Origin of the sequence: Salinicola corii (assembly GCF_008298015.1) — a bacterium.
Taxonomy (GTDB): domain Bacteria; phylum Pseudomonadota; class Gammaproteobacteria; order Pseudomonadales; family Halomonadaceae; genus Salinicola; species Salinicola corii.
The window spans coordinates 1-115,343 of sequence record NZ_VTPX01000004.1; the positions used below are offsets into that span (position 1 = coordinate 1).

At 62.4% G+C, this 115,343-nt stretch carries 99 protein-coding genes, 1 tRNA gene, 1 other RNA gene and 1 pseudogene (1 of these 102 running past the window's edge); 43 read left to right on the forward strand and 59 right to left on the reverse strand.

Translation table 11 applies throughout. The annotated features are described in order from the left end of the window. A partial coding sequence (locus F0A16_RS08490; RefSeq protein WP_149434973.1) for a hypothetical protein occupies positions 1-1,403 on the reverse strand: 1,403 nt, incomplete at its 3' end. A 480-nt stretch (positions 1,404-1,883) separates the two neighbouring features. On the opposite strand from F0A16_RS08490, the gene F0A16_RS08495 reads away from it, so the two are divergent. The 7 genes from F0A16_RS08495 (at position 1,884) to F0A16_RS08525 (ending at position 12,542) form a co-directional block, all read left to right on the forward strand. Continuing rightward, on the forward strand, positions 1,884-2,918 hold the full coding sequence (locus F0A16_RS08495) for a LacI family DNA-binding transcriptional regulator (protein WP_149434974.1): 1,035 nt from the start codon (positions 1,884-1,886) through the stop codon (positions 2,916-2,918). 13 nt (positions 2,919-2,931) lie between these two features. Beyond that, positions 2,932-3,951 carry an ABC transporter substrate-binding protein gene (locus F0A16_RS08500; protein ID WP_149434975.1) on the forward strand — a complete coding sequence of 340 codons (1,020 nt, stop codon included), beginning with the start codon at positions 2,932-2,934 and terminating at the stop codon, positions 3,949-3,951. A gap of 1 nt (position 3,952) precedes the next feature. After that, positions 3,953-4,771: an ABC transporter permease gene (locus tag F0A16_RS08505; protein ID WP_149434976.1), complete on the forward strand. Its 819-nt coding sequence runs from the start codon at positions 3,953-3,955 to the stop codon at positions 4,769-4,771. Between the two features lie 163 nt (positions 4,772-4,934). Next, positions 4,935-5,750 (forward strand): ABC transporter permease, encoded by an 816-nt coding sequence (locus F0A16_RS08510; protein WP_223119742.1) that lies wholly within the window; start codon positions 4,935-4,937, stop codon positions 5,748-5,750. After that, on the forward strand, positions 5,747-6,745 hold the full coding sequence (locus F0A16_RS08515; RefSeq protein ID WP_149434978.1) for an ABC transporter ATP-binding protein: 999 nt from the start codon (positions 5,747-5,749) through the stop codon (positions 6,743-6,745). Before F0A16_RS08510 ends, F0A16_RS08515 begins: the two co-directional genes overlap by 4 nt. 18 nt (positions 6,746-6,763) lie before the next feature. Continuing rightward, a complete protein-coding gene (locus F0A16_RS08520) occupies positions 6,764-7,579 on the forward strand; it encodes a phosphodiesterase (RefSeq protein WP_149434979.1) in 816 nt (271 codons plus the stop codon). 136 nt (positions 7,580-7,715) lie between these two features. Continuing rightward, the gene (locus F0A16_RS08525; RefSeq protein ID WP_187775951.1) at positions 7,716-12,542 is read left to right on the forward strand and encodes an ExeM/NucH family extracellular endonuclease; all 4,827 of its coding nucleotides are present in this window, start codon (positions 7,716-7,718) and stop codon (positions 12,540-12,542) included. Between the two features lie 302 nt (positions 12,543-12,844). Here the strand turns inward: F0A16_RS08525 and F0A16_RS08530 are convergent, their stop codons facing one another. From F0A16_RS08530 to F0A16_RS08575, 10 genes are all read right to left on the reverse strand, one after another. Continuing rightward, positions 12,845-14,581: a TolC family protein gene (locus F0A16_RS08530; RefSeq protein ID WP_239023764.1), complete on the reverse strand. Its 1,737-nt coding sequence runs from the start codon at positions 14,579-14,581 to the stop codon at positions 12,845-12,847. A 3-nt stretch (positions 14,582-14,584) separates the two neighbouring features. Next, a complete protein-coding gene (locus F0A16_RS08535; protein WP_149434981.1) occupies positions 14,585-15,934 on the reverse strand; it encodes an HlyD family type I secretion periplasmic adaptor subunit in 1,350 nt (449 codons plus the stop codon). A gap of 60 nt (positions 15,935-15,994) precedes the next feature. Continuing rightward, positions 15,995-17,764 carry a type I secretion system permease/ATPase gene (locus tag F0A16_RS08540; RefSeq protein ID WP_149434982.1) on the reverse strand — a complete coding sequence of 590 codons (1,770 nt, stop codon included), beginning with the start codon at positions 17,762-17,764 and terminating at the stop codon, positions 15,995-15,997. 220 nt (positions 17,765-17,984) lie between these two features. Continuing rightward, a complete protein-coding gene (locus F0A16_RS08545; RefSeq protein ID WP_149434983.1) occupies positions 17,985-18,992 on the reverse strand; it encodes an Ldh family oxidoreductase in 1,008 nt (335 codons plus the stop codon). Continuing rightward, a complete protein-coding gene (locus tag F0A16_RS08550; protein WP_149434984.1) occupies positions 18,989-19,924 on the reverse strand; it encodes a hydroxyacid dehydrogenase in 936 nt (311 codons plus the stop codon). Before F0A16_RS08550 ends, F0A16_RS08545 begins: the two co-directional genes overlap by 4 nt. Positions 19,925-19,970: 46 nt before the next feature. After that, positions 19,971-20,447 carry a tripartite tricarboxylate transporter TctB family protein gene (locus tag F0A16_RS08555; protein WP_187775952.1) on the reverse strand — a complete coding sequence of 159 codons (477 nt, stop codon included), beginning with the start codon at positions 20,445-20,447 and terminating at the stop codon, positions 19,971-19,973. Beyond that, positions 20,431-21,951 (reverse strand): tripartite tricarboxylate transporter permease, encoded by a 1,521-nt coding sequence (locus tag F0A16_RS08560; RefSeq protein WP_149434986.1) that lies wholly within the window; start codon positions 21,949-21,951, stop codon positions 20,431-20,433. The genes F0A16_RS08555 and F0A16_RS08560 overlap by 17 nt, the downstream gene beginning before the upstream one ends. 27 nt (positions 21,952-21,978) lie before the next feature. After that, complete coding sequence (locus F0A16_RS08565; protein WP_223119743.1) at positions 21,979-22,956, reverse strand: tripartite tricarboxylate transporter substrate binding protein; 978 nt, start codon at positions 22,954-22,956, stop codon at positions 21,979-21,981. Between the two features lie 110 nt (positions 22,957-23,066). After that, the gene (locus tag F0A16_RS08570; protein WP_149434987.1) at positions 23,067-24,236 is read right to left on the reverse strand and encodes a UxaA family hydrolase; all 1,170 of its coding nucleotides are present in this window, start codon (positions 24,234-24,236) and stop codon (positions 23,067-23,069) included. Between the two features lie 2 nt (positions 24,237-24,238). Further along, on the reverse strand, positions 24,239-24,523 hold the full coding sequence (locus F0A16_RS08575) for a UxaA family hydrolase (protein ID WP_149434988.1): 285 nt from the start codon (positions 24,521-24,523) through the stop codon (positions 24,239-24,241). 157 nt (positions 24,524-24,680) lie between these two features. Between F0A16_RS08575 and F0A16_RS08580 the strand changes: the two genes are divergently transcribed. Continuing rightward, entirely contained in the window at positions 24,681-25,415 is a 735-nt protein-coding gene (locus F0A16_RS08580) for a GntR family transcriptional regulator (protein ID WP_223119744.1), read from the forward strand. A gap of 152 nt (positions 25,416-25,567) precedes the next feature. Here the strand turns inward: F0A16_RS08580 and F0A16_RS08585 are convergent, their stop codons facing one another. From F0A16_RS08585 to F0A16_RS08590, 3 genes are read right to left on the reverse strand one after another with little or no spacing between them, the layout of a single operon-like run. Continuing rightward, the gene (locus F0A16_RS08585; RefSeq protein WP_149434990.1) at positions 25,568-25,954 is read right to left on the reverse strand and encodes an Ldh family oxidoreductase; all 387 of its coding nucleotides are present in this window, start codon (positions 25,952-25,954) and stop codon (positions 25,568-25,570) included. Then, a complete protein-coding gene (locus tag F0A16_RS22110) occupies positions 25,951-26,079 on the reverse strand; it encodes a hypothetical protein (RefSeq protein ID WP_275401754.1) in 129 nt (42 codons plus the stop codon). Before F0A16_RS22110 ends, F0A16_RS08585 begins: the two co-directional genes overlap by 4 nt. A 46-nt stretch (positions 26,080-26,125) precedes the next feature. Further along, positions 26,126-27,223, reverse strand: coding sequence for an aldo/keto reductase (locus F0A16_RS08590; RefSeq protein ID WP_149434991.1), 1,098 nt, complete (start codon positions 27,221-27,223; stop codon positions 26,126-26,128). 99 nt (positions 27,224-27,322) lie between these two features. Between F0A16_RS08590 and F0A16_RS08595 the strand changes: the two genes are divergently transcribed. Continuing rightward, positions 27,323-28,210, forward strand: coding sequence for a LysR family transcriptional regulator (locus F0A16_RS08595; protein ID WP_149434992.1), 888 nt, complete (start codon positions 27,323-27,325; stop codon positions 28,208-28,210). Positions 28,211-28,224: 14 nt separating this feature from the next. Here the strand turns inward: F0A16_RS08595 and F0A16_RS08600 are convergent, their stop codons facing one another. The 6 genes from F0A16_RS08600 to F0A16_RS08625 are packed head-to-tail and all read right to left on the reverse strand — an operon-like array spanning position 28,225 to position 35,985. Beyond that, positions 28,225-30,021 (reverse strand): alkaline phosphatase family protein, encoded by a 1,797-nt coding sequence (locus F0A16_RS08600; RefSeq protein WP_149434993.1) that lies wholly within the window; start codon positions 30,019-30,021, stop codon positions 28,225-28,227. A gap of 21 nt (positions 30,022-30,042) precedes the next feature. Beyond that, complete coding sequence (locus F0A16_RS08605) at positions 30,043-31,191, reverse strand: mandelate racemase/muconate lactonizing enzyme family protein (protein WP_149434994.1); 1,149 nt, start codon at positions 31,189-31,191, stop codon at positions 30,043-30,045. Positions 31,192-31,229: 38 nt separating this feature from the next. Next, positions 31,230-32,993: a solute:sodium symporter family transporter gene (locus F0A16_RS08610; RefSeq protein WP_149434995.1), complete on the reverse strand. Its 1,764-nt coding sequence runs from the start codon at positions 32,991-32,993 to the stop codon at positions 31,230-31,232. After that, positions 32,990-34,537, reverse strand: coding sequence for a tripartite tricarboxylate transporter permease (locus tag F0A16_RS08615; RefSeq protein ID WP_149434996.1), 1,548 nt, complete (start codon positions 34,535-34,537; stop codon positions 32,990-32,992). The genes F0A16_RS08610 and F0A16_RS08615 overlap by 4 nt, the downstream gene beginning before the upstream one ends. Before the next feature lie 16 nt (positions 34,538-34,553). Continuing rightward, a complete protein-coding gene (locus F0A16_RS08620; RefSeq protein ID WP_187775953.1) occupies positions 34,554-35,006 on the reverse strand; it encodes a tripartite tricarboxylate transporter TctB family protein in 453 nt (150 codons plus the stop codon). Between the two features lie 49 nt (positions 35,007-35,055). Further along, on the reverse strand, positions 35,056-35,985 hold the full coding sequence (locus tag F0A16_RS08625; protein ID WP_187775954.1) for a Bug family tripartite tricarboxylate transporter substrate binding protein: 930 nt from the start codon (positions 35,983-35,985) through the stop codon (positions 35,056-35,058). A gap of 323 nt (positions 35,986-36,308) precedes the next feature. On the opposite strand from F0A16_RS08625, the gene F0A16_RS08630 reads away from it, so the two are divergent. Further along, on the forward strand, positions 36,309-37,331 hold the full coding sequence (locus F0A16_RS08630; RefSeq protein ID WP_149434999.1) for a LacI family DNA-binding transcriptional regulator: 1,023 nt from the start codon (positions 36,309-36,311) through the stop codon (positions 37,329-37,331). A 318-nt stretch (positions 37,332-37,649) separates the two neighbouring features. Here F0A16_RS08630 and F0A16_RS08635 read toward each other — a convergent pair whose 3' ends face one another. The 5 genes from F0A16_RS08635 to F0A16_RS08655 all read right to left on the reverse strand — a co-directional run bounded on the left by F0A16_RS08635 (position 37,650) and on the right by F0A16_RS08655 (position 46,337). Beyond that, a complete protein-coding gene (locus F0A16_RS08635) occupies positions 37,650-38,705 on the reverse strand; it encodes a DUF6708 domain-containing protein (protein ID WP_187775955.1) in 1,056 nt (351 codons plus the stop codon). Between the two features lie 302 nt (positions 38,706-39,007). Then, a complete protein-coding gene (locus F0A16_RS08640; RefSeq protein ID WP_149435001.1) occupies positions 39,008-40,057 on the reverse strand; it encodes a DUF6708 domain-containing protein in 1,050 nt (349 codons plus the stop codon). A 3-nt stretch (positions 40,058-40,060) separates the two neighbouring features. Continuing rightward, the gene (locus F0A16_RS08645; RefSeq protein WP_149435002.1) at positions 40,061-42,781 is read right to left on the reverse strand and encodes a T6SS effector BTH_I2691 family protein; all 2,721 of its coding nucleotides are present in this window, start codon (positions 42,779-42,781) and stop codon (positions 40,061-40,063) included. Next, entirely contained in the window at positions 42,778-43,692 is a 915-nt protein-coding gene (locus F0A16_RS08650) for a DUF4123 domain-containing protein (RefSeq protein ID WP_149435003.1), read from the reverse strand. The genes F0A16_RS08645 and F0A16_RS08650 overlap by 4 nt, the downstream gene beginning before the upstream one ends. A 17-nt stretch (positions 43,693-43,709) precedes the next feature. Next, on the reverse strand, positions 43,710-46,337 hold the full coding sequence (locus tag F0A16_RS08655; RefSeq protein ID WP_149435004.1) for a type VI secretion system Vgr family protein: 2,628 nt from the start codon (positions 46,335-46,337) through the stop codon (positions 43,710-43,712). 305 nt (positions 46,338-46,642) lie between these two features. Between F0A16_RS08655 and F0A16_RS08660 the strand changes: the two genes are divergently transcribed. The 3 genes from F0A16_RS08660 (at position 46,643) to F0A16_RS08670 (ending at position 50,285) form a co-directional block, all read left to right on the forward strand. Beyond that, on the forward strand, positions 46,643-47,572 hold the full coding sequence (locus F0A16_RS08660) for an IS1 family transposase (protein WP_149435005.1): 930 nt from the start codon (positions 46,643-46,645) through the stop codon (positions 47,570-47,572). 112 nt (positions 47,573-47,684) lie between these two features. Beyond that, a complete protein-coding gene (locus tag F0A16_RS08665; protein ID WP_149435006.1) occupies positions 47,685-47,972 on the forward strand; it encodes a DUF4235 domain-containing protein in 288 nt (95 codons plus the stop codon). Positions 47,973-48,155: 183 nt separating this feature from the next. Next, complete coding sequence (locus F0A16_RS08670; RefSeq protein WP_149435007.1) at positions 48,156-50,285, forward strand: TonB-dependent siderophore receptor; 2,130 nt, start codon at positions 48,156-48,158, stop codon at positions 50,283-50,285. 125 nt (positions 50,286-50,410) lie between these two features. On the opposite strand, the gene F0A16_RS08675 is transcribed toward F0A16_RS08670, so the two are convergent. From F0A16_RS08675 to F0A16_RS08705, 7 genes are all read right to left on the reverse strand, one after another. Further along, positions 50,411-51,244, reverse strand: coding sequence for an ABC transporter substrate-binding protein (locus tag F0A16_RS08675; protein WP_187775956.1), 834 nt, complete (start codon positions 51,242-51,244; stop codon positions 50,411-50,413). 69 nt (positions 51,245-51,313) lie between these two features. Further along, on the reverse strand, positions 51,314-53,458 hold the full coding sequence (locus F0A16_RS08680) for a TonB-dependent siderophore receptor (protein ID WP_149435009.1): 2,145 nt from the start codon (positions 53,456-53,458) through the stop codon (positions 51,314-51,316). A 454-nt stretch (positions 53,459-53,912) separates the two neighbouring features. Further along, positions 53,913-54,989 carry an alpha/beta fold hydrolase gene (locus F0A16_RS08685; protein ID WP_239023766.1) on the reverse strand — a complete coding sequence of 359 codons (1,077 nt, stop codon included), beginning with the start codon at positions 54,987-54,989 and terminating at the stop codon, positions 53,913-53,915. A 275-nt stretch (positions 54,990-55,264) separates the two neighbouring features. Next, the gene (locus F0A16_RS08690) at positions 55,265-56,527 is read right to left on the reverse strand and encodes a D-mannose isomerase (RefSeq protein ID WP_149435010.1); all 1,263 of its coding nucleotides are present in this window, start codon (positions 56,525-56,527) and stop codon (positions 55,265-55,267) included. Between the two features lie 284 nt (positions 56,528-56,811). Then, positions 56,812-57,675, reverse strand: a complete 864-nt coding sequence (locus tag F0A16_RS08695) for an SDR family oxidoreductase (RefSeq protein ID WP_239023767.1) — start codon at positions 57,673-57,675, stop codon at positions 56,812-56,814. A gap of 590 nt (positions 57,676-58,265) precedes the next feature. Further along, positions 58,266-59,753, reverse strand: a complete 1,488-nt coding sequence (locus F0A16_RS08700) for a PAS domain-containing protein (protein ID WP_149435011.1) — start codon at positions 59,751-59,753, stop codon at positions 58,266-58,268. A gap of 107 nt (positions 59,754-59,860) precedes the next feature. Next, positions 59,861-60,559 (reverse strand): VIT1/CCC1 transporter family protein, encoded by a 699-nt coding sequence (locus F0A16_RS08705; protein ID WP_149435012.1) that lies wholly within the window; start codon positions 60,557-60,559, stop codon positions 59,861-59,863. Positions 60,560-61,589: 1,030 nt separating this feature from the next. On the opposite strand from F0A16_RS08705, the gene F0A16_RS08710 reads away from it, so the two are divergent. Together F0A16_RS08710 and F0A16_RS08715 are read left to right on the forward strand one after the other, a co-directional pair. Continuing rightward, positions 61,590-62,960 carry a maltoporin gene (locus F0A16_RS08710; RefSeq protein ID WP_149435013.1) on the forward strand — a complete coding sequence of 457 codons (1,371 nt, stop codon included), beginning with the start codon at positions 61,590-61,592 and terminating at the stop codon, positions 62,958-62,960. A 98-nt stretch (positions 62,961-63,058) separates the two neighbouring features. Continuing rightward, on the forward strand, positions 63,059-63,982 hold the full coding sequence (locus F0A16_RS08715) for a MalM family protein (protein WP_149435014.1): 924 nt from the start codon (positions 63,059-63,061) through the stop codon (positions 63,980-63,982). A gap of 93 nt (positions 63,983-64,075) precedes the next feature. On the opposite strand, the gene F0A16_RS08720 is transcribed toward F0A16_RS08715, so the two are convergent. The 3 genes from F0A16_RS08720 to denD all read right to left on the reverse strand — a co-directional run bounded on the left by F0A16_RS08720 (position 64,076) and on the right by denD (position 67,746). Further along, positions 64,076-65,248 (reverse strand): L-rhamnonate dehydratase, encoded by a 1,173-nt coding sequence (locus tag F0A16_RS08720; RefSeq protein WP_149435015.1) that lies wholly within the window; start codon positions 65,246-65,248, stop codon positions 64,076-64,078. A 44-nt stretch (positions 65,249-65,292) separates the two neighbouring features. Beyond that, positions 65,293-66,681, reverse strand: coding sequence for a GntP family permease (locus F0A16_RS08725; RefSeq protein WP_149435016.1), 1,389 nt, complete (start codon positions 66,679-66,681; stop codon positions 65,293-65,295). A 93-nt stretch (positions 66,682-66,774) separates the two neighbouring features. Next, complete coding sequence (gene denD, locus F0A16_RS08730; RefSeq protein WP_149435017.1) at positions 66,775-67,746, reverse strand: D-erythronate dehydrogenase; 972 nt, start codon at positions 67,744-67,746, stop codon at positions 66,775-66,777. A gap of 219 nt (positions 67,747-67,965) precedes the next feature. On the opposite strand from denD, the gene F0A16_RS08735 reads away from it, so the two are divergent. From F0A16_RS08735 to otnI, 5 genes are read left to right on the forward strand one after another with little or no spacing between them, the layout of a single operon-like run. Then, on the forward strand, positions 67,966-68,751 hold the full coding sequence (locus F0A16_RS08735; RefSeq protein WP_239023768.1) for a FadR/GntR family transcriptional regulator: 786 nt from the start codon (positions 67,966-67,968) through the stop codon (positions 68,749-68,751). After that, positions 68,748-69,686 (forward strand): L-threonate dehydrogenase, encoded by a 939-nt coding sequence (gene ltnD / locus F0A16_RS08740; RefSeq protein WP_149435018.1) that lies wholly within the window; start codon positions 68,748-68,750, stop codon positions 69,684-69,686. The genes F0A16_RS08735 and ltnD overlap by 4 nt, the downstream gene beginning before the upstream one ends. Before the next feature lie 3 nt (positions 69,687-69,689). Beyond that, positions 69,690-70,970, forward strand: a complete 1,281-nt coding sequence (gene otnK, locus F0A16_RS08745) for a 3-oxo-tetronate kinase (RefSeq protein ID WP_149435019.1) — start codon at positions 69,690-69,692, stop codon at positions 70,968-70,970. Continuing rightward, positions 70,967-71,632 carry a 3-oxo-tetronate 4-phosphate decarboxylase gene (otnC, locus tag F0A16_RS08750; protein ID WP_149435020.1) on the forward strand — a complete coding sequence of 222 codons (666 nt, stop codon included), beginning with the start codon at positions 70,967-70,969 and terminating at the stop codon, positions 71,630-71,632. Before otnK ends, otnC begins: the two co-directional genes overlap by 4 nt. Positions 71,633-71,688: 56 nt before the next feature. Further along, positions 71,689-72,495: a 2-oxo-tetronate isomerase gene (otnI, locus tag F0A16_RS08755; protein ID WP_149435021.1), complete on the forward strand. Its 807-nt coding sequence runs from the start codon at positions 71,689-71,691 to the stop codon at positions 72,493-72,495. A 10-nt stretch (positions 72,496-72,505) separates the two neighbouring features. On the opposite strand, the gene F0A16_RS08760 is transcribed toward otnI, so the two are convergent. After that, complete coding sequence (locus F0A16_RS08760) at positions 72,506-73,201, reverse strand: CvfB family protein (protein WP_149435022.1); 696 nt, start codon at positions 73,199-73,201, stop codon at positions 72,506-72,508. A gap of 306 nt (positions 73,202-73,507) precedes the next feature. Between F0A16_RS08760 and F0A16_RS08765 the strand changes: the two genes are divergently transcribed. From F0A16_RS08765 to F0A16_RS22250, 3 genes and pseudogenes are all read left to right on the forward strand, one after another. Continuing rightward, positions 73,508-73,879, forward strand: a complete 372-nt coding sequence (locus tag F0A16_RS08765) for a hypothetical protein (protein WP_149435023.1) — start codon at positions 73,508-73,510, stop codon at positions 73,877-73,879. Positions 73,880-74,116: 237 nt separating this feature from the next. Then, positions 74,117-74,485, forward strand: coding sequence for a hypothetical protein (locus F0A16_RS08770; protein ID WP_149435024.1), 369 nt, complete (start codon positions 74,117-74,119; stop codon positions 74,483-74,485). A gap of 370 nt (positions 74,486-74,855) precedes the next feature. Further along, positions 74,856-75,354, forward strand: a pseudogene (locus F0A16_RS22250) (GGDEF domain-containing protein); the annotation flags it as partial. A gap of 223 nt (positions 75,355-75,577) precedes the next feature. Here the strand turns inward: F0A16_RS22250 and F0A16_RS21685 are convergent. Beyond that, positions 75,578-75,910: a helix-turn-helix domain-containing protein gene (locus tag F0A16_RS21685; protein WP_187775957.1), complete on the reverse strand. Its 333-nt coding sequence runs from the start codon at positions 75,908-75,910 to the stop codon at positions 75,578-75,580. Positions 75,911-75,990: 80 nt separating this feature from the next. On the opposite strand from F0A16_RS21685, the gene F0A16_RS08790 reads away from it, so the two are divergent. Both F0A16_RS08790 and F0A16_RS08795 read left to right on the forward strand, forming a co-directional pair. After that, positions 75,991-76,515, forward strand: a complete 525-nt coding sequence (locus tag F0A16_RS08790) for a hypothetical protein (protein ID WP_149435026.1) — start codon at positions 75,991-75,993, stop codon at positions 76,513-76,515. 123 nt (positions 76,516-76,638) lie between these two features. Further along, the gene (locus tag F0A16_RS08795; RefSeq protein ID WP_149435027.1) at positions 76,639-77,016 is read left to right on the forward strand and encodes a hypothetical protein; all 378 of its coding nucleotides are present in this window, start codon (positions 76,639-76,641) and stop codon (positions 77,014-77,016) included. A gap of 290 nt (positions 77,017-77,306) precedes the next feature. Here F0A16_RS08795 and F0A16_RS08800 read toward each other — a convergent pair whose 3' ends face one another. Next, a complete protein-coding gene (locus F0A16_RS08800) occupies positions 77,307-77,930 on the reverse strand; it encodes a LysE family translocator (RefSeq protein ID WP_149435028.1) in 624 nt (207 codons plus the stop codon). 247 nt (positions 77,931-78,177) lie between these two features. Here F0A16_RS08800 and F0A16_RS08805 point away from each other — a divergent pair, with 247 nt between their 5' ends. The 4 genes from F0A16_RS08805 to F0A16_RS08820 all read left to right on the forward strand — a co-directional run bounded on the left by F0A16_RS08805 (position 78,178) and on the right by F0A16_RS08820 (position 81,821). Continuing rightward, positions 78,178-78,951 (forward strand): SDR family oxidoreductase, encoded by a 774-nt coding sequence (locus F0A16_RS08805; RefSeq protein ID WP_149435029.1) that lies wholly within the window; start codon positions 78,178-78,180, stop codon positions 78,949-78,951. Positions 78,952-79,006: 55 nt separating this feature from the next. Continuing rightward, on the forward strand, positions 79,007-80,179 hold the full coding sequence (locus tag F0A16_RS08810; protein WP_223119745.1) for a low temperature requirement protein A: 1,173 nt from the start codon (positions 79,007-79,009) through the stop codon (positions 80,177-80,179). After that, positions 80,173-81,177 carry a LysR family transcriptional regulator gene (locus F0A16_RS08815; RefSeq protein ID WP_149435030.1) on the forward strand — a complete coding sequence of 335 codons (1,005 nt, stop codon included), beginning with the start codon at positions 80,173-80,175 and terminating at the stop codon, positions 81,175-81,177. Before F0A16_RS08810 ends, F0A16_RS08815 begins: the two co-directional genes overlap by 7 nt. Positions 81,178-81,593: 416 nt before the next feature. After that, complete coding sequence (locus F0A16_RS08820) at positions 81,594-81,821, forward strand: GNAT family N-acetyltransferase (protein WP_149435031.1); 228 nt, start codon at positions 81,594-81,596, stop codon at positions 81,819-81,821. Between the two features lie 112 nt (positions 81,822-81,933). Here F0A16_RS08820 and F0A16_RS08825 read toward each other — a convergent pair whose 3' ends face one another. After that, a complete protein-coding gene (locus F0A16_RS08825) occupies positions 81,934-83,274 on the reverse strand; it encodes a hypothetical protein (protein WP_223119747.1) in 1,341 nt (446 codons plus the stop codon). Positions 83,275-83,794: 520 nt separating this feature from the next. Then, positions 83,795-84,229 carry a winged helix-turn-helix transcriptional regulator gene (locus F0A16_RS08830; protein WP_223119748.1) on the reverse strand — a complete coding sequence of 145 codons (435 nt, stop codon included), beginning with the start codon at positions 84,227-84,229 and terminating at the stop codon, positions 83,795-83,797. Between the two features lie 79 nt (positions 84,230-84,308). Between F0A16_RS08830 and F0A16_RS08835 the strand changes: the two genes are divergently transcribed. From F0A16_RS08835 to fos, 3 genes are all read left to right on the forward strand, one after another. Continuing rightward, positions 84,309-85,241 carry an aromatic alcohol reductase gene (locus tag F0A16_RS08835; RefSeq protein WP_149435032.1) on the forward strand — a complete coding sequence of 311 codons (933 nt, stop codon included), beginning with the start codon at positions 84,309-84,311 and terminating at the stop codon, positions 85,239-85,241. A gap of 609 nt (positions 85,242-85,850) precedes the next feature. Beyond that, entirely contained in the window at positions 85,851-86,651 is an 801-nt protein-coding gene (locus F0A16_RS08840; RefSeq protein WP_149435033.1) for a glutamate racemase, read from the forward strand. Positions 86,652-87,121: 470 nt separating this feature from the next. Beyond that, positions 87,122-87,532 (forward strand): fosfomycin resistance glutathione transferase, encoded by a 411-nt coding sequence (gene fos / locus F0A16_RS08845; protein ID WP_149435034.1) that lies wholly within the window; start codon positions 87,122-87,124, stop codon positions 87,530-87,532. Between the two features lie 209 nt (positions 87,533-87,741). Here fos and F0A16_RS08850 read toward each other — a convergent pair. Then, a tRNA-Arg gene (locus F0A16_RS08850) sits at positions 87,742-87,818 on the reverse strand. Positions 87,819-88,019: 201 nt separating this feature from the next. Here F0A16_RS08850 and F0A16_RS08855 point away from each other — a divergent pair. Next, positions 88,020-88,325, forward strand: coding sequence for a c-type cytochrome (locus F0A16_RS08855; protein WP_149435035.1), 306 nt, complete (start codon positions 88,020-88,022; stop codon positions 88,323-88,325). Next, positions 88,312-89,166 carry a hydroxyethylthiazole kinase gene (thiM, locus tag F0A16_RS08860; protein WP_239023769.1) on the forward strand — a complete coding sequence of 285 codons (855 nt, stop codon included), beginning with the start codon at positions 88,312-88,314 and terminating at the stop codon, positions 89,164-89,166. The genes F0A16_RS08855 and thiM overlap by 14 nt, the downstream gene beginning before the upstream one ends. A gap of 10 nt (positions 89,167-89,176) precedes the next feature. Here the strand turns inward: thiM and cysE are convergent, their stop codons facing one another. Beyond that, positions 89,177-90,019 carry a serine O-acetyltransferase gene (gene cysE / locus F0A16_RS08865; protein WP_223119749.1) on the reverse strand — a complete coding sequence of 281 codons (843 nt, stop codon included), beginning with the start codon at positions 90,017-90,019 and terminating at the stop codon, positions 89,177-89,179. Positions 90,020-90,058: 39 nt separating this feature from the next. Continuing rightward, positions 90,059-92,107: a DNA helicase Rep gene (gene rep / locus F0A16_RS08870; protein WP_149435038.1), complete on the reverse strand. Its 2,049-nt coding sequence runs from the start codon at positions 92,105-92,107 to the stop codon at positions 90,059-90,061. A gap of 96 nt (positions 92,108-92,203) precedes the next feature. On the opposite strand from rep, the gene F0A16_RS08875 reads away from it, so the two are divergent. Beyond that, positions 92,204-92,659, forward strand: a complete 456-nt coding sequence (locus F0A16_RS08875) for a GNAT family N-acetyltransferase (protein WP_149435039.1) — start codon at positions 92,204-92,206, stop codon at positions 92,657-92,659. A 140-nt stretch (positions 92,660-92,799) separates the two neighbouring features. On the opposite strand, the gene uxuA is transcribed toward F0A16_RS08875, so the two are convergent. The 4 genes from uxuA to F0A16_RS08895 form a co-directional block, all read right to left on the reverse strand. After that, positions 92,800-93,981, reverse strand: coding sequence for a mannonate dehydratase (uxuA, locus tag F0A16_RS08880; RefSeq protein ID WP_149435040.1), 1,182 nt, complete (start codon positions 93,979-93,981; stop codon positions 92,800-92,802). Between the two features lie 85 nt (positions 93,982-94,066). Further along, positions 94,067-95,347, reverse strand: coding sequence for a TRAP transporter large permease (locus F0A16_RS08885; RefSeq protein ID WP_149435041.1), 1,281 nt, complete (start codon positions 95,345-95,347; stop codon positions 94,067-94,069). Further along, complete coding sequence (locus tag F0A16_RS08890) at positions 95,347-95,865, reverse strand: TRAP transporter small permease (protein ID WP_187775958.1); 519 nt, start codon at positions 95,863-95,865, stop codon at positions 95,347-95,349. Before F0A16_RS08890 ends, F0A16_RS08885 begins: the two co-directional genes overlap by 1 nt. 38 nt (positions 95,866-95,903) lie before the next feature. Further along, positions 95,904-96,878: a TRAP transporter substrate-binding protein gene (locus tag F0A16_RS08895; protein WP_149435043.1), complete on the reverse strand. Its 975-nt coding sequence runs from the start codon at positions 96,876-96,878 to the stop codon at positions 95,904-95,906. A 253-nt stretch (positions 96,879-97,131) separates the two neighbouring features. Here F0A16_RS08895 and F0A16_RS08900 point away from each other — a divergent pair, with 253 nt between their 5' ends. Further along, on the forward strand, positions 97,132-97,956 hold the full coding sequence (locus F0A16_RS08900; RefSeq protein ID WP_149435044.1) for an IclR family transcriptional regulator: 825 nt from the start codon (positions 97,132-97,134) through the stop codon (positions 97,954-97,956). On the opposite strand, the gene trmL is transcribed toward F0A16_RS08900, so the two are convergent. The 3 genes from trmL to pyrE form a co-directional block, all read right to left on the reverse strand. Beyond that, entirely contained in the window at positions 97,957-98,427 is a 471-nt protein-coding gene (trmL, locus tag F0A16_RS08905) for a tRNA (uridine(34)/cytosine(34)/5-carboxymethylaminomethyluridine(34)-2'-O)-methyltransferase TrmL (protein WP_149435045.1), read from the reverse strand. Positions 98,428-98,618: 191 nt separating this feature from the next. Continuing rightward, positions 98,619-99,188, reverse strand: coding sequence for a YfaZ family outer membrane protein (locus F0A16_RS08910; protein WP_239023770.1), 570 nt, complete (start codon positions 99,186-99,188; stop codon positions 98,619-98,621). Between the two features lie 169 nt (positions 99,189-99,357). Next, on the reverse strand, positions 99,358-100,059 hold the full coding sequence (pyrE, locus tag F0A16_RS08915) for an orotate phosphoribosyltransferase (RefSeq protein ID WP_149435046.1): 702 nt from the start codon (positions 100,057-100,059) through the stop codon (positions 99,358-99,360). A 137-nt stretch (positions 100,060-100,196) separates the two neighbouring features. Between pyrE and F0A16_RS08920 the strand changes: the two genes are divergently transcribed. Continuing rightward, positions 100,197-100,967 carry an exodeoxyribonuclease III gene (locus F0A16_RS08920; RefSeq protein WP_149435047.1) on the forward strand — a complete coding sequence of 257 codons (771 nt, stop codon included), beginning with the start codon at positions 100,197-100,199 and terminating at the stop codon, positions 100,965-100,967. A gap of 125 nt (positions 100,968-101,092) precedes the next feature. Here F0A16_RS08920 and F0A16_RS08925 read toward each other — a convergent pair whose 3' ends face one another. The 3 genes from F0A16_RS08925 to F0A16_RS08935 all read right to left on the reverse strand — a co-directional run bounded on the left by F0A16_RS08925 (position 101,093) and on the right by F0A16_RS08935 (position 102,827). Next, complete coding sequence (locus F0A16_RS08925; protein WP_149435048.1) at positions 101,093-101,818, reverse strand: 16S rRNA (uracil(1498)-N(3))-methyltransferase; 726 nt, start codon at positions 101,816-101,818, stop codon at positions 101,093-101,095. A gap of 9 nt (positions 101,819-101,827) precedes the next feature. Then, on the reverse strand, positions 101,828-102,313 hold the full coding sequence (secB, locus tag F0A16_RS08930; protein WP_149435049.1) for a protein-export chaperone SecB: 486 nt from the start codon (positions 102,311-102,313) through the stop codon (positions 101,828-101,830). Between the two features lie 91 nt (positions 102,314-102,404). Continuing rightward, a complete protein-coding gene (locus tag F0A16_RS08935; RefSeq protein WP_149435050.1) occupies positions 102,405-102,827 on the reverse strand; it encodes a rhodanese-like domain-containing protein in 423 nt (140 codons plus the stop codon). Positions 102,828-103,357: 530 nt separating this feature from the next. Between F0A16_RS08935 and gpmI the strand changes: the two genes are divergently transcribed. From gpmI to F0A16_RS08950, 3 genes are all read left to right on the forward strand, one after another. Beyond that, positions 103,358-104,932: a 2,3-bisphosphoglycerate-independent phosphoglycerate mutase gene (gpmI, locus tag F0A16_RS08940; protein ID WP_149435051.1), complete on the forward strand. Its 1,575-nt coding sequence runs from the start codon at positions 103,358-103,360 to the stop codon at positions 104,930-104,932. 45 nt (positions 104,933-104,977) lie between these two features. Then, complete coding sequence (locus F0A16_RS08945; protein ID WP_239023771.1) at positions 104,978-106,156, forward strand: murein hydrolase activator EnvC family protein; 1,179 nt, start codon at positions 104,978-104,980, stop codon at positions 106,154-106,156. 223 nt (positions 106,157-106,379) lie between these two features. Continuing rightward, positions 106,380-107,795 (forward strand): S41 family peptidase, encoded by a 1,416-nt coding sequence (locus tag F0A16_RS08950; RefSeq protein ID WP_149435052.1) that lies wholly within the window; start codon positions 106,380-106,382, stop codon positions 107,793-107,795. 75 nt (positions 107,796-107,870) lie between these two features. On the opposite strand, the gene F0A16_RS22255 is transcribed toward F0A16_RS08950, so the two are convergent. The 5 genes from F0A16_RS22255 to F0A16_RS08975 all read right to left on the reverse strand — a co-directional run bounded on the left by F0A16_RS22255 (position 107,871) and on the right by F0A16_RS08975 (position 113,004). Beyond that, positions 107,871-108,257, reverse strand: a complete 387-nt coding sequence (locus tag F0A16_RS22255) for a nuclear transport factor 2 family protein (protein WP_149435053.1) — start codon at positions 108,255-108,257, stop codon at positions 107,871-107,873. Then, the gene (locus F0A16_RS08960; RefSeq protein WP_149435054.1) at positions 108,254-109,528 is read right to left on the reverse strand and encodes an FAD-dependent oxidoreductase; all 1,275 of its coding nucleotides are present in this window, start codon (positions 109,526-109,528) and stop codon (positions 108,254-108,256) included. Before F0A16_RS08960 ends, F0A16_RS22255 begins: the two co-directional genes overlap by 4 nt. Before the next feature lie 76 nt (positions 109,529-109,604). Next, positions 109,605-110,846, reverse strand: a complete 1,242-nt coding sequence (gene ubiH, locus F0A16_RS08965; RefSeq protein ID WP_149435055.1) for a 2-octaprenyl-6-methoxyphenyl hydroxylase — start codon at positions 110,844-110,846, stop codon at positions 109,605-109,607. 118 nt (positions 110,847-110,964) lie between these two features. Beyond that, positions 110,965-112,302, reverse strand: coding sequence for a Xaa-Pro aminopeptidase (gene pepP / locus F0A16_RS08970; RefSeq protein ID WP_149435056.1), 1,338 nt, complete (start codon positions 112,300-112,302; stop codon positions 110,965-110,967). An 84-nt stretch (positions 112,303-112,386) separates the two neighbouring features. After that, the gene (locus F0A16_RS08975; RefSeq protein WP_149435057.1) at positions 112,387-113,004 is read right to left on the reverse strand and encodes a UPF0149 family protein; all 618 of its coding nucleotides are present in this window, start codon (positions 113,002-113,004) and stop codon (positions 112,387-112,389) included. A gap of 248 nt (positions 113,005-113,252) precedes the next feature. Between F0A16_RS08975 and F0A16_RS08980 the strand changes: the two genes are divergently transcribed. From F0A16_RS08980 to F0A16_RS08990, 3 genes are all read left to right on the forward strand, one after another. Then, positions 113,253-113,567 (forward strand): cell division protein ZapA, encoded by a 315-nt coding sequence (locus tag F0A16_RS08980; RefSeq protein ID WP_149435058.1) that lies wholly within the window; start codon positions 113,253-113,255, stop codon positions 113,565-113,567. Positions 113,568-113,634: 67 nt separating this feature from the next. Further along, positions 113,635-113,819: non-coding RNA, 6S RNA (gene ssrS / locus F0A16_RS08985), on the forward strand. A 29-nt stretch (positions 113,820-113,848) separates the two neighbouring features. Then, positions 113,849-114,502 carry a 5-formyltetrahydrofolate cyclo-ligase gene (locus tag F0A16_RS08990; RefSeq protein WP_149435306.1) on the forward strand — a complete coding sequence of 218 codons (654 nt, stop codon included), beginning with the start codon at positions 113,849-113,851 and terminating at the stop codon, positions 114,500-114,502. Between the two features lie 480 nt (positions 114,503-114,982). Here F0A16_RS08990 and ilvA read toward each other — a convergent pair whose 3' ends face one another. Beyond that, on the reverse strand, positions 114,983-115,343 hold the 3' end of the coding sequence (ilvA, locus tag F0A16_RS08995; RefSeq protein ID WP_149435059.1) for a threonine ammonia-lyase, biosynthetic. The gene runs 1,157 nt beyond the window's last position; the window shows 361 of its 1,518 coding nt (coding positions 1,158-1,518); its start codon lies off the right edge, out of view — the gene reads right to left on this strand; its stop codon occupies positions 114,983-114,985.

The window sequence follows — 115,343 nt, forward strand, 5'->3', positions numbered from 1 at the left end:
ATGAACGCCCTCGTCAAACGCTGGGTTGGCGGCCACCCCTTGAGGTTTTTACGGAAGTCCTGCAGCGCTCTGTTGCTGGGCAGGGCAATCGTGTCCACTAGCGTTGCGCTTGGAACTTGAGACCGCCTATCCTCACCGGACATATCAACGACCTGATAAGGAAGAAACTCAATGCCATTCTTCAAATCCGACTTCAACTCCATGAGTCGAATGTACTTATCCAGTTTATCCTGGAGTTCTTTATCGTCGGTCTCGTCTCTTTTGTCTTTCAGGTTCTGCATGAAGAGATCACCTACGGCAAGAGACTCCCCATCTTTTTCAACCGTGGTTTCCGCTCCCATCAGGTCCGTTTCGCTCGCGAGTGGCAGATCCCGGTCCCGGAAGGGGTCATCGGCATCACCGCGATGCTTGTCTGCGGCATAGTCCGTAATAGTTTCATAGTGCTGTGGAGTTCCGGATTCAAGCACTACCCACGTTTCACCATCTTTATGGACGAGCTTGACGCCTTCGACGAGTCTGCCCTTCTCGTCGGTAACGTTCTCGACTTCATCGTCTCCACTCAACACGGGGATGTCATCGCTGCCATTGAGCAGTTTATAATCGCCGCTATCGATTTTTTCTTCGATTCCATCCCAAGTATCTTTGAGATTCTTGATTTTTTTATAGGCCTCGGGCGTATACTCCTCCGAAACAGCATAGCGTTTGCCATCACTACCCTTATAGATAATGGTCCCGCCCTCGGCACTAAACGAAGTAATATCATCGACAATCTGAACGCCGGAGGGGAGGTCATACTTAATATCCCAGCGTTTGGAATACTCGACATCACTCAGGCTGGTAGGAGTGGTAACTTTAGAATCGGGGGTAATGACCTCGAAGCCCTGATTCTTTTTCCGGTCGAGCCAGCTCTTGTCGCCCTTTGGGATGTCAGCGCTCGACCATGCATACTCGTCATCGAGACTCTCGACCGCACCGTCGTTCTTGAGTGCTTGCACTTTCTCGTAGAACTCGGGTGTGATGTCCTTGTGTACCAGGAACTTGTCGCCGCTCTTGGTTCTAACCTCGAGCATGTCAAACCTGTAGGACATGACGACACCGCCACCACCGACGTACTCGTCGCTGACGTATTCAATGTCGTCTTCCGAGACAGGCCCGTCTATGGTCGCGAGCGGTGGTTTTCCATCCATGTAAGAGGCATATTCATCACTCTCCAGCTTATAGAGCATCTCCAGGCCCTCGTCGCTTCGCTCGGGGGTTGGGAGAGTGAGGCCAATAGGCCCCTTGATGGGGGCAGGGTCTTTCACGTGCCGAGAACTTCCTATCAACAGTTGTTCGAACCCGCCAGAAGGAGTTTCGTTCCGGGGATCCGAGCGATGCTCGCTGTCTCTTGATTCGATAGGCATTTGATTCACTCCTGATAATCATTGTCTGAATCATAATCGCTGTAATCGGCACGGCTGCTTTAATAGCAATATTTCAAAACACCCCACGCACGAACAAGCATCTATTTTGAACCATTAAAAACAACTTGTGGATGGCATCTCATGTTATTGAGGGGTCCACCATGGAAGTCATCCCATATTACCTATCCACATCATTTTGCCAGACGATGCGTATTGTCTTTTGGTTGTCGTCATGTGTGATCGAGAAACAGGTGGTTTCTGATTGTTTTGGGATCACCCGAGCGCTCGAGCATGAAATCTCTCGAGCGGATCTGAAGCAGTTTGTAGTCCATCGTTAATTACTCTTCAAAAACAGAAGGTTGATATCGAAATTCGTCGAGCTTGTTCTATGTCATCCAATTGACATCCCGGCGTCACGGTAGCGTCACGCATCAGCGCCAGACTGCAAACGTTTTCATCGTTGCAGGCAAAGTCGCTGTCATGCCGCTATCACGTCCCTCATTGGTTCAGATCGCCGAGCAGGTCGGGGTTTCTCCGGCGACGGTGTCTCGTGCGTTCAATCGCCCGGAGCTCCTCAACGACGCGACGCGGGAGCGAATCCTGACGACGGCAAAACGCTTGGGATTCCGGCCAAACAGGGTCGGCAGCAGCCTGCGCTCGGGGAGCACGAAGACCTTGGGACTGTTGTTGCCGACTCTGGCCAATCCGGTCTTCGCGGCCTGTTTCGAGGGCGCCGAAGCGCGAGCCTTGGAGGCAGGCTACAGCGTGATGCTGGCGACTACGGGATATGACAGCCAGCGCGAGCGGACAGCGGCGCGAAGTCTGCTCGATCACCGTGTCGAGGGGTTGATCCTGACCGTCTCCGACCCGAGCGCCAGCGCCACTCTCGACGAGTTGACCGCCAATGACGTCCCGTTCGTGCTGGCCTACAACGAGAGCGATCGGCATCCGTTCGTCAGCGTCGACAATCGCGCCGCCGCCGGCGACATGGTCGAGCATCTGGCGGCATGTGGGCATCGCCAACTCGCCATGATCAGCGGCCCGCTCGACGCTTCCGACCGCGCCTCGAAGCGTCTTGATGGCGTGCTGGATCGTGCCGCCCGCCTGGGCCTGCCCGCGCCGACCCATGTCTCGATGCCCCGGCACACCGCGGCGGACCGAGCTCGTCTGAGGAGCCTGCTCTCCTCGCCCAGGCCGCCCACCGCGCTGTTCTGCTCCAACGATCTGCTCGCCACCGCCGTGATCTTTGAACTGGCGGCGCTCGGTTTTCGCGTGCCCCGGGATCTTTCGGTGTGCGGCTTCGACGCCATGGCCTTCGGCGCGCTGATGGTGCCGTCACTGGCCAGCGTCCACCAGCCCAGCACCGAGATCGGCAGCCAGGCCTGCCAAGAGTTGCTCAGCGCGCTCGGCGGCGAAGGCAGCCGCTCCCTGCGCCTACCCCATCGCTTGTTTGGCGGCGGTACCGTCGCCAGTTTGCCGCACCACGCCGTTCATCCATCGCATCGCTACCCTTGAGGATCGGTTCATCATGTTGAAACACACGCTACGCGCCGCCGCCATGGCGTTGGGAGTTACCGGCGCTGCCCTGGGCTCGCTGCCGGCTCAGGCCGCCGACAACGCCATCTGCTACAACTGCCCGCCGGAGTGGGCCGACTGGGGCGCCCAGTTGAAAGCGATAGAGGCCGACACCGGCATCCACGTGCCGCAGGACAACAAGAACTCCGGCCAGTCGCTGGCTTCGATCACCGCCGAGAAGGACAACCCGGTCGCCGATGTCGTCTACTACGGTGTGACCTTCGGCATCCAGGCCGCCGAGCAGGGGCTGGTACAGGGCTACAAGCCGGCCCACTGGGACGAGATACCCGACGGTCTGAAAGATCCCGACGGCAAGTGGTTCGCCATCCACTCCGGGACGCTGGGCTTCATGGTCAATGTCGATGCGCTAGGCGATACGCCGGTGCCGCAATCCTGGAACGATCTGCTCAAGCCGGAATATCGCGGCCTGGTAGGCTATCTCGACCCCTCCTCGGCCTTCGTCGGTTACGTCGGCGCGGTAGCGGTCAACGGCGCGCTGGGTGGCTCGCTGAAGGACTTCACCCCGGCGATCGAGTGGTTCCAGAAGCTGCAGGAAAACGACCCCATCGTGCCCAAGCAGACCGCCTACGCCCGTGTGCTCTCCGGCGAGATTCCGATCCTGCTCGACTACGACTTCAACGCCTACCGTGCGCGTTACGACGACAAGGTCAATGTGCAGTTCGTGATTCCGCAGGAAGGCACCGTCACCGTGCCCTACGTGATGAGTCTGGTCGCCAACGACCCCAACCCGGAAGCGGGCAAGAAAGTGCTCGACTACGTGCTTTCCGACAAGGGTCAGTCGATCTGGGCCAACGCCTATCTGCGTCCCGTCCGCCCCGGCGCGGTATCGAAGGAAGCCCAGGCGAAGTTCCTGCCGGATAGCGACTACGCCCGCGCCGACACCGTCGATTACGCCGCCATGGCGGCAGCCCAGCGCGACTTTTCCCAGCGCTACGCCAACGAGGTGGATTGAGATGGGTCGTCGCGCCTGGCTGATCATCGCCATTCCGGCCGTGACGCTGTTCATCGCCTTCTGGCTGCTGCCGATGGCCAAGCTGGCCGGGCTGGGCGCGGCGACGCCTCAGGGCATGGACGTCTCCGCCTACTGGCTGGTGCTGACCCAGCCGCGCTACTGGCAGAGCCTGGCCAACACCGTAGGGCTGTCGTTGGCGGCAACGCTTGCCACGCTCGCGATCGCGCTACCGGTCAGCCGATTTCTCGCCCGTCACCCGGCGTTTCCCGGGCGGCGGGTGCTGATGTCGCTGCTGATCTTTCCGCTCGCCTTCCCGGGCGTGGTGGTGGGCTTTCTGGTAATTCTCGCCACGGGCCGCCAGGGCGTGCTCAACACGCTGGCGAAAGCGATCTCGGGTGAACCGATGGTGCTCGCCTACGGCATGGCGGGACTGTTCATCGGCTATCTCTACTTCCTGTTGCCACGCACCATCGGCGTGCTGATGGCAGCAGTGGAAGGGATCGACAAGCACTGGTTGGAAGCGGCGCAAACGCTGGGCGCAAGCCCCTGGCGACGCTTCGTGGATATCGAACTGCCGGCGCTGACCAGCGCGCTGACCGCCGCCGGGGCGATGTGCTTCGCCACCGCCATGGGCGCTTTCGGCACGGTATTCACGCTCGGCACCAAAATCGACGTGCTGCCGATCACCATCTACGACGAGTTCACCAACTACGCCAACATCCCGGTTGCTGCGGCACTCTCCGTGGTGCTGGGGCTGGCCACCTGGGCGGCACTCTATATCGCCAACACGCTCGCCAGCCGTTCGGCACAAAGGCGCTGAGATGGCTCGTGGAATCTGCGTGGCTTTGACTGAAAAGTCGGCGAGCGACGATCAGACAAGGCAAAAATCGGCGAGAAGACGGAGTTTACAGGGTGTAAATGAGTATTTTGAGCCGATTTTTAACGCAGTATGAGCAAGCGCAGGCACTTTTCGGACAATGCCAATGACACATTCTCGCTTCGATACCCGGCTGGGCCTGACGATTACCCTCGTCGTCACTGCCTTTCTGATCGGCCCGGTGCTGCTCTCCGTCACCGCCGGGCTGACGAAGAACTATTTCGTCGGGCTATCCAGCGGCCTGACGCTGGACTGGGTGACGCAGGTCTGGGATCTCTATGCCGACACGATCTGGCGCTCCTACGGCGTGGCACTGGCCACGCTCGCCACCACAACGCTCATCGGCGTACCCGCTGCCTGGGTGCTGACGCTGTTCCCCGGTCGGCTTTCCCGCCTGCTCGAGGAGCTGCTGACGCTACCCGTCGCCGTGCCAGGGCTCGCCACCGCGCTGGCCTTGATCGTCTCCTGGGGCAGCGTCGGCTGGCTGCGCAGTAGCGTTCTATTCATCGTCATCGGGCACGTGCTGTTCACGCTGCCGTTCATGGTCCGTGCGGTGCGCGCCGGGATGCAGGGCGCCGATCTCGTGGTGCTGGACGAAGCCGCCGCGACCCTCGGCGCCAGCCGTCGCCAGCGCTTCTTCGACATCATCGTGCCTGCCGCCCGCAGCGGCATCGTCACCGGCGCACTGACCGTGGTGACGCTTTCCATCGGCGAATTCAACCTGACCTGGCTGCTGCACACGCCGCTGACCAAGACGCTGCCGGTCGGGCTCGCGGACAGCTACGCCTCGATGCGCCTCGAGGTCGCGTCTGCCTACACCCTCGTTTTCCTGTTGATGCTGTTGCCACTGATGGTCGGGCTGCAATGGTTCGCGGCCCGCACCACGCGCACCGGCAGCATCACGCTTGGAGCTTCGACATGACCCTTGCTTCCTCCCTTCAGGCGCTTTCCATCACCCTGACCCACTGCGCCAAGACCTGGCCCGACGGCAGCCGAGCGCTGGAGCCGCTGAACCTGGAAGTGCGCGCCGGCGAAACCCTCGCCCTGCTCGGCCCCTCCGGCTGCGGCAAGACCACGCTCCTGCGCATGATCTGCGGCCTGGAAAAGACCGACGCCGGCGGTACGATTCGCTTCGGCAGCGACGATGTCACCAGGACAGCGCCGGAGGCGCGAGGCGTCGGTGTGGTGTTCCAGGGCTACGCGCTGTTTCCCAACATGAACGTGGCGCAGAACATCGGCTACGGACTCAAGATCCGCGGCGTGGATAGCGTCACCCGGCACCGCCGCGTGACCGAGATGCTCGAACTGGTCGAGCTGGAGGCACTCGCCGAGCGGCGCATAGATCAGCTCTCCGGCGGACAGCGTCAACGCGTGGCGCTGGCCCGTGCGATCGCTATCGAGCCCCGCGTACTGCTACTCGACGAGCCGTTGACCGCGCTCGATGCCCGGCTGCGCCAGCAGCTGCGGGTGGATCTCTCGGCGCTACTCAAGAAGCTCGGCATTACCTGCGTGATCGTCACGCATGATCAGGAAGAAGCGATGATGCTCGGCGACCGGGTGGCGGTGATGTCCGCCGGGCGGCTTGAACAGCTAGGCAATCCCGAAATGCTCTATCGTCAGCCCGCTTCGAACTTCGTCGCCGATTTTCTCGGCACGCTCTGTCATCTGCGGGGCGGCCCCGTAAAGCATCATCATGGCGTCGACTCGCTGACTTTCCGGCCCCACGAAGTGCAGCTCCAGGCGCCCGGCCATGGCCTGGCCGCCAGCATCCGAGCGCGCTTCTATCTCGGTAGCCATGTCCGCTTCGAACTCGTCCTCGACGACGGCCAGCCATTCACCGCGCTGGCTGGACCCGACGCCCCGTGGCAGCCGGGCGATAGCGTATCCATCACGTTGAATCAGACCCACGCCGCCTGAACCAGGGAGTCATCTTTCATGCTGATCGCCCAGATCACCGATCTGCACATTCGCCAGCCGGGCCGGAAGGCCTACCGCGTGGTGGAGACCGACCGCTACCTGCCGCCGGCCATTGCCGCACTCAACGCGCTCGCTCCCCGGCCCGACGTGGTCCTGATCACCGGCGATGCCACCGATTTCGGCCGGCCGGAAGAGTACGCCACGCTGGCCGAACTCCTCGCGCCGCTGGAGATCCCCTGGTATCTGATCCCCGGTAACCACGACGATCGCCAGGCGATGCGCGACGCCTTTCCCGCCCACGACTATCTCGGCGACGGCCCGTTCATCCAGTACGCCATCGAACGCTTCCCGCTGAGGATGCTGGCGCTGGATACCCTGGTGCCGGGCGAGAGCCACGGCGAACTCTGCGCCGAGCGACTCGACTGGCTCGCCACGCGGCTGGCCGAGCAGCCCGAACGCCCAACCCTGATCTTCATGCACCACCCGCCATTCGCCACCGGCATCGCGCACATGGACGCCATCGGCCTGGCCGGCGCCACCGGGATGGCCGCGATCGTGGCCGATTACCCCAACGTGGAGCGCATTATCTGCGGCCACGTGCATCGCACGATCTTCCAGCGCTTCGCCGGCACCATCGCCAGCTGCTGCCCCAGCACCGCCCATCAGGTCGCCCTTGATCTGCGCGAGGACGGCCCCTCCGCCTTCGTCATGGAACCGCCGGGGTACCAGCTCCACCTCTGGCGCGCCAATGAACTGATCACCCACCACGGCGTGATCGGCGACCATGCCGGGCCCTATCCGTTTCACGAGGAAGGCGACTTGATCGATGAGTGACAGGACCGGAGCGGATTTCCCTGCCGCAAGATCTTGCAAGTTCATCTAGCTGCAACAGGCTTACAACATTCGAGGCATAGGGTCGGCAGACACATTCGTCTTTCATTTCTCGCCGACAGTACAAAGGATGCTCGCCATGTCGCTGTTCTCCCGTCTCGCCTCACCCTATCGCTTCCACGATGACGTCACGACGGCAGCCTTCGGAGGGGGGTCCTGGCACGGCCAGTCGTTGCTCGGCAACCTGTTCGAGCGGATCGATCATTTCCTGGATGACCTGTTCGACTGGCTGGGCGGCAACCACGGCGGACACGGCGAGCCGCCTGCCGAACCCGCCGCCCCGACCATCCAGGTCATCGACGACGCCACCCATCGACTGCCGCTGACCGATGATGGCGGCACAATCCGCGGCGTCATCGGCGACCCTACCGACCCGGCGCTGACCAACGGCATTGCCCTCGAGTTCTCCGATGCCGATACCGCGCGCCACGACCTGCAGGTGACCGTCGAGAGCAGCGACGACGGCGTGGCCCGTGCCGCGCTGGACGACAATGACGTGCTGCGCATCGCCCCGGTGAGTACCGGCAACGCCACCATTACGGTGACCGTTAGCGACGGCGAGCGCGAGAGTCAATACACCTTCGACTATGCCGCTGCCGACAGCACCGCGACCAACAACGACGCCCGTTTCCATACCGGGGCGTCCGACACCTCCGCCGCCATCGTCATCGGCGACGACATGATCCTGGTCGGCGACGACGAGGACCAAACGCTGCGGCTCTACGATCACGACCGTTCCGGTGCGCCGCTGGCTAGCTTCGATCTCGACGCGGCGCTGGGCCTGGAGGAGGGCGACGAGGTCGATATCGAATCGGTGGTCGACGCCGGCAATGGCACTTACTACTGGCTCGGCTCGCTCTCCAACAGCGAGCGCTCGACAGTCTTCGCCACCCACATTACAGGGAACGACGCCGATTCGCTCCAGGTCGAAGTGACCGGACAGTTCGACGGTCTCTATCAGGCAATCGCGGATTGGGCCGCGCAGAACCGTCCGGACGTCGACTTCAGCGCCTTCGAAATCGAGGGATCGGCGTACGCGAACGGCACGCTCTATCTCGGCCTGCGCGCGCCCATCGACAGCGACGGCCGCGCGCTGGTGCTACCGGTGGCCAACGTAGACGACCTGATGGCCGCCGGTAACGCGAACGAGGCCGAATTCGGCCCGGCGATCGCACTCGATCTCGACGGCCGCACCATCCGTGATATCAAGGCCGTCGGCGATGGCACCTGGCTGATCAGCGCCGGACCTGCGAACCCGGGCGACGACGATGGCGACGACGGAAACGATGACTTCCAGCTCTACCGATGGGACGGCGCGCACAAGGTGGCGCAGGTGGAGGGAGTCGATCTCAACACCAACGCCGAGGCGACCGGCGGCACCGCCGAAACGCTGAGCAACATTCAAGTTCACGCCGACGGCTCGGTCAGCGTCGACGTCGAATACGACAACGGCACCGCCGACTGGTCCGGCGACGGCATCGAGTCCAAGGACCTGGACGACGCCATCCAGACCTTCACTTCCTCCACGGTCACCTTCGACGCGCTGCCGAGTCTCGACCCACAGCCCGGCGATGTGGCCTTCACGGCCGTCGACGAAAACGACTCGAGCTTCAGCTTCGTCGCGCTCGCTGCGATCACCCCCGGGGCCACGCTGATTTTCGAAAGCGGCGATTCCCGTGTCACCTGGACGGCGCCGGAGAACGGCGTGGCCGCAGGCAGCGTAATCGGTTCCGACACCCATGCCGATCAATTCGACGGCGAACTGGATCTGTCGCTGGACAACGGCGTGACGGTAAGTGATGTCGACGGCGAGGCACGCTATCGCTTGGGGGTGAATGACGACGACGCCGATCTGTCACTACCGGCCGGTGACGAGGCATGGCAATACGTCGGCGCCACCGACGGCACTGCGGTAGCGCTGCACGACGCACTGAACGACGCCGACAATTGGCAAAACGGCGATAGCGATGGCGGCGACGAGAATTTCATCGTAGAGACCGGCCACGCACCGCTGGGTGACCCCGAACCGCAGGACCTCGGCATCGCCGTCAGCGAGATCTGGTCCGGCCAATCCGGCAGCGACGTCACCGAGGACTGGTTCGAGATCACCAACAACAGCGACGAGACGATCGACTTCGGCCAGACGCCGCTCTACTACGACGACGACAGCGCCGACCCGGAGGATGCCGCCCAGATCCAGGGACTGACGACCCTCGCCCCCGGGGCCACCGCCATCGTGATGGTCGACGGCGACGGGGAAGCGGCCGACGAGTTCCGCCAGGCCTGGAGCTCGGACGCCGACCTCGACGGCGTCGAGGTCGGTTACACCGGCAGTGCCGCCGGGCTCGGCGGTGGCGGCGACCAGGTCACCCTGTGGCTCGGTGAGCCCGGCCGCGACACCCTGGCAGCCGCCACGAGCTATCCGGATACCGACGACAACGACGCTGCCTCCTGGGATGTCGCCAACCAGCGCTTCACCACCCTGGACAACGGCGGCGTCGCCAGCGACGCGCTCGGCGGCGACGATGACGACACCCCCGCTATCGCCACCCCCGGCAGACTGACCGCCGACGAGAGCGATGGCGGAAACGAAGGCGGCCTGCTGATCTCGGAATACGTCGAGGGCAGCGGCTACAACAAGGCGGTAGAGCTGACCAACAGTGGCGGCGACACCCTGTCGCTCGAAGGATTCCAACTCTCGCTCTACGCCAACGGCAGCGAGACGGCGACCGCGAGTGTCGATCTCGGCACCTTCGCCGACTCGCTCGCCGCCGGCGAGACTCTGGTGATCGCCAACTCGCAGGCGGATGCCGATCTGCTTGCGCGCAGCGACACCACCAGCGGCGTGATCAACTTCAACGGCAACGACGCCGTCGCCCTCACCGATGTCGATGGCGCGCTCGTCGATATCGTCGGCACGGTCGGTGATGCCACCCCCTTTGCCCAGGACGTGACGCTGCGCCGCGATGCCGAGGTCACTACCGGTAGCGACAGCTTCGACGCCAGCCAGTGGCAGCAGCTGCCTCAGAACACCTTCGATGGACTCGGCCGGCCTGGCGACCAGACCGAAGACGGCAGTGGAAACGATGGAGATACCGGCGGGGACAGTGGCGAAACACTGCCTCCGCCAGGCGCGGTCACGCTGATCTCCGCTGTCCAGAGCAGCGGCATGATCAGCCCGCTCGAGGGCCAGCAGGTCACCCTCGACGCCGTCGTCACTCTGACCTCGCAGGCCGGTCTCGATGGTTTCTTCATCCAGGAGCAGGACGCCGATTGGGACGACAATGCCCAAACCTCCGAGGGTCTGTTCGTCTACGCACCGGAGGCCGACGTCGCAGTAGGCGATCAGATCCGCGTCTCCGGCACCGTCACCCAGTACGAGGGCAAGACCGAACTCTCCAATGTCAGCGCGCTTGAGGTCGAGGCACGGGATCAGGCACTGCCCTCGATCTCCGAACTGACGCTGCCAATCGCTGACAAGTCGACGCTCTCCGCCTTCGAGGGCATGCGCGTGGCCATGAGCGGTGATAACGACTCGCCACTCACCGTCACCGACACCTACGAGCTCGGCCGCTACGGCACGGTGACGTTATCCTCCGGCGGACGGCTCGAGCAGTACACCGAGCACCACACCCCGGATCAGGCCGGTTATCAGCAGTGGCTGGACGAAGCCGAAAGCCGCTCCATCGTGCTCGACGACGCCAGCAACACGCAGAATCCGGAGAGCGTGATCTTCGGCCGCGACGGTGAGCCGCTGTCGGCGGATAATACCCTGCGCGGCGGCGATACCCTGGATCAGGCGACCGGCGTGCTCGACTTCAACTACCAGCAGTGGCGCCTGCAAAGCAGCGAGGGCCAGGATTTCCAGGCCACCAACGAACGCCGCGACACGCCGGACGTCGATGCACTCGGCGACGCCTCGCTCAAGATCGCCTCGTTCAACGTGCTCAACTACTTCACCACGCTGGACGAGAATGGCAACAGCGTCACCACCCCGGCGGGCACAGAGCACGACCCGCGCGGCGCGGACAGCGCTCTGGAGCTGGCCCGCCAGCAGGACAAGATTGTCAGCGCCATCAACGGCAGCGACGCCGACGTGGTCGGGCTGATGGAAATCGAGAATGACGGCTACGGCAAGGATAGCGCCATCGCCAATCTGATCGACGCCCTCAACACCGACGATCCGGACGCCGAGTGGGCATACGTGACCCCGAAAGACACCGGGGGCGATACCGTGGCGCCGGGCGGCGATGCCATCGCCGTGGGCATGATCTACAAGGCGGGCTCGGTGACGCCGGAGGGCGACGCCGCGGTCTACGAGGGCGATTTCGCCGCAGGCAGCCGCGTACCGATTCTGCAGACCTTCAGCGACAACACCAGCGGCGAGACCTTTTCGGTGGCGGTCAACCATTTCAAGTCCAAGGGCAGCGTGATCGATGGCCAGGACGCTATCGGCGACGGCCAGGGCAACAACAACCCGGCCCGCGTCGAAGCCGCCGAGCAGCTCGCCGACTGGGTCGCCAGCGACCCCACCGGCAGCGGCGACAGCGACGTGCTGCTGATCGGCGACTTCAACAGCTACGCCAGCGAGGATCCCATCACCACGCTCGAAGGCGACGGCTTCTCGCTGCTCGACGATGACGACTCCTACAGCTACGACGGCCAGTGGGGCTCGCTGGATCATGCCCTGGCCAACGAATCGATGAACGCGCAGGTGACCGGCACCACCACCTGGCATATCAACGCCGACGAGCCGACGGTGTTCGACTACAACACCGAGTACAAGTCCGAAGAGCAAGTGGAGTCGTTCTACGACGACGGCCCCTACCGCGCCTCGGACCACGACCCGGTGATCGTCGGGGTCAATCTCGGCAGCAATGCCGAGAGCACGTCGCTGATGGGATAATCGCGGATGGCTGGGAAATGGTGGCGAATAGCTGGTGAGATGCTGGCGGGTCGCTGATGAGAAGCGGAAGGGCTCGTATTGCACTCGTCATGCTTCAGGATGTGAACGCCATCACCGAGATCATCTGGATATCCACGTAATCTCGACATTCATGTCATCTCGACAACCCTGTAACTCACGCAAAAAGCAAAAAAGAGGGGCGCCGCGGCGCCCCTCTCCTGGGGCAGGACGGCGGATCCGTAGCTGCCATCTCGTTCTCGACGATCGAGTGATATGGCATAACGGTTTGCAAACGCGGTGTATCAACCAGCGGGAGGGCGAGATTCGGCGCGAGACGGCACCTCTGTGCTCCCGACACCGAGGTCGGCGCGCTCCTTGGTGTTCATGGCCGTGGCCGGGTCGCGAATGTCGGGCGTATCGCCATCGAGCGGCCGTCGCCACGACTCAGGCAGTGGATCCAGCGGCCGCGGCGGGCCGATGATCTGCTGGATCGAGGTCATGACATCGGCCAGATCCTGCGTAGACAGGGTGCCCACTGACGCCTGGAGTTGCAGGCGGTCGAGCAGCAGCTGACGAAAGGCGTCGACGTACTGGATGCGCTGGTCGAACAGATCGGCACGGGCGTCGAGCACGTCGACCAGATCGCGTAGACCCAGGGCGGCGCCTCGGTCCGCTGCCTCCAAATAAAGCTCACCCGAGCGGATCGACTGAGCCAGGGCGGCCAGTCGACCCTGCTCGCCGATGATCCCGCGCCGGCTCTGGCGCAACTGTTCCAGCGCCTGGCGCCGCGCACTGTCGATATCCGACCTGCTGGCGCGAGCCAGCAGGTCGCCCTGACGCACGTCGGCGCGGGTGTAACCGCCGCGGAAAAGGTTGACCCGAGCCTGGATCGCGGCACTGGTGTCTTCGCTGGCACGGTAGGGATCGTCGGAGTTGCGATCCTGCCAACTGAGGTTGAGCGACACTTCAGGGTAGTAGCCTGCCTGGCGCAGGTCATGATCGCGGTCGGCGACCCGAAGCCCTTGCTGCGCCAGTTCGATATCGGCATTGGCGTCTACGCGCGTTTCCAGTGTCTCCAGCGGCGGCGGCTGGGGAAACTCGACATCGGTCAGCGCGGTCAACGAGAACCCGTCGAAATCCGCCCTCTCTCCGGTCAGGCGCTCGAGAGTGGCCAGAGCGTCGTCGGTCTCGTTACGCGCCAGTGCAATGTCGGCCCGAGTTCGATCGAGCGCGGATTGCGCCGCCAGCAGATCGATGCGATCACCGATGCCCAGTTCGTAAGCCTTCCGCGCCTGAGCCAGTTGCAGTGCCAGCGAGGCGCGCTTTCCCTCGAGCAGCCGCGCCCGGCGCGAGGCAAAAAAGGCCTTGAGATAGGTTTCCGAGGTCTGCAGCGCCAGGTCGCGCTCGGCGACGGCAATCTGCAACGAGGCCTGATCCCGCTGCGCATTGGCGCGCTGCACCTGGCGGATGCGCTCCATTGAGAAGAGCGTCTGGGTCAACTGCAACTGGCGGGTATTGTCTGTGCTATGCCCTTCGCAGCGCCGTTCGTAGGTGTCGCCGCCGATCAATTCGCCGGTTTCCGGATTGGTTTCGCAGGTACTCAGACCGCCGTCGGTATAGATGTTGTCGCTGTCGGTGTAGCTGTAGACGTAGCTCGCATCGAGGCTCGGCAAGAGCCCCGCCCACGCCTTGGGTACATCCTGTCCCCGCGCCTCGGCGCGCAACCGCTGCGATTCGAGGTCGGCATCGGCGCGGAGGGCGCGTTCGAAGAGCCCGGGCAGCGACGGAATCGAGATCCTGTCTTCGTTCGCAGCAGCCGACTCGCCAGCGGCGAGTGCCGAGCCCCGGGCGGTCGTATCCGCTCCGGCGACGCGTGCCAGCGTATCGGCCTGGCCGTCGAGCCGGATATCGATCGTGCTCTCGGCTCGGGTCTCGACCCGTCCCAGGAACGAGCCCGTCTGCGCCCCCGCGGGTGACACGCCAAGGACCAATGACAGTGCCAGGGCGACACCACGGGCGGGATACGTGAATCTCGGCATCGTTCAATCCTGTCGCAGCGCGCGATGCAGCATATCGGTCACCGGCTGCAGCAGGTACTCGGCCAAGGTCTTCTCGCCGGTCTCGATCATCACCTCGGCGGGCATGCCAGAGAGCAGTTGCAGATCGTCTCCCAGCTTTGCCTTGCCCTCGGGGGAGACACCGATTCGCGCCTTGTAGTAGTTGGCACCGGTGGACTCGTCCTCGAAACTGTCGGCGGAGACGTGGCGCACCACGCCCGCTACCACCGGCACGCGGCGCTGGTTGAATGCGCTGAAGCGGATGTTGGCGTGCTGTCCGGGGTAGACGTTGTCGACCTCCTGGGCCGGAATTCGCGCTTCGATCATGAAGCCGTCGCTGGCGGGAACGATGTTCATGATCGGCTTCCCGGGCTCGATCACGGCACCGATGGTGTGGGTGGTCAGCCCCACCACGGTGCCGGCTACCGGCGCGGTGATAGTGGTACGCCGCACCTGGTCGTTCAACGCCAGCGCCTTCTCGCGTGAGCTATCGAGCTGGCTCTGCGCCTCGCGCAACTGCTCGTTGACTTCCTTGTGGTAGTCCTGGCGCTGCACCTGGGCACGCAGGGTGTTCTCGCTGATCTGCGACTTCAACTGGGCGATCTGGGCCTTGGACTGGGCGCTGTCGGCGCGGTACTGCAGCACCTGGCGCTCCAGTTCGCGAATGCGTTGGTTGTTGCCGAGTCCGGCCCGGAACAGAGAGCGGTAGTCTTCCGCTTCGTCATTCAGCGAGGCGACGCGGTCGCGGTTGATCGCCATGGTCTGCTGGAGCCCTTCGATCTGCTCGCGAAACTGCTGGCTCTGGGCCTGCAGGGCGCCGAGTTCACCCTCTAGCGAGCTGCGCCGGGAAAGAAACAAGCTCCGCTGCACCCCGAGCGTCTGCTCGCGGTCGGTGTTGCCCGTGGCCTGCGCGACCAGCGCCGGCGGGAACGTCAGAGTCTCGTCACCCTTCTGTTCGGCAACCAGCCGCGACTTCTGCGCCGCGGCGGTGAAGGCGTTGGCGCGAGCGATCTCGAGCTGCGACGCCGACTGGGTGTCGTCGAGCACCATCAGCGTTTCCCCCGCCGCCACCTGGTCGCCGTCATCGACATCGATGGCCGAGACGATTCCGCCCTCGAAGTGCTGCACGGTCTTCTTGAACGACTCCACCGATACCGTTCCCGTCGCGACCACCGCCACCGAGAGATTCGCCAGCACCGCCCAGGCACCGAATCCACCGAAGGCGATCAGCACGATCGCGATACCGATCCAGTGCACCGCGCGGCCGCTGGTGGGCAGTGCGCTCGAGCCCGGCGGAGCCGGCAGATCGTAGGGGGAGGCGGCGGCGACACTCATGAATGGGATTCTCTTGATGGGTCTTGGTGGTTTCGTTCAGGCTCGGGTAGGCGACGCGACTCATCGGGAGGCGGCACGCCCATCGGTTGGCGGCCGCGGCGTCTCCGCGGAAGACTTCACGGCAACGGAATCGGCGGCACGCAGATGGCGTTGCCCACCATTGAGCTGGGCGACGACCTCGGCCTTGGGGCCGTAGAGTCGCGGCTGCCCCTCTTGCAGCACCAGCAGCGTATCCACGCTCTTGAGCACGCGTTCGCGGTGCGAGATGACAAACAGCGTGGTACCAAGCGCCTTCAATCGAGCCAGCGCCTCTCCGAGCGCCCGCTCGCCGGCGTCGTCGAGATTGGCGTTGGGTTCGTCGAGCACCACCAGCACCGGATCGCCGTAGAGCGCTCGGGCCAGACCAATGCGCTGGCGCTGACCGCCGGAAAGCACACCCTGGGTCGAGGAGAGCATGGTGTCGTAACCATCGGGCTGGCACAGGATCATCTCGTGAACGCCGGCACGACGTGCCGCCTCGACGACGCGCTCGGCATCCACCTCGCCGAAACGGGCGATATTCTCGCTGATGGTGCCGTCGAACAGCTCGATATCCTGCGGCAGATAGCCCACGTAGGGACCCAGTTGATCCCGCGCCCACTGGACGATGTTCGCCCCATCGAGTCGCACGGTGCCGCTCTGGGCGGGCCAGATGCCCAGCAGCACTCGCGCGAGGGTCGACTTGCCCGAGCCGCTGGGGCCGATCACGCCGACGTGCTCGCCGCTGGCGACCTGGAAATTGAGCCCGCGCAGGGTCGCCAGCTTGCCCCCCGGCGGCGCGGCGACGATCTGCTCCAGACGCACTTCTCCCCGCGGAGCCGGCAGCGACATGCGCTCGGTGTTCTCCGGTACCGCACGCAGCAGGGTCTGCAGCCGGCCATAGGCGCCCCGCGCGGCCACGAACTGCTTCCAGGCGCCGATCACCTGGTCGATGGGCGCCAGGGCGCGTCCCATCAGGATCGAGCCGGCGATCATCATGCCGGGGGTCAGGTCGCCCTCCAGAACCAGCAACGCCCCGAGCCCGAGGATCAGCGACTGGGCCAGCAACCGGAACACCTTGGAGAGGTTGGTCAGCGTGCCGGCACGGTCGCTGGCCTGCGACTGCTGGATCAGAAAACGCTGATGACGCTCCGCCCAACGCCGCCGAATGCCGGGCATCATGCCCATGGCGTGCAACACTTCCGCGTTGCGCAGGTTGGCAATGGCCAGCGTCTGCGCCCGGATCTGCTCTTCGCCGGCAGTGGCGAGCAGACCCCGTGTCGCCCATTCATTGGCGATCGCCAGCAGGAACAGCAGAATGCCGGCGCCGAGGGCGAACACCCCGAACCAGACGTCGAACAGAAACAGCACGCCGATGTAGATCGGCGTCCAGGGCGCATCGAAGAACGCGAATAGTCCATTGCCGGAGAGGAACTGACGCAGATTGGCAAGATCGTTGAGGGGTTGTGCGCTGGCACGGCCGGGCTGACGCAGGCCATTGTCGAACATTGCCTCGAACAGCCGCTGACTGACCTGGGTATCGAGACGGTTGCCGAGGCGCACCAGCAGCCGCGAGCGGACCATCTCCAGCCCGCCCATCACGAAAAACAGGAAGACCACGATCAGCGTCAGCATGAACAGCGTATCCACGCTGCGCGAGGTGATCACCCGATCGTAAACCTGCAGCATGTAGAGCGGCGGCACCAACATCAGCAGGTTGATGAACAGACTGAACAGCGCCGCCGACAGGAACAGACGACGGCACGCCTTGAGAGCCCGCTGCAGTGTAGTGGGCACTGGTCGTGAGGTCATGGAGACTTCCATAGTGCGCGGTTCGGGCCGCGCCGTTGTCCAGAGAGCCGACGCGCCCTTGGCCATTCATTGCGCTTGCCGGGCGGCGGACGCACCTGACCGTAGCGCCAAAAGAAGTCAGTTGGATTGCAACCGCCATGCCACCACCTAGTGATGACACAAAGTAACCGTATGTTTACAAAAAGCGAGTACCGGCCACCGCCCGCGGCCCAGGCCGTGATCAGAGTGAGACGTTGGAGTAGCGCTGCAGCGAGTCGATCAGCGTTTCCGGCAGCAGGATGCCCTCCAGCTCGCCCTGGCGTCTCAAGTCGTAGCGTCGCTGTCCCGGGAGCCGCACGCCCTCTTGCGAGAGCATCGCCGAGAACAGCCGCTCCGCCCGGGACAGATAGCCGGCGCCGAAGCGAGCGGGGTCGATCGCCAGCAGCAGATGCGCCACATTGGGCGGCTCTCCCTCCGCGTCGAAGAACGAAGTCGCCTCGAAGCCGAAGTGACCGCCAGTGAGCCCGGCCGTGAGCAGCTCGATCATCAGTGCCAGCGAAGCGCCCTTGGCATCGCCCATGGGCACCATGCTGCCGGCGAGGGCGGCATCGGGATCGGTGGTGTCGCGCCCTTCGCTATCGATGGCCCAGCCGGCAGGTATTGTATCGCCGGCCTTCTTGGCCAACATCACCTTGCCCCGCGCCACCTTGGACAGCGACAGATCGATCACCAGCGGTTCGGCCGAGGCCCGCGGGGAAGCGAAGGCGATCGGGTTGGTGCCGAACAGCGGCACCTTTCCCCCCCAGGGCGCCATGGCGGAGGGCGCGTTGCTGAACGCCATCGCCAGCAGGCCGGACCGGGCCAGCGACTCCACCGGATGACCGGCAACGCCGAAGTGATGGGAGTGCCGGATCGCGATAGCGGCAACGCCCAATTCCTTCGCCACCGGCACAACGTGTTCGATCCCCGCCGTGATGGCCGGAAACGCCAGGCCGTGCCCGGCGTCGACGTGAACCACGCTGCCGCTGACCTGGACTTCAGGTACGGCGCCGCCAACGACCTTGCCGCTCAGGATCTGGTCGAGATAGAACGGCAATCGAGCCAGGCCATGGGAGGAGAGACCGTCGCATTCGGCGGCGACCAGCGCCCGGCTGGTGACTCCGGCCTCCCGAGCCCCCACGCCCACCCCCAGCAAGGCTTGCATGGCCAGTTCACGGGCCTGGGCAATCGATAGTCGCTGGCGGCTCATGCGTTGTCCTCCAGAATCCGGCTCACGTTGCGTGCGGTCATGGCGCTGATAGTGACGTTCGACTCATGGGTGACGCCGGCGACATGGGGCGTCAGGACCAGATTGCAGGCCCTGGCGCGCGTCAGGACGCTGTCGGCGGGCAGGGGTTCGCGTTCGAACACATCGAGCATGGCGCCACCGATGCGCCCTTCGCACAAGGCCTCGGTGAGCGCCGCCTCGTCGACGATCCCGCCGCGGGCGGTGTTGATCAGCACGCTGCCTTCGCGCATGGAGGCGATCGCGTCGGCGTCGATGAGATGGCGCGTCTGCTCGGTCAGCGGCACATGGAGGCTCACGCCGTCGCTGCGGGTCAGCAGGGCCTCGATCGTCTCGACGCGCTCCGCCATCTGCCAGGCCGGGTCGCTCGGATCGGCGAAGGGATCGAACGCGATCACGCTCATGCCCAGCGCCTGGGCGCGCCTTGCCACTTCTCTCGCGATACCGCCGAAGCCAACCAGCCCGAGCACGCATCCCTGGCTCTCATGACCGACCAGCGCCTGCCGCGGCCAGTCGCCATCGAGCACGGCGGCCGTCGAGTGATAGGCGCCGCGGCGCAGCATCAGCATGCCCGTGACGACATACTCCGCCACCGCCGAGGCATTGCCACCGGTGGCGGGAAGCACGGCGATGCCGCGCCCCTGGCAACGCGCCACGTCGATATTGTCCAAACCGACGCCGAGTCGGCCCACGGCCTCGAGGTCGGGAAAACGGGAAAGCAACGCCTCGTCGACACGGGTTCGATTGCGCACGATGAGCGCACGCACGCCCTCCCCCATCGACAGCAACCGTTCCCGGTCCTCGACCAGCGCGGCATCGAAGTGGACCGAATGACGCCGCGTCAGCGCCTCGACGGCGGCGGCATCCATGAACTCGCTGATCACCACGTCAACCATGTCATTACTCCCTCTGTCGGTAACAATCGTCGTAGGGCTGCCGCAGTCAGCCCCAGAATCGGCCTCTAGGCAACGGCACGTTCAGCAATCCCGCAAACAGTCCATAGAAGCCGGCGATGATCAACAGCAGGGTCACGAGATAGACCACCACGCGTCGCGCCGACCAGGCGTGAAAGTGGGCGATTCCCATCAGCAGCACGCAGGCCAGCACGCTCGAAGCCAGGAAGCCGAGCCACTTGAGCGTCAGGCTCCATGCCAGCACGATCACCACCAGCGCCAGTTGCCGCCCCCAGTGGCCGGGTGCCTGAGGCGATACCCGCTCCCGCCCCCGCAGCGCCTGTACCACGAGACAGCACCCGAAGATCAGCAATAGAACGCCGATCGTGCGTGGGAAAATGGCCGCCAGCATCGACATGTCGCGCGCGAACCAGAGCGCCCCGGCGGCCAGCACCACGGTAGCCAGACCCAGGGCGATCGACACGCCGGCAGATCCCGATGAGTGCACGTCAGGTCGACTGTTCATGAGCCACCACCTCCCCATGTGTGCGTTTTCGACGCGCGCTCCAGAGCGGGTAAAGCGCGAACAGAACGGTCAGCGCGATGATGCCGAGAGAGAGCGGGCGGCCGAAGAACACGCCGGCCACGGAGCCGGTAGCGTTGCCCATCAGATAGCCCTGCACAAAACCCTGCTCGGCGATCGGGCCGAGGATCAGCCCCAGCACGATCGGCGAGGGCTTGATGCCCCACCGCGCCAGCAACCACCCGGCGACGCCGAGCACCACCATCACCACCACGTCGAACGGATTGTTGCGAATGGCATAGGTGCCGATGACCGTCATGAACGCGATCGTCGGCACCAGGATGGCCTTGGGCACGCTCACGATGGACTTGAAGGCGTAGCGCCCGATCAACAGCCCGATGGGTAGCATGAGCACCGTAGCCACCAGCAGCCCGCCCATGAAGGTGTAGGTCACCGAGGCGTTGGTGGTGAACATCTCCGGCCCGGTGCGAAACCCCTGTACCAGCAGGGCACCGAGGATGACCGCATCCGGTGGTGTCCCCGGTATGCCGAGCACGAAGGTGGGGATGAAACCGCCGCCCACCGTGGCGTTGTTGGCCGTCTCGGTCGCGATGATGCCATCCGGCTCGCCCTTGCCGAACTGCTCCGATCGCGGCGACGCACGACGCGCCTCGGAGTAGGAGACGAGACTCGCGATGGAGCCTCCCGCGCCAGGCAGAATGGCGACGATTGTGCCAATAATGGCGCTGCGCAAGGCGTTCCACTTGCCTTTGAACATCAGCGTCACTCCTTCGCGAAAGCGCACCCCGCGGGAGGCCTCGGGCGGCTTCAGGTGCTCGCTCGGTGTCGCGACCAGCTCGATCAGGACCGGAATGCAGTAGAGCCCGATCAGTGCCGAGATCGTCTCGACCCCGCCCAGCAGAAACTGCGAGCCAAAGGTGTATCGGGTATCGCCCCCGACCACGGCGACGCCGACCGTCGACAGCAGCAGGCCGATCCCCGCCCCGATGAATCCCTTGAGCGTCGAGCCCTCCGACAGCGACGAGATCAGGGTCAGGCCGAAGATCGCCAGCCAGAAATATTCGACCGGGCCGAACTTCAGGGCCACCAGTGCCAGCAACGGCGCCAGGCAGAAGAGCGCCAGCCCCCCGACCAGGCCCCCGATCACCGAAGACAGCGTCGACAATGTGACCGCCAGATCGCCGTCGCCACGCCGTGCCATCGGATAGCCGTCGAACGTCGTGGCAATGGCCGAGGGCGTGCCCGGGGTGTTGACCAGGATCGCGGCGTAGGAGCCTCCGTAGATGGCGCCGGTATAGATCGCCCCGAGCAGGATCAGCGCCGATTCCGTCGGCATCCCGAAGGTCACCGGGACCAGCACGGCTACCGCCATGGTGGCCGAGAGACCGGGGAGCGAACCGATGATGATACCCGCCGCGACGCCGGCAACGGCGAGCAGCAGGTTGAACGGCGAAAGCGCGGCCAGCATAAAACCCAGAGTTTCCATGATCTCCCTCCGCGAGAGCCGTGAGCCTTACTGGCCAGCGTCCATGCGCTCCGCCACCCGCTGGTACTGGCGTTGCTGCTCGGCAAGGAAATCCTCGACCTGGTCCACGTCTTCATCGATCAGGACGAAGCCCAGCGCTTCCATGGACTTTCTGAATTCCGGATTGGCGTTGATGTCGGAGAAGATCTCCGAGAGTTCCCGCGTGACGTCATCGGGGGTGCTGCGGGGAACGGCAATGCCGCGATAGGCGCCGCCGGTCATGTCGTATCCCAACTCCTTGAACGTGGGGACGTCCGGAAACAGCGGGTGGCGCTCATCGGTGGCGACCGCCAGCGGGCGCATCTTGTCGCTATGGTTCGCCGCCGTCGTGGTGTAGCCCCACTCCGCCTGTACCTGATCGCCGAGCAGTGCCGCTACCGAGGCCCCCGTGCCCTTGAAGGGAATATAGGTGGTCGTGATGTCGGCCAGCGCCTCGAAGCGCTGATTGGCGATGTCATTGGCGGAGTAGGTGCCGCTTCCGGACACCGTCACGGCGCCGGGTGTCTTCTTCGCCGCCGCGATGAAGTCGTCCAGCGTCTTGTAGGGGCTGTCGTTGGTGACCAGCAGCGCATCCGGCGAATAGTGGAAGAAGATGAAGTTCTTGATATCTTCGGTCTGGTATCCGGCGCCCTGCTGCATCGGCTGGAGAATGATGTGTGGCAGGTTGGTGCCCATGATCGTGTAGCCGTCGCCATCCATCTCGTTGAGCTGGGACCAGCCCACGGCGCCGCCGCCACCCGCCATGTATTGGATGATGAGCTGGTTTCCGGTGATCTGCTGGAAGTACTTCTGCTGGAGGCGGGCGCTGATGTCGGACTCCCCGCCGGGGCCGAAGGGGATGATGTACTGCACGTCCCGCTCCGGGAACTGGCTCTCCTGGGCCTGCAGGGTGGTGGAGAACAGGAGCGCGGCGGCCATTGCCGACGCGGCTTTGAGACAGGCATGGATCGTGTTTCGCTGGCGCATGATGTTCACTCTTGTATTGATATGGAAACATCCGGCCCGCCTCGGACGCTTTCGCGCTTGCGAGAAGTGCGGGCCGCCGACTGACTATCGATCTCCAGGGGTGGCGCGGCTCAAGCGCTTTCGTAGAGCCGGGTGAAGACGAACTCGCGATGCCCCAGCGCCTCGGCGTTGGTGTGACGCCCGTTCGCCGTTCTCAGCATCATTTCCAGCAGTTGGTCTCCCGCCTGATCGGGGTTGATCTCACGACGCAGCAGGCCGGTGACATCGACATCGATGTGCTCGCTCATGGTGCGCACGGTTCGCGCGTTGCCGCAGATCTTGATGACGGGAAGGATCGGGTTGCCGATGACGTTGCCCTGGCCAGTGGGGAAGAAATGCGCCACGAAACCCGCGGCAGCGCAGAGCGTGACCATTTCGGCCGCGGCCGACGACGAATCCATGAACCAGAGCCCCTTGCCGGTCGGCGACTCCGCCTTGTCCAGCACGCCATCGACGCGACACTGCTTGCCGATCTTCTGGATATTGCCAAGCGCCTTCTCTTCGATCGTGGTGAGCCCGCCCTCGATGTTGCCCTTGGTGGGCTGGGATTCGGAGAGATCGTTGGTCTTGTGGCGATCGATCATGTCGCTGTAACGATCGAAGGTGGCCTGGAACTTCTCGCGAACCGCCGGCGACACACAGCGTTCGGCGACCAGATGCTCGCCTCCGGTCAGCTCCGAGGTCTCGCCAAACAGCAGCGTGCATCCCTCGCCGTACAGCTTGTCGAAAGCATTGCCCACGGTGGGGTTGGCCGCGCAGCCCGAAGTCGTATCGGACTCGCCACACTTGGTGGAGACCCACAGCTCGTGCAGCGGGCAAGTCTCCCGCTGCAATTCGCTGGCGTACTGCACGAACTCCCGCGCCTTGCGCGATGCCGCGCAGATCGTGTTGTGGTCGCCATTCTGCTCGATCCAGAACCCCTCCACCGGCTTGCCGGTGGCCCGGATGCCATCGACGACCTTCTGCGTCCAGCCGGGCTCGATACCGATGACGATCACCGCAGCCACGTTGGGATTGCAGCCGGTGCCGATGAGTGTCCGGAAGTGCAGGTCCAGATCGGCACCGAACTGCAGGCGGCCATAAGGGTGTGGCATCGCCAACGTGCCCTTGATGTTGTTGCCGACGGCCTCCGCGGCGGCGTTGGAGATGTCATCGACCGGCAGAATGATGACGTGATTGCGGATACCGACCCGACCATTGTCACGGCGATAGCCGAGAAAGGTTTGCCCCTTGAGTTCCATGCTTACCACCTCTTCGTCTTGACGTTGTGAACGTGAAGGTGCTCTCCCGCGCGGATCGGCTGCACCACTCGCCCGATGTCCACGCTGTACTTGATGACGGCATCCCCCTCCTTCAGATCGCGGATCGCCAGCTTGTGGCCGATGGGGATCGCGCTCTTCACCTCGCACTCCATCGTCCGATCCTGATCCATGATCCAACCGGTCACCTTCTGGCCCGCCTCGATGCCCTCCACCACCACGACGCCCACATCGTCATCGGCATCGTGCACGACAAAATCGACACTCATGTCCCGTCCTCGCTGGTAGTGACTGAAAAACCGCAACTCATATATAAGACATAGTTTAAAAGACAGTCAACCATGTTCCAGATGAGACTTTGGGCCTATATACTGTCGGCGAACGGGGTCACAACCTCGTCAAAGCGCTACCTTCAACAGGGACAAGATGACTGCCATGAGCGTGCCGAAGGCTCCGACGTTTCAACCTTTATACAAACAGATCAAAGACTTGATCATGGAGAGGATCGCCGACGGCGAGTGGCCGCCGGGAACGTTCATTCCCAGCGAATCGGCACTGGCGAGCAGCTACAGCGTCAGCGTGGGAACGCTGCGCAAGGCGCTGGACGAGCTGGTCAACGAGAACATCGTGGTCCGCAGGCAGGGCAAGGGAACGGCCGTGGCCACCCACGACACGGACCGGACGCTGTTTCGTTTCTTCAATATCGTTCGCCATGACGGCGAGCGGATGCTGCCGATTTCGCGGGTGTTCAGCCGCAGCCGGCGCAAGGCGAGAGCCGAGGAGAAAGAGCTTCTCGGGCTTGCCGAGGGCGCGCAGGTGGTCCGGATTCGCCGGACGCGAGAGCTCGATGGCGAAGCGGTACTCGTGGAGGAGATCGTCGTCGACGCGGAGCGGTTTCCGGGCCTGGAGAAACAGCCGGAGATCCTGCCCAATACGCTCTACCAGCTCTACCAGCAGCATTACGGTGTCAGCATTGCCCGTGCCGACGAGCAGCTGACAGCCGTCCTGGCCACGAAGGACGACGCCGATCATCTCGGCGTCGCGGAGGGAACGCCGCTCATCCAGATTCGTCGCATTGCCAGCGACTATCAGGGAGAGCCGCTGGAACTGCGCACCTCAAGGCTGTGCACGACCCACTACTGCTATATCTCGCAGGTTTAATCCCACTCGCGTCGCGCGGGTTCGAGCAGGCCCTCCAGCACCTTGCCGTCCAGCGAGTCGGTGGAGAGTCCCAGCAGTCGGGCGAAAGTCGCACCGGCGCTGTCCATGCGCTGGATGCCGCGAGCGGTATCGAACGGCAGTTGGACGCCGGGTCAGCGACTCCACCGGATGACCGGCCACCCCGAAGTGATGGGAGCGCCGGATCGCGATAGCGGCGACCCCCAGCTCCTTCGCCACCGGCACGACGCGGTCGCCCCCGACGCAATGGCCGGAAACGCCAGCCCGTGTCCGGCGTCGACGTGAACCACGCTGCCGCTGACCTGGACTTCGGGGACGGCGCCGCCGGCGACCTTGCCGCTCAGGATCTGATCGAGATAGAACGGCAGTCGAGCCAGGCCATGGGAGGAGAGACCGTCGCATTCGGCGGCGACCAGCGCCCGGCTGGTGGCCCCGGCCTCCCGAGCCCCCACGCCCGCCCCCAGCAGGGCTTGCATGGCCAGTTCGCGGGCCTGGGCAATCGATAGTCGCCGGCGGCTCATGCGTTGTTCTCCAGCACCCGGCTCACGTTGCGTGCGGTGTTGATCAGCACGCTGCCCTCGCGCATGGAGGCGATCGTCTTGACGGCGGCGGTATCCGTGAACTCGCCGATCACCACGTCAAACATGTCATTACTCCATCTGTCGATAAGAATCGTCGTAGGGCTGCCAAGGCTATTTGCGTGCCCAGCGTGAAACGGCGTGACCGCCAAACAGCATCTGGCGCGGTAGATCGAAGATGAAATAGGGATTGATCGTTGGCAGTGCGCTGACGGCATCCAGTCTGGCACGCTGATGAGCCGATAGCGTCACCTCCAGGGCCGCGATATTCTCCTGCAGCTGCGCCGGACGACTCGCACCGAGCAACAGCGACCCCATCCTCGTATCACCGATGAGCCAAGCGAGCGCGACGTGCGCCATGCTCACGTCGATTTCTGCGGCCACCTCGCGCACGACATCGACGATATCGAAGTTGCGTTCGGTAAATAGCATTCCACCGTAGGGATTATCGCCACTAAGACGGTCGCTGCGGCCTTCGCTCTCCTCCGCGCGATCCGGCACCGCGGCGCTTCGACCTGCCTCGGGCAGCATCTCGCGCCCGTATTTTCCGGTGAGAAGTCCCGCCGCCAGCGGACTCCAAGGCATCATGCCCAGTCCGAATTCCTGTGCCATGGGTAGCAGGTCCCATTCAACGCCCCGGTCGACCAGAGACCACGCATTCTGCAGCCCAATAGGGCCGGGCAACCCGTGCGCCGCAGCCAGCGTGGCGATCTTGGCGACGTACCAGGCGGGCGTATTGGAGAATCCGTAATGAAGAATGTCTCCTCGCGAAACGGCATCCGCCATCGTGCGCAGTACCTCCTCGGCCGGCGTCACCTGGTCCCACACGTGGATCCAGTAGAGATCGATGCGGTCGGTCTGCAAACGCTTGAGTGATGTGGCGAGACTCGTGCGGATGTTGAACGCACCGTTACCGCCCTGCATCGGATTGCCCTCGCGGCGAGAGAACCCCGATTTGGTCGAGATCGCCACCCGGTCGCGCCATCCGCCATCGGCGAGAATTCGGCCGAGCATTTTCTCGCTCTCCCCGCCACTATAGATGTCGGCGGTATCGATCAAATTGCCACCCGCGTCGAGATAGGTCTCGACAATGGCACGCGCCTCCCCCTCATCACTGCCCCAGCGGCCGGCACCGAAGGTCATGGTTCCCAGCGCCATCGGGCTCACGATCAGCCCAGAGCGGCCGAAGGTTCGATAGTCAGTCATTTGCATGCGGCGAATCCTCATCATGATGAAAACGCCAACTTATCGCGTCCCTCGTCGCTCGATTAGCCGTGTCAACGCGCAAGACTCTGTGAGAATATTTCATCAATGACGAGACATTCTCTCAATGATCTGGCCGTGTTCGCCGCTGTTGCCCGCCTGCGCAGTTTCACTGCGGCTGCCGCCGAGCTCGGCGTTTCTCCCTCGGCCTTGAGCCACGCCTTGCGCGGACTGGAGACGCGATTGGGCGTGCGGCTGCTCGCTCGGTCGACCCGCGCTGTCGCGCCAACGGAGGCGGGTCAGGCTCTACTGCGGGACCTCAACCCGGCACTGGCGCAGATCGATAGCGGGCTCGAGGCGCTTTCCGAATGGCGCGACGCACCGAGTGGTTTGGTGAAGATCACCACCTTTCACTGGCTTGCGGCGCGCCTGCTGGCCGAGCGGCTACCGGCGTTCCTGACCAGCCATCCGGATATCACCGTTGAGGTCACGGCGGAAGATGGCCTGACGGATATCGTCTCCGCCGGGTTCGATGCTGGTATTCGGCTGAGAGAAGCCGTCGAAAAAGACATGATCGGCGTTCGCGTCGGGCCGCCGCTGAGAACGCTGGTTACGGCAACGCCGGCCTACTGGCGGACTCACGGCTACCCGACCCACCCCAGCGACCTTCGCCGGCATCGCTGCATCAATTATCGCCAGTCATCGGGCGGCGCCTTACTGCCGTGGGATTTCGAGAAGAACGGCCATGAACTGCGGGTCCGGTGCCAGGGCCCGCTGATCTGTAACTCGTGGGAACTGGCGCTCGCCACCACGCGGCAGGGCGTTGGCGTTGGCTGGCACATGGCCCAGGATGTCGAGACCGACCTGGCCGAAGGCCGGCTCGAGCAGGTACTGGACGACTGGAGCCCCTCCTACCCAGGTGCGGTTCTCTACTACTCCAGTCGACGCCAGACGCCAGCGCCACTACGCGCGCTCATCGACTTTCTCAAGGTTTGACGTACCGACCGATCCTATCGCGGCTCCGACTCCACCAATCCCTCCAGCACCTTCCCCTCCAGCGAGTCGGTGGAGAGTCCCAGCAGTCGGGCGAAGGTGGCGCCGGCGCTGTCCATGCGCTGGATGCCGCGAGCGGTATCGAACGGCAGTTGGACGCCTGATCGAATGCCGGCGCCGTGGAAGAACGCCACGCCGTGGTTGGAGGCGAACCCGGTGCTGGCAGTGGGCACCTGCGGGCCGTGGTTGGCGCCGGGGGTGACGAGTTCGGCAACGGTATCGCCGCGCTGATTGGTGCCCCAGACGAAGCCGGGGGCGTAGGCGAACAGCACGTCGCCCATCCGCTCGCCCCAGTAGCCCAGCGGGCTGGCGTCCTGTTTCTTGAGCGCCAGCGCGACCACGTTACGCTCGCCGGTGTCGGTATCGACATACCAGGTGGTCAGCGCCTTGAGGATGCGCGTCTGTACCCGCTCGATCTCGGCTGCCGGCACGAGGTCGCGATTGACGAAGATCTCCAGCCCGCCGCGCTCGTCCTTGAGCAACGCCTGGCTCGCGGCGACGTCGGGCTTGCCCTCGCCGTCGATCGTGCACAGGTCGAATTCGGCCAACCGCCTGTGGATATCACAGAGGTGGGAGTTGGGCACGTCGCCATGGTCGGAGGCGAGCACCAGCGTGGTGTCGTCGTCACAGCCGGCCAGGGCCCGGCCCACGGCGGCATCGAGAATGCGGTACGAGCGCCGAATGACGTCGAGATAACGCTCGTGATCGCTGGCCGTGTAGAACTTGGATTCGGGATCGCACTGGGCGAGGCAGGTGTGATGGGTCTCGTCGTTGAGCCGGAAGACCGTGGCGAAGAGCGAAAAGTCCTCGTCATTGAGCAGGGTCAACGCACTGTCGACCAGCCACTCGAGCTGGTAGCGCCCCTCTTCGAAACTGGTCTCGAAGTAACGGGTGTCCGGGTCGGCGGAGACCGCCCACTTGGAGATGAACGGGCCGTGGCGCTCGATCAGCCGGCGCGCCAGGCCCGGCCTGCCGCTGCTGCCCGGCGGCGCGGTGATCTGCGACTGCAGCAGGTCGATCCTGCCGCTGGCGACATCGAGATCGAGCAGCTTGAAGCGCACCGCCGCCGGTTTGCCCTCAATGGCGTGCTCGTCCACCAGTGGCTGCCAGTCGCTCCATTCGCCGACGCTCAGGCTCGCTGCCGCTTCCGCGATCTCGAGACGCAGACGCTCACCGTCGAGGCGCAACGTTACCGGTACCGGCTCGCCACGATGGGCGGGAATCAGCGCGACGAAGCCGCCATCCGTGCTCTCGATGGCGAAGCGATTGTGCTTCTGGTGATGGGCCAGCGTGCCGGTGGGCGGCCAGCCCAGCGCTTCGGTCGACGGTGTCGGGATCCACCGGTCGAGATGGGTGCTGTGCAGGCACGCCGGCGCCAGCTCCATCGGCGCGGGGCCGCTGCCGCTCCAGAACGGCGCGAAGCAGAGATCGCGCTCGCCCGCGGGCACCAGGCTCTCAGGGAAGTGCACCAGCGCCGCCCGCTGGCCGGCGTCGCGCATCAGCTCCAGCAGGTGTGCGGTGCCGCTGGGCGGCAGGCGCTGGCCCACCCAACTGGTGCCGGGCGCCTGGCCGGTGAGAAAGCTGACGAAATTGGTATCGCCCCAGGTCGAGATATAGGGCAGCAGCCGCGTCGAGCCACCCTCGTCGCGCAAGCGCTGGATGTTCGGCAGCACGCCCTCGGCGCAGAAGCGCTCGACCAGCTCGGGGATCAGGCCATCGACGCCCAGCAGCAGGATTTTACGGTTGCGACTCATGAGATCTCCTGTGGGCGCCAGTTACTGGACGGTGTACTGGTCGATGATGGATCGATCGATCTCGATGCCGAGGCCCGGCTTGTCGAGCACTTCGACACAGCCGTTGGCGTTGAGCTGGAACTCGCCGCCAATCAGCTCCTGACGGAACGGATGCGCCGATTGGTCGTACTCGAGCATGGGTTCGTCGGGGGTGAGCGAGAGCGGCTGCGGCGGCAAGGTGGCGATCAGTTGGACGGCGGCGGCCAACCCCACGCCGGTGCCCCAGACGTGCGGGATCATCGGTACGTGAAAGGCCTGGGCCAGCGCGGCGATCTTGCGACACTCGGTGAGGCCGCCGGCGGCGCCGATATCCGGCTGGATCACGTCCAGCGCACCTTCGCTGATCCAGTCGCGGTAGCCGATCTTGGAGTACTCGTTCTCGCCGGCGGCGATCCAGGTACGCGAAACGCCCTTGAGCTCGCGATAGCCGTGGCGGTTCTCCGGGCTCAGCGGCTCCTCGAACAGGTGCACCCGCGTCTCCTCCAGCTCCATCAGGATGCGCCGCGCCGCCGGCACGCTGTAGGCGCAGTTGGCATCCATCATCAGCGCGATCTCGTCGCCCACCGCTTCCCGCACCGCGCGCATGTCACGAATGTCCGCCTCGATCCCGAAGCCGGTCTTGATCTTCATCGCCCGGTAGCCGTTGGCCTGATGGCGCAGCGCCTCCTCGACCACTTCCTCGGGATAGCTGCCGCCCTCGCGGCGATAGAAGCCGGTGGCGTAGGGGCGAATCTCGTTGCGGAATGCGCCGCCCATCAGCCGGTGAATGGGCTGGTTCAGCGCCTTGCCGGCCAGGTCCCACAGCGCGATGTCGATCGCCGCGATGCCGAACAGCGCCACGCCCTTCTGGCCGTAGGGGCGGGTGTGGTTGTACATCGTCTCCCACAGCACTTCGCGCTCGAACACCGAACGCCCGATCACCAGCGGCTTGAGCGCGTGTTCGACCATCGTCTGGGCGACCTGCGGCGGCTGCAGGCCGTGGTTGACGCACTCGCCCCAGCCGATCAGGCCATCTTCGGTGTGAATCTCCACCAGCATCGCCGTGCGCTGATGCACCCAGCCCTGGGAGAACGAGAACGGCTGTTCCAGCGGCGCGGCCAGTACGTGGGTCTTGAGATCGGTGATCTTCATGGAGAGTGACTCCGCAACGGATAGAGAGTGGGATGAACTTACGTGCTGGACCGGGCCACCTGCGCGGACTTGCCGCGCAGGCGAGAAGCGATCAGGCGATAGAGGCCGTAAAGCACCAACAGAGTGACCCCGCTGACGCCCAGGACGATGACGAAAGAGCCGGAGGGCGAGGTCAAGCCCAGCGGCGACAGTGCCGCGTAGACCAGCACGAACAGCGCCACCAGCGACCAGCTGGCGTGCCGGGCGTAGCGCCATGGCGTGGTGTCGACTTCCCGCGTATCCGGGATCTCGACCGGCTCGGGCAGCGGCTTCAGCAGGCGCACCAGCGTCATCACGCCGAGCATCAGCAGGAAGTTGATCCCCACCAGCAGCAGCCAGTGGACCTGGACGAAGCCGAGATCGTCACCCAGCACGAAGTGCGTCAGATAAAAGAACGCCATGCCGAAGACGAGGCCGACGTAACCCGCCAGCGCTGGCGCTCGCTTGGAGATCACGCCGAACAGAATCACCGTGAAGATCGGCACGTTGATCACCGCCATGATGGTGCGCATCAGGGTGTAGAGGCTGTCGGCGTTGGCGATGTAGGGCGCGATCACGATGCAGATCGCGATGGTGGCAGTGGCGAACAGCTGCCCCACACGGACGGTCTCGCGGTCGGTGGCGTTCGGCTTGATCAGCGACTTGTAGATATCCAGGCTGATCAGCGTCGAGAGACTGTTCACGCCGCTGTTGAAGGAGCTGAGAATCGCCCCGAACATCGCCGCGCAGAAGAAGCCGGTCAGCCATGGCGGCAGGATCGAGCGCACCAGCACCGGATAGGCGACATCGGCGTTGAGCGCCTCGCTCCCCGGCTTGGAGGGGATCTCCAGCATGCCCTGCTGATAGAGATGCCAGGCGATGATGCCCGGCAGCACAAGCATCAAGACGCCGGCCATCTTGAGGAATCCGGCGACCAGCACGCCCTTCTGGCTCTCGGCCAGCGAACGCGCGCCCAGCGCCCGCTGCACGATCGCCTGGTTGGTGCACCAGTAGAACAGATTGATCAGCAGCACCCCGGAGATCATGCCGTACCAGGGGATGTTGGCGTCCGCCGAGGTGCCGACGGCGTTGAGCCGCTCCGGCGCCTGGGTCGTCATCACCTGCCAGCCGCCGAATAGATCACCGCCGCCCAGCGTATAGAGGCCCAGGATCGGCACCAGCAGCCCGGCAATCAGCAGGCCGACGCCGTTGATGGTGTCCGAGACCGCCACCGCCTTGAGCCCGCCGAAGACCGCGTAGATGCCCCCGACCACGCCGATGGCGATGACCATCACCCAGGTGGTGGCGGTCTGTCCGATGCCGAACAGCGTGCCGATATCGAACAGTTGGCCGAGGGTGATCGCACCGGCGTAGAGCACGAAGGGCAGGAAGCCGATGACGATGGCGTAGATGAAGATGAACGAGGCGACGAGCCGCATCCGCCGGCCGTAGCGGTGCTCGAGAAACTGCGGCACGGTGCCGATGCCGGAGCGCAGATAGCGCGGCAGGAAGACGAAGGCCAGCACGATCAGAGTCAGCGCCGCCACGGTCTCCCACGCCATCACATTGGCGCCGTTGCTGAAGGCGTTGGCGTTGAGCCCGGTCAACTGCTCCGCCGAGATGTTGGTCAGAAACAGCGAGCCGGCGATCACGATCCAGCTCAGGCTGCGCCCGGCCAGGAAATAGCCGGAGATCCGGCCGAGATCGTCGCCCCGGGTCTTCAACCAGGAGATGACGGCGACCAGCGCCGTGAAGCCGAGAAACGAGACGAGCGTCAGCGTCATGGCCCGCCCTCCGGTGTCGTGGCGCTCCTTGCCGCGGATTCCGCCGGCTGGCGACGGGCAGCGATTTTTGCCCGCCAGTCGAGTATGCCCGCCGCCACTGTCCAGACCAGGAACAGACCGATCAGCACGAACAGCGTGGTGGCGATACCGCTATGAGTGAAAAACGACAGGAAATCGCCTCGCGAGATCAACAACCCCCGGCGCAGCGAACTCTCCAGCGCCGGCCCCAGCACCATGCCGATGACCAGCGGCGCCAGCGGATAGCCGCCGCGACGCAGCACGTAGGCGAGAATGCCGGTCAGCGCCGCGACCACCAGATCCAGCGGATTGCCGCGTACCGACACCGCACCGATGAAGCTGAACATCACGATGCCGCCCATGACGAAGCCCAGCGGCAGCTTGAACAGGTAGCGGAACAGGCCGATGGAGGGCTTGCTGAGGATCAGCATGGCGACGTTGACGATGATCAGCACCACGAACAGCGCGTAGACCGTCTGCGCCTGGTCCGCCATCAGCCGTACCCCCGGCGTGATACCGTGAATCACCATGGCGCCCATCATCATCGCCGTGACCACGTCGCCGGGAATGCCCAGCGCCAGGGTGGGAATGAAGGCGCTGCCGGTCACCGCGTTGTTGGAAGACTCCGAGGCGATGATGCCGTCCGGCTCGCCCTTGCCCAGGTTGGCCCGACGCGGCGACAGCTTCTGGGCCGCGGCATAGCTGATGAAGGCCGCCGCGGCCGCGCCGGTACCCGGCAATGCGCCGACGAAGCTGCCGATGAACGAGCCGCGCACCAGTTCGATCAGGCGTCGACCGATCTCGCTCAGGCCGGGAAAGCGCAACCGCGCCTCCGGGATAATGGTGGCCTCCTCGTTACGCGCCGAGAAGCGAACGAAGACTTCCGACAGCGCGAACGCCCCTACCACCACCGGAATCAGATCCAGCCCCGAACTGAGCGCATAGGTGCCGAAGGTGAAACGGTCGGCGCCGGTGATCGGGTCGCTGCCGACCGTCGAGAAGAAGAACCCCATCATCCCGCACACCAGCCCCTTGAGCAGGCTGCCGCGGGAGATCCCGACGATGCAGAGCATCGCCAGGCAGACCAGCGCGAAGACCTCGATCGAACCGAAGTTGACGGCGAACTTGGCCAGTTGTGGCGCACAGAAGATCAACAGCACGCAGGAGAGCACGCCGCCGAAGAACGAGGCGAAGGTCGCCCAACCCAGCGCTTCGTCGACCCGACCCTGCTGGGTCATCGGGTAGCCGTCGAAGGTGGTCGCCGCCGATTGCGGCGTACCCGGCGTGTTGATCAGGATCGCGGTGATCGAACCGCCGTAGACCGAGCCGCAGTAGACGCCGATCAACAGCGCCATGCTGGTAATGACATCCATGCCGAAGGTGAACGGCAGAAAGATCGTCAAGCCCACCACCGAGCCCAGCCCGGGCAGCCCGCCGATGATGATGCCCGCCCAGGTGCCGATCACGATGGCGAGCAGCGCCTGCCAGGTGAAGGCGTCGCCGACCGCCGCCAGAATCACGTCCATCTCAGATTCCCCTCCATCAAACCAGACCACTCGTCAACAGCGCCGGCAACCGGATCATCAGCACGTGATGGAACAGGAACCACAGCCCGCCGCCGATCACGATCGTCCCCAGCACCAACGGCAGCGGCCGCCGGATTCGAAACAGCCATAGCGTCAACGCCACCAGCGGCAGCGCCGGGATCAGGAAGCCGAGGCTCGCCGTGGCCACCGCGGCGACCAGCACCGCCGCCATCAGCAACGGCAGCGGCGAGCGCGCCCCCCGCGGCGACGCCTTGGGTTGCCTCGGCGCTTGGCGGATCAGCTCGCCGACCAGGATCGCCAGTGCCATCACGCACCAGATCGTGAGCACGATACGCGGCACCAGCATGGCGCTCTCGGGCCCCTGCCAGGCGGTGATCGAGAGGCCTGCGCCGGCCACCAGCAGCGCCAGCGCGGTCAATACCCGAGGGTGGATCAAGGAAGCGAACATGAACCGCGGCTCCTGGGAGATCGAGAAAACAAGAGAGTGAAAGAACGGATTACGGTGCCAGGCCCGCGTCCTCGAGCACCTGCTTGTTGGTTTCGAAACGCTTCTGGACGAACGCCTTGAAGTCATCCGGCCCGAGATAGGCGATCCCCGCCTTGGCCTTGTCGGCGAAGCTCTTGAACTTGTCCGATTCGACCGTCGCCTTGCACGCCTCGGCGTACTGCTGGGCACGCTCGTCCGAGATCCCCTTGGGCGCGACGACGCCCTGCCAGACCGCGAAATCCAGCGCCGGCAGGCCAAGCTCCTCCACCGTCGGCACGTCGTCATAGCCCTCGACGCGGTGATCGGCGAACACCGCCAGCGGGCGCAGGTCGTAGTTCTCGAGGATGGTTTCGGTATCCGCCATGATCTGGATCTCGTTGCCCGCCAGCGCGTTCATCGCCGGACCCGAACCGCTGTAGGGCACGTGTTCCGCCTTGAGATCACTGTTGACCACCGTCGCCGCCATGGCGAGATGCGGCAGCGTCCCCGGGCCGGAGGAGCCGTAGAGGAACGGCTGATCCTGGGACTCCTCGACCAGTTGCTTGAACGAGGTGATGTCGGAGGACTTCGAGACCATCAGGAACATCGGATTGGACACGGTGCGGCAGATGTAGGTGAAGCTGTCCGGGCCGTAGGGCAACTTCTTCAACGAGGGCTGGATCGACAGCGCCCCGGCAGGCTCGTAGCCGATGATGTTGGGATTGCCCTCGCTGTTGGCGACTTCCGCCGTGCCCACCGTGGCACTGGCACCGGCGACATTGCGCACCACCGACGTGACGCCGAGCTGTTGCGAAAAGGTCGGCTCGAAACTGCGAGCGACGATATCGGTCGCACCACCCGCCGCGAACGGCACGATGATCTCAAGGTTGTCGGCAGCCACGGCCGCGTGAGTGGTGCCGATCAGGGCCAGGGCGGCCAGGGAATAGCGCAGTGACTTCATGGTTGGCTCCATTTCGTAGCGCTGCGAAAACAAGCGAAACCAGCGCTGCCGTCAGATATTTGGCCTCTTTCGAGCCCGTTCAGGAGAATTCTTCCTCGACATGGCCTAAAATCGTAGCGCTACGAATAGACACGAACAACGCGTCGTTATCGTCCATTCGTCGTAGACCTCGACCCAGGTCGCGGTCCGAGCGCGGCGCTTCTCCCCTCACGAAGCGACGCGCCAGACCCGTTACACTAGCGGGCGGGCCCTAGAGGGAAACGAAGAAAACTTCATCGGCTTATCCGACCCGAACGCGGGGTCGGGAACGAGGTAACGGAATCTTGACCAAACGACGACGACGCGGTTCGCAGCGCGTCACCATGGGAGAAGTCGCCAGACTGGCAAACGTGTCGCCGAGCACGGTGTCACTCTATCTGCGTCGTCCGGACGAGGTCTCCCCTGGGCGCGCCGAGAAGATCCAGGCGGCCATCGACCGGCTGGGCTATCTGCCCAACACCATGGCCGGCGGGCTGGCGTCGTCGCGCTCCAACGTGATCGGCGTGCTGGTGCCCACCATCACCAACTCGTTCTTCTCGGAGACGCTGGAAACCCTCGAACGTCATCTGCGAAGCGCCGGTTATCAACTGCTGATCGGCAACACCGAATTCGACGATGCGCGGGAGGAGGAGCTGATTCGCTCGATTCTGAGCTGGAACCCCGCCGGCCTGGTGCTGACCGGCTTCCTGCACACCCGCAAGTCGCTATCGGTGCTGGCCAACAACGATACGCCCATCGTCGAGATGTGGGACTACGGCCAGCCGGGGCTAGACATGGTGGTGGGATTCTCTCACCACGCCTGCGGCCGCCTGGTGGCCGAGCACATACTGCAACAGGGACGCCGCCGGATGGCGTTCGTCAGCACCAACTTCCAGCGCGATGTGCGTGCGCGGGACCGCTACCACGGCTTTCGGGACACGGTGGAGGCCGCCGGCGGGACGGTCGAACTGCGGGAGCTGAGCGGACGCAGCCACGCCGAGGAGACCGGACGGCTGACTCACGCGCTGATGCAGGATCATCCGGAGATCGAGGCCATTGCCTGTTCCAACGACATGGTGGCGCTCGGCGTACTGTGCGAATGCCAGCGACAGGCGTGGGACGTTCCCGGCCGCATCGCCCTTGCCGGCTTCGGCAACCTGGACTTCACCACCAGCACCGTGCCCCCTCTCACCACCATCGAACCGCCACGCCGGGAGATCGGCCAGCACACCGCCCGGCTGCTGCTGGCCAGTCTTGCCAGCAAACTCCCGGAGGCGGAGAAGCGACTGGATCTGGGGGTGAGGCTGGTGGAGCGGGAGAGCGTTTGAGGACACCGCTAGCGCTCAAGATACGACTCGCGCCAGAGGTGGAATGACGCCATCGAAGACCCGTGCGTGGCACTCGAGGAGCAGGCCATGGCGGTGCCAGTTGGGGGACGGCTCGTCGTTATAGACCCGGCCGGTGAACGCAGCTTCGTTGCGATAGACCGTCCACGAATAACCAGCAATCATTCTTCCCAGGATAAGATAGCGGGGATCTTGCCCCGCCCGCTGAAGCTGCCATCACTGACCGCCATACCGCTCTGCCTAGGCGCTGCAAGCCGCAACGAATCAATGAGTGATTCTGCTAGCAAAGAAATCCGGTGACTAGCGCCATAAAGTGGAGACGATCCAGCCAAGAGCACCGACGAAAGCCCCCACGCCAATCACAGTACACAGCATGGGCCAGTAAAGCTCCCACCAGCCCAGCGGGCCATTATCGCGCCAAGTCAGTCGGTAAGGGTCGTCCGGCTCCTCTGGATTGGCTCGTTCCACCTCTTCCGGCCATTGCGGTATTTTACTGGTGCTCATTGCCAACATACGGCCTAGTGCATTCAGTCCAAGGAAGGGCGAAAACAGAAGCTGAAGGTAAGGCCAGTGGGCTCCCAGCATAAAGCTACGGGCAATGCTCCAGCGCCAGCCTTCCCTGCGATTATCGACCGGCACCAAATACCCGGTATTTCCCTTGAGGTGGTGCCAGGTTCTCTCCACGCCACCTTCCGCTTCCATATAGGGTTGCAGAAAGGCCCAAAACTTATCAATCGACTGCGCATTACCTAGTGGTGAAGGGTAACCAAGCGAAAAAGACTCGCGAACCGTTTCGCCATCATCGTCGAGCACATGAGCGCGTAGGTCATACGTCGTTCCTGCCAAAGGGCTTTTCGATTCACCCAATGTCAGAAACAATGATTCCCACGGCACGGTCAATACCGTGCCATCCTGTCGAAAAAAATAGACTTGACGGCTTTTTCGATTCAGGCGAATCGGGTAATGAGTGTATCGCCCACACTCGGTGCGGATTAGCCACCAACCAGCCCATGCCAAGCACAGAAAAAGTGGCGTCAGGCCAACAATACCAACCCAGTCCACCACTTCCACTGGGGCAGTACGACCAGAAAAGAAAACACCTCCATATATTGCAAATAGCATGCCTATGGAAGTTAATAAGACGCACCCTCCCAACCACACATTAAAACCCTTTATTGGGTACCATCTGTCAACAAGATCCATATATTCTGAATTAAACTTCACAACCGATAGAAAATCCATCGGCGTAGCCCTTCCCCGCTGCCCTTGATTATAACGCGAAGCGCGTTCAGCCTCTGTCAAGGCTCGGTTAACAGGGAAGCGAACATTCCGATAATCCAGCCCAGCATAATCCATCTTAATTTACCTAGTTCACCTGACCATTCAAGTCACGCTCTCACATCTCGGACTTCGGATAATGATGATCATACACCCTTATGCGACCAGTATTGGGCAAATCTGAACACACAGAAAGAGGGGGCACTGACAGTAAAGCAACCTGTCACTCAGCTGAGCCGCATTTAGTAAATGCAAGACGAATTTTCGTGACACTGGACAGCAGTTAGAATGCACCAGAAAAGCCCATAGCAGGTTGCTATGAGCTTCCACGCTGCCAGCTCGTCACTGGTCGACGGCTGTTGACGAATAATGTTCAATCATTATCGCCATAGGCCGGAAATCACCCAGCCTAAAATCCCGATAAAAGCACCCACGCCAATAACGGTACATAGAAGGGGCCAGTAAAGCTCCCACCAGCCCAGCGGGCCATTATCGCGCCAGGTCAGTCGGTAAGGGTCGTCCGGTTCCACCGGATTGGCTCGCTCCACCTCTTCCGGCCATTGCGGTATTTTGCAAGTACTCATTGCAAGCATACGGCCCACAGCATTCAAACCTAATGGGATGCATAACAGAAGCATTGTCCATGGGTAATGTAGCCCTGGAGCAAAAGTCCGAAAAATACTCCATCGCCAGCCTTCTCGACGACCATCGACTGGCATCAAAAGGCTCTTTCTTAACTCTCGACACGTGCGTTCCACACCATCTTCGGCTTCCATATAAGGCTGTAAGAAAGCCCAAAATTTATCCATTGACTCAGGCTTACCTGGAAATGTATAGCCTAAAGAGAACGATTCGCGAACCGTCTCACCGTCTTCCTCCAGTACACGAGCACGCAGGTCATAAGTCTTTCCAACTAGAGGATTCTTGGATTCACCCAGCGTCAAAGAAAGAGACTCCCAAGGCACGGTTAACACTGTTCCATCTTGGCGAAAAAAATAAACTTCTCGAGTCTTCCTGTTCAAGCGGATGGGATAATGGGTATATCCTAAACACTCAACTTTGAAAGCGTACCATGCCCCAAACCAAGAAACTAAAAAGAACATCAAGGAGAGAAATAAAAAAAATATTTTTGCTCCCACCCCCGGAATCATCGGTTCACCTATTGGAAAAAAAACCGCATATAACAACGCGCCAGACACCAATAGCGAACCGCATCCCAGCATCACTGAAAGCCATGCCCAAAACCCGCGAATTGGATACCAACGGTCTACCAACTCAATATAACTACTATTGACTTTTATGACCGAAAAAAAATCCATCGGCATGCCTTTTACAGATTCACCTTGAATATAGCGAGCAGAAGATTTCTCATCGCTTAGACGATAACCGACGGAGAACCGATTCCTCTTACCGAGACCAGAATAATCCATAACTCAACCTCCCACACTATTCAGCGCAGTCTTCAGCTCGCCAATTTCTCGTTTTGAATCACCATAGCGCTCAGAGACATCAAATTTTCCAAAGTAACAACGCTCCATCCAATCCTGTATCTTATCATCTTTAAAAATCTCAATCACAACTGCAATAACTACAATTAAAACAACTAAAACAATTCCAATGCCTGTAGCAGAAACCCCAAAAATCGTCGCTCCAAACCAGCCAGCAAACACCCCGGTTGCAAAGACACTAAACCCAGCAGAGGTGAACAATAGCCCACCGACAAGCGCGTTACCTTCCTGCACTTCCTGCCAACCACGAACACTGTCCCAAGCAGCCATTACCACACCTGCGCCTACCCCTAGCACTCGCCCACCTACCCTTAGCCAGAGGCCGATTGTCTTCTCCATACGTAAGGCGTATCGACTACCCGCCTTCACAGCACTCTCAGACCATTTACCGACCGTTTCCGCGACTGTACCTACCAGCCCAGCCGTCCCCGTCCAGAAGCGCCGCCGGTTCTCACCTCGCTCGTAGGCCATGCTGCTGTCCAGATCATCGGATAGTTTGAACAGCGCCATGGCCTGCAGAATACCCGTGACCACGCCAAGCCCAGCCTCGGTGGGCAGCAGTTGCCGCCACCTGAGCTGTGTCAACGCGCGCCGATCTGCCGGGGTCAGGATTGCCGATTCCGCCAGTTGCCTTGCGCCACCTTGAGCGTTCAGGCCGGGGAAATCTTCGATGACTTTGGGATTGGCCAGGATCAAGTAGCGAAATCTTCCGGTCCCTTCGACCGGCACACCATAAATGCGTGCCTTGCGCATCTGGATGTCGATGGCACGATTCAGGTCTTCCAGACTACCGATCTCAGGGTTGATGGCCGCCATTCTAGAGACCAGTTCCGCAATCGCGGCTTTCTTGCTCATCGTCACGTCAGCCAGGATGACAGGCGAACGTGCAATGACGCCCATACCGACTAGCGCAGGGCCGACGACACCATCGACCGCCTTGGCCGCTACCTTAGCGAAAGGCCCGCCCAAAGCTGCCGTCAGCCGGACTACGGCGTTCTGGCTACCGTCCTGAAGAGCCTTAAGTGCGTTTTCATATCCACTGATCAAGCCATCCCATGGTAGACCGCGCAGGGAGTCAGGCTGTAAGCCGCCGCTAACGTGCCCTTCCCACCGCTCCAATATGATTTTCTGGTTGTAGCCCAGTGCACGCAGCGCCAGGTTACGGTGGTCAAGGTTCGACGCAGATAGCCAGCGGTGATAAAGGTCCGCGCAGGGTGAATACTGCTGGGTATCCTGAATGCATATAAGCATGGCATCCACGAATGCGGCGCCAGATTCGATATCCTGGTCGTCATGCACCGCATTCATCTGATGATAGAGTGGATCGCTCTGCATCCAACTGACATGAGCACGCGCCAGGGGCACAATGCGATTTTTGTCGAAGTCGCGCATCTCACTCTGCCACGCCGCTTCCCAAGTCTGAAGCCGAGACATATCCAGCTTGGCGGTATAGTCGCTCCAGGCATCCTCCTTGGCGGCCACCAGTTGTGCTGGTGTGGGGTTGCGCCAACGCTCCAGCATCTCTTCCTGGCGCTCTTGAAAGCCATCGATAAGCAGGCCTGCCAACGCCTGGCCACCAGCGCCGGGGCCACCGTAGACCATCTGATAAGCGTCACGCTCGGTACGGTAGATCTGGCGATTTTCAGCATCCTCGCGAATGCTTTGGCGGATGTTATCGATGGCCGAGGAGACCGCTAGAGGGCGGGCCTGTTCAGGGTCGGCCATCTTCTCCTTCAACCGAACTCCCATCAGGCTGGCCAGATCTGCCGAAATCCCCACCGGGTCTTCCAGCGCGACCAGCATGGGTGTCATATCCAGCGGTTCGGCCTGTTCGTCTGCCCACCGCTTGAGTCCCTCGACCTGCTCTTTCATGCCATGGAACGGAAATGGGCTGAACTCGAAGGCGTGTCCTACCTGACGTTCCCAGGTTCCCGAAGCGCCGGGTCGCCATGTGCCGGAAGTACCATGCCGTTCGGGCGGCGTCCAGATACGCCCGGCCTCGGCGACAATGTCCCCCAGTTTCTCCAGCGACTCTGCATAGGGTGCGCTACCACCACGCCATGCCCCGAGCGAGACCCGACGCATGTTGTCACGTCGCTGGTTCGCGTTCGTCGCGTACTCTTTCCACACCCGCTTGGTCCAGGCCACATCGGAAAAGGAGAGATAGACGTTATCGGCCTTATCGGCATCGGGAACCATTACGCAACGCCCCGGATAGGCGTGCGAGGGGTTGGCAGCGCAAGCGAACTCCTGCTCGTCGGCAGGCGGCTGCAAGCGGCCATCGATAGGCTGCGGGCTATCGGGATCGATCGCCACCACTTCGTCGTGAGAGACGTCGACATACTCGATCAGGTAGCCCTTGTCGGTGACGACATGGCCGATCCAGCGGCCACGCGTCTCGTTGAACACGTAGAGAAAGCCGGCACGCAGCAATCTGAGCGTGTAGCGCTGGCCTTCGGGCAGTGGCGTTGCCGAAAGACTGTCGTCCATTAGCGGATCACTGACTTCAGGGCCAGGAGGATGCCCGGCCTGATCGCCACCATCCGTTCGCGTGACGGCATATCGCAGTGGCAGAATCGGCAACCCGCTGCGCTGGCACACGCGACAATTGGCGATCGATTGTACGTCCTCGGATGCTCCACTCATGTGATGGTCTCCAGTTCCCGTGCCATGGCGAGTAACGACTGGGCTGAGAGGTCTTCACAGCGGCGCACGTAGCTGCCCTGTGTCTCGACCGTCTGATCGAGGCGCCGTCGCATCTCGGGGTGATCGTGAATGTGTGGGTGAAAACGAGCGGCTTGCTCGGCGTAGAGTTGGCGGCCCTCGGCGTCGGCCAAGCCGAGCTGCTGTGCCTTGACCAGCAGACCGTCCAAATCCCTGTAGTCGTCGAACGAGGCCACGGCTTCCGGCTTCAGCATGGCCAGCCGGTCGATGACGGCGTTGAGAGAGGCCATGCGGTCGATACACGACCACTGCGAGGCAGACAGCAAAGGCGCCCGAGTCGAAAGATCGGACGCTTCATGGCGCTCGAGCGCATGCCACTGGCCGTACTGATTCGGCCAACGCCAGCAGGTGATGGGACCCAGCAGGCGATCCATGCTCACGGTCTCGAGCAGCCAGCACAAGTGACGAAAGACTCGCGGATCGTAGCAACGCAGCCACCAGCGTTTTCGGCTTCCCGGACGTGGCTGTTCGAGAGTGAAACGGAAGTGCCTGATCACCGCTTCGGTGTCCGCTTCACTTTGCAGCAAGGCAGACAGAAAGACGCTACCGCGCTTGGCGTACTGCTCGATCCGCTTGGTCAGATGCTCACGCTGTGTCAGCGAGAGTGACGCCAAACAGACCAGCTGAGGTAGCAGCGGATCGCGTACCTTGACGCTCGGCGTTTTCAACGTGTGGCTATCCAGGTCGTCGCGATCGCTGGACGCAACGTGTAGCGGATTCAATAGTGCATATCGGTGTCTATCCGGCTGTAGCCAGTTGGGGTCGAACGGCTTGGCCGCGCCAACCCGAGAGGCCGGGCTATCCTGCTTTGGGGACGTTTTCTGACTCTCCATGATCTCGGCCTCTCCGGCTATAGCGCGCTGGCACCCGCAGAAGCCGAATCGTCTCCGGCAAACTGGGTCTCACAGGCCCCCTCCGGCAACTCGGGCATGGCGGCATCCATGCTCGCCGGCCCGCCGAAGCTGTGCTGGGCCCCCTTGATATCGATCTTGCCGGGGCCGTGGACGTCGATATTGCCGCCTTCGATGCGGATATAGCCGCCACCGCTGTTCAGCAGGATGCCGTTGGCGGCGTTGATCTCGATCCGCCCTTCGGTGGAGGTGATCTTGACGTCCTTCTGCGCGGTCAACTCCATCGCATCGCTCTGGGCCTGAACTTCGACCTTGCCGCGAGCCGCGAACAGCTTGATGCCCGCCTTCTGCACGAACAGCGAGAGCTTCTCGGAGATCGAGGCCACCAGGCGCTTGCCGGTGGCGATATTGACATCCTCGCCGCTGGAGACGCTCAGCGAGCGGCCCTGGGCCAGGTGGGTCGATTCCGGCGTGCTCAGGGTGATGCCGGCGGGCGAGGCCATATGCAGCCACGGTGCTTTCATGCGTGCGGCTTCGCCCCGGCCGCCGCTGTCGGAGGCGCCACGGGCGTTGTCTTGCTTGGCGTCCGCAAGCTGTTCGCTGTTGCCGTAGCGGTCGTCGGCGTCTTCACCGGCCTGCTTGAGGTTCGTCCGGCTGTCGAGGGCTTCGGCGTTGTGGTCCGCCGCACTCTGGCTGAGGCTGTCGGTGAGGTGGTAGGCGCTGTCGAGCTGCTGCCGCGCCGGGGTGAGGTCGAGCTGGTCGCCACTGGCGCCTAGCTGGCCCCAGCTGGTGAGGTAGAGCCCCTGGTTGGCGCGGATGGCGCCATAAGCGTCGCTGCGCAGTTCGAACCCGGTGCCGCGGAAGGCGCCACGGGTGTTGCCGGTCTGGTGGATCAGGTAGCCGAGGTTGAGCTGGCTCTTCTCGGCTTCGGAGTTGAGCCGCACCCGCTCCTGGTCGGTGGCGTCGTCGAAGACGAGTTCGTTGTACTTGCTGCCGCGGTAGGTCTTGCTCTTGAACCCCGAGAGCAAGCCGTGGCTGTGCCAGTCGGGGGTCTGCTCGCCGTTGTAGACCCGGCCGGTGATCAGCGGCCGGTCGGCATCACCTTCGAGGAAGTCGACCAGCACTTCCTGGCCGATACGCGGCACGAACACCCCGCCCCAGCCGGCACCGGCGTTGGGCTGGGAGACCCGCAGCCAGACGCTGGAGTTCTCATCGTTTTGGCCCTGGCGGTCCCAGTGGAACTGCACCCGTACCCGGTTGAGATGGTCGGTGTGGATCTCTTCATTGGCGGGGCCGACCACGGTGGCGGTCTGGGGCCCGCCGATCACCGGGCGCTGATGGGTCAGCGGATGGCGATAGGGCTGGGTGCGACGCTGGGCTTCGAGATCGACCAGAAAATGGCCGGTACCGCCGGTGGCATAGTCCGACAGGCGCTCGCCGGTAGGGTCTGCGGTATCCGCCTCGAGACCGTGCGCTTTCTTGGCAGCGTCGATCTGCGGCTGCAGGCTGCCGGGCAGCGCCTGAAGCTGGGCCGAGACCGGCAGCGCGTTTTCGGCGTGAACGGTGACGCCCAGCAGCAGGAACTGGCGTTCTTGCTCGCCCCCGGTGTCGTGCAGCGGGTGCTGGGTGAGTTCGAACCAGCGCCCCGCCTGGAGCTGGCGGGCGCCGCCGCTGCCACGGAAGCGCTTGGCGCGGGATTCGTGGGACTCGAGGCGGTTCTCGGTCAGCCGTTCACCGCGCTCGTAGCCGTGGTAGTAATACTCGCCGGCGTAGTCGTAGAGCTCGGTCGGCGGCAGGTTGCCCTGATCGCTCAGGGTGTCGAGCCCGGTGCGCTTGGTGAGCGAGGGCTGCTTGTAGTCGAAGGTGCCGACGCTGACCCGGGTGGGCTGCTGGGTGCGCACGCCGCCCCACTGGGTGAGGGCATCCTCGCGCTCGGTGGCCGCCTGGCGGTGGAAGCGGATCGCCTGGGGGCTGACGGGGCGGGTGGTGTCGACGTCGTCGGTGATCACCAGGCGGTGGCCGTCGAAGGTCCGACGCTCACCCTCGGCGCCGCCGTCAGCGCCGTCGTTGTCGTCGCTATATTCAAAGTAATACCAAAGCCCTTCTTCCTGCATAAGACGACTGACGAAGTTCAGATCGCTTTCGCGATACTGCACGCAGTAGCTGCGGGCGGGATAGTCGCGGCGCAGGTCGAAGCGGTAGCGGCCCTTGGCCAGTTCATGGCCGTCGAACACGGCGGTGAGCACATCGACGACGCTGCGGTCCTGGAAGATCCGGCTGTCGCGGCCCAGCTCGAGCATCTTGAGCCATGGCACCAGGGTGAGCTGGTAGTAGGTGACGCCGCCGTCCTCGCCCAGCAGCGCCGCCTCGGAGACCAGCCCGTGCAGCGGGCGGTAGCGGCCGTCGGCCTGCAGGATCGAAAGCCGGGCCGGCTGGGCCATCAGCGTCTTGAGCTCGATGTCGCCCTGCTGGGAGATGCAGTCCAGCCGGTAGCAAAACGGCTCGCTGACGCGCTCCTCGCCCACCAGCCGGTGGGGCACGAAGGCGGTGCCGGCGATGTCGAGGGTCAGCAGCCGCTGCGACTGCGACAGGTCGATGTCGAAGGTGTCGAGAAGGTCGTTGAGCATGTTCTCTTCCTGATGACGGGACTCAGGTTTTCGTGTGGCCCGGGCAATCGGCTAGCGATGACCCCACATGATGCCATTCGGTAGGATAACGCGGTATCTACCGAATGTTTGTAAGAGAATTGCCATTGATGGCTAAGATTTTTGATGAAGTGACGGCTCTCTCGATGAGTCGGGGTCATTTGAGGACTGCCGAGCCGAGGCAGATCGACATGGCCCGATATCATTCGGTGTTGACGCCATGACTGCGCCATCGCGTAATCTAGGTCGGCTCGTTCACATGTCGTCTCGATAAAAGATACCACTGTATGGCGCCTGCCATTCCGCAGACTTTCTCGACCTTCAATATCCCTCCGACGCGAAGACATGTCGAAACCATCGACTTTCTGCTCGCGCGACCGTCGCTGGAGCTGCTGCCGGAGGCGCTGCGTCCCAGCGCCCGAGGTTTTCTGTTTTATCTCGCCACGCTACCCACCAGCGCACCCCACGAGTGTCCGGCCTGCGCGAGCCGCTCGATCGCCTTGGCCACACCCGCTGGCACGCATGGGTTACGGCGCGATGGCTATTACTGCCGGGACTGCAACAAGCGATTCAATGTCCTCAGCGGGACTCCACTTCGCCTGCTGCGCTCGGAAGAGAAGTGGAAACCCTGGATGAGTTATCGGTTCCAGGGGTTCTCTCAAGAGCTGATCGCGACCTTCCTGGGTATCAGCAACAAGGCCTCCATGACCTGGAGTCGGGCCTTCATGGAGGCCATGGCCGACTACGACACCGAATTGCATCGGTGGTGGGAGGATCATCAGTCCACGCATATTTCCGAGCTGACGGATGAAGCCGAGAAGGCCTTGGAAGAATGTGTCGCGAGGCTCACCGAGCTCTCCACCCTGACCGACAGGCACTGTCCCTACTGCGGCTCTTCATCGACCCAGGTGCTGACCAGCCGGCGCGCCACGGAGTATCAATGCCATGGCTGTGAGCGCCGCTACAACAACCTGACCGAAACGCCGCTTTCGCATATCCAGCACATGGAACTGTGGCCCGAATACCTGCGCCTTCTCGTGGTGGGGTATCACGATACGGAGATCGGGGAGCGATTGGGGTTGAGCAAATCGCTGACCAACCTGTGGCGGCAACGTTTTCTCGAGTTCATGCAGGCCCGCTGGCCGCTCTTGGTTCACTGGACCCTGTGGCAATGGTCCCGGCGTCGCGCCAGCGTACCGAGCGGACCGCGGACCTGAGGCGCCTTGCGATCCGGGCAAGGCGTGCCTGCGAACATCAAGCGACATCCACTTGGCAGCCTGGCGGACCATCGACCATGCTGAGAGCCCCGAATCCGGCAAGGAGGCCAGCATGAAACCCCACACGCTCTGGACCATCATCGGCACGTCCACGGCCATCATCTCTGGCGTGGCGACGCGAGAAGCGCTCAAGCGCACCACCCGGCGCCACGCCTTCGAACCGCCGGTCAATCCGGACGATCCCGATGTACGTTGGCGCGAAGCGCTCTTGTGGGGCGCCGCTTCCGGCGTCGCAGTGGGGGTTGGTCGTATCCTGGGCTGGAAAATGGCCTCCAGCGGACTACGCCGCGCCCGTCGGACTCGCCGGGGCCAACGCCTGCTCTCGCGTCTAGAGGATTGAAGGCTTGGCGCGTCTCCGGTCCCCCGGACAGGAGCCTGCCACATCACGCCTCGAGCCATGAACGCGAATCTAACTGAGAAATATTATTGATTGCATAAAGATCTCTAAGGATAATCCCCGATTCCGCCACTACAAAACCGCGGGCCGATAAAAAGGGATCATTCACTCTTGGGGATCAACACGATGAGCGATCGCAATCGCACGATCGTGAGCCGTGGGAATTCGCCTTGGTGGCACCAGACCACCATGGCGGTTTTCTGCGGCTCGACACTATTCGCCCTTCCCGTGATCGGGAACGCGCAGCAGTCACAAAGTGACGACGATTACCGCCTGTCACCGGTCACGGTTAACGCGCAGGCCGTGGGGGACGACAACGCCGATACCATTCTCGCCCGCGAACTCTGGGTCGGCGGCAAGGTCGCGACCAGCATTCAGGACACCCCGGCATCGGTTTCCGTCATCACCGAGAAAGAGATCGAGCAGCGCAACGCCAAGACTACCGAGGAAGTCCTGCAATATACCCCCGGCGTGACTACCGGTTACTACGCCTCTGATGATCGTAACGACTACTTCACGATTCGCGGCTTTCAGGCCACCACCTATCGCGATGGAATGACGCTTGGCTCCATGCGTGGCGTGCGTGAAGAGCCCTACGCGTACGAGCGTATCGAGGTACTGCGTGGCGCCAACTCGACACTGTTCGGCCCGGCCGATCCGGGCGGCTCGGTCAATTTCGTTAGCAAACGTCCTCGCTTCGAGTCCTTCGGCGAGGGTTACCTGGGCTTTGGCTCGTTCGACCATCAGGAAGTGGGACTGGATATCGGTGACACCCTTGGCGACACCGTGGCCTGGCGCCTCACCGGCAAGGCCAAGGACAGCAGCTACGAGTACGACCATTCGGATGACGACGATCAGTTCATCATGGGCGGACTGACCTGGGAGCCAACCGACCGAACCTCGGCCACGCTCATCTTCGACTATCTCAACCGCGACGGCACCGCCAACAGCGGCGGCTACCCGTTCGATCGCGAATATGACCGCAGCGATTTCTTCGGCGAGCCCAACTACAACTACCATGATGTCGAGCGCACCAATGTCACCGGTCTGTTCACGCATGACTTTGACAACGGTCTCATCTTCCGTGGCAACGTACGCTACAGCGACCTGACGGACGATTACGGTTATGTCTATCTGACCGACAGCGCAGGCCGCGTCGGCAGTGAAGTGGACCGCGGCTATATCGGCTCGGACACGGACGCCGAGGAGCTGATCGGCAATGCCATGCTGCAGTACGATGCCGACCTCGGCGAGGTCGACAGCAGCACAGTGGCCGGCGTCGAGTTCCGCGATGGCGAATCCACCGGTTACTCCGTCTACGCCGCTGGCACGCCGATCGACATCGACGACCCCGTCTACAGCGGCGCGCCCGCCACGCTGACGCCTTACAACCACGTGAAGCAGGAGTACGACACCCGCGCCGTCTTCCTGCAGCAGAACTTCTCGTTCTACGACACCTTCGTGGTCACGGCCGGCGTGCGTAATGACGACCTCGATCTCTCCAGCACCGACTACCTCACCGGCACCAGCGATTCCGACGATTTCTCAGAAACCACCTGGCGCGGTGCGCTGACCTATATCATCAATCCGGAAGTCTCCACCTACGTGAGTTACGTGGAGTCGGTGGCGCCGCCCACCATCGGGGTCACGCCGGAGCGCGGTAAGCAGTACGAAGTCGGCGTCAAATATTCACCACTATGGACCGACGCGCTATTCTCCGCCGCGATTTATGACCTGACTCGGGAAGACGTCGGCATCGCCGTCACCCAGGACGACGGCACCATCGACCAGCAGACGGTCGGCGAATACCGAGTGCGCGGTCTCGATCTCGAGGTCAAGGCCGAGGTCACCGAGAACCTGAGCGTGATCGGCGGCTACACCTACATGCAACCGAAAGTCGAGGAGGGCTCGATCACCGTCAGCGGCACCGCGGTCCCGATCGACGGCAACGACATCGAGATCGCGCCACGACACAGCGTCATGCTGTGGGGCTATTACACCCTGCCCGACCTCGACATGAGCTTCGGCCTGGGCGCTCGCTATACCGGCACCTACTACTTCGGCAGCGCCAACGACGCCAAGAGCGAAGCGGCGACACTGTTCGATGCCGCGTATAACTATCAGTTCCTGCCCAACACCGACTTCAGCGTCAACGTCACCAACCTGCTGGACGAACAGCACGTCGTCGGTTCCGGCACCGCGGACTACTACAACCAGGGTCGCGAGATCTTCGCCAAAGTGCGTTACCACTGGTGACGCCGACCATGGCGTGCGATGCCACCCCGGGCGGTACCGATTGCTCGGGGTGTCTGTGGATACCACTCTCTTATCCGTCGTCGTCCCGGTCCTAAGCGACAGCGAGCGATCTGTACGACGATGACCTAGTGTGGAACGAGCGCCCTAACCACGGACTCGGTCAACCGCTGCAGCGAGAGCAGCCCACCAAAGAGCCACACCGGTTCGATCTCTCTGACGCGACCTTCACGGACCGCCGGCAGGTGTTGCCAGACGCGGTTGTCGCGAAGCGCCGAGTCGACCGCTCTCGGAAACGGTTTGATGATCACGATGTACGCCTCCGGCCGGTCGGCAAGGCGATCGATGGGGATACTGGCGAATCCCCAGGCGCTGGTCGGCCCGGTCCAGGCGTTTGTCAGCGGCGTCCTGGAGAGGAGCGTGTCGACCATGCCGCCGCGTCCGAAGACGCGGACGTGCAGGGCATCGCTGAACTGCACGATGTAGACCGGCGCATCGACGTTCTTCAACGCCCGCGCGGCCGATGCCAGCACCCGGTCGGTCTGCGCGATCAGCGACTCGGCCCGTTCCGACGTTCCCGACAGCTGTGCAATGTCCCGCGTCATCGCGAGGGTCGCGTCGTAATACGGTTGGCCGGAGGAGAAATTGTCGATGAGGCGCACCGGCATCATGCGCTCCAGACGCGCATTGTCGCGGGCGAACAGAGAACTGCTGATCAGCAGGTCCGGCGGTGCCTGCGCAAGGAGTTCGAGATTGGGTTGATCACGCAGGCCCATGTTCAGCGTCTCTGGCGGTATCGCCGGTGACTGGACCCAGGCGTTGTAATTGGGAATGTCCGCGACGGCATACGGCGTGACTCCCAGCGCGATCAGGGTTTCGGCGGCACCCCAGTCGGTAGCGGCGATACGCGGCGTTGCATGGGCAGCGATCGCCAGCACCGGCCGCCACAGAAAGGCTGCCATGACCAGAATCCTGAGGAATGGAAAGCGGCGACGGCAGAACCTCCGCCGGGGATATTCAGGAGCCGACATCTACCAGTGGTATCGCAGCGTGGTCAGCACCGAACGGCCGTCGCCGTAGTAGCTACTGTTGCTGGACGAATCGATGTAGGAGACGTACTCCCGATCGAACAGATTGGTGGCATTGATCGCAAGATCGAGGCTGGGCGTCAGCGCGTAGCTGGCCATCGCATCGACCAGCGTATGCGAACTCGTCTTCTCGCTGTTGGTGTCGTCGATATAGGTCGAGCCGACATAGCGTGTGCCCAATCCGAACGTGAGATCGCCGCGATTGGCATTGCCGGGAATGGTGTAGTCGGCCCACACCGAGGCGATGTGCTCGGGAACGAGCAGAGGCCGGTTGCCCTGGTTACCCGCAATGCCGTCCTCTTCGATTTCAGAATCCCAATAGGAGTAGGCGGCCGTCAGGTCGAGGCGATCGCTCAGCGCCAGCTTGCTCTCCAGCTCGATGCCGCGGACGTTGACCTTGCCGATCTGGCGATAGACGTTCTGGCTCACCTGCGAAGCGACATTGGTCTGGGTCAGATCGAAGAGCGCGACCGTGAACAACGCCTGGGTATTGGCCGGACGATATTTCATGCCGACTTCGTACTGCTCCCCTTCCTGGGGATCGGCGCTGCCCGATACCAGATTGCGGCTCGTCGGCGGCTGGAACGACTCCGAATAGTTGGCGTAGAGCGACAGGTCGTCTAGTGCCTTGAAGGTCAGCCCGGCGCGCCTGGTGAAGGCGTAGTCGTCGGCCTCGTCGTCGACGGTGCGGGTGTTGACCTCGTCATAGCGTCCGCCGAGCGTCAGTATCCAGCGTTCGGCAAAGGTCAGTTCCTCCTGCAGATAGAAGCCCCGGGAGGTCTGTTTCTGCCGAAACTCGCTCGGTTCTCCAAGATCGACGCACGCCTTGCCACAGTACTGCGGGTTCTGGATGTCGATGCCGCCGGCGGTGCCGAAACGGCTGGTCTCCCGCACGTCGTCATGGGTGTAATCGAAGCCGGCCAGCGTACGGCTGCCGATCCCCGCGAGGTCGGTATCGTACTGGAGCTGGTTGTCGATGGCGGTCTGGTCACGCTCGCCGTCGACCACGAACGCCGTTCGCCCATTGGCCGGATTCGGGTCACTGAGATAGACGTGGTCGTAGTCGAGATCCAGATGGGTGTAGCGCGCGTTCTGACGGAATGTCAGCCCGTTGCCGAAATCATGCTCGAACAGATAGCCGATGTTGCGCTCGATCCGATCCATGTCGTTGTAGTCCGGCTCGCCGAAGAACGTATCCGGATCGAGATCGTAGCCGCGCGGCGTGGCGTGAGCGGCATTGGTATCGCGCTTGTTGAAGTCCGCCAGCAGCGTGAGCGTCGTCGCATCGCTGGGCCTGTAGGTCAGCGCCGGCGCGAAGTAGAAGCGATCGTCCTGGGTGTGGTCGGCGCTGAGTTCCGCATCCTGCCATTTGGTGGTGATGCGATAACTCCACTTGCCCGCCTGATCGATCGGACCGCCGAAGTCCGCCCCGGTCTCGGTATGATCTTCCCCCAGCGTGGTGTAGATCTCGCCGAACTCGTAGTCCAGAGGGCGCTTGGTGATCGCGTTGACCAGCCCACCAGGCGCATTCAGGCCGAACAGTGTCGATGTCGAACCCTTAAGCACGTCGATGCGTTGCAACCCGTAGGGTTCCAGCTTGCCACCGGTGAAGTTGACCGTTCGGCGCGACAGGCCATCGCGATAGGTTCCAAGCGAGGTGGCATTGAAACCGCGGATCATGAAGTAGTCGTAGCGATCGTCGGAGGCGTACTGGTCGACCGTCACACCCGCCGTATAAGAGAGCGCCTGCTCGAGATTCTGGACGTTGCGGGTGCGCATCTCCTCTTCGGTCACCACCGACACGGCGCTGGAAAGGTCGAGAAGATCGGTGTCGGTCTTGGAGCCCGTCGTCGTGCGCTCCGCCACGATGGTGGAGTCCGGCCCGACGGCGCTGTCGGCGATCGCCGCTGCCTCGACCGTCACGGTATCCAGCTCGGTGGTATCGCTGGTCTGGGCCGCTGCGGTAGAGGCAAACAGCAGGGCACTCGAGGATAGCAGCCCGTATGACAGCGGTCGGTTGAACCGACGGCGTGTTGCAGAGACAAGCTGTTTGCGAGCTGTGCCCGAAACGCATGACGACTTCTTCATGTTGTTCCCTTGATGACGCGCGGGCGCGCCGGATTTCTTGGTAAGTTCCCGGCGGGGATTGTGAAAATCCTGAGTGCGAGTGTCAATGATTATGATAAATATTCTCATTCGCATAACAATCCACTCCAGCAACCATCGCCCAACTGGAAAACAGCGCGGCCGAGAACGCCTTTGCCCGATGGACTTCAGAGATGACTCAGGGAGTCGGTAACGCTTGAATGATGAACACCGGGTCTTGCCCAGTGTCGTGAAATGCCGGTTGCCAAGAGCTAGGTCGTGCGTGTCGCGACGACCCATCGTTTCTGCCAGGACTTAGACGGATCGACACGAACATGGCGTTCGACCCTGCCACGACATTGACCATCGCCATCTCAGCAGACCTGCCTGACGCTGCAATGTCGCTCTCGAACCGTTGCCGCGGCCGCCCGGGCCTCCCCGGGCGGTGACGACGATATCAACGGCCCATGCTTTGTCTCGGCAAGCGGGATGATATCGGTGACTTGAGAACATAAGACATGTCATGGTCGACGACATCGAATCGAGCGTCATGGTAGGAGGTTGGTTCGTCAGAATCACAGATGGCCGGCATCAGGAAATCCTTCAACACCTGCTGCATCCGTCGTCGTGCGCCCCGATTCTCCAGATCGAGAAAATGCCCGGCATCGGGTAGCGTACAAAATCGACTGCCGTCGATGTAATTGCCCAGTTCGCGCACCGCTTCCGGCGAAGTATGTTCGTCAAGCTCACCGTTGACAAACAGGACCGGCACGTCGATTTTCCGATAGAGGTCAGTGTAATCCTCATCGTCCAGCGACAGGATCTGCTCGATATGGAAACAAGCCTGGTGGTATTCACGACTATCCAGCGACGAGAGATGCCGATGATTGACGTGCTTGAGCAGCTTCGGCAGGAAGCGTCCCACCTCATCGTTCATCAGTTTGGCCACATCACCGAAGCGCTCGGCCATCACCAGGTCGCGTGCCTTCGAAACGTAATTGCGCATGGGCTCGTTGAGATGGCTGGAGAATGAAGCCACGACCGCACGCTCGATGGAAAGCGGACGGCGGGCCAGGGCCATCATCGCGGCGTAGCCGCCCCAGGAGACGGACAACAGCGACTGAGGCCGGTAACGATCGATCAAGGCCAGCAGGATCTCGACTTCTTCATCCTTGGTGATGATCCCCCCTGCCGGGTTGTGTGGACGGGACTGCCCCGTGAAAGGCAGATCGAACAAGATGATATCCAGATCATCGCGCAGGTATTTCACGCAGTGATTGAACGAGCCGGTCGTGGCCAGCGCTCCATTGATCAAGATGATGCTCTTGCGGTTTCCCTCGCGACGATATTGTTCTACGTAAATTCGATATTCTTTGACTTGAACCAATTCTGTCGACGGTTTCATGCGTTCCCCTGACGTAAGGCAGTTTAGACGGACAAAAGTACCCCCCTCTCCCGCCACCTCGGCCTGCTTCCCTTTATCGATAGACTGAGTTTCAGCTAGGCTGACTGGTGTCGTTTTCCACCTTAGCATAAGATTAGTAAAACCTAATTTATGTTTCCATGAACATCCAGGGTCATTTTCGAGTCAGGCCTTGATCGGGAAGTGCCGGGGTATCGGAGTGGAACTCGTCGCGCGTTGCGGATGATCGACGTCGGTATACGCCTTGGGCGCCGGCGTCGAACCTCGTGGCAGTAGAGATCAGCGGCGGTCATCGCGCCGGCCAGCCGGGGCCTTCCGAATGAAAAACGCCCCGATCCTGGATCGAGGCGTTTCGGCAGAGGGGGCAGTGGCACCCGCCGGGCGGGCTACAACGCGCCGTCGGCGATCGCCCGCGCCATCGTCGGCGACAGCGGCAGTCGCGGCAGCAGTGTCGCCTGATAGGCATGGTAGAGATCGGCCTTGCCGCTCCAGACTTCGCTGGATGGCCGATTGTGGCGGTCGAGCTCCTGCCACCAGCTGCCCCGCTCGCGATCGATCAGGAAGCGGTCGATGTAGTCCCAGAAGCGGCGATACCAGACCTCGTAGGTCGCGTCGCCGGTGCGCTTGAGCAGCACGGCCGCGGTGGCGGCGGCTTCGGCCAGGGTCCAGTGCATGCGCTCGTGCACCACCGGTCGGTTGTTCCAGTCGTGGGTGTAGACCAGCCCCGGTTCTCCATCCACGTGCCACGCCAGTTCGGTGGCGCTGCGGAACAGGCCCTGGGCATCCTCCAGCAGCCACCCGGGCGCCGCTTCGCCGTGGCGCAGCAGCCCCCCCTCGAGATGCAGCAGCAGCCGGGACCACTCGAAGGCGTGACCGGGCGTCGCGCCATAGGGCCGAAACTGATCCTTGGGCGTGTCTTCGTTGTAGTCGCGCCACTCGTTCCACTCGCTGTCGAAATGCTCCACGACGCGGTAATCGTTGGGCCTGGCGTGGGCGTGGATGATCTTGTCGACGATAGAGAGCGCTCGTGCCCGCCACTTGGGCTCGTCGAGGACGTCGGCCAGTTGCAGGAAGGCTTCGGTGGCGTGCATGTTGCTGTTGCCGCCGCGGTACGCTTCGTCCTCGCGCCAGTCGCGGGAGAATCCCTCGCGCATGCGTCCTTCATCTTCCGACCAGAACCGGGTTTCGATCACGCCGACGATGTCGTCGAGCAGCGGGCCGGCCGTGTCATCGCCGGCCTGCCAGGCACTGGCCGCCGCCAGCGCAACGAAGGCGTGAATGTAGGCCTGTTTGGTCTGTGACGCCCCCGCCTTCGGTCGCTCGCCATACCAGCCACCATATTCGTCGTCCCGCAGCCCGCCCCTCAGAGCCGCCACGCCGTGCGCGACCAGCGGCATCATGCCGGGCTCGCCACGCATGGCGGCCAGGGCAAAGCAATGGGTCATGCGGGCGGTGATCATGGTGTCGGGGTTGGCGTCGGAGGGAAGCCGGCCATCTTCATCGAGAGCGGCGAAACCGCAGTCGGGATGACGCGAGGCGCGGTAGAACGCCAGCAGACGTTGCCCCTCGCTCTCCAGCCAATGATGGTGCGCCGGCCGGTCCAGCCAGCTATCCTGCCGCGGCGGCAGATTGAAAGTCGTACCTGGCATGCTGGTAAGGGCCTCCTCTGCCCTGTCTTCTCTTACGCTTTGTCTGAAAAATGCCTGCGCTCACCCATCCGGCGTTAAAAATCGACTCAAAATGCTCATTTACCCACGTAAACTGGAGCGCCAGCCCGGTCCTTCTTTCGCCGATTTTTGCCTTGTCTGGCTATCGCTCGTCGATCTTTCAGACAGAGCTTAGACGATGTCTCATTGGGATCGTATCGCGCGCCTATTCACTCCGTCCGGGCGGCAAAAGTCCATTCCACCTTCGCCGTCCTGTCTGGCGCGTATCAACCATTGACGACCATCCCGCCGTTGAGATGCAGCGTCTGGCCGCTCATGAAGGAGGCGTCGAGAGAGGCCAGAAAGACGTAGCAGGGACCCAGTTCGGATGGCTGTCCGGCACGACCCATCGGCGTATCGGAACCGAAGTCCTCGAGCATCTGAGGGTCGTGGGCACCCAGCGTGGCTGGCTGGAGCGGCGTCCATACCGGGCCCGGCGCCACCGCGTTGACGCGAATGCCGCGACCGACGACCTGATTCGACAGCGCACGGGTGAAACTGACGATCGCCCCCTTGGTCGCGGTGTAGTCCACCAGGAAATCGGGGCCGATATAGGCGTTGACCGACGTCGTGTTGATGATCGCGTCGTCCTCGCCCAGATGGGGCAACGCCGCCTTGGTCAGATAGAACATGCCGTGCATGTTGGTGGCGAACGTCTCTCGCCACAGCTCGTCGTCGAGCTCGGCAAGGTCGGTACACACCTGCTGGGTGCCGGCATTGTTGACCAGCACATTGAGTCCGCCGAAGGTCTCGATCACCTGGTCGAGCGCCTCGCGACAGAAGGCGACATCACGAATGTCGCCCGCGACCAACAGGCAGCGGCGGCCCTCTGCCTCCACCAGGCGGCGGGTCTCCTCGGCGTCGTCGCTCTCGCTGAGATACATCACCGCGACATCGGCCCCTTCCCGGGCGAAGTGAATCGCCACCGAGCGGCCGATACCGCTGTCGGCGCCGGTGATCAGCGCGACTTTGTTTTCCAACTTGCCGCTTCCCCGGTAGCCTGGACGGATGAACTCCGCCGGCGGCCGCATAAGGCTCTCCTTGCCGGGTAGAGTCTGGCTCTGGGCATGAATCTCCGTTTTCTCGACCACGTCACGATCTCCCTGCAACTGGATTGGATGAATCGAGTCACGTTCGATGAACAACCGACAGCGACGGTTGGCACCAGTGAATGACGATGGGATGTGATTAGTCCTAGTCGAGTCGTTTCGATGGCGCAAGCCAGAGGCGAACGCGAAGCATGGTGGTCCTCCGCCCGACCGCATCGAAGCTGCATGCAGTGACAGCACGGTGGCATGAAAATTGGGAGGGATGGGAGCGTGACACGAACAGTGAGGCGCCGGAAAGAGATTCGGTGGGTCGATCCACGACATGATCGCTTCCGTCGATACCGCTCGTCCTGAGCGCCACCGAATCATCAAGCGGTCCTTCGTTTGACTTAAAAACGTACGACTACAGTAACGTTCCGACTCCTGCCACACGATGATCCGAAACACCGGTGGTCCGCCGAGGGGCGGGCTGCCTGCCCGTCTTCAGGGGATCCTTCCCCTGTCGCGCCTTCCTGGAGCCCCCTCGCGGTAGAACCAAGATAGGCGGTTCAGGTTCCGGCCCATAGATTCAAATGCCCGGGTGAATCTAGTGCATTTGCGGGGCAAAATACGCTAAATAACATTGAGCTACATCATGTTTCCGAACTGCCCTGGAAACCTCGTTGGCGCGCCCAGACGATCGCCTCGCCGCGACTGTGAACGCCCAGCTTCTGATATAGCGACGCCACGTAGTTGCGTACGGTGCTATGGGCCAGCTCCAGCCGGGAGGCGATGCGCTTGTCCGAGAGCCCTTCGCAGATCAGCCCCAGCACGTCTCGCTCCCGCGCGCTCAGGTCGGCCAGCGCCGGCTGGTCGGATAGTGCGGCATCGTTACCCGCGCCGCGAACGTTGGCCAGCTTTTCCACCAGCGTGCGGGTGAACCAGGAGGCGTCCTTCATCACCGTCTCGATCGCATCGGACAACTGGTTCTCGTAACGCTTGCGCTCGCTGATATCCACCAGCGTCAGCAGCAGGCAAGCGCGGTGATTGATCTCGACCGCTTCCGCCGCCAGCACGTAGATCGTCGGATTGTTGGCGTCGTCAACGCCATGCACCTCCATCTCCTCCACGTGGCTAGCCTTCTCGAGCGCTTTCAGCAACTGCTTGCGCGTCTGCGGCGTAAAGGGTGAATAGTCTTCCAGCCCGGGAGGCTCCGAGGTATCGGCGCGTCGGATCAGGTCACGCTCGAATGCCGCGTTGGCCTCGATCAGTGTCAGGCTATCGGCGGATACCAGTGCCGTGGGAACCGGCGACATCTGGAACACCGTGGCGAACAGCGTCTCGCTCTGGCGCAGGGCGTGCTGTGCCTGCCGGGCGGGCTCCAGGTCGGTGAAGGTCAGTAGCATGCAGGGGGCGTTCTCGACATCGATCGGCTGACCGGCCACGATCACGCACTTGCTGCCATCGTCTCGCCCGCCGAGGTGCAGGACGGCTTCCGTCTGGGGAATCGATCGACCGGCGCACAGTCGCTGGATCGCCGATTCGCGCTGGGGCGAATGGGCGAACACGTCGAACTCGTAGATCGAGCGCTGCAGGATCTCCTCGGCTTCCATCCCGGTCATGTCCAGGAAGCCCTGGTTGACGCGAATGAAACGCTGGCTGTCGAGGTGGCAGATCAGCGCCGGCGCCGGGTTGGCGCTGAACGAGCGCTCGAAGCGCTCCTCGGCGTTCATCAGTTCGGTGATGTCTTCGATGACCAGGGCCAGCGCATCCGGTCGCCCTTCCCGCGACAGCGTCCTGCCGCGTACCCGGTGGTAGCGATCGGGCAGCTCGGGGTCGCCGGGCCGGACCTCGAGAATCACGTCCTCGAACGCCTCGCCGTCGAGCAAGCGCTCCATCGGAGAACGACCCTCGCCAACCTCGTGGTGGTTGCGGTAGTAGAGCTCGAAGCGTCGACGATAGGCATCGACATCCGGCCCCAGCTCCTCGAGCGATTCAACCCCATGCATCTCCAGCGCCGCGGGATTGGCCCAACGCAGGCGCCCGTCGGGGTCCAGCAGCACGATGCCATCGGAGAGATCGGCAATGAGCTGATGCAGCGGCGACTGGATCGCACCAGGGTTCTTCTCAGGTTCAGACATCTCGTTTCACCACGCTCAGTCATGCTCGGCATCGATCACGACGCAGGGCACGGTTTGAATCGAACACGCAATTGCCACGTCGGCCAAAGCACTCGCCGAAGCGCGGGTCAGCCACCTGCCACGCCGAACCCCCACCCCACCAACGCCGTGACACCCATCGCCAGCGCGCCCCAGAAAGTGACCCGTACGATGGCCACGCGCAGACGCGACCCACCGATTCGGGCCGATAATGCTCCCAGCAGAGCCAACGCCAACAACGAGCCCAACGCCACCACGATGGGCGTCGCCACGGTGAACGGTGCGACCAGTACGCAGATCAACGGCAGCGCCGCTCCGGATAGGAACATCAATGCCGACGCCATGGCCGCCTGAAGGGGCTTCGCCTGATTGACGGTACTGAACCCCAGTTCGTCGCGGGCATGAGCAGCCAGGGCGTCGTGGTGCATCAACTTTTCGGCGACGTCGTAAGCGAGGGCCGGCGTCAGGCCACGTGCTTCATAGATCGACGCGAGCTCCCGCACTTCGACGGCGTAATTGGCATCCAGTTCGCGCCGCTCCCGCGCCAGGTCGGCGCGTTCGGTATCCTTCTGCGAGCTGACCGAAACATACTCCCCCGCTGCCATCGACATCGCACCGGCCACCGCACCCGCCGCACCCGCCGTGAGCACGCCACCCGGCCCCGCGCCCGCCGTCACCATGCCGATCACCAGGCTGGCGGTGGAGACGATACCATCGTTGGCGCCCAGTACCGCAGCCCGTAACCAGCCCACGCGGTCCGAATAGTGGCGCTCCTTGGGTATGGTCATGCCTGGTTCCTGCCCTGACTCGGATTTCATGACGCTCCCCGTCAACTCCTCATGTGGCGAACCTTGCCGCTTATCTCGCCGCCATTGTCTCGACGTCGAACCTAGCCATCTTAAGCCAAGCCGTCCATGGAGAGACACGCTTTCTGAATTCGCATGACTTTTCCAACGGAGCGCCCATATCTCCCCTCCTGACTTATCGAAATAATTTCGATTTCGGCCAAGCGATACCTTCGATTTCATTCGTTCAAAATCACCAATCCTACCGGGGCCATTCTTCACGAACTCATCGTATTCGAGGACATTCATAACGACGTTATCCAGCGTCTTGTTCCGTCACCACAGAATTTTTGCCTCCTCTCAGCCCTTCTCTATCCAGAAAGCGCTACGACCTAGCACAAACCGATATTGGTGATATTTACAACCTTGGTATGAAAGAGATTTCCTACAAATCAACCTTAACTAACTTAATTGATTGATTTTAAACAAATAAATTTTAAGCCGGACAAGTATAGTTTAGACCTTTGTCTTTATAGACCATGGTTACAATGAAAGTTTACTAAGTAATAGAAATAATGACCTTCCACAAGAGAGCTGAACGCTTCGACGACGATCAACACGACACATGAGGAACATCACCAGCCATAGCCGAAAACACGCTGCACGAGCAGGATAGGATATCGAACAATCCTCGGCGCATATTTTCGACTTTTTGCCGTTGACACCAGGCAACAGGTGTCGATAACAACGCGACGGCTTAATCGTTATATGGAACATTATGGATATCTAATAATGATGATGATCCCAGGGGAACACGACCACAACATCCACAGTTAATAAAAAATGGATTGACTCATATCTCTTTCGATATCGATCGCGATACTGAGTACGCCGAGCACGACGCCTTGGCAGAGCCACTCGCGTGGCGCCGATACGCCGGCCACACGCTTTCCGGGGCGCCTTGCGTAGCCGATCGATTCACTCCGGCTGCCAACAACAGCAATCAACGACAAGACCACGAGGGACAGAAACAATGATTGCCTCACACTCCGTGCTACGCCGGCCACTCCTTGCCGCCGTCATAGGCGCATCCTGCGCCGTGCCGGTACTGGCTCACGCCGACATCAACCCCGAGTTCTTCGGCTACGCCCGATCCGGTATCGGTTCGACCTCCGGAGGCGGCAGCCAGACCTGTTTCAAGGCAGCGGGCGCTCCGGCCAAATATCGTCTGGGAAACGAATGCGAGACTTATGCAGAGATTGGCCTGGGCGCACAGCTCTATCAGCAGCAGGATGCCACCTTCGATTTTGCCAGCCGAGTCGCCTACGTCACCGCGCAGGACAATGACGACGAATCGCTCAAGGACGACGACAACAATGTTGCGCTACGGGAGATGTACGTCTCCGGCAACAACGTCGTCGGCGGCCTTCCCGGCGCCACGCTCTGGGCGGGTAAGCGCTTCTACAAGCGCCACGACATCCACATGAACGACTACTATTACTGGGACTTGTCGGGACCCGGCGTGGGAATTTCGGATATCGATGTCGGCACTGGCAAGCTCAGCTTTGCCTGGGTCCGAAGCTCCGGATCGGATGTCGACTATCTTCCCGACGAAGACCAGCGACTCTCCGACGACACCATCGATGTTCGCTGGACGGACATCCCCGTCAATCCTGGCGGCTCGCTGCAACTCGGTGTCGACTACGGCCGCGCTTCTCTCCCCGACTGGCAGAAGGATTACTACGACGACCGGGGCGTCGATTACGACGAGGGCGACAAAGGCTGGATGGGCACCATCGAGCACACCCAGAGTGGCTGGTTCGGTGGTACCAATACCGTGGCCCTGCAGTACGCCACCGATGGCATCATCACCAGCGACGGCAATGCGGTGGGCCGTGCATCCGGCAGTCTCCAGCAGGAAGGCGACATGTGGCGCATCCTCGACCAAGGCCATGTCTGGCTTGTGCAGGACAAACTCGACATGCTCTATACCGCAATTTACGAAAACAAGGATATGGACGATAACACCGGCCGCAAGTGGTTCTCCGCCGGTGTGCGCCCGGTCTACTACTGGAACGACATCATGAGCACCGCGGTCGAGCTGGGCTACGACCATATCGAGCCACAGAGTAACGTCTCAAGCTACAACGACAGCGACCATCATCTCACCAAACTGACCATCGCCCAGCAGTGGTCGGCGGGACGCGGTGCCATGATCCGCCCGACCATTCGTCTGTTCGCCACCTATGCCAAATGGAACGGCGACGCCTACCTGGACCGAGATGCAGAAGGATATCGCCAGGCCAACTCGCTCGACACCGGCGCCGGCCCCAACAATGTCGACTTCGACGATACCGACGGGCTGACGTTCGGTGCGCAGATGGAGGTGTGGTGGGGTAGCTGAGCCCCGACCGCGAGATCCGCGCTCGCGCTGTTTCGATCCCTTGGGCTCCGGAGACTTGCCGCTCCGGAGCCGTTTTCGTCTCCAGCAGGAGTCCTCGAATGTTGAGTTCGTATCGCTTTGCCGTGCCGTTGAGCACCCTTCTTTTCGCCCTGGCAGGATGTAGTACGCCGCTGATGGCGCCCCAGTCCCCGACCATTCCAGCCCATCAGGGGCAGCAGGCCCTGGCAAGCACGGCGGACTGCTGTGCTTCGCTGGCCAGTCTGCCGTATCAGCCGATATCGGCGCAGGAGACCCTGACGCTGGACTTCACGCCGCCGGCGCCGGTTCACGACTTCGGCGACGGCAAGAGTTTCTTTCGGGCGTTCGAGCTCCCACACAACGACGGCCCGGTGGCGATCAGCGTCACCAGTCCGGTCCAGGACGGGCAGGTGTTCGCGCCCACGATTCTGGTGCTCGATGCGGCGTTCCAGCCGGTAAGGAAGGTCTCGAGTGATTCGCTCCAGGTACATCGCCCCACCGGCTTCTCCACCGCCCGTCTCGAGGGTCAATTCAGCCTGACACCCGGCCCCGACGCCCAGTACCTCGTCATCTACTCGAGCGACAGGGATCGCCAGGCAGCGACACAATACGAGTCGGAGGAAAAAGCCTACGCAAGAGTCAGAGGACTGGCAGAGCCCCCCGGGCCTGACCCTCGCGCCGTGCATGCTCCCACCGGCACGATCACCCTCGAGATCACTGCGCGGACCGGCGACGCCGGCCAGACGCCACTGACTGCCGCCGCACCGTCGCCAGCGCTTCGACCGGCACCGTCCGGATCGCAGGGGGCCCCAGCGACGGCCTCGGCACCCGCTTCAGCCGCAGCGAACGATACCGCCGACTTCGATTACCGGCGGATGATCGATGCCGCGCTCAAGGCCGGTGATGTCGAACTCGCTCTGGAACTGGCGGAGCGTGCTGAACGCAGCGGACACCCCGGCACTCGAGCCTGGCTGGCAAATAAGCTGCAGGCCAGAAAGCCCTGACGCCGCCGGACGATGTACTGATGGTGCGTCGTCGCCGTGGCGCTGCCAGGCGCGTCACGGCCATGTCTCGCTCGGGGCCATCTCGAGTTGGCGCTATTCGAGGATATGGAACCCGTCGAGGTGGCGTTGATTGAGGGAGAGCCCCAGCCCCGGCACGTCGTCGGCGAGGTCGAGATGCCCCTCGACCGGTTCCGGGTCGCCCTCGAACAGATAGTAGAAGAGCTCGTTGCCGATCTCGACGTCATGCACCGGAAAGAACTCCGACATCGGCGAGGCCAGTGACGACATCGTCAGATGGTAGTTGTGCATCTGCCCGGCATGGGGAATCACTGGCACCTCGAACGCTTCCGCCATGGCGTTGATCTTGCGCGCCACGGTGATGCCGCCGACCCGATTGGTGTCGTACTGGATCACCGAGACCGCGCGCTTCTCAAGCAACTGACGGAAACCGTGGACGGTGAACTCGTGCTCGCCGCCGGAGATCGGCATCGGCGCGATTCGGTTGAGCTCGGCATAGCCGTCGACATCGTCGGCGATCACCGGCTCCTCCAGCCAGCGCAGCTCGAACGGCGCCAGCCTGGGCAGCATCCGCCGGGCGTAGTCGAGATTCCAGCCCATGTAGCAGTCGGCCATCAGGTCGATGTCCTCGCCGATCACTTCTCGCACCGCAGCCACACTCTTGAGGTTCTCGCGCATCCCTTTCGGCCCGTCCTTGGGGCCGTAACCGAAGCGCATCTTCATCGCCTGGAAGCCTTGGTCGAGATAGCGCTGCGCCTCCGCCTGCATGGTGTCGAGATCGTCGTGATAGAGCTTGGAGGCGTAGCAGGGAATACGCGCCTTGGTGCGCCCGCCGAGCAGCTTGAACACCGGCTTGTCGAGTGCCTTGCCCATCAGGTCCCAGATCGCGATATCAATGCCCGAAATCGCCGCCATGCCGATACCACGCCGGCCCCAGGCCAGCGTGGCGCGATACATGCGCTGCCACAGGTATTCGTAGTCGAACGGATCCTGCCCTACGATCAGCGGCGCCAGGTGCTGGTCGACAATGGTCTTGGCGACCCGCGGTGCCAATGCCACGTTACCCAGGCCGACCAGGCCGCTATCGGTCTCGATCTCGATCACCACCCAGCCGTGGAAGCGAAAGCTCTGCATGGCGTCGCCTCGATCCCACAGGGCATCCATGGCATTGGTGCAGAAATGCGCCTTGGGCGGCACCGTCTCGCCCTTCCATTCGAAAACCCGGGCACGGACTCGAGTGATTTTCATGTCGGGACTCCTGTTCGTTGATGGATGTCGTTGGCGTTTTTCTCTCAACCCACGAAGGCGTTGGCGATCAGCAACGCGACCAGCCCGGTCGCCCAGCCCAGCGTCGTCGGTACCGACAGCACCAGCAGCTGATGCTTGGCGGTCTTGACCCCCAGCAGCCGGTTGACCACCCAGAAATAGCTGTCGTTGAAATAGCTGAAGAAGAGCCCGCCCAGACACGCCGCCTGCGCCGCCAGCACCATGTTGACGTCCGGCATCGAGGCCAGGATCGGCGCCGAGATCGACGCCCCGGTGATCATCGACACCGTGCCGCTGCCCTGCACGAAGCGCACCAGCGTGGCGATGATGAACGGGATCAGCACCGCCGGCAGTGCAAGTCCGGCAATGCCTTCGCCGATGTAATCGCCCGCACCGCTGGCCCGCAGCACGGCACCCAGCGCGCCCCCAGCACCGGTGACCAGCAGGATGATACCGGCGCTTTCGACACCCTTTTCCAGATGCGCCAGCACCTGGTCCTTGGGCATCTTCGGCACCAGCCCGTAGACCGCCACCAGCACGCCGATGCCGACCGCAATCACCGGGTGGCCGACGAACTGGACCACTTGCACGAACAGGCCCGGCGAGTCGCTATCGCCCACCACAGCGGTGACCAGCGTATTGAAGAAGATCAGCACGATCGGCAAAGCGATTGGCATGACGGACATACGCAGCGAAGGCAGTTCGCTCTCGGCCAGTTGTCCCCACATCGGATCCTCGTCGTCGTCCCGCTTCAACGAACCCGGCACGTCGCGTTCGATCATCGCCTCGATACGCGGCCCCATGAAGCGGGCATAGAGCACCATCACGATCAGCGCCGGCGCGGTGAAGACCAGGCCCCAGGCGATCATCAGGCCGATATCGACACCGAAGATACCGGCGACGCCCAGCGGCCCCGGCGTCGGCGGCACCGCGCTGTGGGTCACCGCCAGCCCCGAGGCCAGCGCGATACCCAGCGTGAGTACCGAGCGACCGCTGTTGCGGGCCAATGCCCGGACCAGCGGATTGAGGATCACGTAGGCGGAGTCGCAGAAGATCGGAATCGAGACGATATAACCGGTAAGCGCCATGGCCCAGTCCTCGCGCTCCTTGCCGAGCAGCCTGAGGATCGAATAGGCCATGCGCTGGCCGGCGCCGGAGACCTCGAGAATCCGCCCCATCATCACCCCGAAGCCGATGACCAGACCGATGGTGGAGAGCGTCTTGCCGAAACCGGTGGTGATGGCATCGATCACCGCGTTGGGCGACATGCCGCCGATCAAACCGGCGATCGAGGCGGCGATGACCAGGGCGAGCAGCGCGTGAACGCGGGTCTTCAGCACCAGCGCGATCATCACGAAGATGGCGATACCCAGGCCGATGATGACCTGGGGGCCTGCGACAGTGGCATCTGTCATGGCGTGAACTCCTTGTGGCTTTATTGAGTGTTGTTGCCTGTCTGGTTCAAGGAACGGATCTATCGGGTGCGGAGCGTCTTTTCAGGGAACGGATCAGTTGTCGAGTTCGTCCCCGCGCTCGTCGTCGAGATAGGCGTGGATGATGGCGTCGAAATCGCTGTCGGCCTGGAAGCCGAGACCCAGCGGCCGCTCGACCTCCAGCCCGCCCGGCCAGCTGGCGACGATGGCGTCGATGGCGGCATCCGGCTCGACTCGCACCAACTGGCGGGCCGAGGGGCCGGCCACGCGCTCCAGCGCATCCAGCATCTGCGTCACCGTCACCGTGATGCCGGGCAGGTTGAGCGTGCGCCAGTCGCCCAGCGCCGCTCCATCGAGCAACAGCGCATGGACCAGATTGGCGACCACGGTGCGCGGCGAGGAGAGCCACAGCGGCAGCTCGCCGACAACCGGACAGATCACCTCGACGCCTGCCAGCGGCTCGCGAATGATCGAGCTGGCAAACGACGAGGCCGCCCGGTTGGGCTTGCCGGGGCGCACCACGATGGTGGGCAGGCGGCAGACACGGCCATCGACGAAGCCGCGCCGGCTGTAGTCGTTGACCAGCAGCTCGCCCATCGCCTTCTGCGCGCCATAGGAAGAGCGCGGCTGCGGGCCGATCGCCTCCGCCACCGGCTGGGAAAGCCCCGGCCCGAACACCGCCAGCGAGCTGGCGAACAGGAATCGCAGCCGCTTCGGATGTGCCCGGCACGCCTCCAGCAGCGTGCGCGTGGCATCCAGGTTGACCCGCATGCCGAGCTCGAAATCCGCCTCCGCCTGGGCGCTCACCACCGCCGCCAGATGGCAGACGGCGCCGGTGTCGTCGCCAAGCGCTTTCGCTATCAGCGCCGGATCGGCGATATCGCCGGTGAGCGATTCGACCCGATCGTCGGCCACCGGGCACGCTGCCAGATCGATCGACGTGACTCGCGTGATGCGCTCCCCATCGATCGGGGCACCTTCGTCCAGCAGGCGCTGAATCAACCTCGCGCCGAGAAAACCGGCGCCTCCCGTCACGATCACATGCATCCGCTCTCTCCTGATTGCCGTTGGTTGTTGCGCATCCCCGCGGCCGTCGATCGTCTCGAATTGACCAAAGGCGAATTGCGCTGACCTTTGCGATTTAACATCTTGTCTGACAAATTTAGCGCACAGGCAATATCGCCATTGGTCGGAGAGCCAGCCGAACGCCGTTGTTACGGCTTTCAGCGTCGCGCCCTTCGACGAACGCATGAGGAATTCCGCATCGTGAGTGAAGACACGGAACAACCATCGCGCGGCCCGCAGCTTTCCGAACAGGTGGCCCAGCGCCTGAGCGATGCCATCCAGGCCGGCGAATGGGGGCGCGGCGCGCGCCTGCCCACCGAGGCGGCACTGGGCGAGCGCTTCGGCATCAGCCGATCGGTGGTGCGCGAGGCGATCTCGATGCTGCGCAACGGTGGCCTGGTCACCTCGCGTCGCGGCAGCGGCAGCTTCGTCGCCGAGTCGCCCACGGTGTCGCTGCGCCTGGCGATCCCCGACCCTGGCCTGCAGTCGGTGGTCGAGGTCCTGGAGCTGCGCCGGCCGCTGGAGGTGGAAGCCGCGCGGCTGGCGGCCGAACGTCACACCCCCTCGCAGCTGCGGCGAATCCGCAACGCCATGGTCGATATCGATGAGGCGGTCGAAGCGGGGCTTTCCGGCGTCGATCAGGATCTCGCCTTTCACCGCGCCATCGCCGAGGCGGCCAACAATGCCCACTTCACCGCGGTGCTCGATTTCTACAACCGCTTTCTGCACCACGCGATCCGCGTGACGCGGACCAACGAGTCGCTGCGCGAGGCCTTCATGCAGCAGGTGGTCGCCGAGCATCAGGCCATTCTCGACGCCATTGCCGGCGGTGACGCCGATGCCGCCGCCTGCGCCGCCGCCACGCATCTGGCGCACGCCGAGGCGCGACTGCGCCAGGCGCCAACCGATCTGCTCGAGCGCGTGGAAGCGCAGCGTGGATCGACTTCGACATCATCGACAGAACCCACGGGAGGCAATCCGCGATGAGCACCACACATCGACCGCGCGTCGGGATCATCGGGCTGGGCTCGATGGGGATGGGCATGGCAACCTCGCTGGTCCGCGCCGGCTTCGAGACCTGGGGCTGCGACCTGCGCGAGGAGGCACGCGCGAGCTTCACCGGGGCCGGCGGGCGAGCCGTGGCGACAGCGGCGGAGATGGCGACCGCCGTCGAGATCGTGCTGACCGTGGTGGTCAACGCCGAGCAGACCCGGGCGGTGCTGTTCGGCGATGACGGCCTGCTGCCGGGGCTCGCGCCGGACAGCCTGGTGATCTCGTGTGCGACCTGCGCCCCGGATGCCGTGCAGGCGCTGGGCACCGATCTCGCCGCCCACGGCATTCACCTGCTCGATGCGCCGATCTCGGGCGGTTCGGTCAAGGCGGCCGCCGGTCAGCTGACGATCATGGCCTCCGGCCCGGCGGCGCTGTTCGCGCGTTCCGAAGAGGTGCTCGACGCCCTCGCCGCCAAGGTCTTCCGGCTGGGCGATGGCCTGGGCCAGGGCTCGCAGGTCAAGCTGGTCAACCAGCTGCTGGCCGGGGTACATATCGCCGCCGCCGCCGAGGCGATGGCCTACGGCATTCGCGGCGGCTGCGACCCGCAGACGCTCTACGAGGTGATCACCCAGAGCGCCGGCAACTCGTGGATGTTCGAAAACCGGGTACCCCACATCCTGGTCGGCGACTACACCCCACACTCGGCGGTGGATATCTTCGTCAAGGACCTGGGGATCGTTCACGATACCGCCCATCGCGACAAGTTCCCGCTGCCGCTGACCGCCCAGGCGCTGAGCCAGTTCACCCTGGCCTCGGCCCAGGGGCTGGGCCGCGAGGATGACTCTGCGGTGGTCAAGGTCTATCCCGACATTACCCTGCCCGGCACGGCGGCCAACGATGCCGACCCCGGCAACCACGGAGACGCTTGAACCATGGCAACCGCTTCAGGACCGATCCTCGGCTGTATCGCCGACGACTTCACCGGCGCCACCGATCTCGCCAGCCAGTTGGTCAGCGCCGGGATGCGTACGCTGCAGACCATCGGCATCCCCGAGACGCCGCTGGAGGCGGATGTCGACGCCGTGGTAGTGGCGCTGAAATCGCGCACGATTCCGGCAAAGGAGGCCACCGACCAGTCGATCCGGGCGCTGGACTGGCTGCGCGAACAGGGCTGCGAGCAGTTCTACTTCAAGTACTGTTCCACCTTCGATTCGACCCCGGCCGGCAATATCGGCCCGGTGACCGAGGCGCTGATGGAAGCGTTGGGCACCGCCTTCACCGTCGCCTGCCCGGCCCTGCCGGCCAATCGTCGCAGCGTGTTCAACGGTTATCTGTTCGCCAACGGCGTCCCGCTCAACGAAAGCGGCATGCAGGACCACCCGCTGACACCGATGACCGACGCCAACCTGGTCCGTGTGCTCGGCGCGCAGACGACGCGCGACGTGGGGCTGATCGACTACGCCACGCTGCGCCAGGGTGACGCCGCCGTGATCGCACGCATCGAGGCGCTCAAGGCCGAGGGCGTCGGCATCGCGATCTGCGACGCCATCGATAATGATGATCTGTTCGTACTGGCCCGCGCCTGTCGCGATCTGCCGCTGGTGACCGCGGGCTCCGGCCTGGCGCTGGGGCTGCCGGCCAACGTCGCCGAGCGACTCGATCACACCCGGGATGCCGCCCGGCTCGAGCCCATCGCCGGTCGCGAGGCGGTATTGAGCGGCAGCTGCTCACGGGCCACGCTGGCCCAGATCGAGCACGCCCGGCAGCACATGCCGAGCTATCACCTCGATGCCCTGGCGCTGGACGACGACTATCAGAACGTCGTCGATGCGGCGCTGGACCACGCCAAATCCCATCTGGAAGCTGGTCCAATATTGATCTTCGCCAGCGCCTCACCCGAGGAAGTCCGCCGTGCCCAACAGCGCCTCGGTGTACAGCAGGCCGGCGAGTTGGTCGAGCGCGCGATGGCCGAGATCGCCGCCGAGCTGGTCGGCCGCCTCGGCGTGCGCCGGCTGCTGGTGGCCGGCGGCGAAACCTCCGGCGCCGTGGTCAGCGCCCTCGACGTGAAGGGGCTGCGGATCGGCGAGAGCATCGATCCCGGCGTACCTTGGACGACGACGCTGGGTACCGACGAGCCGCTGGCGCTGGCGCTCAAGTCCGGCAACTTCGGCGCCACCGATTTCATGACCAAAGCCTGGAAACTGATGCCATGACTGCGATCCACACCTCCACCTCATCGACCGAAAACCGCCTGCGCGAGGAGATCGCCGAGATCGGCCGCTCGTTTCGCAACCTGGGCATGGCGCCGGGCACCTCCGGCAACATCAGTGCCAAGCTCGACGACGGCTGGCTGATGACGCCGACCAATGCCAGCCTCGGCGCACTCGACCCGGCGGAGATCTCCAAGCTCGACTGGGACGGCAACCTGCTGGCCGGCAAGCCGCCGACCAAGGAGTCGTTCCTGCACCGGGCCTTCTACGAACAGCGCCCGGATACCGGCGGGATCATCCATCTCCACGCCACGCACTCGGCGGCGGTGTCGTGTCTCAACGGACTCGACGAGCACTCCTGCCTGCCACCGATCACACCCTACTTCGTGATGCGGGTCGGCCGTCTGCCGCTGGTGCCCTACTACCGACCCGGCGACGCCGCGCTGGGCGATGCCGTGCGCGACTACGCCGCGGATCACGCCGCCGTGCTGCTGGCCAATCACGGCCCGGTCGTCGCGGGCAAGACCTTGGAAGCGGCGCGCAACGCCATCGAGGAGCTCGAGGAGACCGCCAAGCTCTATCTGCTGCTGCGCCAGCACGATGTGCGCACGCTGAACGAGAAAGAGATCGACGAACTGCGCGACGCCTTCGGCGCCCAGTGGTAAACGGGCGCCTCGCAGCGTCACGTCACGATTGACCGAATCACCGAGGAAATCAGGCCATGCCGCGTTTCGCTGCCAATCTCAGCATGATGTTCAACGAAGTCCCGTTCATGGAGCGCTTCGCCAGGGCCGCCGCGTGCGGCTTCGAGGGCGTTGAGTTCCTGTTCCCGTACGACTTCGAGCCGGAAGCGATCGCCGCCGAGCTCGAGCGTCACGGGCTCGAGCAGGTGCTGTTCAACCTGCCACCCGGTGACTGGGCCGCCGGCGAGCGCGGCCTGGCCGCCCTGCCCGGCCGCGAGGCGGAATTCCGGGAGAGTGTCGACACCGCGATCCGTTACGCCAAGGCGCTGAACTGCCCCCGCCTGCACGCCATGGCCGGGCTCATTCCGGCGTCAGCCACCAATAATGTTTCACGGGAAACATTCGTCACGACCGCGCGCAAGGTCTACCTGGAAAACCTGCGCTTTGCGGCCAGGAAGTGCGCCGAGCACGACCTGACGCTGCTGATCGAGCCGATCAACACCCGCGACATGCCGGGTTACTTCCTCAATCATCAGGCAGAGGCACACGCCATCGTCGCCGAGCTGAACGAACCCAACGTCAAGGTGCAGATGGACTTCTACCATACCCAGATCATGGACGGAGATATCTGGAAGACCTACCAGCGCTATCGCGACGGCGTCGGTCATATTCAGATCGCCGGCGTGCCCGAGCGGCACGAGCCGGACACCGGCGAGGTCAACTATCCGTGGCTGTTCGAGCAGCTCGACCAGCACAGTTACGACGGCTGGCTCGGCTGCGAGTACAAGCCGCGCGATGCCACGGAGAGAGGATTGGGATGGTATCGCGCCTGGCAGCAGCGCTGACAAGCGGGGATCAATCGCCCTCGATCAGCCGGACCCCGTCATCTTCGATGACGATCCGGCGCTGCTTGTAGAGCCGGCCGATGGCCTGCTTGAAGGCGTTCTTGCTGACGCCGAGGCGCGCCTTGATGACGTCCGCCGGGCTCTTGTCACCGAGGGCCAGAAAGCCGTCGTTGGCGGCCAGCGCGGCCAGCACCTTGTCCCCGACGAGATCCAGACGCGCCTGCCCCGGCGGTAGCAGTGACAGATCCAGCCGGGCGTCGTCACGCACGCGACGCACATAGCCTTCCATGCGATCGCCGCGGCGCAGCGGGCGCGACATGTCGTCATGGTACAGCAGCCCCCAGAAGCGGCTGTTGACCACCGCCTTGGCCCCGAGATCGGTCAGGTCGGCGATCACCAGCGAGACCCGATCGCCCGCCTTCAGCCCTTCCGATTCATCCTGCAGGAATTTGTCGAGCTTCATGCTGGCCACCGGGCGCATGCGGTCGTCGACGTAGATCATCACCAGCACCCGTTTGCCCTCGTCGGGGCGGAAGCGCTGCTCGCCGAACGGCAGCAGCAGATCCTTGGGCCGCCCCCAGTTCAGGAAGGCACCGATATCATTGACCTTCGTGACGCGCAGGTAGGCGACGTCACCCACGTTGACCTGTGACTCGGCGGCGGGCAGGGAATCGGCGGAAGCGTGGTCCCGGGGGTGGCGGGGCATGGCGTACTCTGGCTGGCAAGCGGTGGCTGGGATGTCGCCATTATGGCGGGCGCGTCGGCGCGGAGCAAAGACGGGCAGTCGCGGGATCCGAAGCGGCACACGTACCCGCGATCTCCGTCGCCACTCCCCATCCATGGGAAGAAGGTTTACACTTCAGCGCCATTCCATGATTTCGACCTTCGTATCAATCCCATCGATAGTCGAATTCACTACGTGTGATTAGCAGACTAAAGAGTTGCCTCCTATAATGCCGTCATCGGTCAAGGCCGAGAGGCCATAAAAAAGACATTATCTGGAGGTAACGCCATGAAAACTCGCATTCTCGCAGCCATCGCAATCGCCGTCGCCCTGCCCACCGTCGCCCAGGCCAACAGCCTCGTGGCCGAGCGTCACTTCGATCAGCAGAGCGAAGCGCTCAGCATCGAGCAGACCGCACAGTATCACGCGCTGCCGACCCGCTATAGCGTCGACACCGTCGCCGGTGGTCACAGCGCCGCTGCCGATCAGGCCCTGCAGAACGTCGCCGACTCGACTCAACTGAGCACCGACGTCCACCCGTCTCGCAACGACCTGATCGGTGAAGGTCAAAGCGACGCCGCAGGCCAGGCACTGCAGAACGCAACGCAAACCGTCAGCAATGACAAAGGCAATGTCGAAGTGAACTTCGCCAGCCTGTGAGTCTCCGCCTTCGGGCATGAAGACAGCGCTAGTCCATCTAGGGAGCCTTAGGCTCCCTTTTTGGTGTTTTACACTACAAAAAATAAAAAATCTGGGACGCTAAATTCACCATCATTGGCATCGATAGTTTATTTCACGGAATTCAATTAGCCGTCTAATGAAAAACATCCGACAATGGCCTCACAGATCGAGGCCCAGGGCCCACTGCCAAAACAGATGATCATTGGAGGCAACATCATGAAAAACCGTATTCTCGCCGCTATCGCCATCGCCATCGTGCTACCCGCTGCCGCCCAGGCCAGCGATGCCACCAGCGCTCGCTTCGCCGCACAGCGTGAAGTGCTCAATCTCGAACAGACCGCCCAGTACCAGGCGCTGCCGACTCGCTACAGCGTCGATACCGTGATCGGCGGACACAGCGCCGCAGCCGGCCAGTCTCTGCAGAACGTCGCCGACGCCACGCAACTGGCCACCGACATTTCGGCAAGCCGCAACCCGCTGGTCGGTGAGGGGCAGAGCGACGCCGCAGCTCAAGCGCTACGGGGCACCGGACAGTTCGCCCACGACACCCGAGGTAACGGCGAGGTCAGTTTCACCACGCTATAAGCTCGCACACGCCTCGCAGTACCAACGCAAAAGCCGCCGGCACGAAGCCGGCGGTTTCTTGTCGTTCCCGCCGTATCCCTTCATCGTCTTTTCCTTCCCTTCGATACGCCGCCCGCCGAAGGTCGGATAGAGGTGGTCATATACAAATGAAAAGCGAAATTGACTCGGAACCATCTGCCTAATACAGCTCATACAATATAGCGACAATCTTCCAAAAATTGTCAAGTAAACTGGAAACCATAATCCCCCTCCCCTGTCGGTAGAATTTTTTCAAGCTGAATGGAATAAAATATTACTGGATCGAGCCATGGCTTGAATGACTCAGGAACAGCATGCGGGGAATCGGTTTAATGAGTGAACGGGAGCCCGCAACCGCCGATCGCTCAAGGACTCGCTGGCACTCGCCAGGGACCGGCTGCTGAACGAGAGGCGCCCCAGCTCTTCCATCCTCCTGGGCCTGGAAAATTTCAAGGGCATAAACGACCGGTTCGGCACGTATATGGTGATGAGGTTCTGGCGAAAGGCGCAAATCTCATCCGCCGGAGCGTGAGGTGCGATGACTGCCTGTTTCATTTCGGCGGTGAGGAATTCGTGCTCCTGCTGGCGGATCTCGAAGAGATTCATACCGCCGACGTGGCAGGATATCTGCGACGATTATCGCCTATCGGCTTGGCGACCCTTCCTGTACAACAACCACTTCTCCAGGTATCACTGGGCTGCACCTTTCGGACGACGTCACGCGCTGGATGAAAAGAGCCGACGATGCACTCTACGAGGCGAAGCATCGTGGGCGAAACCGTGTCACTCTCAGATATATTAAAGAAGAAGACAATAAACGATCTAAATCCAACCAGGTTAATAACATATAAGCAGGCCCCAAAACCCTGGTAAAGCCTAGACAACCCTCACCTGGTAACACTGGACAAATCTTTCTGTCATTTCTTTGCGACCAGCAAGTTGTAATCTCGCCCCCATGATCATCATTGCGATTATTGACCCTCATAGTCTGAGTTTTACCAGCTCCTTCTGATTTTTGCATTTTCCTAAATATTCCATTTACCAAGCATCAATTAGATCAATGGAACCGTTGCGTTATCGTGTCATCGATTTGCCGGGCTTTGCCTTATGCACATCGATCTGTTCGACCGGGTCTTCCGCGCCAGGCGGGTCTCCGACAGCTGACGGGCCGCCGTCGGCCGCCAGGGGCGTCGCGGGACCGGCATTCGCCAGCAGCCATGCCGCAGTGAAAGTTCCCCCGCTTGCCGCGGCCATTCTCAATGCATGGCAGGTTTCGCCGGTGTACTCCGTACGGGGTAGTCGCTCCCGGCGCAACCACTTGCAGACAGCCGACGGCGAGACCCCGCAGACTCGGGCACAGCGTGATACGCCACCGAGCTGCTCGACCGCAAGACGGATTGCGCTCATGACACCCCCTGGTACCTGTACTTCGAGTACATGATTATCAGGTACTGAAAGTACATTCAACCGGTGGGAACATTGAACCCATGGTTCACACCGGTAACCGGGATGAGTTCAGCTCCCGACTTCACAAGGCGCTCCGTCGCGCAGGCAAGGACGGCTATGGGATGGGCGCGCGCCTGGCCCGAGCCATGCGTGTCACGCCCAAGGCCGCCAGCAAATGGCTCAACGGAGAAGCTCGCCCGGGTCATGACAGGAAAGTCGCGCTGGCCCGCTGGCTTGGTATCCGCGAAGAGTGGCTGGACTACGGCCAGGGGGAGATGCTGAGAGGCGATGCACCGCGCCCCCCTGACGACGCCGGCGACGCTCGGCATATCAGCGAACCCTCACCCATCCACTCTCGGCTGCCTTCCGAGAGGTCCGCCGAGGCGCTGCGCCAGATCGAGCTGGCTGTATTATCCGGCGAAATGGATGAAGCGGACCTTCTGCTGCTCGAGCAGATCGCCAGACGCCTCTCCAACCGCGAACATCAGCGACATCGTAGCGAAGACGTCCCGGCAGACTATCTGGCAACGACAGGCGCCACACCCCGATCCGACACCGAGGATTGAACCCACAGATTAGCGATGGCCCCTCAATCAGGTTTCGTACCCGGTACAAAGTTTGAACTTGGGGCACTTTTTGTGTACATTTGGTACATAAACTATCTGTCACGTTCACGAGTCGAGGATGAAATGCGCCGCTCCAGTCCCGATGGTCTGCCTTTGTCGGAAAACGATGATCGCGCCTCGTGTCGTCACACCACAGCCTTGCAGCGGTTCTACTACGCCAGTCATCAGGTCGCCATCGCCTACGATGTCCACATCTGCGAGGCGGGCGTGCCCGACGTGGACACCATCTACGGTGCCTGCCCCCGCCACGAGGGTGAGCGATTGGCGGCCTATCACCCCTCGTTCCATGTTCCTGGCAAGAATCACACCGTCATCATCACCGATTGCCGATTCGGAGAGGAAAACCTCGCCAAGGCCTGGATGGCCGACCGCATACGCCAGCTCATCCTCAGCCGGCGCAGCCAGTGGCTCCCACCGGCCAGATACCGTCGACAGTGCTAGGCTATGTACGAAAAATCGGCGAGCGATGACTAGGCAAGACAAAAATCAGCGAAGAGACGGACCGGGCTGGCGTACCAGTTTACAGGGTGTAAATGAGTATTTGACTCGCTCCGTTCGCCATTCGGGTCGTACTCCGGACGTTCTGAACTGAAGTCCAGCAAGCTGATTTTTAACGCCGGATGACGGAGCACAGGCAGTTTCGTACAAAGCCTAGTCGCTCGGGCATTCTCGGACCACGCCTCTTGTGAGAAGTCGGAAAGTCGACGGTAAACGCTACTGTTGGCCAGCCCTCAACTATCCGGCCGCTTCATCGCCAACAGCCCCAGGCTGAAGACCAACATCAGGCTGCCACTGGCACGGTTGAACCACTGCATGGCACTACCGCTACGCAGGTACTTACCGATCCTGCTGCCCAGCACGGCATAAATCGCGATCGCCAACACCTCCATCGCCAGAAACAGCGCCCCCACGATCGTGAAGCTCAAGGCATAGTGAGCGGGCGAGACGAATTGAGGTAGAAAGGCTGTGAAAATCAGGATCGCCTTGGGGTTGCCGGCGGCGACCAGGAATTCCTGTCGCACGAGATGCCAGACGGAACGGGGCGCGGAATCCTCGAATGTCATAGTTCGAGGCTTGCCGAGCAACAGTTTCAACCCCAGCCACGCCAAGTAGGCCGCACCCACCCACTTGACGATGGCGAAAAACCACATTGAGGTCGTCAACAGCGTGCCGAGCCCGATACCGGCGATCGCGATCATGGGGATGAAAGCAGCGATTCGTCCGAACGAGGCGATGACCGCCTTGAGCGGACCAACATGCGCGGCGTTGGTCGTCGCCAGCAGATTGTTCGGCCCGAAGACCATGTTCAAGGCAAAACACGCCGGCAAGAACACCGGCAGGAAATCCCAATCCATGTCGCCCCTCCTTTTTTGTAACGGGCTTGCAAGACCCGGGCAGTACGGTCATGCACCGTGCGCTGCCGGGCAGGCGGCAGGCGGATACCCGACACGGCAAGTGCCATTGTCGATTAGTCGACCACTTTGGATAGTGTTGTTTGGACCAGAGGCATTATCTCGCACAAACGAACCACTAGACTGTTTCTTGTCATCGAGACATTTACCACACTGACTCACACCACACCGACTCACAAGGAGTGCCGTCATGGCCGACCATACACTTCAGGACAAAGTCGTGCTGATTGCCGGGGGCGCCAAGAACCTTGGAGGCCTGCTGGCCCGCGACCTGGCTCTCAACGGAGCCCAGGCAATCGCGATTCACTATAACAGCGACGCCACCCGAAACGCTGCCGAGGAGACGGCTCGTGAGGTGAAGGCCCTGGGCGCCGAGGCTGAGCTGTTTCAGGGAGACCTGACTCACGCCGCCAACGTCACCCGGTTGTTCGACGACGCCAAGACGCACTTCGGTAGATTGGACATTGCCGTCAATACCGTCGGCATGGTGCTGAAAAAGCCGATGCTGGACATCAGCGAAGCCGAGTACGACCGCATGTTCGACATCAACGCCAAGAGCGCCTTCTTCTTCCTCAAGGAAGCCGGTCGCACGCTCGACGACCATGGCAAGATCGTGACGCTGGTGACGTCCCTGCTGGGCGCGTTCACCCCTTTCTACTCCACCTATGCTGGCGCCAAGGCTCCCGTGGAACACTTCACCCGAGCCGCCGCGCAGGAGTTCGGCGAGCGTGGCATTTCCGTCACCGCCGTCGGCCCGGGTCCGATGGATACGCCGTTCTTCTATGGCCAGGAGGGCGAGGACGCCGTGGCATACCACAAATCCGCCGCCGCCCTGTCGGCGTTCAGCAAGACAGGACTGACCGACATCGAGGACGTGGTACCGTTGATTCGTCATCTGGTCACCGAAGGCTGGTGGATGACGGGCCAGACGATCCTGACCAACGGTGGCTATACCACCAAGTAGCCTGACGGGCGGCCGTCATGGATGGCTGGCGATACGGGGCGGAAGGAGAACGGCAGTGACGGAACCACGCAACCATCCCCTGATGCGCCGGCGCGGCGGCGGGGAAGCACCGGTGCGCTACGTCGAGCTGCTGTTCGACCTGGTCTACGTATTTGCGATCATCCAGCTATCCCACTTCCTGCTCGCCAACCTGACCCTGCTCGGTGCGGCGCAGACGCTGCTGCTGTGGTTCGCCGTATGGCTGGGGTGGCAGTACACCGGCTGGGTCACCAACTGGTTCGAGCCCGACGCGCCCGCCATTCGATTGCTGCTATTGCTCACCATGGCCTTGGCCCTGGCCATGTCGGCGGCCTTGCCCGAGGCGTTCGGTGACCGCGGGCTGGCCTTCGCTCTCTGCTTCGTGGCCATGCAGGTGGGACGGGCCACCTGGATCTGGTCACGTCTCGCTGGACATCCTCTGCGTTCCAATTATTCCCGCATTCTGGGCTGGGCACTGATCGCTGCGGTGCTGTGGATCATCGGCGGCATGCTTGAGGGTACGGCGCGGCTGGCGCTGTGGCTACTGGCAGTGCTGTGCGACTACGTCTCGCCGATGTTCGGCTTTCCCCTGCCTGGGCTGGGACGCTCGGACAGCCAGCGCGACTGGGACATCGAGGGCGGTCACCTGGTTGAGCGCTGTGCACTGTTCATGCTCATTGCGCTGGGCGAGACCATCCTGATCACCGGCGGCGCACTGACCCACAGCGACTGGCATCCCGCGACCCTCGCCGCTGCGGCCACGGCCTTCCTAGTCACCGTCTCGATGTGGGGAGTCTATTTCCACATCGCCATTCACGATGCCTCGGCAGCAATTCGTCGCGTCTCCGATCCCGGCCGAATGGGGGCCCGCTTTCACTATATCCACGCCCTCATCCTCGCCAGCGTCATCGCGACGGCGGTCGGCATCGAGCTGGTCGTGGCGCACCCCTTCGGTCATCTCGAACCACCCGCCCGCATCGTGCTGACGGCCGCCCCGGTCCTGTTTCTCGCCGCCATGACCATCTACAAGGCGCAAGTCTACGGTCGCCCTCCACTCTCGCATCTGGTCGGTATCGTCTTACTGCCCGCCATCGCGCTATCGCTTCTCCCCTGGCACGACGCCCTGCCGGTACTGTTGGGCAATGCGCTGGTACTGGCCTCGGTGAGCGTGTGGGAGCGAATGTCCCGCCGGGGAGTGATCGCATGGTGACGCCGACGCTCCCCTCCGACGACCGCTCATCGCGGCACCCGGGCGGACAGCGAGCCGACAGAATCGACCGCCTGCGAGCGTTCGTCACGGTAGCCGAACTGGGCAGCTTCACGCGTGCCGCGCACAAGCTGGAGTGGCCACGAGCCTCCGTCTCGCTGGCGATCCAGAGATTGGAGAAAGCCGTTGGCGCGCGCCTGCTGAATCGCAGTACCCGGCAGGTTCACCTGACCCACGACGGTGAACGGTTGCTCAACCGGGCTCGCCATCTCATCGAGGAAAACGATCGTCTGGAGAGCATGTTCCTGCCACCCCATCTCAAACTATCCGGACGTCTTACCGTCGACGTTCCCAGCCGAGTCGGCCGTCGCCTGCTGGCGCCCGCACTCCCCGGCTGGTTGGCGCAGCACGTTAACCTTCAATTGCAGTTGCAAGCGACCGACCGTCCGGTGGATCTGATCGCCGAAGGCATCGATTGCGCCGTTCGCTTCGGCCCTCTTCAAGACAGCACACTGGTGGTCCAGCGGCTTGGACAGGTGGACATCGTCAACTGCGCCAGCCGCGAATATCTCTCCCGCCATGGCGTACCCCACACGCCCGATCAACTTCTAACGCAAGCTCATCGTCTGGTCGGCTATGCCGCCAGCGAAACGGCCACTAGTGACTCCAACACGTTCGACTACCGTAGCGAGGGGGTCCTGCAGCGCCTCGAACTGCCCTGCCAGGTATTGGTCAACAGTGCCGAGAACTACATCGCCTGCTGTGAGGCGGGGTTGGGGATCATCCAGGTCCCCCGCTACGATGTCCTGGCCCAGCTCCGGGACGGCACCCTGGTCGAGCTGTTGCCGGCGTTTACCGCCGAGCCACTCGACGTCTCGATACTCTATCCCCACCGCCAGAATCGGCCTCCACGAGTCGACGCCTTCATCGCCTGGTTTCGCGAGCTGATGTGTCCCCATCTCGAGCCGGACGACGGCGGAGCTTGCAACCGCCCCCAATGAAGCGGTGTGGGGTATCGGACTGCGCCCCTTCGTGACGTTGATCGGCCGAGGCTGCATCACCGAGCGCTGCTCGGGGCCGTGAATAACCTCTTCCTGCACGTTTTGGTCACGTTGAAAATCAGACCGGGAAATAGTCGGGTTGGAGAAGGCAAAAAAGGTTGGGGAAATCAGTAAGTTGTGGCCAGCAGGATTCTATAATTAGAGATATCTATATGTTTTTGAAGGCAATTATTCAGGTTAGATAATTCAGATATACCACGCGATATACCTCTCAGCCTCAAAAGCTGACCCTATGGTTGTCCATCGCACAACTACGTCGCTACGGCTCCAGGCCGCCAAGCCAGCTCATCTGTGGGCACGGTGCGCCTACAATGACCGCCCCATGGGCGGTCAATCACTGCTAAGGGTATCAATCCATGCCAATTCAAGTGAGAGAAGCGAGAGAGACAGATATTGGGGAGATCTTTGCCATTCGCACCAGCGTGGCGGAGAACCACGCTTCGCTCGATCAGCTCGCCGAAATGGGCATCGGACCAGAGACCATTGCCGCCATGCTCGCCAAGGGCCCTTATCTCTGGGTCGAGGAGATTGACCGGATACCCGTGGGCTTCTCAATAGTTTGCGAAGACACTGCATGCTGTTAGTCCGCGCCGACTACGAAGGGCGAAGAGTGGGCCGCTTACTACCTAAGCCAGCGGAGCGTCACATCTTCAGTATTGCATGGGTATGATCTAAAAGCCGGAAAAAGCACCAGCTTTAAGACTCAGTTTGTTTATTCGAAGACGAGCTAATAAAAGGAGTGTTGGCCGCATCGAATTTATCAATCGTAAATGAGATTTTATCATCGTCAGAATCTTCATCTTCTATCACATCTATTTTACTAATCATTAATCCACTACTCGCATGGATAGCGAATGGATTATTTGGTGAATTCGGCTCATTCCATCCATGTGCTCGCTGAAATTCTTCGATAGAAATTTGGCCCGAAAGTAGCCGCATCAAACCTCTCGAGGATATTGCAACCTCACGCCCTCTCATAGCATAGCCTCCTAGTAAATCATTTCCAACACCAGGTCGTTTCAGTAACGCAGCGGAGTGGTAAGCTTGGCGAAGTGGCTGAGGCAGATCCCGTAATGCATCCCGCAATGCCTCTTCAATTAGATGGATCGAACTTACCGTTACCCGCCGAGAACGGGAAGCTGATGGTGCACAAATCAGCTCGTATTTCATTTGGTAGTCGGTTGACGAGCCAAACCCCCTGCGAAACTCAGCTATGGTTACAAGCAAGACAAAATCAACACTTCTATGCTGACGCAAAAAATCTTCCGCTATTTCTCTAGAGCTATAAGTATAGTGGGACTTTGCTTGAGCACCATTTCTTAGTATATCGCAACCTCCGTCGCAAGCGATAACTAAGCGGAGTGTATCATCCGGCGCACCGCTTAATTGCTTAACCTTCCCTTTAAGCGCGTTAAACAAAGGGTTGGAAATTTTAGATGTCGCGACCTTATAGCTAGTATAACTGCCGCCACCGTTCAACCAAGCAGGGTTATAAATAATTCTGAGATCGAGACTCCCCCGGGTGCACTCAAATATCGACTTTAATTCACTTTTCTTCTTTAGCTCATAAAACCATGGTTCAATCTCATCTTTCACGAAGGCACTAAAAAATGCTTTCTCAGGCAGCATTAAACGCATTTTACTCTTATGAGAGGGGCCTACAGTTTTTCCACGCACCTCACACCAAAAACTTCCCGGATTCATTCCGACCTTTGATGCGAGCCTATAAGCTTCCTGACTTAGCAACCCAAAAGGATTCTGATCTTCGAGACCACTATCCGATATAGTGGTTATGTCTGCAACAACTGAAAGGAAGTCACCGCCTTTTTTCGGTATTTTCCAATCAACATCAGGACAGCGTCCATTCGATAATACCTGCTCGTGCCGGAGGCATCCCACTTGGGAAAGTCCGTGCAAAATCACTAATTCCCACATCGCATGAAGACGAGAGCCATCTTTAGCATTGAGTCGTTTTACAAGTGACGTTACCTGAGCGGGCTCAAGAATTTTTTCTAGTCCAGTAATGCGAGCCTGCATGGACCTCCGTGAAAATACGAAATTGGTCACTCACCCCCTCCGCATGTTTTCTTCTATTCTCTTAGGCCACGTTCTTTTTTTATAATAAGTATATCTAGCGTTAAGTCTCAATATTGAAATACGTCTCGACAATGAAGCCACACTAGGTCAATAGGCATGGACAAGCGGCGCCATCGTCGCTTAGACGCTAAGGGTCTCAACTCGTAAGCTTTCTCGAGCTTTACGAGGAATTCCCTTTGTATCAATCTGCCACATTCCGTTTCACTTCTCTATCCAACGTCTCCCGCCTTTCGTCGGGTAGGCTGCAAATTGCAACATTTCGCATGATTTTTCGGGGCTAAGAAACTGCCCGTCGCCCCAGTACTGGCGCGGCTTGGCGTCCTCTGCAACGCTGCGTCAAAACCGCCCCATTTAGCGCGCAGGCGGGGCGGGGAGTCGACAGCGTACCGGGAGGAAGCAAGGCTATGAGAGACAGGCGGTGGCCACGTGGTGTGCGTCGGCTACTCGCCTCACTGAGTGGTCAGGGCAATGAATCGCCCCGCTCCTCAACCGCTGCAATCGAATGGGCTTCTCTGGCCTGACGGAAATCCTCCGCGTGCTCGAAGATCCAGAGCCACATGGGGATGATCTTCAACAGAAATTCCTCCCCCAACCGAGTCAGCTCGTAATCGACTCGTGGCGGAACTTCCTCGTAATCCTGGCGAAGAATCAGCCCATCGCGCTCGAGCTGCCGCAGCGTTCTCGTTAGCATCCGCTGAGTGACACCATCGAGCCGTCGGCGAAGCTCGGCGTGTCTCAACCGCCCTCCCTCCTTGAGCGCGTGGATCACCCCAAAAGCCCAGCGGTTGCCGGCGTGGGATAGCACCTCTCTCTTCAGCCAGTCGTCCTCGTTTTCCATCGCGTCACAGAGTGCCCGGGAGCGAGCGAGCAGGTCGTCTTCGTCTTTCGGTATCACTGATGTACCTACTTATGTGGGGAATCCTGACGTGCAAACATCCGCTACCTCGATCAAAGCCGTCAACGTTGGAGATAGCATGAATCGCACCGACAGGAAGGAATCGATATTGGTATTGGGCGCGGGAGAGCTGGGCTTCGAAGTACTGCGCCACCTGGCAAATCACGCCCGCAAGCATCAATCAGCGCGTATCTACGTCCGGTTGAGACAATCCACGATAGATACGACCGATCCGGTCAAGAAGCAGCAAATCGATCAGTTGCGGGCATTGGGCGTCGAGACGGTTCCTGGCGATGTCGCCGTAACCGGCACGGATGAGCTGGCCGCCCTTCTCGCCCCCTACGATACGGTCATTTCCTGCATCGGCTTTTCAGCCGGACGTGGCACGCAGACCAAGATTACCCAGGCAGTGCTCCAGGCCGGTGTGAAGCGCTATGTGCCGTGGCAGTTTGGCGTCGACTACGACACGATTGGCCGAGGTAGCGCCCAGGACGTATTCGACGAACAACTCGATGTGCGCGACCTGCTCCGGGCGCAGAACCGGACAGAGTGGCTCATTGTCGCCACGGGAATGTTCACCAGCTTTCTGTTCGAACCGGCTTTTGGCGTCGTGGACCTTGAGCAGAACGAAGTTCACGCCCTGGGTAGCTGGGATAACCAGGTTACCGTGACAACGCCGGAAGACATCGGACGCTTGACCACAGCGATACTGTTTCACGAGCCGCGGTTCCAGAACGAAACCGTGTTCGTCGCAGGAGACACCATCAGCTACGGGGAATTGGCGGACGAGCTGGAGCGGCAGCTCGACCGCCCTTTCAAGCGAGAAGCGTGGTCGGTTTCCTACCTTAGCGATGCGCTACGTGCCGATCCCGAAAACAACCTGTTCAAGTATCGCGCCGTGTTCGCGGCAGGCGTTGGCGTCGCATGGCCCAAGGAAACGACGTTCAATTATCGCGAGGGGCTCGAAACGGTCGATGTCCCAACCTGGATACACCGCCACCTGGTTGAGTGATGGCCGGCCCATTTATGGCTGAGAAGGACGGCCACCGGTTCTACCCACTTCTACCCACTCGCTCGCCAGGGGCGAATAATCGAGCGTCGGAGCCAATGCTGACGGGAACTAGTTGGACTGCGTGGGGCTTATCAGGATTGCCCTATCAAACCGCTGGCATAGGGGACTGCCGATGGAGGGAATTTCACCCGTTCCAGTTCCATTCACCATGAGCAAAACTGCATAAATCCACATAAATTTTCGGTGCTGTTCAGGGTTGCGCCGCGCCAGCAGTGGCGCGGCTCGAGGCCGTTTCTGCACCTGCGTAATTTTCGACCCATTTAGCGCGCGGGCGGGGCGGGGTGCTGATCGCGCGCCGAAGGGGAGCAACGATTGGATCGCCGGGCGGTGGCCACAGCGTGTAGATGCATCTTTCTCGTAGTCCGTTCCGCCCTCCGCTCTGCTAGTCAACAATTTGGCGCTGCACGGTCGCTACCCACAGCAATGGCTATAGAGCGGCGCGGTCGCTTCAATGGCGGGACTCTACCTCAAGCGCTGGGGTAAGCTCGAAACGCCCTCCGGGCTCGTACCGCGCTTCACACCTACAGAGATCAATAGGAATCACGCTTAATGGAATCGCAGAGCCTTCACCGCCCCATTGCCGTCTTCGATGCCGGCATCGGCAGTTACGCCATCGTGGCCGAGATACAGCGGCGGCTGCCCCGTCAGGACGTAATCTACTTCGCAGATCGCGCCAGTTTCCCCTACGGCAGCAAAGGGCCGGAGGAGCTAGCACAGGTCATGGGGCGGACATTGGGCTTTCTGGAAACATTCGAGCCTTCAGCTATTGTTGTGGCATCCAACGCCCCATCGATCACCGTGCTGGAAGATGTACGGCCAATGACTCGGGTTCCTGTCTTCGGCGTCTTCCCCCCGCTGACAGAAGCGCTGGCAGCCTCGACCCACCACGCGGTAGGGATCATGGGTGTCCAGTCACTCGTAGAAAGCGAGATGCTGCGAGAGTTCGTGGGGGGGCACGATCTCGATGGGGCCAGTGTCGAGCTGATCAATGCTTCAAGCATGGTCGAATTGGTCGAGAGCGGCGCGTTTCTGTTCGATCCGCCGGGAACGCAGGAGAAGATCAACGACTTTATGACCTCCCTCTTTGAACGAAAGCCCGACATCGATGCACTGACGCTCTCGAGCACTCACCTACCCTGGCTCAACCCGTTTTTTGAATGCGCACGCCCTCAGTGCCTCTTTCTGGACCCAGCCGAAAGCGTTGTCGCAAGCCTAGGTGGCGGGACAGAGGGCAGCGGCAAGATTCGAACGATAGTGACGGAAGACGAGCGTTATTCGGTTAGCGATTTTCGTCGCATGTTGGATCGCCTTGGCGTGGAACTGGCGCTCGAGGTCGTTGAAGCGCCGTAGCGATCTCATGCCACATCGTTGTATTCATACTTACCCCATCCGCTCGCCAGGGGGTGAATGATCGACCGCACGATTGTGCAATCCGGCGCCTTCTCACGGTCGATAACGGCTCTCATCTCCCCAATGCGTTATTGCACACGTGATTTTTGAGTGGGAACAAGGCTCAACCATGCGGGTTGTAGCGCGGCGCTCCCGGTGTTCCCACTATTTTTCAGGTTCCTGTGAGAATTGACTCAGATGTTCCTGATTTCCCCCTCGAACGTGTCGAATATCACCGATCATAGGATTGGGCAAAATCCCTCTCTCCTGGCGAGCGATAGGGTTGGGTGGGGTTACGGTCGAGGCTGGCCAGCGGTCGTTTCACTTTCCGGCCCGAGCCTTCGGCTGCACGGCTTTCATTGATGGCCAGCGATTGTAATGCTCTGATTTTCGTGAGTTTCAGAAAAATCTGTCACATGCAGGAGCCAAGCATGCTCAAAGGTCTAAACCACCTAACACTCGCCGTCTCTGAGTTGAGTAGAAGCACTGGATTTTACCGAGAGACGCTGGGGCTGATGCTGAATGCCCAGTGGGATACGGGAGCGTATCTATCGCTTGAGGGTTTATGGCTTTGTCTCACCCTGGACGAGCACCGCGGCACCGAACCACATCCCGAATACACACACTACGCCTTCACGGTTACGGCCGATGAATTCACGCCCACCGTCGAACACCTGAAAGCCAAGGGCGTGAAAGAGTGGCGGCAAAATCGAAGCGAGGGAGATTCGTTCTACTTTCTCGACCCTGATGGCCATAAGCTCGAGATCCACGTGGGTGATCTGAGGAGCAGGCTGGAAGCCTGTAGGCAAAAGCCCTACTCCGGCATGGAGATTCTGACCTAGCCAGATGACGATAGTTGATTCGATTGTCTGATAGTTAGCGGCATTGGGGTATAGCTAGGTTTTCCGAACACGGGTATATACCCTGATCTATACCATATTGCGGCTGGATTCGGTAGGAACGCTTAGGAAGAGGCGGGAACAAAATCTACTGATTTTTAAGCGTTTTTCTTACGATTTCGGACTTTCTCGGAACGTTCAGGAAGTCCAGATGGCGCGCCCAGCAGGATTCGAACCTGCGACCCCTGCCTTCGGAGGGCAGTACTCTATCCAGCTGAGCTATGGGCGCGCGATGACGTGACGTCGTGCTGAATGGCGTGGATAGCCGAGTGGCCCGCCAACAGCGCGGCCATCCTACCCGCTCGGCCATGGGCTGTCCAGACATGGCTTCACCCGCCGCCACGCCAGCTTTCGCAACATCGGGGGATGATTATACTGGAGACGCGACAATACGATAAATGGACGTCACGACCGACGACGATGAGGCCACATGAACGTGAAACTCCCCCTGGCGTTAACGGCTGCCCTGCTGATCTCGGTGCTGGCAACTCAGGCTCAGGCCACCGACGGCGAAGCGATCTTCGAAAACAACTGCGCCAGTTGCCACGATGGCGGCAGCGCACCGCAGATCGGAAACAAGGATGCCTGGCAGCCGCGTATCGATAAAGGCATGGATACGCTCTATACCAACGCGATCGACGGTGTCGGCGGGATGCCGGCCAAGGGCGGCAACGCGGATCTCACCGATGACGAGGTCAAGGCCGCCGTCGACTACATCGCCAATGAAAGCGGTTGACGGCATGACCGAGGCACAACTCCAGACGCACGAGTGGCGGCAACGCCTGCTGGCGACACACGGCCGCCTGCGCCAGCGTGCGCCACTGGTGCACTGCTTGACCAATCAGGTCACCGTCAACTTCGTCGCCAATGTGCTGCTGGCCGCCGGGGCGTCTCCGGCGATGACCGATCATCCCGATGAAGTCGAAGGCCTGGCAGCGACCGCGGATGCCTTGTTGATCAATCTGGGTACCCCCAGTGCCGATAGCGTGGCCGCGATGCAACGGGCCAGCCAAGCCGCCAACCGGTCGGGGACGCCCTGGGTGCTCGACCCCGTCGGCGCGGCTGCGCTGCCGTTGCGGCGAGACGTGAGCCTCGAGTTGATGACCAGTCGCCCGGCGGTGATCCGCGGCAATGCCTCGGAGATCATGTCGCTGACAGAGGCCGGCGCTCATGGGCGTGGGGTCGATACTCAGCACGAATCGCAGGATGCGCTTACCGCTGCCGCTGATTTGCTGGCTCAGGCAGAAGGCATTGCGATTTCCGGGCGGGTCGACCGCCTGCTGGGCCGTTCGACCACCGATACCGGCCCCCTGACGATCAGTCTTGCCGGCGGAAGCGCGTGGCAGCCTCGCGCGACGGGAACCGGCTGCGCGCTGGGTGCGTTGATCGCCGCCTATCTGGCGGTCGCCGACACCCCACTGGACGCGATGATCTGTGCCCATGCACACGCCGCCGCCGCGGCCGAACGGGCCGAACTGACGGCACATGGCCCCGGCAGTTTCGCGGTAATCTGGCTGGATGCGCTGGATAGCGTCGACCTGACCGATTTTCTCTCGGATCGCCTGGCGCTGGATTGACAACGTCGGGCTAGCGCCCGCAACAGAGCTTGCCGCTGGCAGGCGTGGGCCGTGCCGGGGTTTCCGGCTCAAGTGGCTTGTCGAGACAATGCTGCATTTCCCGTGAGGGTGCCGCGCAACCGGCATCGCCGACGATACGTGCCGGGACACCTACCGCCGTGGTACGCGCGGGAACCGCCTTGAGTACCACCGAGCCGGCGCCGATGCGTGCCCCTTCACCGATCTCGATATTACCGAGCACCTTGGCTCCGGCGCCGATCAACACGCCTCGTCGAATCTTGGGATGGCGATCCCCCGCGGCTTTCCCCGTTCCGCCGAGCGTGACGCCTTGCAGCAGCGAAACCTCGTCTTCGATCACTGTGGTTTCACCGATGACGACCCCGGTAGCGTGATCGATGAAGACGCCATTGCCGATCCGCGCGGCAGGATGAATATCGGTCTGGAACACTTCGGAGCTGCGGCTCTGCAGGTAACGCGCCATCTGCCGGCGACCGGTCTGCCACAGCACATGGGCGAACCGATGCACCGTCAGGGCATGAAAGCCCTTGAGGTAGAGCAGCACTTCGGTGACCTGGCGAATCGCCGGATCGCGTTCGATCACTGCGGTCAGATCCTGGCCGATGCCTTCGCCGACCGAGGGATCGCCGGCGAGCAGCTCATCGAACAGCTTGATTAACTGGTTGGCCGCCAGATCGGGGTGCGCCAGGCGTTGGCCCAGGCGATAGGCCAACCCCGCGCCCAGTGTCGAGCGATTGAGCACCGCGCCCAGCATCAAGGGGGTCAACAGCGGCTCCTGCCGCGAGATCGTCATCGCCTCGTCGCGGGCCTGTTGCCATAGCTCGGTGGTGTTCATCGGCATCTCTCGTCGGCGTGGATAGGCATCGAATGACTTCTAGCCTAGCAGCGATCGCAGGCCCGCGATCGCACTCTGGCCCCGCTCCTGCTTTTTCTCCGGATTTTCCTTATCGGCACGACCTTCCCACTCCAGATCGTCCGCCGGCAGTTCGTCGAGGAAGCGGCTCGGCGTACAGTCGAGCAGTTCGCCATAGGCCTTGCGCTGACGGGCGAGCGTTAACGTCAGCGTTCGCCGGGCGCGGGTGATGCCGACGTAGGCGAGTCGTCGCTCCTCCTCCACGGTGCCGGATTCGATGGAATTGCGATGCGGCAGCAGCTCTTCCTCGAGCCCCATGAGATAGACGTGGGGAAACTCCAGGCCCTTGGAAGCGTGCATGGTGAGCAATTGGACGCGGTCGGAGTCGTCCTCTTCAGCCTGCTGCTCGAGAATGTCGCGCAGCACCAGCCGCGAGATCGCCGACTGCACGTCGTCGGTCTCTTCAGACGCCTCGCCCTCCTCATCGTCGCGGTGCATCGACTTCTCGAGCTGGTCGATCAGCGTCCAGACGTTGGCCATGCGGCGCTCGGCGATGGTCGGCGCGCTGGCGTTCTGATAAAGCCAGGCTTCATAGTCCATGTCGCGGATCATCTCGCGAATGGCGGCGATAGCATCGCCCTGGTCCATGCGCTTGCGCACGCCATCGATGAAGTGGGCGAATCGCCCGAGACGCTCCACGGCGCGAGTGGGTAGCACTTGTTCCAGCCCCATCTCATGGCAGGCGGAGAACATCGAGCCGCCGCGTTCGGAGGCATAATTGGCGAGCTTTTCCAGCGTGCCGGGGCCGATCTCGCGGCGCGGCACGTTGACGATGCGCAGGAAGGCATTGTCATCGTCCGGGTTGATCAACAGCCGTAGATAGGCCATCGAATCCTTGATCTCGTTGCGCGAGAAGAACGAGGTGCCACCGGAAAGCTTGTAGGGAATCTGGTGGTGCTGCAGCTTGAGCTCGAGCAGCCGGGCCTGGAAGTTGCCACGATAGAGCACGGCGAAGTCACGCCATTCGGCGCGCTCCTTGATGCGGCGCGTCAGAATCTCGCCGGCCACGCGCTCGGCCTCCGCCTCTTCATGGCGATTGACGATCACTCGGATCGCGTCGCCCTGGCCCATGTCCGACCACAGGGTCTTCTCATAGACGTGGGGGTTGTTGGCAATCAGGGTGTTGGCGGCGCGCAGGATGGTGGCGGTGGAGCGGTAGTTCTGCTCCAGCTTGATCACGTTGAGCCGCGGGAAATCCTCGCCCAGCGTCACCAGGTTCTCCGGCCGCGCGCCACGCCAGGCGTAGATCGACTGGTCGTCGTCCCCCACCACGGTAAAGGTGGCGCGCTCGTCCATCAGCATCTTCACCAGTTGGTACTGGCTGACGTTGGTGTCCTGGTATTCGTCCACCAGCATGTAGTGGATACGCTTGCGCCAGCGCGCCAGCGCCTCGGGATCGGTCTTCAGCAACACCACCGGCAGCATGATCAGGTCGTCGAAGTCGACCGCGTTGTAGGCCTTGAGATGCCGGTTGTAGGCTTCGTAGATCCGCGCGGCGTACTGCTGGTCTTCGTCTTCCGCGTGGGAAATCGCCGGCCCGGGCAGCACCAGGTCGTTCTTCCACTGGGATATCTGATTCTGCACGGCGTTGATCTGTTCGGCGTCAGTATCGGCTTCCTTCTGCATCAGGTCCCGCAGCAGCGCCTTGGCGTCCTCCGGGTCGAACAACGAAAAGCCCGGGCGAAAGCCGAGAGCCTTGAGTTCGCGACGGATGATGTTGAGACCCAGGTTGTGGAAGGTCGATACGGTCAGGCCGTGCCCTTCACGCCCCTTGAGTATCTGCCCGACGCGCTCCTTCATCTCGCGCGCGGCCTTGTTGGTGAAAGTGACCGCGGCGATCTTGCGCGCGCTCATGCCGCACTCCTGGACCAGATAGGCGATCTTGGTGGTGATCACGCTGGTCTTGCCGGAACCGGCGCCCGCCAGCACCAGACACGGACCGTCGATGAAGCACACCGCCTCTTGCTGACGCGGATTGAGCTTGGCGAGACGTTGGCGAATATCGGACATGAGGGCAGAATCGCAGAGGTGAAGAAAGCGTCGAGAAAGAGAGCGACGGAATCAAAACGATAGAGTCAAAACAACAACGCGGGAATGATACACCTCATGCAGATCAAAAGAGACGATCTACGCGGCCCCGAAATTGCCGCCATGCTGGAAGCCCATCTCAAGGACTTCGAGCCCCACTCACCGCCGGAGAGCCGCCACGCGCTGGATCTCGACGGGCTGCGACGCCCGGAGGTTCACTTCTATACCGCCTGGGAGGATGGCCAACTGCTCGGCTGCGGCGCGTTCAAGCGCCTCGATGACGAACACGCCGAGATCAAGTCGATGCGCACCGATCCGAACCATCTACGTAAAGGCGTGGCGCGGGCGATCCTGGCGCACCTGATCGAGGAGGCGCGGGGACTCGGCATTCGCCGGTTGAGCCTGGAAACCGGTTCAGTGGCGCATTTCGCTCCGGCGCGCCAATTCTACGAAGCGCTCGGATTCCAATGCTGCGGCCCGTTCGCGAACTACGTCGAAGACACTTTCAGCGTGTTCATGACTCGCACGCTCTAAGCTTTGTACGAAAACCGCCTGTGCTCGCTAACCTACGCACCACCGCTCGAACGAACGCCGCCCATCGGGGCGATCGACGGCGTTAGACATTGGGCTCGAGACACAAGCCAGGTCCGTCGCGTTCAGACGACTCGGGATGGTCAGTAGTCCTTGGCGTAGCGCAGCGCCTGCTCCACCCCGCGAAGCTCCGCCAACCCCTTGAACCGGCCGATCGCGGGGTAGCCCGGCGTCGACGCCTTGTGGTTGTCGTCGAGCACCTTCTGGCCGTGATCGGGCCGCATGGGCAACGCGCGGTGATCGCCCGCTTCGCGCCGGCGGCTCTCGATGGTGAGCAATTGATCGACGATGCCGACCATGTCGATGTTGCCGGCGAGATGGTCGTCCTCGAAGAAGCTGATGCCGTCTTCCAGGGTCTTGGTCGCGCGCAGGTGGGTGAAGTAGATCCGGTCGGCGAAGCGTTCTATCATTTGTGGCAGATCGTTGTCGAGCCGCGAGCCGTAGCTGCCGGTGCAGAAGGTGAGCCCATTGGCCGGGCTATCCACCGCGGCGAGTATCCACGCCGCATCCTCCTCGGTGGAGACGATGCGCGGCAAACCGCAGAGCGAAAATGGCGGATCGTCGGGATGGATCGCCAGGCGCACGCCGCACTCCTCGGCGACGGGCACGATCCGCTCCAGCAGGTGCAAGAAGTGCTGCCGGAAGGTTTCACGGCTCATTCCGGCGTAACGCTGGATATGGCGCTTGAACTCGTCGAGCGAGTAGCTGCCTTCGTTGGCGGGCATGCCGGCGACCAGGTTGTGGACCAGATGCGCGACCTGCGCGTCGCTCATCCTCCGGTAGCGCTGCTCCGCTCGTTCGCACTGCTCGTCGGTGTAGTCGGCCGCGGCATCGGGGCGCTCGACGATGAACAGGTCGAAGGCGCAGTAGTCGACGAAGTCGAACAGCAACGCCTTGCTGCCGCTGGGACGCTCGTATTCGAGCTCTGTTCGCGTCCAATTGAGCACCGGCATGAAGTTGTAGCAGACGGTATCGATACCGCAGGCGGCGAGGTTGCGAATCGTCTGGGCGAAGTTGTCGATGTACTTGTCCACCTCGCCCTCGTTGAGTTTGATGTCCTCGTGCACCGAGATGCTCTCCACCACCGACCAGGTAAGGCCGTGGGATTCGATCAGCGCCTTGCGCTCCTCGATCGCCGCTATCGGCCATACCTCGCCGATGGGCATCTCGTGCAGCGCGCTCACGATCCCCGTGGCCCCCGTCTGCCGCACGTCGTCGAGAGAGATCGGGTCATTCGGGCCGAACCAGCGCCAGGTATGTTCCATCGAGTACTCCATGTGATTGTCGGTGATGGTCTTCAGAACGATTGTTGTCGTGACGATTGCTCTCCGGACCCGCGTCTTCGCTCGCTCATTCGCCCATGATCAGGTTGGGCAGCCAGAGCGACAGGAACGGCAGGTAGGTCACCAGCAGCAGGACGCAGAGATTGCAGATGAGGAACGGGATGATCGCCCGCACCACCTCCATGACCGGCACCTTGCTGATGCTGGAGGCGACGAACAGGCAGATTCCCATCGGCGGCGTGGTTAGCCCGATCATCAGGTTGAGCACGGCGATGATGCCGAAGTGCACCGGATCGACGTCGACCCCCACGGCAATGGCGAGCAGCGTGGGAAAGAGGATCACCAGCGCAGCGATGGTCTCCATGAACGTGCCCACGATCAACAGCAGCAGGTTCAGGATCAGCAGAATCAGGAACTTGTTCTCGGTGATCGACAGGATGTAGCTCGCGATCGCTTGCGGAATTCGCTCACTGGTCAGCACCCAGCCGAACAGGTTGGAGACCCCGATCAGCAGCATCAGCGACGCCGAGAGCTTGGCCGCATCGAAGATGAGTTCGACGATGCTTCGAGGCGTGAGCCCCTTGTAGACGAAAAGCCCCACTACCAGCGCATAGAGCACAGCCACCATCGACGCCTCAGTCGGTGTGAAGACCCCGCCGGTGATCCCGAAGAGAATGATGAAGGTCAGCAGAATCGCCCAGAGCGCGCTCTTGAAGTCGTGAAACAGCTTGGGAAAGCCGACCCAGCCGTGGCGCGGATACCCCTTCTTGAGCGCGATCAGGTAGCAGGTGAGCATCATGCCGGCGGCCAGCAGCAGCCCGGGAATGGCACCGGCCAGGAACATCCGGCCGATGGAGATCCCCGTCAGCGAGCCGGCGATAATCATCGGCAGGCTGGGCGGAATGATCGGCCCGATGGTGGAGGAGGCAGCCGTGACCGCGGCGGCGAACGGCTTGTCGTAGCCGTTGCGCGCCATGCCGGGAATCATCACCGAGCCGATGCTGGCCGTGTCGGCGACGGCCGTGCCCGAAATGCCCCCGAAGATGAGCGAGCCGCCCACGTTGGCAAACCCCAGTCCGCCACGGATGTTGCCGAACAGGGAGTTACTGAAGTCGATGATACGCCGGGTGATGTCGCCACCGTTCATCAGCCCGCCGGCGAGAATGAACCCCGGTAGCGTCAGCAGCACGAACGAATCCATTCCGGAAAACACCTTCTGGGGCACGACGGCCATCGGCACGCCCGCCATGAAGATATAGAAGGCCGACGAGAGGCCAAGGCAGACGATGATGGGGGCGCCAAGTACCAGAAGCCCGAAGAAGATCGCGAACAGGCCGAGCGTTTCCATCAGCGGTTCTCCGAGTCGAGCAGCAGCCATCCCTCACGAACCGCTTGCCGAAGCGCGTGAAAGGCGAGACTGCCGAGCAGTACGAATAGGGCGAAGTAGACGTATTTCATCGGCATGCCCAGCGCAGCCGAGCGCTGGAAGCTGCCGATCTGCATCAGCGCCGGCACGGTCACCAGGGTGGCGAGCGACGCCACGCCCGTCAGCGCCGACATGATCAAGCGATGGATCGCCTGCCCCCGCGGCCCCAGCCGGTGCTGGTAGAGATCCAGCGAGATGATGTCGCCGTCTCGCCAGGCGAGCCCGATGGCGGAGGCGACCAGATAGATGAAGCAGTACCGGGAGACCTCTTCCGTCCAGGAAGGGGTCGTCGGCAGCAGGAAACGGGAGAAGACCTGCAGAAAGACGGCCGCCGCGATGGCGACGAAACAGGCGATGCTGACCACTTTCAACACGCCATCGATCAGTGACAGTACCCGCCGGGCAGCGTCCACCCAGCGGTTGTCGTCCGAAATCCTCATGGCTTGACCCATCCTCATCCGCGTACGGACTCAGCGATTCACTCGAGCTCGAGCATCTTGTGGTAGAGCGCCAGCGTGTCGCCGCTCAGGTTCGCCTCGACCGCCTCACGGGCACGCTCGCTGAATGCCTTCTGGTCCACCTCGACGAACTCCATGCCACGCTCCTGCAGGCTCTCCCGTAACCGTTTCTGGTCTTCCACGAAGAGTTCCTGATAGGTTTCGTGCATATTGTCGGCGGCCTCTCGCACCACTGTCTGGAGGTCGTCGGGCATGCTCTCGAGCTTGCGCTTGCCGATCACCACGTAGATCCAGCTGCGGACGTGGTCGGTTACGTTGACGTAGTCCTGCACCTCATAGAGGCTGGCGCTCTCGATCAGGCTCAGCGGGTTTTCCTGCCCTTCGATCGTGCCCTGCTGCAGCGCGGAGAACATCTCGCCAAAGGCCATCGGGGTCGGCTTGGCCCCCAGCGCCTGCCACACTTTGATGTGGAGCGGCACGTCCGGAAGCCGCAGGATGATGCCGTCGAGATCGTCGGGCGTCTTGATCGGCCGGTTGGAGGTGAGCTCCCGCGGGCCGCGTTCGAACCAGGTCAGCGGCACGAGCCCCACCTGGTTCTCGATCTGCGACTCGATCTCCTGGCCGATCTCGCCGCCGGCGACGCGCTTCAGCATCTCCGAACTGTCGATGGCGTAGGGCACGCCGAGCAGCGCCGCCTTGGGGGCTCCCCAGTTCTGGAGCGGCTCGCCGGTGATCGTCATGTCCGCCGTACCCAACTGGATACTGCTGACCATCTCGCTCTCGCTGCCCAACTGTTCGTTGGGGAAGATCTGCACGTCGATCCGCCCAGCGGAACGCGACTCCACCTCTTCTTCGAAAGCGAGCGCCGCCTGGTTGTAGATGTGATTCTCGTTGGCGAGATGCCCGAACTTCAGCGTGTAGTCCGCGGCGTTCGCCGACATCGGCAGGGCGGCGAACGACGCCGCGGCAATCCATCCGGCAAAAACGGTCTTCATGGAACCCCCTTCGACCCGTGTCATCAAACTCTCAACGGCTTTCGTTTGTTAATGACAAACTATATTCTTTAATGGCAAACATAGTTTTGAGCCTGGGCAATTTTCGATCAATGCGCCGTTAGGCAAATAGACGAAGGGCTAAGTCGGGCGGGAAGATGAGAAGTGAGATGTTGACGGGGCATACCGAAAGCACGTCACGTCGCGGTCGACATGGCCCCTCAATCGATGAAACGGAACGGAAAGGGAGAATGACGTGAAGGCACCCAAGGAACCGGCCGGGCCGACACAGGGCTCGGCCATGCCCAGCGTCGACAAGGCGCTCAGGGCCCTGCTGACCCTGGCGGACGCGGGACCGGCTGGACTCTCCCTGAACGAGCTGTCGAGCGCGCTCAATCTCAACAAGAGCAGCCTGCACGTCACGCTTTCAGCCCTGAAGTTCCGGGGGTTCATCACCCAGCGAAGCGATACAGGATTCTATGGGCTGGGCAGCTCGATCCATACGCTATATCAGAGCTATATCAACAATTTGGACATCATCGGGATATTGAGACCGGCCGTACGTCAGCTCTCGGTGGCATTGAACGAGGTCTGTCACATCTCGATTCTGGACGATAAGGAGATCCTCTATCTGGAGCGGATCGAATCCCGCAAGCCGATTCAGGCCGGCACCAGCGTGGGGATGCGAATACCGGCCACCAATACCGCCATGGGGCGGATCATGCTGGCGCATCGGTACCGGGCGTTCTCGGAGTTAGAGGCGAAGTTCGGGGAGGGTTACCGTCAGCCCTGCGCGAACGCGCCGGCGTCCATCGAGGGGGTCTGGGAGCGGGTGCGCGAGGCCAGGCAAGCGGGCTACGGGCTGGACATGGAAGAGAACGTGCCCGGCGTGGTTGCCATCAGCATCGCCGTACTGGATCACTCGGGGCCGGTGGCGGCGGTCAGCGTTGCCACCCTCGCCAACGAGATCACGCGCGAGGCGCTACTCGCCTACGAACCCTCGCTCAGAAGCGCGCTCGCCGATGTCGTACCGTCGCCCTACTGGCTCTCCCGGCCCGAAGATACGCCAAGGGGGCCCTGATCAGACATCCACCGCGCCGACGAAATCCATCTGCCGCCACGCCTCAAAGACGATGATGGCGCAAGCGTTGGAGAGGTTGAGGCTGCGGCTGTCCGCCAGCATCGGGATGCGCAATCGCTGCGCGGGAGGCAGCGCTTCGAGCATCGATTGGGGCAGGCCACGGGTTTCCGGACCGAAGACCAGGGCGTCGCCTTCACGGAAGTGGATGTGATGATAACCGTGGCGGCCCCGGGTCGAGACACCGAATACGCGTTCCGGCCCGACGGTTTCGAGAAAGGCGGGCCAGTTGGCATGGACCTGGACGCGGGCCCACTCGTGATAGTCGAGCCCGGCGCGGCGCAAGCGCTTGTCGTCGAGTTCGAAGGCCATCGGTTCGATGATATGCAGACGAAATCCGGTATTGGCGCACAACCGGATGATATTGCCGGTATTGGGTGGGATTTCGGGCTCAAACAGCACGATATCAAGCATGGCGGCCGGCTCGGAGGCGGGTGATTCTTGCATCATACCCAATAAGGACCGGATTCGCCGCCGCTTGAAAACTTTTCGAGCGACGATCAGGCGAGGCAAAAATCAGCGAAAGCGCGGAGTTTACTGTTGTAAATGAGCAGCTTGAGCTGATTTTTAACACTGCCTGATCGAGCGCAGATAGTTTTCGCGGATTAGAAGCCGACGCTGACGCCGAGCACCGGACCGCTGTCCAGCGTGCGGCCGTTGTCATTGTCGAAGTCGGTACGCATATAGCGATAGCCGCCGTAGACGTAGGTCTGCGAGATGATGTTGACCCGCGCCTGGGCACCATACTCATAGCTCTTGTCGATGTCGCCGTGGGCTAGTCCTTCCGGCGTGTAGAAACCGTAGGCACCAATCGAGGTCAATGGAATGGGCGTGTCGACGAACGCGGAACCGCCGAGCCCCAGACCGCCGCCATTGCCGTAGTAGGTGTCCTGATACTGGTAACGCCCGCCAACGGAAAGATCGATGCCCGGCAGCCATGGCGTGAACATCAGCGAACCCGAGTAGGCCTTGGCGTTGTGGCCACTGTCGTCGGTGTTCAGGTAACCGATGCCGGCTCGCAGGGTGGGCAAGATGGTCTGGCTGGCCTCGACACCGAAGGATTCGTCACCACCGTTGGCGGATACGCTCAGCGCCATCGCCTGTTGACTGGCGAAAACAAAGGTCGCTGTGGCAAGGGCAAAGCCCCAATGTTTCATCCTGTTGCGCTTGATCATGATACGTCTCCCGAGATTCGCGTCGAAACGCGTTGGACCACTCGCTTAAGCGTGACATAATTCGAGAAATTATCAAACGGTGTTTTTAAACCTTTTGTAACGCCTGCCGCGAAATGGCTGCGGCAAATCGTAGCAGGCAGGAACGCTGCTGTTTGCCCGGGGTCTCGGGTCAGTGGGCGTTAGTGACACCGTAGCGATCGCGGTAGGCGCGGATGGCTTCGGCATGCTGGGCGATGGAAGCGCCATTTTCGCCGCGGCCTGGCCGGGTTTCCAGATACGCAAGAAGCTGATCGAGGTTGACGATGCTGACAACCGGCATATGATACGTCGCCTCGACTTCCTGGATGGCGCTGTGCGGTTTCAAGCCCTCGCCATCCTGGCCACGCTCCTGACGGTCGAGAGCGATCACGACGCCAGCGGCCTGGGCACCGGCACCTTGGATGATATGCATGACCTCGCGGATTGCCGTTCCGGCCGTGATGACATCGTCGATGATCAGGACGTTGCCGCGCAGTTCGGCGCCGACGATATTGCCGCCCTCACCGTGGGTCTTGGCTTCCTTGCGGTTGAAGGCAAAGGGCAGGTCGCGCTGATGATGATCGGCCATCGCAACGGCTGTACTCGCCGCCAGCGGTATACCCTTGTAAGCTGGACCAAATAGTACATCGGCCTCGATGCCGCTGTTGGCGATGGCGCTGGCATAGAAACGCCCCAGGCGAGCCAGGGCACGACCGGAGCGGAACAAGCCGGCATTGAAGAAATAGGGACTGACACGACCGGACTTGAGCGTGAATTCACCGAAGCGCAACACCCCTTCGGCGATCGCAAACTCGATGAACTCCTGCTGATACGGCTGAATCTCGACGCTCACCCCGGGTCTCCCTATGTCCTTATGTATGGCCTCATGATTCTTGACGGGCCGCTGCCGTTTTGGCCAAACGCAGCAGTCATTTACCTAAACCTTTCAAGCTCGGGTATCATACACGCGCGACAAAGAAGGAACACTGTATGAAAATCGCCAGCATCAATGTGAACGGGATCCGAGAGGCCGTCGAGCGGGGCTTCCTCGACTGGCTGGCCGAACAGGATGCTGACGTCGTCTGCGTGCAGAACCTGAAGGCCAAAAGCTTCGAGCTCGATGACAGCGTCCTCTATCCGGAAGGTTACGAAGGTTATTTCCTGGATGCCGAACAGGATGGCTTCTCCGGGGTCGGGCTCTACTGCCGCAAGATTCCCAAGGCCATCATGTACGGACTGGGCTTCGAGCAGTGCGACAACGAAGGGCGTTTCCTGCAGGCGGACTACGACCGCTTCAGCATCGCGACCTTCCTGATGCCCAGCGGCGATGACGACCCGGCCGCCAAGCAGACGTTCATGACCCAGTATCTGGAGTACTTGAACAAGATGGCTCGCAAGCGTCGCGAGTACATCATCTGCGGGACGTGGCACATCGCGCACAAGACGCTCGATCTTGCTAACTGGACCGACAACCAGACGACCCCCGGCTTCAAGCCCGAGGAGCGCGCCTGGATGGATCAGGTGTTCGGCCCGACCGGCTTCATCGATACCTTCCGCGAGGTCAACCGGGACGCCGACCAGTACACCTGGTGGCCCAAGCTCAACCAGGAAGTGTCGCGAACTCGTCAGGAAGGCTGGCGCCTCGACTACCAGATCGTCGGCCCTAACTTCCGGCGTAACGTGAAGGACGCCTGGATCGATACCGATGCGACCTTCAGCGAGTTCGCTCCGCTGATCGTCGAGTACGATCTCGAGCTGTAATCGCCCGGCACGACGCACGTCAGTAGCTGTCAGCGATTCAACAAAAACACCCCGCCAACCGAATCTTCGGCTGGCGGGGTGTTTTTGTTGGCTGGCATCCGGTGACAGACGCGCCAGGCCCTCTGCTAAAGATCCCCGAAGCGGTGCTGCAATAGCGTCAGCGCGACGACGGGCGCGGTCTCGGTACGCAGAATGCGCGGTCCGAGCGTAAGCGGTTGGAAGCCGGCGCGTCGGGCGCTGTCGACTTCAGTGGCGCTGAGCCCACCTTCGGGGCCGATCAGCAGCGCAGCGGAGTCGACCGAATCCGCTGGCCGCCAGCTATCGTCAGTGGCGGGATGCAACACCAGACGAAGCGTTTCGTCGCGCTCGCCGAGCCATTCCGCCAGTGTCCGTGGTGGATGAACCGGCGGTATTGTCGCCCGACCGCACTGCTCGCAGGCACTAACCGCCACGCCTTGCCAATGAACCAGCTTCTTGGCCTCGCGATCGCCCTTGAGACGTACATCGCCATGTTCGACGTAGAGCGGCGTGATGGCGGCCACGCCCAGTTCCACGGACTTCTGGATCGCGTAATCCATGCGATCCCCCTTGGAAATCGCCTGTCCCAGATGTACCGGCAGCGGCGATTCACCGCCGCCTTCGGCCAGCGTGTCGATCCGGGCAACGACCCGCTTGCGGCCCACCTCGACCAGCCGAGCCTGCGCCTCGCGACCCTCGCCGTCGAACAGGATCAACGGCGCATTCTGGCGAAGTCTCAATACCAGCGCGACGTGACGCGCCGGCCCCTCGGGCAGAACGACATCGCCGCCAGCGATCAGACTGGCGGCGACATGGATGCGTGGCTTGGCCATGGCTCGGGCTTACTGCGTGGTTTCGCTGGCCTGGGCGGTGCGCTGCTGCTTCTGCGCGTACATCGCCTCGAAGTTCACCGGCGCCAGCATCAGCGGAGGGAAACTGCCACGGCTGACCAGGCTGTCGATGCACTCCCGCGCGTAGGGGAACAGCACGTTGGGGCAGAAGGCGCCCAGCGTATGATCCAACTGGTCGCCGGCAAGGCCGGAAATGCGGAACAGACCTGCCTGCTCGACCTCGACCAGAAACGCCGTGGCGCCGTCTTCATTGTTCGAGACCTGGGCAGTCACCTTGACCACGACCTCGTAGAGATCCTCACCCACCGACTGGCTGGTGGTATCGAGATCCAGACCGACCTTGGGCTTGAACGGCTGCTGAAAGACGCTCGGCGCGTTGGGCGATTCGAACGAGATGTCCTTGACGTAAATGCGCTGCAGGGAGAATTGCAGCTGCGGCTTTTCCTGAGAACCTTGCTGATTGTTGTCTTCCGCCATGATGCGTTTCCTTTATGTTCCTGAATGACTGGCCACAATGATCGGCCGGAATGCCGGACAAAATGGCGATGGCGATTCACCGGTAACTTGCTCAGCGGCGCACGACCGGCAGGCTGTCCGCCTGCCACTGCGCCATGCCACCCTTGAGCTTGTAGACCCGGGTGAAGCCGGCCTGGCTGAGTTCAGTGACAGCGGCACCGGAGGACTGTCCCTGCTTGCAGACCACGATGACCGGCGTGTCCTTGTACTTCTCGATCTGCGGCAGTCGCTCCTTGAGCCGGGACTGAGGGATGTTCTTGGCACCGGCGATATGCCCGGCCTTGAACTCGCTGCTCTCGCGGATATCGATCACCACGCCGTCTTCGCGGTTGATCAGCGAGGTGGTCTCGGTGGTGGAAACACCGGAAGCGCCGCCACGCTTGGCCTCGAACGCCAACCACGCGAGCAGCACGACCAGGAAGGCGCTGACCAGCAGCGGATGGTTTTCGACGAATTCGAACAACTGATCGATCATGGGTCTGCCGACACTCTAAATCTGGGGCCAATGGGATCGCGGGACGCCTGCATGGCGTGCGACTCCGCCCTTGGCGCGTCTGCGTCAAACCGCGTCTTGCACGCCGGCATGAAAGCCTTCGTGGCTCGGGACGCGAACGGCTGAAAATCCTGGCCCGTTAGGAGCCTGTCGGACTTAGCACTGATCTGCTGCGAATTCCGGGCTTTTGGCCAATTTCATTCGATCGGATGCGTTAAATAGCGGGCTATTCGCCTTATCCGATCGATGAACTTGACTCAAAATCCGTTTTTCTCGCGACGATCGGCCAAGCCCGGCAGACTCCTGGCGAGCGCCGGCCATTATACACGAGGGCGTCGGTGAAACGAGGCAAGCGCGAGACTGACGGCTGACCCGACTCGCCCGGTGCGCTATCCTTTGAGGCCTTCGTTTCAAAACGACGAATTCCACAACGGCAGGTTCCAGCATCTCCGGTGCCGAACGCTAGGTTTCGACACGACTCACGCCGCCCATCCGATTTTTCGAGGCTTGTCATGGCAGATACTTCCAGCACTCCGCGTCCCGTCGCACTGTTGATTCTCGATGGCTACGGCCAGAACAATGACAGCGCCAACAACGCCGTTGCCGCCGCCGATACCCCGGTGATGGATCGCCTCAAGCGCGATTACCCCAACACCTTGATTCATACCGATGGCAATTACGTGGGCCTGCCCGAAGGCCAGATGGGTAATTCCGAAGTCGGCCACATGAACATCGGCGCCGGCAGGATCGTCTACCAGGATTTCACCCGCATCACCAAGGCGATCGCGGACGACGAACTGAAAACCATCGAATCGCTCACCGCACCGATCGACGACGCAGTCGCCAACGGCAAGGCCGTCCACCTGATGGGCCTGCTCTCCCCCGGTGGCGTCCACAGCCACGAAGATCACCTGCTGGCAGTCGCCGAGCTTGCCGCCGCACGCGGCGCCAAGCAAATCTATCTCCACGCGTTTACCGACGGTCGCGATACTGCGCCGAAAAGCGCCGGCGCCTCGATCGAGCGCACCAACGCCAGGCTGGCCGAACTGGTCGGTGCCGATAACGGCTTCGTGGCGTCGATCGTCGGCCGCTACTTCGCCATGGATCGCGACAATCGCTGGGACCGTGTCGAGAAAGCCTACCGGGTGGTGCGTTTCGGCGAGGGCGAGCACGTCGCAGACAGTGCCGAAGCTGGCCTGGCGGCGGCCTACGAACGCGGCGAGACCGACGAATTCGTCGCTGCCACTGCCGTGCGGCCGACCGGCGACAAGATCGTCATGGCCGATGGCGACGCGGCGCTGTTCCTCAACTTCCGCGCCGATCGCGCCCGCGAGCTGACCCGCGCGTTCGTCAATCCGGACTTCGACGGCTTCGACCGGGGTGAGAGGGTCAAGCTGGCCGGCGAGGGACTGGTGATGCTGACCCAGTATGCCGACGACATCAACGCGCCGGTCGCCTTCCCGCCGCGAGACCTGGTCAATACCCTGGGCGAGGTGGCGGAGAGTCACGGTCTTACTCAGTTGCGCATCGCCGAGACGGAAAAGTACGCCCACGTCACCTTCTTCTTCTCCGGCGGTCGCGAGGCGAAGTTCGACGGCGAGGATCGTGCTCTGATCCAGTCGCCCAAGGACGTCAAGACCTACGACGAGAAGCCGGAGATGAGCGCCTTCGAGCTCACCGATACGCTGGTCGAGGCGATCGAGGATGGCAAGTACGACCTGATCATCTGCAACTACGCCAACGGTGACATGGTGGGTCATACTGGCGACCTGGGCGCGGCCACCAAGGCGATCGAGGCCGTCGACGTCTGCCTCGGTCGCGTGATCGAGGCGATCGAGAAAGCCGGCGGCGAATGCCTGGTCACCGCCGATCACGGCAACGCCGAAATGATGGTCGATCCCGAGACCGGCAACCCCCACACCTCTCACACCACCTTCATGGTGCCGCTGGTCTACGTTTGTCGCGACAAGGCGGCCCGGCTCAAGTCGGATGGGCGGCTGTGCGACCTGGCACCGACGCTGCTGCACATGCTGCGACAGCCAGCCCCCGAGGAGATGACGGGTAACGTGCTGATCGATGATGCGTAACGCAGGCTCGTCCCAGGCCATTCCCCACGACAGGATCCGCCCGACGTGACACCCAGCAAAGACAGCCTCTCATGTCGGCGCGGGCAACGCAGAAACGGGCTCTCTCTCCTGCTGGCCGGCAGCTTGCTGCTGGCCGGCCCTGTCTTTGGCCAGGCCAACCCGCAGGAGGCCCGCGCGCGGCTGGACAGCCTGGCCACCGACATCCAGGCGCTGCAGGACAAGTTGGAAAATACCCAGGCCGCTCGCGGCAACGCCCAGGATGACCTGGAACAGGTGGAGACGGCGATCGGCCAGACCCACAAACGTCTGGACTCGCTGCAGGCGGAGCGCCGGCAGTTGGATGATGAAGTCGCCGACCTCCAACAGCGACGCCAGAGCCTCACAGCCGATCTCCAGCAGCAGCGCGAGGCGCTGGCGCGGCAGTTCGATGCACTCTATCGCCTCGGTACCACGCCGCAACTCAAACTGCTGCTCAATCAGGATGATCCCGCCGAGGTCGATCGGCTCCAGCACTATCTCAACGCGCTATCGTCGGCACGCCGGGACCGACTCGATCAGCTCCGGGAGACTAACCGCCAACTCGAAGGCAATCTGGCCGCGATCGACCAGCGTCGCTCGCGCCTGGATGACGTCCAGGCCGACCTCGAGCAGCAGCAGCAGCGCTTGGCATCAAGTCTGAAGGAGCGCCAGGCCCTGGTGGCGGAGCTGAACGGCCGCTACGACAGCGAGCAGTCCCGTCTCGAGGATCTCAATCAGGACCGCGCCCACGTCGAACGCCTGCTGGACCGCATGCAGAAAGAGCTCGCCAACCTGAAGAAACCGCCCCCCTCGACCGACATTCGTCAGACCAGAGGCGGCCTGCCGTGGCCCGTGCAGGGGACGATGCTGTCGAGTTACGGCAGCGGCGAGGGCATCAATCGCAACGGTATCCTAATCGGGGCGCCGGCGGGGACGGCGATCAAGGCCGTACATGCCGGCCGGGTGGTCTTCGCCAACTGGATGCGCGGTTTCGGCAACCTGCTGATCCTCGATCACGGCGACGGCATTCTCACGCTCTATGCTCATCTCCAGCAGATCGACGTCGATCCCGGGCAGCAGGTTTCCAACGGGCAGACGGTCGGGGCCGTCGGCAATACCGGCGGTCAGTCACGTTCGGCACTCTATTTCGAGGTGCGTCAGAACGGGAATCCGATCAATCCCGGCAACTGGATTGCCAAACGCTGATCGATACGCCGGGGTCTGTGCCGTTTCATGCACGGTCATTCGGGTTGCGCGGCAAATGGCAACAGACCCTGGATCATCGACCCAGCGAAACGCTATGCTGGGTTATCAAACGCCGTTCCTTCACGGATATCAGTATCGCCAGACGCCTCGGGTATCGGCATGAGCCAGACTGCCGAGGTCACCGGCGCTGGCGAGTCCATCCAGCTCGAGTCGCGGAGACCGCATGAATTCAAGCCGCCTGAAGCAAGGGCCTGCCCGCGCGGATCTTCTCGCCCGGCGAGCCGACTTCGTCCACACGCTGGGCGCTGCGCTGCTATCTGCACTGGTACTGATCGTGGGCCTGGTCCCGGTCGCCCAGGCCCAGGACGACAGTGCCGCCGCTGCGCCCACTCAAGCCGAGCAGGATGCCGCCAACGGCCTGCCGGTGGAGGATGTCCAGACCTTCGCCGAGGTCTTCGAGCGGATCAAGCGTACCTATGTGGAGCAGGTCGACGACAAGACCCTGCTGCGCAACGCCATGCGCGGCATGCTCAGCCAGCTCGACCCCCACTCCGAATACCTCGACGCCGATGCCTTCCAGAACCTGCGAGAGAGCACCGAGGGCGAGTTCAGCGGCGTCGGCATCGAGGTCGGCCTGCGTGACGATCAGCTCACCGTCATCGCACCCATCGACGACACACCGGCCGCCCGTGCCGGCGTTCAGCCAGGCGACCGCATCATGGCCATCGACGGCACGCCGACCAACAATCTGAGCCTGCAGGAAGCCGTGGACCTGATGCGCGGCGAGGCCGGTACCGATATCGAGCTGTTGTTACTGCGAGACGGCGAGCAGGAGCCCCGCGACCTGACGCTGACCCGCGAATCGATCCAGTCCGAGAGCGTTTCCAGCCGTCTGCTGGAACCCGGATACGGCTATCTGCGGATCAGCCAGTTCCAGAGCCGGACCGGCCAGCAGACGCGTGACGCGCTGGATTCGTTGATGAAGCCGGGGCAGTTGCAGGGGCTGGTGCTCGACCTGCGCAACAACCCCGGCGGCGTGCTCTCCAGTGCCGTCGATGTGGCCGATCAGTTCCTCTCCAGCGGCCTGGTGGTCTACACCAAGGGCCGGCTGACCGATGACGACATGCGCTTCACCGCCCACGCCGACACGACGGCTCCCGACGTGCCACTGGTGGTGCTGATCAACGGTGGCAGCGCCTCCGCCGCCGAGATCGTCGCCGGCGCGCTGCAGGATCAGGGTCGTGGCGTGCTGATGGGCACGCGCAGCTTCGGCAAGGGTTCGGTGCAGCAGGTGATGCCGCTGGGCAACGGGGATGGGCTCAAGCTCACCACTGCGCGCTACTACACCCCCAGCGGGCGTTCGATTCAGGCCGAAGGCATCGCACCCGACGTTCGCGTGGTCAGCGGCCGCCTGGAGGTCGAGGAGAACAGCAGCTTCCAGCTTCGCGAGTCCAACCTGCGCGGACACCTGCTGAACGGCAATCCCGACCAGGCGTCGGACAATCCCGACACCCCGGTCGCGGCCAACGACTACCAGTTGGGAGAGGCGCTGAACCTGCTCAAGGCGCTCAACGTGGTACAGCGACCCCGGGCAGCGTCAGCCCCCACCACCCAAGAGAGCGCCGAGCCCGCTCCCTGACGAGCCGCGAGCCAGCATAGATCGGAAGAGAACGATGAAACGGCTGCCCAAAAGTCAGTCGTTTCACGATAGAGGCTAGATGGGCGCTCCCTGGTGAAAGCGCAATTGCCAACCTCCTGACGTTAACCACCAGAGGGAGCAGCGTCTGGCCCAACGCTCGCATGACCCATCGGAACGAAGATTCGCGGAACGATAGAAAAGCAGCGCGGAATGTGCCGAAAGACGCAGACAATAATATTCTTCTGCATGGATTCTGATATCCAAGCTCGCCTGGTCCTCGTACGCTGATTTGAGCACGTCGTCACGAGTGTAGTGCTGCCCGGAGCGACCAACTTCATAGAAATCAGGGTGCAAATACTGGCAAATGGCCTTCGGCGAGCGTCTGACAATTGGCTGATGCAACCTTCTCTCTCGCTCAGCGAGAACTGTCAGAAGTGTCGAATCTTCGGACCAGTCCTTCATCGACACCGCTCGGGTAGATCGCCGTACTCCCCCAGCGCCTGGCGGATCAGCAGCCGCTTCACCGGCATGAGGCGATTCACGCCGGAGAGCCCCCAGTTTCGGGCGAGCCGAAGCGCCGGCTGTCGGCTGCCGAACAACCGCTGGAATCCCTGCATGGCGGCAAGCATAGCCGCGTTCTCGTTGCGTCGGCGGCGCTCGTAGCGAACCAGAATGCGTCGGTCTCCCGGCGCCGCGCCGCGCCGTCTGGCGCGTACCCACTCCTCGGCGAGAACGGCAGCGTCCATCAATCCGAGATTGACGCCCTGCCCTGCCAGCGGATGCAGGCTATGGGCGGCATCGCCGACCAGCGCCAGGCCGTCGTCGACGTAACGCTGTGCATGACGCTGGGTGATCGGGAAGTGCGGCGTGGCGTCGATGACCTCGACGTCGCCCAGCCGCTCCCCCAATCCGCGGGCGAGCTCGATGCCCAGTTGCGCTCGCCCCTCATCGGTATCGGCCAGCGCCGTCAGCCGCCGGGCCTCAACGGGCGTGGTCGACCACACGATCGAACAGTGGTCGTCCCTACCGTCGATGGCCAGCGGCAGGAAGGCCAACGGGCCGGAGGCGAGGAAAGCCTGGCGCGCAACAGCGCCATGACCGACGGCAGTGCGAACGGTGGTCACCACGGCAGCCTGGCCGGTCTCGCGTTCGCTGACCGGGATACCGGCCATCGTGCGCAGCGGAGAGTGAGCGCCATCGGCACCGACGATCAGCGGTGCCCGCCGTTGCGACCCGTCATCCAGGGTTATCACGGCGTCGCTGTCATGGCGGATACCGTCGCAAGCCACGCTCTGTCGGCGTTCGTAGCCGGTCACTCGAGCCTCATGCAGCCACTCGACGTTGGGTAGCGACCGCAGGCGTCGGGTCAGTCCGGCCAACAGCAGGTCGTTCTCGACGATATGTCCGAGCGCATCGCCCCCCACCTCGTCGGCATCGAAGTCGATCTCGCCGCTACCTTCGGCGTCCCAGACCTGCATGCCACGGTAGGCGGACACCCGACGGGAGGCGACCCAGGGCCAGACGTCCAGGGCCATCAGCAGACGCTGCGAGGCCGCCGTCAATGCACTGACGCGCAGCGCCGGTTTGCCCTGCCCCAGGCGCGCATCGCTTCCCGGCGTCGGGGCCGCATCGACCACAGCCACCCGCCAGCCGGCCTCGCCCAGCAGCAGGGCCAGTGTCGAGCCGACGATCCCCCCGCCGACGATGATGACATCACTCTCACTCGGGTCCATTACGCGTTCTCCTTCTCTCGTCGCATACCGCGCCACCATCTGACCCGTTCACGTCCAGGCTCGTCGACGGGCGGCACTAGCGCTCGATGCCCATCGCATGCCTCGCCAAGGTCCGGCGCAACGGCCCCAGCGCATTGAGGCCGACCAATCCGGCGGCACGAGCCGGCCCCAATGCCGCGTGATCGATGCCGAACAGCCGGATCAGCCCGTCGCTGAAGCGCACGATCCGGTGCGTGTCCGCCGTGCGTCTCGCCTCGAAGCTCGCCAGCGTTCGGGGGTCGCCGGCGGCAACGCCGTCCGCACGCGCCGCGCCGATGGCGTCGGCCAGGTCCATCACGCCACGCAGGGCCAGATTGAAACCCTGCCCCGCGACCGGATGCAGCGCATGCGCCGCGTTGCCCAGTATGGCCAGATGCGGGCGAATCGTCTCCCGTGCCGTGATCAACGACAGCGGATAGGTGTGCCGCCGCCCCACCTGTCGAAAGCGGCCCGCACGATCGCCGAAGGCGCGCTGCAGCCGCTCGAGAAAGGCACCGTCGGAGAGCGCCAGGGTCTCGTCGAACGCGCCCTGCCGATGGGTCCAGACCAGCTCCATCCGCCGCCCGCCGAGTGGCAGCAAGGCCATCGGTCCTTCGCGGGTGAAGCGTTCGAATGCCCAGCCACCGTGAGCACGGCTGACCTCGACGTTGGCGATCAACGCGGTCTGCTCGTAGGAATGGTGATCGCTTTCGATGCCGAGCCGCTCCTTGAAGCCGGAACGCCCGCCGTCGGCCAGCACCGTCAGGCCGGCGTGAAGGACCTCGCCGCTGTCCAGTACGAGCCGATAGCCACCGCTCTCGGCCTCCAGCGATTCGACCCGTGCCGGACAGCGCCAGTCGACGGGCAGCGACTCGAGGCGGGCATGCAGCGCTCGCCCCATCCAGGCGTTGGGGATGACGTAGCCCAGCGCCTCCACGCCGAGCTCCGAGGCGTGCAGCCGGGTCGTGCCCAGTCGGCCACGCTCGCTGACGTGGATGTGGCGGATCGCGGACGCCTCCGTCGCCATTGCCGACCACACGCCGAGCCGCTCGAAGTGCCGTCGCGAACCGTAGGCGATGGCGCTGGCCCGGGCGTCGAAGCTGGGTTGGTAAGCGTTGGCCTCGGCGCTGCTGGGCAGCGGTTGAGGCTCGATGATGGTGACGCGCAGAGGCGCCCGCTCGTCGGCCAGCTCGCGCTCCGCTGCCATGGCCTCACCCAGGGCGCAGGCGAGGCTGGCGCCCACCAGGCCACCGCCGATGATGGCCACGTCGACCGTGGTGGATTGCCTTATCTGAGACATCTGCACCAGCCAGCTCCCTTACGATTGAAAATTCAGACGCCAGCATTGACGCGCCCTACACCGCTATTACATCTGTTACGTAATTTTTAGGCGCCATTCGAAATCGATCAAAAAACGATCAACTCCGTTCCTGCATCAGCGTCTCTATATCCTCTGCCGCCTTGGGTACCTGCGACGTCAGTACCTCGCGGCCGGACTCGGTGACCACCACATCATCCTCGATGCGAATACCGATGCCGCGATAGGCGGACGGAATGTCTTCGGCATCCGGGATGTAGAGCCCTGGCTCGATCGTCAGAACCATCCCCGGCTCCAACGGGCGTGGTTCGCCATCGATCCGATAGCTGCCGACATCGTGGACGTCGAGGCCGAGCCAGTGCGAGGTCGAGTGCAGATAGAAGCGCCGGAATCGCTGGGACTCGATGTTTTCCTCCAGCTCACCTTCCAGCAAGCCGAGCTCGATCAGGCCCGCGGTAAGATCGCGCACCACACCCTGATGAATGGACTCCAGCGTTGCGCCGGGCTCGACCGCCGCTACGGCGCGCTCTTCCGCCTCCAGCACGACGTCGTACAACGCGCGCTGAGCGTCACTGAAACGGCCGTTGACCGGGAACGTTCGGGTAATGTCGCCGGCGTAGAGGTCGAACTCGCCGCCGGCGTCGATCAACACCAGGTCGCCATCCTCCAGCGGCGCGGCATTCTCGACGTAGTGCAGCACACAAGCGTTGGCCCCGCCGCCGACGATGGTGCCGTAGGCAGGCGCGCGTGCACCGTGCCAGACGAATTCGTGCTCGATCTCGGCCTGCAGCTGATATTCGAAACGGCCGACGCGACTCGCCTGCATGGCCCGCCGGTGCGCCAGCGCGCTGATCTGCGCGGCGTGGCGCATCAGTGCCAGTTCGGCCTCGCTCTTGGTCAGGCGGAGTTCGTGGATCAAGGCACTGACATCGGCAAACCGGGTGGGCGCGATTGCTCCCCGTCGCGCCCGGGCGCTCAACTGGCCGCGCACGCCCTCGGCAATGCCCATGGCGGTGGTATCGGCCAGCGGCAGGTAGACAGTTTGGCGACCATCCAGCAGTTCACTCAGGTTGTGACGCTGGGTGTTATCGAACGCCTCGTCCATGCCGTAGTCGCTCACGGCCCCTTCGGGGCCGATACGAATGCCGGTCCAGGCTTCCTTCTCGGGGTCCTTCTCCTGGCAGTAGAGGATGGCTTCACCGGCTTCCCGGCCGGGCAGCAGCACCAGCAGTGCGTCGGGTTCGGGGAATCCGCACAGATAGTGGAAATCGCTGTTCTGGCGGAACGCGTATTCGCTGTCGTGATTACGCGTCTTGAGCGCGGCACCCGGCAACAGCACGGCACTGCGTTCCGGCAATTCGGCCATCAGGCGCTCGCGGCGGGCCGCGAACTCCTCTGGCGAGATAGGGGCCGGGCGCGGTAATGGCTCGGGTCGCATGTCTCTCTCCTTGAGCGAAGCGTCCCGGGACTCAGCGGGACGCCTGGAATATCGTCGATCACGCGCCTCGGGGCGCGGGCGAACTCAATGCAACGATGACGGTGTCTCGCCCTCGTCGCCGGCAGGATCGCCACTCTCGTTCTCGACCTGCTCCACCTGGGGTTCTCCAGGATGCTGTTCGGTGTAGAGCAGCATCGCCGCCATTCGGGCATGTTCGGTCAGCGCAAAGAGATCGTTCTCGTTTTCGGGGTCATCGGCGATGTCGATATCGATCGCCGACAGCTGGCCGAGATCCTCCAGCGCCTCTTTCAGGGGCGAGGACCAGTTCTCGTAGGTTTCGCCATCCACTTCGTTGACGACTTCGAGAAAGCCCTGGGTCCACTCCTTGAGCCCCTGGGCGCGTTCGGAGAGCGAAAACAGCTCGTCCGGCAACAGCGGCTCGAAGTTGAGCTCGGCGGCCGAGAGCGCGTCCAGCGTCTGGCGGCGCCAGCCCAGCAGCACGTCGGCGTCCTCACGGGTTTCCGGCTGTTCCACGTTGAGCGACAGGCAGACTTCCTCCAGCCACCCCTCGGTACTCAAATCGTGCAAACCGAGCTCGGCGCACAGTCGGCCGTCGAGAAAAGCTGGCGACTGCATGCTGCCATGCGCCAGAAAGACATTGGCGACGGTGGAAAAATCGAGCTGATCGTTGATGATCGACATGTCGGCATCCATGATTGGGTGATCGCAAGAGCCGGCGGGCGCATGGCGCCAGCGATGCGGCGCGTTGACCGCCAATAGCCGGCTCTCTATAGTGATTCATCAATCGCGGCGGCAAGCTGCCCGGACCCTCGACCCCGTCCGGTGCAGCCGGCCACCGACCGCGGCAGGGTAACGAATCCAGACGCGCTCGGCGCGAATGCCTGCCATCTTACCGCATCGATCTTCACCGCCCACCCCGGAGCGACAACATGAGCGACACGTCTCGCCCGACGACCGAAGTCACCCTGCTGGGCAAGCCCTACGTGATCGCCTGCCCGCCCGAGGAGCAGGATCAGCTGAAGCGCTCCGCCCGCTACCTGGATCGCGCCATGCACGGCATCCATTCGCGGGGCAAGGTGTTGGGTGCCGAAAAGATCGCGATCATGGCCGCCCTCAATATTACCCACGAGCTGCTGACGGCGCTGGATTCGCATCGCGCCGGCGAGCAGAGCCTGAGTGATTTGAGCGAGAGACTGGAACGTGCACTGTCCAAGGCAGGCGAACCCGGGCGGCAGACACCGTGATGCCGAAAGCGCCATCGGCATCGTAATCCGACATTGGGCAACGGGGGCCGCTCTGCTACGATGGTGGGGTTTCCTGGAGTGTGCGCCAGTCATTACAAGTCCCTCGAGCCTATGCGCAGTACCCAGGGGGCCAATTGCTAGGCAGGCCCGTGTGCATGTCCGCGCGTCGGAAAGCCTGAAGGCCTGCCTGCGGCCACCCACCTTGAACCAATAGGTTCAGGGCCAGAATGACAGCGGCACTCTGGGGAACTCTCTTGTCGTTCAAGCAGACCACCGCAACGATCACCCATGACTCTGCCCAGGCTGCCACGGCCTCGTCGTCGGCCGTCGATGGGTGTCTCGATCGGCGCGAGCTTCGACGCGAACTGCGCCGTCGCCGTCGTGCACTGACCCCGCATCAACGACGCTTGGCCTCCCGCGAGCTCTGTCGCCGCCTCAAGTGTCTGCCCGAACTGCAGCGCGCCCGGCGCGTGGCGCTCTATTTGCCCAACGATGGCGAGATCGATCCGCGCCCGCTGATCGACTGGTTTACCACCCGTCGCGCCCAGATCTATCTCCCGGTATTGCGCCCGCTGGTAGAGAACCGGCTGTGGTTCGTGCGCTATCACGCCGACACCCGAATGACCCGCAACCGCTTTGGTATCGCCGAACCGGACACCCGCTTCGGCGCCCATCGCACCAACCGGCTGCCCGCCTGGGCGCTGGATACCGTGCTGCTGCCGCTGGTGGGATTCGACGACGACGGCCAACGGATCGGCATGGGCGGTGGATTCTACGATCGCACTTTCGCCTTCGCCCGACGACAGCGCCCCAGGCCCCGACTGATCGGGCTCGCCCACGACTGCCAACGCGCCGACTCGCTGCCCGTCGAGCACTGGGACGTGCCGCTGGACGCCATCGTCAGCGACCGGCGAATCGTCCGCCCCCACAGATGAAATACAACGCCAGCCGATACCGAACGACTGGTGACGGCAACGCCTGAAACGAAAACGGCCGACAGCGTTTCCGCTACCGGCCGTTACGAGCCATACCCCTCTGGCTGATTCTCTTCACCACGCCGCGATTCGTCGACCGTCGCCAGCCGAATGATCCAGCGCGTTCACGGATCTCAGGCGCCCAGCAGCGTCTGCGCGTAGCCCGTTGCCACCACGCCGACGCCGAAGATCAGTACCAATGCCATTACCAAGTCGGGCTTGCGTCTCATGTCGACTCCGCTGCGTTGGGTTCGGTCGCTGCCCCCCGCAGCGACGCGCACGACTATAGGGTCAGGCCAAAATCTTGACAAGAGTGTTTGCGGCCCGGATGACACCTTTTTTCGTTACCCCATAGTATCGGCATTAACACAAAAAGGTTGAGATCGGATTCAGGAATTTTTAGCGCCTATTTCACCCTTTTACAACGGCTTCCGACGAATTCTAGGCCATGAACAGCCGGTAAGCCGTGTTGTCGGTCTCCTTCCAGTAACGATAGCCGATGCGATCAAAGTGCTCTTCGGCATGGGCGCGGTCACCGTTGGGCATCTGCAATCCCACCAGCACCCGGCCGTAGGCAGCACCGTGGTTACGGTAGTGGAACAGCGAGATGTTCCAGTCCGCCGGCAGGTGGGTAAGAAAGTTCATCAAGGCGCCGGGGCGCTCGGGAAATTCGAAGCGATAGACTTCCTCCTCGAAGCGCTCCCGAGGCCGGCCGCCGCCCAGATGGCGAATGTGGAGCTTGGCCAATTCGTTATCGGTGAGATCCTCGACCGGATAGTCGGCCTCGCGCAATCGGCGGATC

Coding starts and splice junctions, on each gene's coding strand:
- F0A16_RS08530 (WP_239023764.1), bottom strand. CDS start 14,581: ATGCCGAGATTCACGTATCCCGCCCGTGGTGTCGCCCTGGCACTGTCA.
- F0A16_RS08690 (WP_149435010.1), bottom strand. CDS start 56,527: ATGCCAGGTACGACTTTCAATCTGCCGCCGCGGCAGGATAGCTGGCTG.
- F0A16_RS08615 (WP_149434996.1), bottom strand. CDS start 34,537: ATGGACGTGATTCTGGCGGCGGTCGGCGACGCCTTCACCTGGCAGGCG.
- denD (WP_149435017.1), bottom strand. CDS start 67,746: ATGCATGTGATCGTGACGGGAGGCGCCGGTTTTCTCGGCGCGAGGTTG.
- F0A16_RS08770 (WP_149435024.1), top strand. CDS start 74,117: ATGAAAAACCGTATTCTCGCCGCTATCGCCATCGCCATCGTGCTACCC.
- otnK (WP_149435019.1), top strand. CDS start 69,690: ATGGCAACCGCTTCAGGACCGATCCTCGGCTGTATCGCCGACGACTTC.
- F0A16_RS08925 (WP_149435048.1), bottom strand. CDS start 101,818: ATGGCCAAGCCACGCATCCATGTCGCCGCCAGTCTGATCGCTGGCGGC.
- F0A16_RS08685 (WP_239023766.1), bottom strand. CDS start 54,989: ATGCTAAGGTGGAAAACGACACCAGTCAGCCTAGCTGAAACTCAGTCT.
- F0A16_RS08505 (WP_149434976.1), top strand. CDS start 3,953: ATGGGTCGTCGCGCCTGGCTGATCATCGCCATTCCGGCCGTGACGCTG.
- F0A16_RS08650 (WP_149435003.1), bottom strand. CDS start 43,692: ATGGAGAGTCAGAAAACGTCCCCAAAGCAGGATAGCCCGGCCTCTCGG.
- F0A16_RS08560 (WP_149434986.1), bottom strand. CDS start 21,951: ATGGAAACTCTGGGTTTTATGCTGGCCGCGCTTTCGCCGTTCAACCTG.
- F0A16_RS08920 (WP_149435047.1), top strand. CDS start 100,197: ATGAAAATCGCCAGCATCAATGTGAACGGGATCCGAGAGGCCGTCGAG.
- F0A16_RS08805 (WP_149435029.1), top strand. CDS start 78,178: ATGGCCGACCATACACTTCAGGACAAAGTCGTGCTGATTGCCGGGGGC.
- F0A16_RS08935 (WP_149435050.1), bottom strand. CDS start 102,827: ATGATCGATCAGTTGTTCGAATTCGTCGAAAACCATCCGCTGCTGGTC.
- F0A16_RS08605 (WP_149434994.1), bottom strand. CDS start 31,191: ATGAAGATCACCGATCTCAAGACCCACGTACTGGCCGCGCCGCTGGAA.
- trmL (WP_149435045.1), bottom strand. CDS start 98,427: ATGCTTGATATCGTGCTGTTTGAGCCCGAAATCCCACCCAATACCGGC.
- rep (WP_149435038.1), bottom strand. CDS start 92,107: ATGTCCGATATTCGCCAACGTCTCGCCAAGCTCAATCCGCGTCAGCAA.
- F0A16_RS08625 (WP_187775954.1), bottom strand. CDS start 35,985: ATGAAGTCACTGCGCTATTCCCTGGCCGCCCTGGCCCTGATCGGCACC.
- F0A16_RS08545 (WP_149434983.1), bottom strand. CDS start 18,992: ATGAGCCGCCAGCGACTATCGATTGCCCAGGCCCGTGAACTGGCCATG.
- gpmI (WP_149435051.1), top strand. CDS start 103,358: ATGGCAGATACTTCCAGCACTCCGCGTCCCGTCGCACTGTTGATTCTC.
- F0A16_RS08535 (WP_149434981.1), bottom strand. CDS start 15,934: ATGAGTGTCGCCGCCGCCTCCCCCTACGATCTGCCGGCTCCGCCGGGC.
- F0A16_RS08610 (WP_149434995.1), bottom strand. CDS start 32,993: ATGACGCTGACGCTCGTCTCGTTTCTCGGCTTCACGGCGCTGGTCGCC.
- F0A16_RS08960 (WP_149435054.1), bottom strand. CDS start 109,528: ATGGACCCGAGTGAGAGTGATGTCATCATCGTCGGCGGGGGGATCGTC.
- F0A16_RS08525 (WP_187775951.1), top strand. CDS start 7,716: ATGTCGCTGTTCTCCCGTCTCGCCTCACCCTATCGCTTCCACGATGAC.
- F0A16_RS08855 (WP_149435035.1), top strand. CDS start 88,020: ATGAACGTGAAACTCCCCCTGGCGTTAACGGCTGCCCTGCTGATCTCG.
- F0A16_RS22255 (WP_149435053.1), bottom strand. CDS start 108,257: ATGAAGGACTGGTCCGAAGATTCGACACTTCTGACAGTTCTCGCTGAG.
- F0A16_RS08835 (WP_149435032.1), top strand. CDS start 84,309: ATGAATCGCACCGACAGGAAGGAATCGATATTGGTATTGGGCGCGGGA.
- F0A16_RS08515 (WP_149434978.1), top strand. CDS start 5,747: ATGACCCTTGCTTCCTCCCTTCAGGCGCTTTCCATCACCCTGACCCAC.
- F0A16_RS08540 (WP_149434982.1), bottom strand. CDS start 17,764: ATGACCTCACGACCAGTGCCCACTACACTGCAGCGGGCTCTCAAGGCG.
- F0A16_RS08600 (WP_149434993.1), bottom strand. CDS start 30,021: ATGAGTCGCAACCGTAAAATCCTGCTGCTGGGCGTCGATGGCCTGATC.
- F0A16_RS08495 (WP_149434974.1), top strand. CDS start 1,884: ATGCCGCTATCACGTCCCTCATTGGTTCAGATCGCCGAGCAGGTCGGG.
- thiM (WP_239023769.1), top strand. CDS start 88,312: ATGAAAGCGGTTGACGGCATGACCGAGGCACAACTCCAGACGCACGAG.
- ubiH (WP_149435055.1), bottom strand. CDS start 110,846: ATGTCTCAGATAAGGCAATCCACCACGGTCGACGTGGCCATCATCGGC.
- F0A16_RS08975 (WP_149435057.1), bottom strand. CDS start 113,004: ATGTCGATCATCAACGATCAGCTCGATTTTTCCACCGTCGCCAATGTC.
- F0A16_RS08885 (WP_149435041.1), bottom strand. CDS start 95,347: ATGGAAACGCTCGGCCTGTTCGCGATCTTCTTCGGGCTTCTGGTACTT.
- F0A16_RS08555 (WP_187775952.1), bottom strand. CDS start 20,447: ATGAACAGTCGACCTGACGTGCACTCATCGGGATCTGCCGGCGTGTCG.
- F0A16_RS08620 (WP_187775953.1), bottom strand. CDS start 35,006: ATGTTCGCTTCCTTGATCCACCCTCGGGTATTGACCGCGCTGGCGCTG.
- F0A16_RS08705 (WP_149435012.1), bottom strand. CDS start 60,559: ATGACCATACCCAAGGAGCGCCACTATTCGGACCGCGTGGGCTGGTTA.
- F0A16_RS08890 (WP_187775958.1), bottom strand. CDS start 95,865: ATGAGGATTTCGGACGACAACCGCTGGGTGGACGCTGCCCGGCGGGTA.
- fos (WP_149435034.1), top strand. CDS start 87,122: ATGCTCAAAGGTCTAAACCACCTAACACTCGCCGTCTCTGAGTTGAGT.
- F0A16_RS08710 (WP_149435013.1), top strand. CDS start 61,590: ATGATTGCCTCACACTCCGTGCTACGCCGGCCACTCCTTGCCGCCGTC.
- F0A16_RS08720 (WP_149435015.1), bottom strand. CDS start 65,248: ATGAAAATCACTCGAGTCCGTGCCCGGGTTTTCGAATGGAAGGGCGAG.
- F0A16_RS08840 (WP_149435033.1), top strand. CDS start 85,851: ATGGAATCGCAGAGCCTTCACCGCCCCATTGCCGTCTTCGATGCCGGC.
- F0A16_RS08765 (WP_149435023.1), top strand. CDS start 73,508: ATGAAAACTCGCATTCTCGCAGCCATCGCAATCGCCGTCGCCCTGCCC.
- F0A16_RS08550 (WP_149434984.1), bottom strand. CDS start 19,924: ATGGTTGACGTGGTGATCAGCGAGTTCATGGATGCCGCCGCCGTCGAG.
- F0A16_RS08645 (WP_149435002.1), bottom strand. CDS start 42,781: ATGAGTGGAGCATCCGAGGACGTACAATCGATCGCCAATTGTCGCGTG.
- F0A16_RS08675 (WP_187775956.1), bottom strand. CDS start 51,244: ATGGCAGCCTTTCTGTGGCGGCCGGTGCTGGCGATCGCTGCCCATGCA.
- secB (WP_149435049.1), bottom strand. CDS start 102,313: ATGGCGGAAGACAACAATCAGCAAGGTTCTCAGGAAAAGCCGCAGCTG.
- F0A16_RS08570 (WP_149434987.1), bottom strand. CDS start 24,236: ATGGAACTCAAGGGGCAAACCTTTCTCGGCTATCGCCGTGACAATGGT.
- F0A16_RS08950 (WP_149435052.1), top strand. CDS start 106,380: ATGAATTCAAGCCGCCTGAAGCAAGGGCCTGCCCGCGCGGATCTTCTC.
- F0A16_RS08815 (WP_149435030.1), top strand. CDS start 80,173: ATGGTGACGCCGACGCTCCCCTCCGACGACCGCTCATCGCGGCACCCG.
- F0A16_RS22110 (WP_275401754.1), bottom strand. CDS start 26,079: ATGTTTGACGTGGTGATCGGCGAGTTCACGGATACCGCCGCCGTCAAG.
- F0A16_RS08575 (WP_149434988.1), bottom strand. CDS start 24,523: ATGAGTGTCGATTTTGTCGTGCACGATGCCGATGACGATGTGGGCGTC.
- F0A16_RS08670 (WP_149435007.1), top strand. CDS start 48,156: ATGAGCGATCGCAATCGCACGATCGTGAGCCGTGGGAATTCGCCTTGG.
- F0A16_RS08760 (WP_149435022.1), bottom strand. CDS start 73,201: ATGCCCCGCCACCCCCGGGACCACGCTTCCGCCGATTCCCTGCCCGCC.
- F0A16_RS08580 (WP_223119744.1), top strand. CDS start 24,681: ATGACTGCCATGAGCGTGCCGAAGGCTCCGACGTTTCAACCTTTATAC.
- F0A16_RS08725 (WP_149435016.1), bottom strand. CDS start 66,681: ATGACAGATGCCACTGTCGCAGGCCCCCAGGTCATCATCGGCCTGGGT.
- F0A16_RS08820 (WP_149435031.1), top strand. CDS start 81,594: ATGCCAATTCAAGTGAGAGAAGCGAGAGAGACAGATATTGGGGAGATC.
- otnI (WP_149435021.1), top strand. CDS start 71,689: ATGCCGCGTTTCGCTGCCAATCTCAGCATGATGTTCAACGAAGTCCCG.
- F0A16_RS08825 (WP_223119747.1), bottom strand. CDS start 83,274: ATGCAGGCTCGCATTACTGGACTAGAAAAAATTCTTGAGCCCGCTCAG.
- F0A16_RS08500 (WP_149434975.1), top strand. CDS start 2,932: ATGTTGAAACACACGCTACGCGCCGCCGCCATGGCGTTGGGAGTTACC.
- F0A16_RS08640 (WP_149435001.1), bottom strand. CDS start 40,057: ATGGATTATTCTGGTCTCGGTAAGAGGAATCGGTTCTCCGTCGGTTAT.
- F0A16_RS08715 (WP_149435014.1), top strand. CDS start 63,059: ATGTTGAGTTCGTATCGCTTTGCCGTGCCGTTGAGCACCCTTCTTTTC.
- ltnD (WP_149435018.1), top strand. CDS start 68,748: ATGAGCACCACACATCGACCGCGCGTCGGGATCATCGGGCTGGGCTCG.
- pepP (WP_149435056.1), bottom strand. CDS start 112,302: ATGCGACCCGAGCCATTACCGCGCCCGGCCCCTATCTCGCCAGAGGAG.
- F0A16_RS21685 (WP_187775957.1), bottom strand. CDS start 75,910: ATGAGCGCAATCCGTCTTGCGGTCGAGCAGCTCGGTGGCGTATCACGC.
- F0A16_RS08680 (WP_149435009.1), bottom strand. CDS start 53,458: ATGAAGAAGTCGTCATGCGTTTCGGGCACAGCTCGCAAACAGCTTGTC.
- F0A16_RS08980 (WP_149435058.1), top strand. CDS start 113,253: ATGAGCGACACGTCTCGCCCGACGACCGAAGTCACCCTGCTGGGCAAG.
- otnC (WP_149435020.1), top strand. CDS start 70,967: ATGACTGCGATCCACACCTCCACCTCATCGACCGAAAACCGCCTGCGC.
- F0A16_RS08510 (WP_223119742.1), top strand. CDS start 4,935: ATGACACATTCTCGCTTCGATACCCGGCTGGGCCTGACGATTACCCTC.
- F0A16_RS08895 (WP_149435043.1), bottom strand. CDS start 96,878: ATGAAGACCGTTTTTGCCGGATGGATTGCCGCGGCGTCGTTCGCCGCC.
- cysE (WP_223119749.1), bottom strand. CDS start 90,019: ATGAACACCACCGAGCTATGGCAACAGGCCCGCGACGAGGCGATGACG.
- F0A16_RS08875 (WP_149435039.1), top strand. CDS start 92,204: ATGCAGATCAAAAGAGACGATCTACGCGGCCCCGAAATTGCCGCCATG.
- F0A16_RS08590 (WP_149434991.1), bottom strand. CDS start 27,223: ATGCAAATGACTGACTATCGAACCTTCGGCCGCTCTGGGCTGATCGTG.
- F0A16_RS08520 (WP_149434979.1), top strand. CDS start 6,764: ATGCTGATCGCCCAGATCACCGATCTGCACATTCGCCAGCCGGGCCGG.
- uxuA (WP_149435040.1), bottom strand. CDS start 93,981: ATGGAACATACCTGGCGCTGGTTCGGCCCGAATGACCCGATCTCTCTC.
- F0A16_RS08585 (WP_149434990.1), bottom strand. CDS start 25,954: ATGAGCCGCCGGCGACTATCGATTGCCCAGGCCCGCGAACTGGCCATG.
- F0A16_RS08635 (WP_187775955.1), bottom strand. CDS start 38,705: ATGGATTATGCTGGGCTGGATTATCGGAATGTTCGCTTCCCTGTTAAC.
- F0A16_RS08795 (WP_149435027.1), top strand. CDS start 76,639: ATGCGCCGCTCCAGTCCCGATGGTCTGCCTTTGTCGGAAAACGATGAT.
- F0A16_RS08700 (WP_149435011.1), bottom strand. CDS start 59,753: ATGTCTGAACCTGAGAAGAACCCTGGTGCGATCCAGTCGCCGCTGCAT.
- F0A16_RS08910 (WP_239023770.1), bottom strand. CDS start 99,188: ATGATCAAGCGCAACAGGATGAAACATTGGGGCTTTGCCCTTGCCACA.
- F0A16_RS08565 (WP_223119743.1), bottom strand. CDS start 22,956: ATGCGCCAGCGAAACACGATCCATGCCTGTCTCAAAGCCGCGTCGGCA.
- F0A16_RS08660 (WP_149435005.1), top strand. CDS start 46,643: ATGGCGCCTGCCATTCCGCAGACTTTCTCGACCTTCAATATCCCTCCG.
- F0A16_RS08655 (WP_149435004.1), bottom strand. CDS start 46,337: ATGCTCAACGACCTTCTCGACACCTTCGACATCGACCTGTCGCAGTCG.
- F0A16_RS08800 (WP_149435028.1), bottom strand. CDS start 77,930: ATGGATTGGGATTTCCTGCCGGTGTTCTTGCCGGCGTGTTTTGCCTTG.
- F0A16_RS08665 (WP_149435006.1), top strand. CDS start 47,685: ATGAAACCCCACACGCTCTGGACCATCATCGGCACGTCCACGGCCATC.
- F0A16_RS08595 (WP_149434992.1), top strand. CDS start 27,323: ATGACGAGACATTCTCTCAATGATCTGGCCGTGTTCGCCGCTGTTGCC.
- F0A16_RS08790 (WP_149435026.1), top strand. CDS start 75,991: ATGGTTCACACCGGTAACCGGGATGAGTTCAGCTCCCGACTTCACAAG.